The sequence below is a fragment of the Anabaena lutea FACHB-196 genome (genome assembly GCF_014698305.1).
GTDB classification, from domain to species: Bacteria; Cyanobacteriota; Cyanobacteriia; order Cyanobacteriales; family Nostocaceae; genus Anabaena; species Anabaena lutea.
The window spans coordinates 1-115,343 of the sequence record NZ_JACJST010000017.1 but is presented as its reverse complement, the minus strand read 5'-3'; the positions used below and the strand labels follow the sequence as shown (position 1 = coordinate 115,343).

General features: G+C 40.4%; 107 protein-coding genes, 1 tRNA gene, 2 pseudogenes and 1 riboswitch (1 of these 111 running past the window's edge). Of the genes and pseudogenes, 53 read left to right on the top strand and 57 right to left on the bottom strand.

Annotated elements, in window-relative coordinates; genetic code table 11:
- From H6G59_RS18225 to H6G59_RS18210, 4 genes are all read right to left on the bottom strand, one after another.
- Positions 1-621, bottom strand: partial view of an MFS transporter gene (locus tag H6G59_RS18225; protein ID WP_190716858.1) — the 5' portion only. It extends 573 nt beyond the left edge of the window; only the first 621 of its 1,194 coding nucleotides appear in the window; the start codon lies at positions 619-621; its stop codon lies beyond the left edge, outside the window.
- A 26-nt stretch (positions 622-647) separates the two neighbouring features.
- Entirely contained in the window at positions 648-1,142 is a 495-nt protein-coding gene (locus H6G59_RS18220; RefSeq protein WP_190716856.1) for a hypothetical protein, read from the bottom strand.
- Between the two features lie 146 nt (positions 1,143-1,288).
- Positions 1,289-2,002, bottom strand: a complete 714-nt coding sequence (locus H6G59_RS18215; RefSeq protein ID WP_190716853.1) for a rubrerythrin family protein — start codon at positions 2,000-2,002, stop codon at positions 1,289-1,291.
- A gap of 224 nt (positions 2,003-2,226) precedes the next feature.
- The gene (locus H6G59_RS18210) at positions 2,227-3,312 is read right to left on the bottom strand and encodes an alkene reductase (protein ID WP_190716852.1); all 1,086 of its coding nucleotides are present in this window, start codon (positions 3,310-3,312) and stop codon (positions 2,227-2,229) included.
- Between the two features lie 302 nt (positions 3,313-3,614).
- On the opposite strand from H6G59_RS18210, the gene H6G59_RS18205 reads away from it, so the two are divergent.
- The 3 genes from H6G59_RS18205 to H6G59_RS18195 are packed head-to-tail and all read left to right on the top strand — an operon-like array spanning position 3,615 to position 6,213.
- Positions 3,615-4,613, top strand: a complete 999-nt coding sequence (locus tag H6G59_RS18205) for a GDP-mannose 4,6-dehydratase (RefSeq protein WP_190716850.1) — start codon at positions 3,615-3,617, stop codon at positions 4,611-4,613.
- Positions 4,614-4,626: 13 nt separating this feature from the next.
- Positions 4,627-5,811: a glycosyltransferase gene (locus H6G59_RS18200; RefSeq protein ID WP_190716873.1), complete on the top strand. Its 1,185-nt coding sequence runs from the start codon at positions 4,627-4,629 to the stop codon at positions 5,809-5,811.
- A 30-nt stretch (positions 5,812-5,841) separates the two neighbouring features.
- Positions 5,842-6,213, top strand: a complete 372-nt coding sequence (locus H6G59_RS18195) for a hypothetical protein (RefSeq protein ID WP_071189328.1) — start codon at positions 5,842-5,844, stop codon at positions 6,211-6,213.
- Positions 6,214-6,452: 239 nt separating this feature from the next.
- Here H6G59_RS18195 and H6G59_RS18190 read toward each other — a convergent pair whose 3' ends face one another.
- Positions 6,453-6,884, bottom strand: coding sequence for a hypothetical protein (locus H6G59_RS18190; RefSeq protein ID WP_190716848.1), 432 nt, complete (start codon positions 6,882-6,884; stop codon positions 6,453-6,455).
- A gap of 569 nt (positions 6,885-7,453) precedes the next feature.
- Between H6G59_RS18190 and H6G59_RS18185 the strand changes: the two genes are divergently transcribed.
- From H6G59_RS18185 to tnpA, 7 genes are all read left to right on the top strand, one after another.
- Positions 7,454-7,798: a hypothetical protein gene (locus tag H6G59_RS18185; protein ID WP_190716846.1), complete on the top strand. Its 345-nt coding sequence runs from the start codon at positions 7,454-7,456 to the stop codon at positions 7,796-7,798.
- A gap of 55 nt (positions 7,799-7,853) precedes the next feature.
- Positions 7,854-9,980, top strand: a complete 2,127-nt coding sequence (locus H6G59_RS18180; RefSeq protein ID WP_190716844.1) for a pentapeptide repeat-containing protein — start codon at positions 7,854-7,856, stop codon at positions 9,978-9,980.
- A 169-nt stretch (positions 9,981-10,149) separates the two neighbouring features.
- Positions 10,150-10,644, top strand: coding sequence for a hypothetical protein (locus H6G59_RS18175; RefSeq protein WP_190716872.1), 495 nt, complete (start codon positions 10,150-10,152; stop codon positions 10,642-10,644).
- 235 nt (positions 10,645-10,879) lie between these two features.
- Positions 10,880-13,672: a pentapeptide repeat-containing protein gene (locus tag H6G59_RS18170; protein WP_190716842.1), complete on the top strand. Its 2,793-nt coding sequence runs from the start codon at positions 10,880-10,882 to the stop codon at positions 13,670-13,672.
- An 82-nt stretch (positions 13,673-13,754) separates the two neighbouring features.
- Positions 13,755-14,180, top strand: a complete 426-nt coding sequence (locus H6G59_RS18165) for a DUF1636 domain-containing protein (protein WP_190716840.1) — start codon at positions 13,755-13,757, stop codon at positions 14,178-14,180.
- A gap of 95 nt (positions 14,181-14,275) precedes the next feature.
- Entirely contained in the window at positions 14,276-15,022 is a 747-nt protein-coding gene (locus H6G59_RS18160) for a cobalt-precorrin-6A reductase (RefSeq protein ID WP_190716839.1), read from the top strand.
- 277 nt (positions 15,023-15,299) lie between these two features.
- The gene (gene tnpA, locus H6G59_RS18155; RefSeq protein WP_190716837.1) at positions 15,300-15,761 is read left to right on the top strand and encodes an IS200/IS605 family transposase; all 462 of its coding nucleotides are present in this window, start codon (positions 15,300-15,302) and stop codon (positions 15,759-15,761) included.
- A gap of 104 nt (positions 15,762-15,865) precedes the next feature.
- Here tnpA and H6G59_RS18150 read toward each other — a convergent pair.
- The 3 genes from H6G59_RS18150 to H6G59_RS27855 all read right to left on the bottom strand — a co-directional run bounded on the left by H6G59_RS18150 (position 15,866) and on the right by H6G59_RS27855 (position 17,299).
- Positions 15,866-15,939: transfer RNA gene (locus H6G59_RS18150), tRNA-Val, on the bottom strand.
- 69 nt (positions 15,940-16,008) lie between these two features.
- Entirely contained in the window at positions 16,009-16,464 is a 456-nt protein-coding gene (locus tag H6G59_RS27860; protein WP_422602682.1) for a hypothetical protein, read from the bottom strand.
- Positions 16,465-16,783: 319 nt separating this feature from the next.
- Positions 16,784-17,299 (bottom strand): hypothetical protein, encoded by a 516-nt coding sequence (locus H6G59_RS27855; RefSeq protein WP_422602680.1) that lies wholly within the window; start codon positions 17,297-17,299, stop codon positions 16,784-16,786.
- A 209-nt stretch (positions 17,300-17,508) separates the two neighbouring features.
- Here H6G59_RS27855 and H6G59_RS18140 point away from each other — a divergent pair, with 209 nt between their 5' ends.
- Complete coding sequence (locus tag H6G59_RS18140) at positions 17,509-18,297, top strand: SDR family NAD(P)-dependent oxidoreductase (protein WP_190716835.1); 789 nt, start codon at positions 17,509-17,511, stop codon at positions 18,295-18,297.
- 69 nt (positions 18,298-18,366) lie between these two features.
- Here H6G59_RS18140 and H6G59_RS18135 read toward each other — a convergent pair whose 3' ends face one another.
- The 7 genes from H6G59_RS18135 to H6G59_RS18105 all read right to left on the bottom strand — a co-directional run bounded on the left by H6G59_RS18135 (position 18,367) and on the right by H6G59_RS18105 (position 25,419).
- Positions 18,367-19,146: a photosystem II electron transport protein, Sll1252 family gene (locus H6G59_RS18135; RefSeq protein ID WP_190716833.1), complete on the bottom strand. Its 780-nt coding sequence runs from the start codon at positions 19,144-19,146 to the stop codon at positions 18,367-18,369.
- 191 nt (positions 19,147-19,337) lie between these two features.
- Positions 19,338-19,838 (bottom strand): hypothetical protein, encoded by a 501-nt coding sequence (locus H6G59_RS18130; protein ID WP_190716831.1) that lies wholly within the window; start codon positions 19,836-19,838, stop codon positions 19,338-19,340.
- 100 nt (positions 19,839-19,938) lie between these two features.
- Complete coding sequence (locus H6G59_RS18125) at positions 19,939-20,316, bottom strand: hypothetical protein (RefSeq protein ID WP_190716829.1); 378 nt, start codon at positions 20,314-20,316, stop codon at positions 19,939-19,941.
- Between the two features lie 436 nt (positions 20,317-20,752).
- Positions 20,753-22,657: a TolC family protein gene (locus H6G59_RS18120; protein WP_190716827.1), complete on the bottom strand. Its 1,905-nt coding sequence runs from the start codon at positions 22,655-22,657 to the stop codon at positions 20,753-20,755.
- Positions 22,658-22,781: 124 nt separating this feature from the next.
- Complete coding sequence (kaiC, locus tag H6G59_RS18115) at positions 22,782-24,341, bottom strand: circadian clock protein KaiC (RefSeq protein WP_190716825.1); 1,560 nt, start codon at positions 24,339-24,341, stop codon at positions 22,782-22,784.
- 77 nt (positions 24,342-24,418) lie between these two features.
- Complete coding sequence (gene kaiB, locus H6G59_RS18110) at positions 24,419-24,733, bottom strand: circadian clock protein KaiB (protein ID WP_190716823.1); 315 nt, start codon at positions 24,731-24,733, stop codon at positions 24,419-24,421.
- 92 nt (positions 24,734-24,825) lie between these two features.
- Positions 24,826-25,419, bottom strand: a complete 594-nt coding sequence (locus H6G59_RS18105; protein WP_190716820.1) for a KaiA family protein — start codon at positions 25,417-25,419, stop codon at positions 24,826-24,828.
- Positions 25,420-26,358: 939 nt separating this feature from the next.
- On the opposite strand from H6G59_RS18105, the gene H6G59_RS18100 reads away from it, so the two are divergent.
- On the top strand, positions 26,359-29,709 hold the full coding sequence (locus tag H6G59_RS18100; RefSeq protein WP_190716818.1) for an ATP-binding protein: 3,351 nt from the start codon (positions 26,359-26,361) through the stop codon (positions 29,707-29,709).
- Entirely contained in the window at positions 29,706-29,951 is a 246-nt protein-coding gene (locus H6G59_RS18095; protein WP_190716879.1) for a hypothetical protein, read from the top strand. The genes H6G59_RS18100 and H6G59_RS18095 overlap by 4 nt, the downstream gene beginning before the upstream one ends.
- 281 nt (positions 29,952-30,232) lie before the next feature.
- Here H6G59_RS18095 and H6G59_RS18090 read toward each other — a convergent pair whose 3' ends face one another.
- Positions 30,233-32,050: an ArnT family glycosyltransferase gene (locus H6G59_RS18090; protein ID WP_190716870.1), complete on the bottom strand. Its 1,818-nt coding sequence runs from the start codon at positions 32,048-32,050 to the stop codon at positions 30,233-30,235.
- A 226-nt stretch (positions 32,051-32,276) separates the two neighbouring features.
- Here H6G59_RS18090 and H6G59_RS18085 point away from each other — a divergent pair, with 226 nt between their 5' ends.
- Complete coding sequence (locus H6G59_RS18085) at positions 32,277-32,822, top strand: hypothetical protein (RefSeq protein WP_190716816.1); 546 nt, start codon at positions 32,277-32,279, stop codon at positions 32,820-32,822.
- Between the two features lie 62 nt (positions 32,823-32,884).
- On the opposite strand, the gene H6G59_RS18080 is transcribed toward H6G59_RS18085, so the two are convergent.
- The 6 genes from H6G59_RS18080 to H6G59_RS18055 all read right to left on the bottom strand — a co-directional run bounded on the left by H6G59_RS18080 (position 32,885) and on the right by H6G59_RS18055 (position 38,676).
- The gene (locus H6G59_RS18080; protein ID WP_190716814.1) at positions 32,885-34,891 is read right to left on the bottom strand and encodes a transglutaminase-like domain-containing protein; all 2,007 of its coding nucleotides are present in this window, start codon (positions 34,889-34,891) and stop codon (positions 32,885-32,887) included.
- Positions 34,888-36,234 (bottom strand): DUF58 domain-containing protein, encoded by a 1,347-nt coding sequence (locus H6G59_RS18075; protein ID WP_190716811.1) that lies wholly within the window; start codon positions 36,232-36,234, stop codon positions 34,888-34,890. Before H6G59_RS18075 ends, H6G59_RS18080 begins: the two co-directional genes overlap by 4 nt.
- Positions 36,235-36,268: 34 nt before the next feature.
- Positions 36,269-36,712: an HNH endonuclease gene (locus tag H6G59_RS18070; protein WP_190716809.1), complete on the bottom strand. Its 444-nt coding sequence runs from the start codon at positions 36,710-36,712 to the stop codon at positions 36,269-36,271.
- Positions 36,713-36,724: 12 nt separating this feature from the next.
- Positions 36,725-36,979, bottom strand: a complete 255-nt coding sequence (locus H6G59_RS18065) for a hypothetical protein (protein WP_190716808.1) — start codon at positions 36,977-36,979, stop codon at positions 36,725-36,727.
- A 75-nt stretch (positions 36,980-37,054) separates the two neighbouring features.
- Complete coding sequence (locus tag H6G59_RS18060) at positions 37,055-38,086, bottom strand: AAA family ATPase (RefSeq protein WP_242038912.1); 1,032 nt, start codon at positions 38,084-38,086, stop codon at positions 37,055-37,057.
- The gene (locus H6G59_RS18055) at positions 38,041-38,676 is read right to left on the bottom strand and encodes a hypothetical protein (protein ID WP_190716806.1); all 636 of its coding nucleotides are present in this window, start codon (positions 38,674-38,676) and stop codon (positions 38,041-38,043) included. Before H6G59_RS18055 ends, H6G59_RS18060 begins: the two co-directional genes overlap by 46 nt.
- Before the next feature lie 860 nt (positions 38,677-39,536).
- Here H6G59_RS18055 and H6G59_RS18050 point away from each other — a divergent pair.
- The 4 genes from H6G59_RS18050 (at position 39,537) to H6G59_RS18035 (ending at position 45,182) form a co-directional block, all read left to right on the top strand.
- Positions 39,537-39,869, top strand: a complete 333-nt coding sequence (locus tag H6G59_RS18050) for a DUF565 domain-containing protein (RefSeq protein WP_190716804.1) — start codon at positions 39,537-39,539, stop codon at positions 39,867-39,869.
- Positions 39,870-39,891: 22 nt separating this feature from the next.
- The gene (locus H6G59_RS18045; RefSeq protein ID WP_190716802.1) at positions 39,892-40,983 is read left to right on the top strand and encodes a glycerate kinase; all 1,092 of its coding nucleotides are present in this window, start codon (positions 39,892-39,894) and stop codon (positions 40,981-40,983) included.
- Between the two features lie 163 nt (positions 40,984-41,146).
- Positions 41,147-44,158, top strand: a complete 3,012-nt coding sequence (locus H6G59_RS18040; RefSeq protein ID WP_190716800.1) for an ATP-binding protein — start codon at positions 41,147-41,149, stop codon at positions 44,156-44,158.
- A 1-nt stretch (position 44,159) separates the two neighbouring features.
- Positions 44,160-45,182, top strand: a complete 1,023-nt coding sequence (locus H6G59_RS18035; protein WP_242038911.1) for a diguanylate cyclase domain-containing protein — start codon at positions 44,160-44,162, stop codon at positions 45,180-45,182.
- A gap of 10 nt (positions 45,183-45,192) precedes the next feature.
- On the opposite strand, the gene H6G59_RS18030 is transcribed toward H6G59_RS18035, so the two are convergent.
- Both H6G59_RS18030 and H6G59_RS18025 read right to left on the bottom strand, forming a co-directional pair.
- A complete protein-coding gene (locus H6G59_RS18030) occupies positions 45,193-46,653 on the bottom strand; it encodes a protein adenylyltransferase SelO (protein WP_190716799.1) in 1,461 nt (486 codons plus the stop codon).
- A 69-nt stretch (positions 46,654-46,722) separates the two neighbouring features.
- Positions 46,723-47,298 carry a GNAT family N-acetyltransferase gene (locus tag H6G59_RS18025; protein WP_190716797.1) on the bottom strand — a complete coding sequence of 192 codons (576 nt, stop codon included), beginning with the start codon at positions 47,296-47,298 and terminating at the stop codon, positions 46,723-46,725.
- Positions 47,299-47,847: 549 nt separating this feature from the next.
- Here H6G59_RS18025 and bioB point away from each other — a divergent pair.
- From bioB to H6G59_RS18005, 4 genes and pseudogenes are all read left to right on the top strand, one after another.
- A complete protein-coding gene (bioB, locus tag H6G59_RS18020) occupies positions 47,848-48,852 on the top strand; it encodes a biotin synthase BioB (RefSeq protein WP_190716864.1) in 1,005 nt (334 codons plus the stop codon).
- A gap of 628 nt (positions 48,853-49,480) precedes the next feature.
- Positions 49,481-49,591, top strand: a pseudogene (locus tag H6G59_RS18015) (chlorophyll a/b binding light-harvesting protein); the annotation flags it as partial.
- 32 nt (positions 49,592-49,623) lie between these two features.
- Positions 49,624-50,364, top strand: coding sequence for an alpha/beta fold hydrolase (locus H6G59_RS18010; RefSeq protein ID WP_190716794.1), 741 nt, complete (start codon positions 49,624-49,626; stop codon positions 50,362-50,364).
- A 5-nt stretch (positions 50,365-50,369) separates the two neighbouring features.
- On the top strand, positions 50,370-50,615 hold the full coding sequence (locus tag H6G59_RS18005; protein WP_190716792.1) for a DUF7219 family protein: 246 nt from the start codon (positions 50,370-50,372) through the stop codon (positions 50,613-50,615).
- A gap of 168 nt (positions 50,616-50,783) precedes the next feature.
- Here H6G59_RS18005 and petL read toward each other — a convergent pair whose 3' ends face one another.
- Positions 50,784-50,876 (bottom strand): cytochrome b6-f complex subunit PetL, encoded by a 93-nt coding sequence (gene petL / locus H6G59_RS18000; RefSeq protein ID WP_127055704.1) that lies wholly within the window; start codon positions 50,874-50,876, stop codon positions 50,784-50,786.
- Between the two features lie 169 nt (positions 50,877-51,045).
- Between petL and aroB the strand changes: the two genes are divergently transcribed.
- A complete protein-coding gene (gene aroB, locus H6G59_RS17995; RefSeq protein ID WP_190716790.1) occupies positions 51,046-52,140 on the top strand; it encodes a 3-dehydroquinate synthase in 1,095 nt (364 codons plus the stop codon).
- A 602-nt stretch (positions 52,141-52,742) separates the two neighbouring features.
- On the opposite strand, the gene H6G59_RS17990 is transcribed toward aroB, so the two are convergent.
- On the bottom strand, positions 52,743-53,354 hold the full coding sequence (locus H6G59_RS17990) for an exopolysaccharide biosynthesis protein (RefSeq protein ID WP_190716787.1): 612 nt from the start codon (positions 53,352-53,354) through the stop codon (positions 52,743-52,745).
- A gap of 39 nt (positions 53,355-53,393) precedes the next feature.
- The gene (locus H6G59_RS17985) at positions 53,394-54,269 is read right to left on the bottom strand and encodes a lipid kinase (RefSeq protein WP_190716785.1); all 876 of its coding nucleotides are present in this window, start codon (positions 54,267-54,269) and stop codon (positions 53,394-53,396) included.
- A 1,037-nt stretch (positions 54,270-55,306) separates the two neighbouring features.
- Between H6G59_RS17985 and H6G59_RS17980 the strand changes: the two genes are divergently transcribed.
- Entirely contained in the window at positions 55,307-55,618 is a 312-nt protein-coding gene (locus H6G59_RS17980; protein ID WP_190716784.1) for a hypothetical protein, read from the top strand.
- Positions 55,619-55,661: 43 nt separating this feature from the next.
- Here the strand turns inward: H6G59_RS17980 and H6G59_RS17975 are convergent, their stop codons facing one another.
- The 4 genes from H6G59_RS17975 to H6G59_RS17960 all read right to left on the bottom strand — a co-directional run bounded on the left by H6G59_RS17975 (position 55,662) and on the right by H6G59_RS17960 (position 59,829).
- On the bottom strand, positions 55,662-56,405 hold the full coding sequence (locus H6G59_RS17975) for a SagB/ThcOx family dehydrogenase (RefSeq protein WP_190716782.1): 744 nt from the start codon (positions 56,403-56,405) through the stop codon (positions 55,662-55,664).
- Positions 56,406-56,761: 356 nt separating this feature from the next.
- Positions 56,762-58,072: a YcaO-like family protein gene (locus H6G59_RS17970; RefSeq protein ID WP_190716780.1), complete on the bottom strand. Its 1,311-nt coding sequence runs from the start codon at positions 58,070-58,072 to the stop codon at positions 56,762-56,764.
- Between the two features lie 56 nt (positions 58,073-58,128).
- Positions 58,129-59,262, bottom strand: coding sequence for a TOMM precursor leader peptide-binding protein (locus H6G59_RS17965; protein WP_190716778.1), 1,134 nt, complete (start codon positions 59,260-59,262; stop codon positions 58,129-58,131).
- Positions 59,263-59,460: 198 nt separating this feature from the next.
- Positions 59,461-59,829: a hypothetical protein gene (locus H6G59_RS17960; protein ID WP_190716776.1), complete on the bottom strand. Its 369-nt coding sequence runs from the start codon at positions 59,827-59,829 to the stop codon at positions 59,461-59,463.
- Between the two features lie 969 nt (positions 59,830-60,798).
- Between H6G59_RS17960 and H6G59_RS17955 the strand changes: the two genes are divergently transcribed.
- The 3 genes from H6G59_RS17955 (at position 60,799) to H6G59_RS17945 (ending at position 65,472) form a co-directional block, all read left to right on the top strand.
- Positions 60,799-62,610, top strand: coding sequence for an ABC transporter ATP-binding protein (locus H6G59_RS17955; RefSeq protein ID WP_190716774.1), 1,812 nt, complete (start codon positions 60,799-60,801; stop codon positions 62,608-62,610).
- Positions 62,611-62,810: 200 nt separating this feature from the next.
- Positions 62,811-64,133 (top strand): efflux RND transporter periplasmic adaptor subunit, encoded by a 1,323-nt coding sequence (locus tag H6G59_RS17950; protein WP_190716772.1) that lies wholly within the window; start codon positions 62,811-62,813, stop codon positions 64,131-64,133.
- 133 nt (positions 64,134-64,266) lie between these two features.
- Positions 64,267-65,472, top strand: a complete 1,206-nt coding sequence (locus tag H6G59_RS17945) for an ABC transporter permease (RefSeq protein WP_190716770.1) — start codon at positions 64,267-64,269, stop codon at positions 65,470-65,472.
- A 783-nt stretch (positions 65,473-66,255) separates the two neighbouring features.
- On the opposite strand, the gene H6G59_RS17940 is transcribed toward H6G59_RS17945, so the two are convergent.
- From H6G59_RS17940 to H6G59_RS17870, 16 genes and pseudogenes are all read right to left on the bottom strand, one after another.
- Positions 66,256-66,588 (bottom strand): P-II family nitrogen regulator, encoded by a 333-nt coding sequence (locus tag H6G59_RS17940; protein ID WP_190716768.1) that lies wholly within the window; start codon positions 66,586-66,588, stop codon positions 66,256-66,258.
- 97 nt (positions 66,589-66,685) lie between these two features.
- Positions 66,686-67,795: a sodium-dependent bicarbonate transport family permease gene (locus tag H6G59_RS17935; protein WP_190716766.1), complete on the bottom strand. Its 1,110-nt coding sequence runs from the start codon at positions 67,793-67,795 to the stop codon at positions 66,686-66,688.
- A gap of 1,049 nt (positions 67,796-68,844) precedes the next feature.
- Complete coding sequence (locus tag H6G59_RS17930) at positions 68,845-69,687, bottom strand: nitrate ABC transporter ATP-binding protein (protein WP_190716764.1); 843 nt, start codon at positions 69,685-69,687, stop codon at positions 68,845-68,847.
- 115 nt (positions 69,688-69,802) lie between these two features.
- The gene (locus H6G59_RS17925) at positions 69,803-71,806 is read right to left on the bottom strand and encodes an ABC transporter ATP-binding/substrate-binding protein (RefSeq protein WP_190716762.1); all 2,004 of its coding nucleotides are present in this window, start codon (positions 71,804-71,806) and stop codon (positions 69,803-69,805) included.
- An 83-nt stretch (positions 71,807-71,889) separates the two neighbouring features.
- Entirely contained in the window at positions 71,890-72,729 is an 840-nt protein-coding gene (gene ntrB, locus H6G59_RS17920; protein WP_190716760.1) for a nitrate ABC transporter permease, read from the bottom strand.
- A 33-nt stretch (positions 72,730-72,762) separates the two neighbouring features.
- Positions 72,763-74,139, bottom strand: coding sequence for a CmpA/NrtA family ABC transporter substrate-binding protein (locus tag H6G59_RS17915; protein ID WP_190716758.1), 1,377 nt, complete (start codon positions 74,137-74,139; stop codon positions 72,763-72,765).
- A 675-nt stretch (positions 74,140-74,814) separates the two neighbouring features.
- Positions 74,815-74,904 (bottom strand): annotated as a pseudogene (locus H6G59_RS27390) (bacitracin ABC transporter ATP-binding protein); the annotation flags it as partial.
- A gap of 209 nt (positions 74,905-75,113) precedes the next feature.
- The gene (locus H6G59_RS17910) at positions 75,114-77,984 is read right to left on the bottom strand and encodes a glycerol-3-phosphate acyltransferase (protein ID WP_190716756.1); all 2,871 of its coding nucleotides are present in this window, start codon (positions 77,982-77,984) and stop codon (positions 75,114-75,116) included.
- Positions 77,985-78,015: 31 nt separating this feature from the next.
- On the bottom strand, positions 78,016-79,197 hold the full coding sequence (locus H6G59_RS17905) for an IS110 family transposase (protein WP_190716753.1): 1,182 nt from the start codon (positions 79,195-79,197) through the stop codon (positions 78,016-78,018).
- Between the two features lie 237 nt (positions 79,198-79,434).
- Positions 79,435-79,854, bottom strand: coding sequence for a hypothetical protein (locus tag H6G59_RS17900; RefSeq protein WP_190716751.1), 420 nt, complete (start codon positions 79,852-79,854; stop codon positions 79,435-79,437).
- 13 nt (positions 79,855-79,867) lie between these two features.
- The gene (locus H6G59_RS17895) at positions 79,868-80,143 is read right to left on the bottom strand and encodes a hypothetical protein (protein WP_190716750.1); all 276 of its coding nucleotides are present in this window, start codon (positions 80,141-80,143) and stop codon (positions 79,868-79,870) included.
- Positions 80,144-80,149: 6 nt separating this feature from the next.
- On the bottom strand, positions 80,150-80,434 hold the full coding sequence (locus H6G59_RS17890) for a hypothetical protein (protein WP_190716747.1): 285 nt from the start codon (positions 80,432-80,434) through the stop codon (positions 80,150-80,152).
- Positions 80,434-80,748, bottom strand: a complete 315-nt coding sequence (locus H6G59_RS17885) for a hypothetical protein (protein ID WP_190716746.1) — start codon at positions 80,746-80,748, stop codon at positions 80,434-80,436. The genes H6G59_RS17890 and H6G59_RS17885 overlap by 1 nt, the downstream gene beginning before the upstream one ends.
- Positions 80,745-80,975, bottom strand: coding sequence for a hypothetical protein (locus tag H6G59_RS17880; RefSeq protein ID WP_190716743.1), 231 nt, complete (start codon positions 80,973-80,975; stop codon positions 80,745-80,747). Before H6G59_RS17880 ends, H6G59_RS17885 begins: the two co-directional genes overlap by 4 nt.
- Positions 80,941-81,132, bottom strand: coding sequence for a hypothetical protein (locus H6G59_RS17875; protein ID WP_190716742.1), 192 nt, complete (start codon positions 81,130-81,132; stop codon positions 80,941-80,943). The genes H6G59_RS17880 and H6G59_RS17875 overlap by 35 nt, the downstream gene beginning before the upstream one ends.
- A gap of 550 nt (positions 81,133-81,682) precedes the next feature.
- Positions 81,683-81,859: a hypothetical protein gene (locus H6G59_RS17870; RefSeq protein ID WP_190716740.1), complete on the bottom strand. Its 177-nt coding sequence runs from the start codon at positions 81,857-81,859 to the stop codon at positions 81,683-81,685.
- A gap of 272 nt (positions 81,860-82,131) precedes the next feature.
- On the opposite strand from H6G59_RS17870, the gene H6G59_RS17865 reads away from it, so the two are divergent.
- The 5 genes from H6G59_RS17865 (at position 82,132) to H6G59_RS17845 (ending at position 84,773) form a co-directional block, all read left to right on the top strand.
- The gene (locus tag H6G59_RS17865) at positions 82,132-82,458 is read left to right on the top strand and encodes a hypothetical protein (protein ID WP_190716738.1); all 327 of its coding nucleotides are present in this window, start codon (positions 82,132-82,134) and stop codon (positions 82,456-82,458) included.
- A gap of 118 nt (positions 82,459-82,576) precedes the next feature.
- Complete coding sequence (locus H6G59_RS17860) at positions 82,577-82,876, top strand: hypothetical protein (RefSeq protein WP_190716877.1); 300 nt, start codon at positions 82,577-82,579, stop codon at positions 82,874-82,876.
- A 19-nt stretch (positions 82,877-82,895) separates the two neighbouring features.
- Complete coding sequence (locus tag H6G59_RS17855; RefSeq protein ID WP_190716736.1) at positions 82,896-83,561, top strand: hypothetical protein; 666 nt, start codon at positions 82,896-82,898, stop codon at positions 83,559-83,561.
- Positions 83,554-83,730, top strand: coding sequence for a hypothetical protein (locus H6G59_RS17850; protein WP_190716734.1), 177 nt, complete (start codon positions 83,554-83,556; stop codon positions 83,728-83,730). Before H6G59_RS17855 ends, H6G59_RS17850 begins: the two co-directional genes overlap by 8 nt.
- 23 nt (positions 83,731-83,753) lie before the next feature.
- Entirely contained in the window at positions 83,754-84,773 is a 1,020-nt protein-coding gene (locus H6G59_RS17845) for a hypothetical protein (RefSeq protein ID WP_190716732.1), read from the top strand.
- 321 nt (positions 84,774-85,094) lie between these two features.
- Here the strand turns inward: H6G59_RS17845 and H6G59_RS17840 are convergent, their stop codons facing one another.
- Positions 85,095-85,673 carry a tyrosine-type recombinase/integrase gene (locus tag H6G59_RS17840; protein WP_190716730.1) on the bottom strand — a complete coding sequence of 193 codons (579 nt, stop codon included), beginning with the start codon at positions 85,671-85,673 and terminating at the stop codon, positions 85,095-85,097.
- A gap of 222 nt (positions 85,674-85,895) precedes the next feature.
- On the opposite strand from H6G59_RS17840, the gene H6G59_RS17835 reads away from it, so the two are divergent.
- The 9 genes from H6G59_RS17835 to H6G59_RS17795 all read left to right on the top strand — a co-directional run bounded on the left by H6G59_RS17835 (position 85,896) and on the right by H6G59_RS17795 (position 92,271).
- The gene (locus H6G59_RS17835) at positions 85,896-86,219 is read left to right on the top strand and encodes a hypothetical protein (RefSeq protein WP_190716727.1); all 324 of its coding nucleotides are present in this window, start codon (positions 85,896-85,898) and stop codon (positions 86,217-86,219) included.
- A gap of 64 nt (positions 86,220-86,283) precedes the next feature.
- Positions 86,284-86,802, top strand: a complete 519-nt coding sequence (locus H6G59_RS17830; RefSeq protein WP_190716725.1) for a hypothetical protein — start codon at positions 86,284-86,286, stop codon at positions 86,800-86,802.
- Positions 86,803-87,090, top strand: coding sequence for a hypothetical protein (locus tag H6G59_RS17825; RefSeq protein ID WP_190716723.1), 288 nt, complete (start codon positions 86,803-86,805; stop codon positions 87,088-87,090).
- 23 nt (positions 87,091-87,113) lie between these two features.
- Entirely contained in the window at positions 87,114-89,777 is a 2,664-nt protein-coding gene (locus H6G59_RS17820; RefSeq protein WP_190716721.1) for a hypothetical protein, read from the top strand.
- Between the two features lie 2 nt (positions 89,778-89,779).
- A complete protein-coding gene (locus H6G59_RS17815) occupies positions 89,780-90,595 on the top strand; it encodes a hypothetical protein (protein WP_242038909.1) in 816 nt (271 codons plus the stop codon).
- A 108-nt stretch (positions 90,596-90,703) separates the two neighbouring features.
- Positions 90,704-91,285 (top strand): hypothetical protein, encoded by a 582-nt coding sequence (locus H6G59_RS17810; protein ID WP_190716719.1) that lies wholly within the window; start codon positions 90,704-90,706, stop codon positions 91,283-91,285.
- Complete coding sequence (locus H6G59_RS17805; protein WP_190716717.1) at positions 91,285-91,527, top strand: hypothetical protein; 243 nt, start codon at positions 91,285-91,287, stop codon at positions 91,525-91,527. Before H6G59_RS17810 ends, H6G59_RS17805 begins: the two co-directional genes overlap by 1 nt.
- The gene (locus H6G59_RS17800) at positions 91,524-92,006 is read left to right on the top strand and encodes a hypothetical protein (RefSeq protein WP_190716716.1); all 483 of its coding nucleotides are present in this window, start codon (positions 91,524-91,526) and stop codon (positions 92,004-92,006) included. Before H6G59_RS17805 ends, H6G59_RS17800 begins: the two co-directional genes overlap by 4 nt.
- A 40-nt stretch (positions 92,007-92,046) precedes the next feature.
- Positions 92,047-92,271: a hypothetical protein gene (locus tag H6G59_RS17795; protein ID WP_190716714.1), complete on the top strand. Its 225-nt coding sequence runs from the start codon at positions 92,047-92,049 to the stop codon at positions 92,269-92,271.
- A gap of 393 nt (positions 92,272-92,664) precedes the next feature.
- On the opposite strand, the gene H6G59_RS17790 is transcribed toward H6G59_RS17795, so the two are convergent.
- Positions 92,665-92,805, bottom strand: a complete 141-nt coding sequence (locus H6G59_RS17790; RefSeq protein WP_190716711.1) for a hypothetical protein — start codon at positions 92,803-92,805, stop codon at positions 92,665-92,667.
- Positions 92,806-93,138: 333 nt separating this feature from the next.
- Here H6G59_RS17790 and H6G59_RS17785 point away from each other — a divergent pair, with 333 nt between their 5' ends.
- The gene (locus H6G59_RS17785; protein WP_190716709.1) at positions 93,139-94,086 is read left to right on the top strand and encodes a GDSL-type esterase/lipase family protein; all 948 of its coding nucleotides are present in this window, start codon (positions 93,139-93,141) and stop codon (positions 94,084-94,086) included.
- Between the two features lie 144 nt (positions 94,087-94,230).
- Here the strand turns inward: H6G59_RS17785 and H6G59_RS17780 are convergent, their stop codons facing one another.
- Both H6G59_RS17780 and H6G59_RS17775 read right to left on the bottom strand, forming a co-directional pair.
- Positions 94,231-94,413: a hypothetical protein gene (locus H6G59_RS17780; protein ID WP_190716707.1), complete on the bottom strand. Its 183-nt coding sequence runs from the start codon at positions 94,411-94,413 to the stop codon at positions 94,231-94,233.
- Between the two features lie 52 nt (positions 94,414-94,465).
- A complete protein-coding gene (locus tag H6G59_RS17775) occupies positions 94,466-95,086 on the bottom strand; it encodes a hypothetical protein (protein ID WP_190716705.1) in 621 nt (206 codons plus the stop codon).
- A 349-nt stretch (positions 95,087-95,435) separates the two neighbouring features.
- On the opposite strand from H6G59_RS17775, the gene H6G59_RS17770 reads away from it, so the two are divergent.
- Positions 95,436-95,984, top strand: a complete 549-nt coding sequence (locus H6G59_RS17770) for a pentapeptide repeat-containing protein (RefSeq protein ID WP_190716703.1) — start codon at positions 95,436-95,438, stop codon at positions 95,982-95,984.
- An 864-nt stretch (positions 95,985-96,848) separates the two neighbouring features.
- On the opposite strand, the gene cobJ is transcribed toward H6G59_RS17770, so the two are convergent.
- The 4 genes from cobJ to cobG all read right to left on the bottom strand — a co-directional run bounded on the left by cobJ (position 96,849) and on the right by cobG (position 101,179).
- Positions 96,849-98,258: a precorrin-3B C(17)-methyltransferase gene (gene cobJ / locus H6G59_RS17765; protein ID WP_190716700.1), complete on the bottom strand. Its 1,410-nt coding sequence runs from the start codon at positions 98,256-98,258 to the stop codon at positions 96,849-96,851.
- Between the two features lie 10 nt (positions 98,259-98,268).
- Positions 98,269-98,973 carry a precorrin-2 C(20)-methyltransferase gene (locus tag H6G59_RS17760; RefSeq protein WP_190716698.1) on the bottom strand — a complete coding sequence of 235 codons (705 nt, stop codon included), beginning with the start codon at positions 98,971-98,973 and terminating at the stop codon, positions 98,269-98,271.
- A 2-nt stretch (positions 98,974-98,975) separates the two neighbouring features.
- A complete protein-coding gene (locus H6G59_RS17755) occupies positions 98,976-99,602 on the bottom strand; it encodes a precorrin-8X methylmutase (protein ID WP_190716696.1) in 627 nt (208 codons plus the stop codon).
- A 50-nt stretch (positions 99,603-99,652) separates the two neighbouring features.
- Positions 99,653-101,179: a precorrin-3B synthase gene (gene cobG / locus H6G59_RS17750; protein ID WP_190716695.1), complete on the bottom strand. Its 1,527-nt coding sequence runs from the start codon at positions 101,177-101,179 to the stop codon at positions 99,653-99,655.
- Positions 101,154-101,394, bottom strand: a riboswitch (cobalamin riboswitch). It overlaps the preceding gene by 26 nt.
- Before the next feature lie 117 nt (positions 101,395-101,511).
- On the opposite strand from cobG, the gene H6G59_RS17745 reads away from it, so the two are divergent.
- The 5 genes from H6G59_RS17745 to cbiE all read left to right on the top strand — a co-directional run bounded on the left by H6G59_RS17745 (position 101,512) and on the right by cbiE (position 104,397).
- Entirely contained in the window at positions 101,512-101,886 is a 375-nt protein-coding gene (locus H6G59_RS17745; protein WP_190716693.1) for a type II toxin-antitoxin system RelE/ParE family toxin, read from the top strand.
- Positions 101,883-102,209, top strand: coding sequence for a helix-turn-helix domain-containing protein (locus H6G59_RS17740; RefSeq protein WP_190716691.1), 327 nt, complete (start codon positions 101,883-101,885; stop codon positions 102,207-102,209). The genes H6G59_RS17745 and H6G59_RS17740 overlap by 4 nt, the downstream gene beginning before the upstream one ends.
- A gap of 318 nt (positions 102,210-102,527) precedes the next feature.
- Positions 102,528-102,809: a hypothetical protein gene (locus tag H6G59_RS17735; protein WP_190716689.1), complete on the top strand. Its 282-nt coding sequence runs from the start codon at positions 102,528-102,530 to the stop codon at positions 102,807-102,809.
- 56 nt (positions 102,810-102,865) lie between these two features.
- Complete coding sequence (locus H6G59_RS17730) at positions 102,866-103,093, top strand: hypothetical protein (RefSeq protein WP_190716687.1); 228 nt, start codon at positions 102,866-102,868, stop codon at positions 103,091-103,093.
- Positions 103,094-103,170: 77 nt separating this feature from the next.
- A complete protein-coding gene (gene cbiE, locus H6G59_RS17725) occupies positions 103,171-104,397 on the top strand; it encodes a precorrin-6y C5,15-methyltransferase (decarboxylating) subunit CbiE (RefSeq protein ID WP_190716685.1) in 1,227 nt (408 codons plus the stop codon).
- Between the two features lie 124 nt (positions 104,398-104,521).
- Here cbiE and H6G59_RS17720 read toward each other — a convergent pair whose 3' ends face one another.
- The gene (locus H6G59_RS17720; RefSeq protein WP_190716683.1) at positions 104,522-105,130 is read right to left on the bottom strand and encodes a hypothetical protein; all 609 of its coding nucleotides are present in this window, start codon (positions 105,128-105,130) and stop codon (positions 104,522-104,524) included.
- A gap of 444 nt (positions 105,131-105,574) precedes the next feature.
- Here H6G59_RS17720 and H6G59_RS17715 point away from each other — a divergent pair, with 444 nt between their 5' ends.
- Both H6G59_RS17715 and H6G59_RS17710 read left to right on the top strand, forming a co-directional pair.
- Positions 105,575-106,060 carry an efflux RND transporter periplasmic adaptor subunit gene (locus H6G59_RS17715; RefSeq protein ID WP_277924641.1) on the top strand — a complete coding sequence of 162 codons (486 nt, stop codon included), beginning with the start codon at positions 105,575-105,577 and terminating at the stop codon, positions 106,058-106,060.
- Positions 106,061-106,336: 276 nt separating this feature from the next.
- On the top strand, positions 106,337-109,531 hold the full coding sequence (locus H6G59_RS17710) for an efflux RND transporter permease subunit (protein ID WP_190716681.1): 3,195 nt from the start codon (positions 106,337-106,339) through the stop codon (positions 109,529-109,531).
- Positions 109,532-109,610: 79 nt separating this feature from the next.
- Here H6G59_RS17710 and H6G59_RS17705 read toward each other — a convergent pair whose 3' ends face one another.
- On the bottom strand, positions 109,611-110,201 hold the full coding sequence (locus H6G59_RS17705) for a thylakoid membrane photosystem I accumulation factor (RefSeq protein ID WP_190716678.1): 591 nt from the start codon (positions 110,199-110,201) through the stop codon (positions 109,611-109,613).
- A 493-nt stretch (positions 110,202-110,694) separates the two neighbouring features.
- Here H6G59_RS17705 and H6G59_RS17700 point away from each other — a divergent pair, with 493 nt between their 5' ends.
- From H6G59_RS17700 to H6G59_RS17690, 3 genes are all read left to right on the top strand, one after another.
- On the top strand, positions 110,695-112,032 hold the full coding sequence (locus H6G59_RS17700) for a MurT ligase domain-containing protein (RefSeq protein WP_190716676.1): 1,338 nt from the start codon (positions 110,695-110,697) through the stop codon (positions 112,030-112,032).
- Between the two features lie 168 nt (positions 112,033-112,200).
- The gene (gene ldpA, locus H6G59_RS17695; protein ID WP_190716674.1) at positions 112,201-113,424 is read left to right on the top strand and encodes a circadian clock protein LdpA; all 1,224 of its coding nucleotides are present in this window, start codon (positions 112,201-112,203) and stop codon (positions 113,422-113,424) included.
- A 40-nt stretch (positions 113,425-113,464) separates the two neighbouring features.
- Complete coding sequence (locus H6G59_RS17690; protein ID WP_190716673.1) at positions 113,465-115,201, top strand: R3H domain-containing nucleic acid-binding protein; 1,737 nt, start codon at positions 113,465-113,467, stop codon at positions 115,199-115,201.
- The last annotated feature ends 142 nt before the right edge of the window (positions 115,202-115,343 follow it).

Here is a 115,343-nt window from a genome sequence, read left to right as displayed (position 1 = left end):
ATATTCCTGAAGATTGCGATCGCCTTTTGGTTCTGGATTATTCAAAGCAAACAACACCAGCAACCCTACAGGAATAGCTACCGCAGACAACATAAAAGGATAATACCACCCCAGCGTTGCTAATGCACCACCAATTAACGGATAACTTGCCGTACCCACACTGCTAAAACTAGAAGCATAACCCATAGCCGCAGCACGTCTATCTCCTGTATATAAATCACCAATTAAAGTAATACTTAAAGACAATAAAGAAGCAGCACCAATTCCTTGCAACAAACGTAAAAATAACAATAAATTAAAATCACGAGCAAAAGCGCAAGCTGTACCAGCAATCCCGAATAAAAATAGAGAAGGGATAATAATTATTTTTCTGCCCCATCTATCAGCTAATACTCCAATTACAGGCCCCAAAATCAAGGCAGGTAATGTAAATACTGTAATTAACAATCCTAAATTTTTGGGGTTGACATTTAAAGATTTAGCTAAATAAGGAAATGCAGGAGTAACGCTAGAAACTCCAATCACAGCAATCAGCGTCACTGCACAAATAATCTGAAAATTAAATTCTTGATAAACGGGTTTACGGTTAGCAAATGGAGCTTGTTGTTCTGATGAATTCATAATGATGCACCTCTAGATAATTAACTTCATGTATTCTCTTTCAGAAACAAAATATAATCAACTATGTTTTGTTTACACTTAAACATAGTTGTTTCATAATAAGTCAGGCGACGATGTTCACCAGAATGCAAAACAACAACAATCCAATATACTTGGTTATCAATTTGGATTTTTTTACCAAGCCTAGCTTTAGTAGTAAATGAAGAACTGCGTGAGTTAATTAGTACTGTTTCAATTTCATTAAGTGGTAGTTCAATTACTCCCTGAGAAAATATATTTCGTTGTCGCAAGGTGATTTTACCAAGTGCTGAATTGAAATTGCAAGTTAGTACTTCATAACAATTATCAATATCTAAAAAGAAAATACTAATAAATGCACTTGTTAACAACCAAAAACCAAGCATTGTCCAGCCACCAAAAACAGATAAGTTTATTCCCAGGATGGGAGTAAAAGAATGATATAATATATCTAGTTGAGAGTATTCTTCACTTCTGTACAGTTTTCTGATTTTTGGCTGCATATTTATTTCTCCAGAAATTAAACTCAGTTAGTTAAAAATATAAAAAATCCCCCTTCCATATTTTATAGATTATCAGGGAAGAGGGATAAAGGCTAGATTACTTATAATTTACAGAAATTGAACCGAGAAACTCGATCAGTGTTGTCTTAAGCAGCAACTTTTTCCTCAAGAGGTTTAAAAGTCTTTTTAGTAGCACCGCAAATGGGACAACTCCAATCATCAGGAATTGCTGCAAAAGGTGTACCAGGTGCGATTCCCGAATCAGGATCACCCGCAACAGGATCATAAATCATGCTGCATTGTCTACAAATCCATTTTTGAGTTGCGGGATCTTCACCTGCGACTCTGGTTACAGCTTGTCCTCCATTTAATACTTCCAAAGCTTCAGAGTAGCGATCTGCATGGTAATTTTCAATGAATTTTAGCAACCCAAAACGGTGTGCTGCGGAGCGAAATGTGTTAGCGTGATCGCTAGATTCTTGAGCTTGTTTGAGAAATTCTTCCGCTGCGGGGTTGTCTCTGTCTTGTTGAGCAGCAGCAGCAAATTCAGGATACATTGTAGTGTATTCATAGGTTTCACCTTCAATTGCTAAAGACAAACAACGAGAGATAATTTCCCGTTTTTGTTCATCAGTTAAAGCTGCTGCATCTTTAACAACTAGTTCTGGATGTAATAACTGAAAATGTGCAAAAGCGTGTTCAGTTTCTTGATCTGCTGTTTCCTTAAAAAGTTTTGCTAAGTCTGAAAAACCCAGTTGACGCGCTACATTAGCAAAAAACAGGTATTTGCGATTTGCCATCGATTCACCACCGAAAGCAGATTCTAAGTTTTGAAGTGTAGTAAAGTTGGACAAATCCATAATTAGTTGTGTGTGCCTGCGAAGTGATATTTCATGGAAAAAACAGACTTTAAAACTAGGTTAGATGAGCCAATATCTAAAATATATAAACAGGTTTTATCCAACCTATTTCGTCCCATCTTTAAATTACCCATTTTCTGAGCTGCTCTAGACGATTATAAAACCGAAAGTGGTTATTAGTTTATCGATTTTATGCCGAATTTTATGCTGTCTTTATGAAGATACTAAGATTCTAAGAAAGGATAATCAGTATATCCTGTAGCATCGGCAGCATAAAATGTTTTTGGATCTGGTGTATTCAATTCAGCGTTAATTTGTAAGCGTTTTGGTAAGTCTGGATTAGAGATAAATAACTTGCCAAAAGAGACTAAATCTGCAATACCACTAATGATAATGCAATCGCTGGTGATGCCATCATACCCACCATTAGAAATGATAGTTCCTGGGTAAATCGAGCGAAACTCAGTAATCACAGGATTCAACACCTCACGGGTAGCTAAATCAACTTCATTCGGTTCCATCAAGTGCAGATAAGCAAGCCCAAAAGCGTTAAGCGCCTTAATCACATAGCCAAAAGTTGCTTGAGGATTACTATCTTGCATCCCGTAAAATGTATTACTAGGTGAAAGTTTAATACCGACTCGTTCACCCCCCCAAACATCAACAACCGCAGCTACCACCTCCAAAAGAAACCTGCTGCGATTCTCAATGGAACCACCATATTCATCATTACGTTGGTTAGAGCCATCTTGTAAAAATTGGTCAATTAAATAACCAAAAGCACCGTGAAGTTCAACACCATCAAAACCAGCAGCCAAAGCATTTTTTGCCCCTTGGCGGAATTGCTCTACAATTCCAGTAATTTCCTCAATTTCTAAAGCACGGGGAGTTTCTAAAGAAACCTTACCAATAGGCGTATGTAATGAACCAACTCCGGCTATCGCACTAGGCGCAACAGGCAACTCACCACCCAACAAAGATGAGTGGGAAACCCTCCCAGCGTGCCATAATTGCAGAAAAATTCTTCCCCCTTGTTCATGGACAGCATCTGTCACCAAGCGCCATCCAGCCACCTGCTCCTCTGAGTAAATCCCAGGACAATTCATGTAGCCTAAACTGAGAGGAGACACCATCGTGCATTCTGTAACAATTAACCCTGCGCTGGCGCGTTGAGCGTAGTAAGTCGCCATTAAGGAGTTAGGGATACTGTCAATTGCCCTTAACCGAGTCATAGGAGCCATGACAATCCGATTGGGTAGGATATAAGCGCCAAGGTGAACAGGTGCAAAAAGATTGAGATTGCTACTCATTTTGTCAAATCTTTAAAATAGACCGTCAAAATTAATATATTCATAAATCTTTAATAAATGTTTAAGAAATTTCCGAAATCTCACTCATGGAAAAACCAATTTTTCTGTAAAAATAATACTAAATATACTATGGCAATTTCCGCATTCATGAGATACGTCCAGAAAGATTTAACCGCAGATAGAAGAGGATGGACACAGATAGACGCAGATAGACTTAGATAGATTTATACTTTATCCAACTAGAAAATGCTATAAATACATAGATTCAGTCAACTAACCCTGTGTTCTCAAAAACCATATCTATGACAAAAACAGCCCTAATTACAGGCATTACAGGTCAAGATGGCTACTATCTCAGCCATTTACTGCTTAACCAAAATTACCGTGTCGTGGGCTTGGTATCTCCCTATCGACAACCTAATTTGTCAAAATTGGGCAGTCTAGCAGACAAAGTAGAAATTTACACAGTTGATTTAAGAGATAGTGCGGGTTTATTAACTGCTGTGCAACAACTACAGCCCCACGAAATTTACAATTTAGCTGCGCCGAGTTTTGTTCCCGATTCTTGGCATGATCCTTTAGGAACTCTCGATCTGATCACCGGCACTGCTACGCGGTTATTAGACGCAATCCGGCAAGTTGGTTTATCTACAAGATTTTATCAAGCCAGCAGTTCAGAAATGTTTGGAGATGTTGATGTTTCTCCTCAAGATGAAGAAACTACCTTCCGTCCCAAAAATCCCTATGCGGCTGCAAAATTACACGCGCACTGGACTATGGTGCATCACCGACAGCGTTATGGTTTGTTTGCTTGTAGTGGTATTTTGTATAACCATGAATCTCCTCTACGTCCTCCTCAGTTTGTGACACGCAAAGTTTCTTTAGCGGCAGCATCGATTAAATTGGGTTTAGCCCAAACTTTAGAAATGGGTAACTTGGATGCCAAACGTGATTGGGGTTTTGCTGGAGATCATGTTGAAGCTATGTGGCGAATGCTACAAGTTGATGAGCCAGAGGAATATGTGATTGGCACAGGTAAACTCCACAGTGTGCGAGAATTAATCGCTACAGCTTTTGATTGTGTGGGACTAGAATGGAAAAATTACGTAGTTACTAATAGCGATTTATTACGAGCAGATGAACATTTTGAACTTGTTGCTAATCCCAGTAAAGCCAAACAAAATCTGGGTTGGGAACCAAAAGTTAGTTTTGAACAACTTTTAGAAAAGATGGTAAAAACAGATTTGGAAGGTTTACAAAGTGGCAAAGTTACGCCATTTATATCGGCTCTACCAAACTAATATCTATCCAATAATGCTAATTAATCAAGTGGCAGATAAAGTAACTCCAAGTGGAAAATTTAACGAGAGAGCCAATCATGTATTTGTGTTCTTAGAAATTTTTGCTCTTGAAGGTGGAATTCAATCCTATGTTAAGGATATTTTTCGCGCCTATCAGAGATTAAACCAAAGTTGTAAAGCGGAAGTTTTCTTGTTGCGGGATAGTCCTGATTGTGTTAATCCTTTTGCCTCAGAAAATTTAAAATTTCATTATTTTCAAGATAATTCCCCCAAAATAGGGAGAATCAAATTGGCTTTGGCATTATTTCGATATCTCATTCAAAACCGACCGCAACAGGTTTTCTGTGGTCATATTAAGTTAGCGGGACTTATCCAAATTTTATGTCAGCCCTTGGGTATTCCTTATACTGTATTAACTTATGGTAAGGAAGTCTGGGAACCGCTAAAAAATCAAGAACGACAGGCGTTGGCTTCGGCATCTGCAATTTGGACAATTAGCCGCTATAGTCGAGATCGTGCTTGTGCGGCTAATGGGATAAATCCTCATCAGGTAAAGATGTTACCTTGTGCTATTGATGGGGATAAATTTACTCCTGGCTTGAAAGCACCAGAATTAGTTGAGAAGTATGGCTTAAATAATGCCAAGGTATTAATGACTGTAGCGCGTTTATGGTCTGGGGATATTTACAAAGGTGTAGATGTCACAATTAGAGCATTACCGCAAATTATCCAGGTATTTCCAGAGGTAAAATATTTGGTGATTGGTCGTGGTGATGACCAACCACGATTAGCTCAGTTAGCACAAGATTTAGGTGTGAGCGATCGCGTGATCTTTGCCGGTTTTGTGCCTACAGAAGCATTAATGTTACACTACCGTCTAGCGGATGCCTATGTTATGCCCTCTCAAGAAGGCTTTGGCATAGTTTATCTAGAAGCAATGGCTTGTGGTGTCCCAGTTTTATCTGGTGACAATGATGGCTCGGCTGATCCCTTACAAGATGGTAAACTAGGATGGAGAGTACCACACCGCAACCCAGATGCAGTAGCAGCAGCTTGTATAGAAATTCTTCAAGGTCAGGATCAACGTTGTCATGGTGAATGGTTACGAGAGCAAGCGATCGCTATTTTTGGTATACAAGCCTTTCAACAACGCCTACAACAAATGCTGCTCTCCTCCTCTTTACCGACCAATGACTAAGATAGAGTGAAAGTCGAAAAAATTTGAGAAATGCGCCTTAATAACTTTCAATTGAATCTTGATAAACTCCGCCCTTGGCTTACCCTATTAGCAGTTTTCTGGCTGTTAGCATCATTGGGCTTAGGCTGGTTAGTTAATTCTTTGCTAATTATTGTGGGACTGTTCCTGGTGACACCAGTTATAGCTTACGTTGGGTTTCGCTGGTGGCTACAACGTAACTTGGTTGCTGACAACTGTCCCGTCTGCGGATTTGAATCGACAGGTTTAAATAACAGCCAGTTACAGTGTCCAAATTGCGGAGAACAGCTATTAGTACAAAATAGTAAATTTCGCCGCTTCACACCAGACGGCACAATTGATATCACCGCAGTTGAAGTCCCAGCCCAATCAATAGAAGATTAAAATAATTCGTAATAGTGCCTACGGTCCCGCTAGGGATACGTAATTCGTAATAGTGCCTACGGTCCCGCTAGGGATACGTAATTCGTAATTAAGTAGGTGGGCAGAATAAAACCAAACTGTGTAAAGAAAAGTAAATAAGGCTAAAACCCTTTTTCCCCCTGCTAGAAAGCCCCCTGCCTTATCCCAACGACAATTTTTAACGCCAACCTACTTATTATCTAATGCCCCATGCCCAATAACTATTTCTTTTGTTGCGAAATCGATAGTGTATAGCTATACTGCTGCTGGGATAAATCGCCTATATAGAGCGAGTATTCCCCAGCCTGCCAAAAACCAGAAAGTTCTGGCTTATCTCCTGAGTAATTATCTGCCATCACACAAAAGCGCCCCCCAGGCCCGTCAATTAACAGTGTGGGCTTTCCCTGGCTCTGAACTGTTAATCGTAAATAAGGTAGTGGTTCTTTAACCTTGATAACTTGATTGGGTGCAGTGGTAATATTTCCGCAATTGCTCTTGACATTTCCCCCAGACGTTCCATTGACAATAGTCGGGTCTGTCTGGAGATTTTTATCAACTAGAATTATGGGAGTCTGGGCAAAACTAACTTGGTTAAAAACCAAACTCATCGCCAAGGCTGCGGGAACAAGGGTCAATAGCCTTAAAGTCTTCATCTTAATTAATGCTCCCGACTGTTGATATAAAAATTTATAAATTATCTCTATCTGTCTCTAAAGACGTAAGCCAGCCGATTTTGTTCCGACAGAGAAGGTATAAATTTTTAAGTAATTCGTAATTTGAAATTCGTAAATAGGGAACAGGGAACAGGTAATTCTTAATTTTCCCCGCGTCCCCGCGTCCCGACTTCCCCGCGTCTCTCCGTCCTCGCGTCCCCGCGTCAGGGACTTCAACCCCCTGAATTAGTTAAAATATCCTGAAATGTGAGCAGAAAGACAGAAAAGTTTTGCTGATACCCAAACTCTTGTTTTACAACCTCTAGTAAATTAACGGCTAAGTATAGCTGTAGACAAGGTGGTTAGGACATCAATTGATAATAAAACTCCCCGTACAAGAGGGTTTTACTCCTGACTCCTGACTCCTGACTCCTGCTATACATTATTTTTCCTAACTACAGAGGTACTGCACATATAAACATTAGCTAAAATCACTAAAACAACCGCCAAATAAGGGATTTGGTGGATTGGTTGTAAAATAAGTGTCCTAGCTGAAGTAAATAAGATTTATGAATCCGCAATCTGAAGAAGACTGGCAACGTCGTCTCCAAAAGCTAGAAGAGGAGATGAATTCATTTTCCTCAACCCCTGCCCAACCAGAAACACAACAACAGACATCCCCGTCTAGGTTTGCCAAATTGAACTTATATCTAGAGCGATCGCGTTTATGGTTCCAAAGTTTAGCAGGGATAAAAAAAGTTGCTGTTGCCGGTTTGGCGATCTTTTTGGGCTTTTTGGTGCTACAAACAGTGTTTAAACTTGTGGCATCTGTAATTAGTCTGGCACTGTTGGCAGTGTTAGTGTATCTTGGATACAAATTTTTTGTGTCTAATAGCTTTCAAAATAAGCAATAGCCTATTTTAACCGCGCCGAGAGTGGCGTAAACATAAAGTCAAAGGGAAATATGCAATGACGACCCCAACTGTCAGGACAAATATTAATCAATCTAGCCAGTCCAAAAAACCAGAAAAAGCGAATTCCCTGCCCCTAGTAACAAGGCGTTTTGCAGCTTGGGCAGTGGAAATGACACTAGTAGCTGCCAGTGGATTGGTTCCCTTTGGCATGGGTGTTTATGCCAATTCTCGCAGCGATATCAACCGAGTGCCGCTGAATCCAGTGTTAGTAGTCACAGAAAGAGCGATCGCACGCCCTTTAGCTCTACCCGTAAGTTACGGTATTAGAAATGTGGCCTGGCCGACCAATTTCCTCTGGACAGTCGCCCTATTAGCACCCATCACTCTCTCCTGGTGGCAATTGTATTTACTGGGTAAAACCGGCAGCACCATCCCCAAACGCAAGTTTGGTGTACAGGTAGTTAATGAGGAAGGTAACGCCCCCGGTTTGGGCGCTGTAGTCGTGCGGGAAGGACTGGGACGCTGGTCTGTGCCAGTTTCCATTGCCTATGTACTCTGGCGCTACAGCTTTGCCTTTCCTAACCTAGGTCTGTTCACATTTTTAGCTGTGTTGATGGTGCTAGGAGAAGGCATGGGCTGGCCTTCACAAAAACGCCGTCGCGCCTTCCATGATCAGTTAGCAGGTACGTACACCATCGATGCCACAACAGCCAACAAACGGGTTAAACCCACTGTCATTCCTGGCAACGAGGAGTCACCATCAGCAAATGAGGATGGGGTAAATACATCTAGTCAGCAGCCAACCTCAACAGCAGTCAGAACCCGCAGCCCCAATGTCACCCTGTTTTTGGTAGGTCTAGCCAGCATGATTGCTGTTTTGTCAACCTTAGTAGGTACACAAATCTACATCCAAAATCAAGAAAGCCTACGAAAAACCCAGCAACTCAACAGCCAAAAGTTTCTCGAACTGGTAAAACAACTTAATCCTAACGCTGGTGTCACCAATGAGGAACGCCAAAGGGCAATTCTGGTTTTGGGTGGTATCAACGACACACAAGCCATCAAATTTCTTGTGGATTTGCTGGTTACGGAAACTGACCCCAGTACCTTAGATACAATCCAACAGGCTTTGGCAAATATTGGCACTCAAGCACTGCCAGAATTAAAACGCATGAATCAGTTTCTCTCAGGGGAACTAGAATCAGCAGGTAACAGCCCCAACCGAGAACTTCGACAAAAGCAGTTAACTCTTAATCAACAAGCTATCAATAAGATTTTGACTGTCTATAGTGGCAAAATTAATGACATCGATTTGAGCAGCGCCCAACTTGGGACTACAGGTTCCGAGGCAAGTTCTTTATTCAACTTGGTACTAAACAATACTGATTTATCTGGAGTGATTTTTAAAGCTGCCAATCTGAATCGAGCTAGTTTGACTGGTAGTCGCTTCCGCAGTGTAGGTGAAGATGGACGTTGGGATACCTATGATGATGTCATCGCTGATTTGAGTAAAACTCAGTTGAAGCAAGCTAACCTCTCGGAGGCTAATCTCAGTCGAGTATTGATGAACCGCAGCGACTTAAGCCGCGCTACCCTTAACAAAGCTAACTTATCCAATGCCCGTCTCGTGGCGGCAAACCTCAGCAGCGCCCAGCTAATCGGCAGTGATTTACAGAAAGCAGTCTTAGAAAATGCCAGCCTCACCGGGGCGGATATCAGTGATGCTAAATTAATGGAAGCTAATTTATACGCTGCTCATTTAGGGCGTGTTTCTGCGATCGGCACACAGTTATCCTATGCCAATTTAACTAACACCGATTGGCAAGGCTCGGACTTATCTGAAGCTTATTTGGATAATGCTAATCTTAGCAATGCTAACTTCAGTAATGCTCGTCTCTCTGGTGCTGTTTTGCGCTCTGCCCACATGGAAAATGCCAACCTCAGAAATGCTGATTTAAGTCGTGCAGATTTACGGGGAGCAAATTTGAACGGAGCAGATTTTCAAGGTACTATTCTTTTCCCTGCCAAACAAGACCCCGCAGATCAATTTGTCCAAACTTCCGATCTCGGTTCGCAAGCTGCTATAGTTCAGGGCGTTGATTTTACTCAAGCCCAAAATCTAGATGCCAACCAACTGGCTTTTATCTGTACTAAAGGTGGCATTCATCCCCGTTGTCCATAGTATTAGGTGACAGGTGACAGGTGACAGGGGAGAGAGTAAGGGAAGTAGGGGAGTAGTGAAGAATAACTTCTATCTATTCCCAATCACCAATCACCAATCACCAATCACCAATCACCGTTAAGAGTAATATAGGTAACATATTTATATAAATGGTGTCAGGAGTTCGATGATGAAGCATCTTAAACATTTAGTTTCAGTTCTAGGGGTTGGTGCGGTTTTGAGTCTGACTATCAATACTCAAGCTGCACAAGCTCAAGTAGCTTATGGTAGCTATGTTGGTATTGGCCCAACTGTTGGGCTAAGTGATGGTACTCAACTGGGTGGAGTTTTGGCTGCCCGTTACAAGTTACTAGAAACACCTGTATCTTTCCGCGCTCAAGCATTAATTGGTCAAGGTACAGCAGTTGTTCCTACAGTTTCTTATGATCTTCCTATCAACTGGCAAACTGATGTTTACTTGGGTGCTGGCATGGTATTAACTAGTGGTAATACAGCTTCCCCTGTGGGTAATAAAATTAGTTTTGCTTTGCAACCGGGAATTGATTATGTTGTTCCTAATAGCAATACTGTGATTTTTGGTAATGCTATTATTGCTTTTGATGCTTACCGCAATGGTGGAGGTACGGCTCTATCTTTGCAGGGTGGTGTGGGTTTGAGATTTTGAGAATAGGTAGGAGTCAGAAGTCAGGAGTAAAACTGTCTTGGTGTCTGGCTTTGAATTTAGATTCTGTACCTCATTTATTTGCAATGTGTTGTAATAAAAATAGTAGAAACAAAATCCCCGATTTATCAAAAAAGTTGGGGATTTATTGTATTATCAGCTTTAATATTGGGTTTTGTTTTTTAATTCAGTCCACGTAAATATTTATTTTTAGCTTTAAAACTAAAATTCTTGAATTATGAGCGACACATCAGGGATTCTCATCAAAAAGCCAGTTTCTATTTTAAATAAAAAGCTTAATATTAACTTCGGAAGTTTCTTCACAGCATTAACCAAAGCTGGTGCAAATGCGGCTGTTGCTAATTTTGGTAATGTACCAGAAAATCTTGTAGAAGTTGTCACCGCAGTTGGGTTAGGGAAAGAACCTGGAGAAGTTGCTTGGGTGTTGATTTTTCGGGCTTTAATTCAAGCAATGTGGACTTTAGCAGAAGAGAGAAAAGATTTATTACAAGATGCGGATAATCAAGATATTCAAACAATAGTTAATCATCGTTTAGAGCAATGTTTAAAAAAGCTAGAATCACAAGAAATAACTATTGATATTAACTTTTTTGACCATCCTGAAAGATTGGTAATTGTTGAAAAAATTAAAACACCTTTTGCTCAATGGTTAGAAAGCTTTGGTATCAATTCAGCAGAAGCTAAAGTTATTAGTAATCAAATTCCCAGTCAGTTTGTCTATGCACTGCACAAAGAATGGTTAAGAAATAGTGATAAATATCAATCTTTAATCAATAACCTCAACAGCCCTTTTGTTAAAGCCACTGAACGACAACAAGCATGGAAAATTTATAGCGCGTGGCTGGAAAACCAAGTTAATGAAAGGATGTTTGATGAAGCCTTTGGTTTAAAACAGGTTTATGTGCCGTTACGGGCTTATTATAAGCGCAAAATTCAGGGTAAAAAAACAGATAATTTCAGCAGAGAAGAAGATAAATTTGAGCAGGTTGTTGTTGATTTAGAAACAGAAGTAGAAAATTGGTTAAATAAAGCTGACTCTCAAGATGCTATGAGGGTGATTAGTGGTGGCCCAGGAAGTGGTAAATCTTCTTTTGCGAAAATATTTGCAGCTAATCAAGCGAAAAAGGGAGAAGTTCGAGTTTTATTTATTCCCTTACATCGGTTTGAAGTTACGGATAATTTAATTAATGCTGTTGGTAATTTTGTTTTGAGTAATGGTTTTATTCAAGAGAATCCTTTACAAGCAAATGATTTTGAATCACGATTATTAATTATCTTTGATGGTTTAGATGAGTTGGCAATGCAGGGTAAACTTGGGGCTGAAGTTGCTAAAGAGTTTATTCTGAAAGTCGAGAGAAATTTAGATAATTTTAATCAACGGGAAACTCGTTTACAAGTTTTGATTACTGGACGCAATTTAACGATCCAGGCAAATAGCAGTTTATTGGATAAATCGGCAGAAGAAATATTGTATGTTTTGCCTTATTTTTTAGAAGAGGATGAGAGATATAATTACATTGATGACCAAAAATTGTTAGAAACAGACCAAAGAAATTTATGGTGGCAGCGTTATGGTGAGGCAAAAGGCATAGAATATACTGCTTTACCATCGGATTTAAATCAAGGTAAGCTGAGAGAAATTACTGCTCAACCTTTGTTAAATTATTTAGTGGCTTTAAGTTTCGCTCGTGGAGAAGTTGATTTTTCAGCCGATAGCAATTTGAATAGTATTTATGCTGATTTACTCAAAGCAGTTTATGAACGTAAATGGGCTGATAAAAAACATCCTATAAATCAAGAATTTGGAATCAAAGATGAGGAAGAATTTGCGGAAGTTTTAGAAGAAATTGCCCTGGCTTGTTGGCATGGAGATGGAAGAACTACAACTGTTAGTAAAATTGAAAAAATTTGTAGTGATAATAGTCATTTAAAAAATCTCTTTGCTGAATATCAGCAAGCAGCAGAAGCAGGTATAACTCGTTTATTAACAGCCTTTTATTTCCGCCAAAGTGGGGTGAGGGAACAGGAGAAAACTTTTGAATTTACTCATAAGAGTTTTGGTGAATATTTGACAGCTAGACGGATAGTAAGAGAATTAGATTTTATTCATGAACAGTTAGCAGAACGTGAAAAAAATCGCCGTAAAGGATGGTATGAAAAAGAGGCTTTAAAACAATGGGCTATTTTGTGTGGAATATCTCCTTTAAATGAGTATCTATTTAGTTTTATTTTTGATGAAATGCGGCTGCAAGATCCAGAAAATGTTGCCAAATGGCAGCAGACTTTATGCAACTTGATTAGTTTTATGTTACGTGAGGGGATGCCGATGGAAGAATTAAAGTTAGCTAATTTTTATGAAGAAAATCGGCAAGCGCGAAATGCAGAAGAAGCTTTGTTAGTTGTTTTGAATGCTTGTGCTAGAGTGACCAAGAAAATTTCAGAAATTAAATGGCATTCTCCTCAAGATTTTGGTGTCTGGATTTCTCGATTACGGGGACAAAGATTGAATAATGAGATATTTTGTTTAAGATTTTTGAGTTTTTTAGATTTACAAAACTGCATTCTCAGTTTTCAAGATTTTTACAATGCGGATATTCAAGGGGCAAATCTTCAACAGACAAATCTTCGGCTGACAAATCTTCGGCTGACAAATCTTCGACAGACAAATCTTCAACGGGCGAATCTTCAAGAGGTCTATCTTGGAGAGGCGTATCTTGGCGACGCGAATCTTGAAGGGGCAAATCTTGGAGGTGCAAATCTTGGAGGTGCAAATCTTGTAGGTGCGAATCTTCGACGGGCAAATCTTCAATGGGCAAATCTTCAATGGGCGAATCTTCGACAGGCAAATCTTCGACAGGCAAATCTTCAAGAGGCGGATCTTCAAGAGGTGGATTTTCGAGGTGCGAATTTAGAAGGGGCAAATCTTCAATGGGCGAATCTTAAAGGAACTATTCTGGAAGGAAAAGATTTAACGCATTTGAACACAGACACAGATTCCAGCACCGTGTGACAACAACCAATATCATCAAAAACTGTATGACTCAAAATGCTGGCAGTATAATTATAAATTGTGCAAATCTGCGAGGATACTGATGACTGCTGCTGCTAACATTTCTTCAATTTCCCCTACCAGTGATACCGGTGTTACTTCTCATAGTTTATTTGTGTGTAAAACCTGCGCTAGTGTTTGGCAAGATGGTAAGCGTGTCGGTGAAAGCGGTGGTCAAAAACTTTTACAAGAAATTCAACAACTCGCCCAAAATTGGGATTTACGGGATGATTTCCCTATTAAAGAAGTTGAATGTATGAGTGCTTGTAACCGTTCTTGTGTCGTCGCTTTTGCCGGTCAGGGTAAGTTAACTTATTTATTCGGTGATTTGCCTGTTGAGGGTTGTGCTGAGGCTGTGCTGGAATGTGCTAATAAATACTACTCTCAGCCTGATGGTGTCCTACCTTGGTCAGAACGCCCAGAACCTCTGAAAAAGGGCATTTTGGCTAGAATTCCGACAATTAATTGACCTTTTTCCTGATTTCTCTCTGCGACTCTGCGCCTCTGCGTGAGAAAAAAATGTGATTCATTTACCTGAAAAATAGATAAAAATCCAAAATAGCTATGTTGCGTGTTTTAATTCTCGGTGGAACTGGTGACGCTGCTGAATTAGCTGCTAAAGTGGCAAATATTAGTGGTGTGGAAGCGATCGCATCTTTAGCCGGTCGTACCCGTGAACCTTCTACCCCTGTTGGTAATTTCCGTATCGGCGGTTTTGGTGGTGTGGAAGGATTGGCTAGTTATCTGCATCAAATGCAAATTGATGTGTTAATTGATGCTACTCACCCTTTTGCAAATCAGATTTCCTGGAATGCAGCAAATGCAGCAACGATAGCAGGTATTCCCCGGTTAATGATGATTCGTCCTACTTGGGAAAAGGAGGAGGAAGATATCTGGATAGAAGTAGAAAATATTATCGATGCAGCCGCAGCGTTGAAAAATCAAGCGCAAAGGGTATTTTTGACCATTGGGAGACAAGAAATTTCGGCTTTTGCCCATTTGCAGGAAATTTGGTTTTTGATGCGAATGATCGATCCACCTAACCCTGATGTTGTATTACCTCCAGGGATTGTGTTGTGCGCTACTGGTCCTTTTACTTTAGCAAAGGAAAAAGAAATTTTAAGTAGTTATCAAATTGATACTATTGTCAGCAAAAATAGTGGTGGTAATGCCACTTATGCAAAAATTATCGCTGCGCGGGAAATGGGTATAAAAGTTGTGATGGTAAACCGTCCACCAGTACCAGCAGGGGAACAAGTCCCGGATGTTGAAAGTGCTGTAAATTGGCTTTTGAGGATGTATGGTGACTAAACTTTCGGTATAGAAAAGCATCAAAGTTTCCGCCCTTTTGCGTTGATGACAAATGGAGTTAAAATTATGCTAACCCTGCCGGATCATGAGGAAAAGCCTGTGATATTTAGCCAGGGAATAAATTCCCTGTCTTATAGCTAAAGTCGGTTAAAACCGACTGCAATTTGGGAAAAATTTGGGGTTTGGCTGTGAGTGGGTAATTTCATTTAGTGATAAATAGTTTTGTCGAGAAAATGATAAATTTTATGATTAGAAATTTATTTTTTTTTAATCCATTATGGCTTTATGGCGGTTGTATTATCATATTGTTTGGGCTACGAAAAAACGCGAGCCTTTAATCACCAATGATATAGAGGAAAAATTTTATGGTTATTTAATTGGAAAGGCGGATCATTTAGGTTGTATAATTCATGCTATTGGTGGAATTGAAGACCATATTCATTTGGTGGTTTCTATTCCTCCCAAATTGTCTATTGCTGAATTTGTGAAAACTTTAAAAGGTAGTAGTGCCTATCATTATAATCATTCTTTAGGTAATTTAAAACAACAATTTGGTTGGCAGGAAGGATATGGTGTATTTTCTGTAGGAGGTAAACAATTACAAGAAGCCATTGATTATGTGCATAATCAAAGAATACATCATTTCAATGGAACGACAATTGCATTATTAGAACAAGAAACAGATTTAGATAAATCACCCCAACCTCCAACAAAATCAGAAAACAAATTTACTGACTAATAACCAAAATACATTACACCCGATTAAACTTATCAAAGTTAGTCGGTTTAAACCGACTTTAGCTATTAGACTCTTAATTTATTCCCTGGCTTTACAGAAAAAAATGGACGGTATTGGATTCGAACCAACGACCCCTACGATGTCAACGTAGTGCTCTAACCAACTGAGCTAACCGTCCTTAACCACATGAACATCTAAATTAGCATATACTTTGAGCAATTGTCAAGCATAATTGGCAGCTAATTATTTATTTTGCCTGTAGCTGCTTGAGCTTATTATTTGCCAATGTCAACAAACGCTTTGCTTCAGGATATGCTGTGGTTCCTGATTTTACACTGTTCAACTGAGTGATAATTCCGTGAATTTCGGCTTTAATCTCATTTTTATCAGCAGGTGTGCTGGCAATCAATCTTTGGATTTCCTTGTTAGCTTGATTGAGAATTTCCTGTGAATCACTTTCAATTTGACGACGATTGTTAATAATTCCCAAGTTAGTTTGATACTGTGCTAGTAATTTTTGCGCTTCCACATAACTCGGTTCTTGAAATTGAATATTTTCTAATTGCCGAATTGCTTTTTCCCATAAATTACCAATTTGTTCCCACTCAAGAGCCGTATGAGGTGGATTTTGAGAAGCTTTCGCAGCTGCTAAGGCAAACTGTTTTGCTCCTTCAACATATGTACCACTGCGGGTATCAACCACCGTTTTTTGTTTGACTTGGTATGCAGCAATTAATTTTTGTGCATCTAAATAGCGGGGATTTTCATCTGGAACTTTTTCAAGTCGGTTAATTGCCTGTTGCCATAATTCTGATGCGGCTTGGGATTTTGTTGATTGAATTTTCTGAGCTTCTAAATCAAATTCTTGTGCAGCAGCGATAAAATTACCAATCCGCGCATTATCAAAATCCCGTTTGTAAGCTGTAAGTTGAGTTTGGGCTGTTTTACCTGCTAGTGTTTGTTGAGAAATTTGTTCTAATTCATCTATAGCGATTTGCCAGGATGCGATTCCTACGGAGCGCTTACGCTATCGCTTTCTCTCTATCTTTTGTATTTGTAGCTTGTTCATATTGCAGTTTTGCTGCCAATAGAGACTTTTTCGCTTCATTCAAGGGAATCAAAGCATTTTTGTCTTGGAAAACTACAGCATCTAGTCGTGCTACCCGTTTTCGTGCTTGTTCAAATTCATCTAAAGTAAACTGCCAAGAACAACTAAACAAACTACAATAACGCTGAGGATAATAACCCAAAAACCAAACTGGTAAATTTTCCAAGTGTTTTTTTGCAGCTTTGACTTTTTCTCCACCTAGTTCAATATCCGCAGTACTAGTAGCTTGACTAACTAACTGATCTGCTTGTTCTAAGGAATCAATCGCACCTCTGTAGTGATGATCCATACTCATAAAGCTAGGTAACAACAGAATTGGTGCTACCTGCGCTACAGGTTTGCGAATCATGGGATAAGGTAAGTTCACAACCCATACAACCCCCGCTGTACCTGCCATGAGCATAGCTGCAAATTTGATTTTACCGAACATAGTCATACCTAATCTTTACTTAAATTAGTATTCCCTCTTTTCGCAGAAAATAATACATATAGAAATTATCAGACAACAGGGAACACATTTTTGCACAAATCATTTAGTAGGATTGCTATATTCACCAATCAACTTTTTTAACTACCACAGATTCGGGAAAGAGTTGCTACCATAAATAAGGTGATTGAATAAATCAGATAATACCTAAAATGTCAACAGCTTTAGTTACCGGGGCTTCTGGGGGAATTGGTAAAGCTTTTGCAGAAGAACTTGCTGCACGTCAAACAAATCTTGTTCTGATTGCACGTTCAGCAGAGAAGTTGGAAGAAATAGCCACACAATTACAACAAAAACACAAAGTTCAAGTCGAGATTATAGCCAAAGACTTAACTGAACCTAATGCCACTAATGATGTATTTGATTTGCTCAAAGTTAAAGGATTAACAATTGATTTGTTAATCAATAATGCTGGGTTTGGCGATTATGGCGACTTTGCTGAAAGAGACGGGCAACGACAATTAAATATGATTCAATTAAATATTACGGCATTGGTAGATTTAACTCATAAATTTCTACCTTTAATGCGAGAACGCCGTTCGGGAAGCATTATTAATGTTTCCTCAATTGCGGGATTTCAACCAATGCCTTATCTTTCTGTCTATGCAGCCACTAAAGCTTTTGTTCTCAGTTTCAGTGAAGCATTATGGGCAGAAAATCGTGATTATGGTGTCCGGGTTTTGGTAGTTTGTCCTGGACCAACAGAAACGGACTTTTTCACAGAAGCTAAGTTTCCCACAGCTTTGGCAGGTTCAACAAATAAAATAGCGACTCCTAAACAAGTTGTGGATGATGCTTTGCAAGCTTTAGAAAAAGGTGAATCGACAGTAGTTAGTGGTGGTTTAGGAAATCGAGTCATTGTGAATATGCACAGATTTTTACCAAGAGAATCTTTCGTAAGTTTGTTGGCAAAACAGTTTAAAGTAACTAGTAATTCGTAATTCGTAATTCGTAATTCGTAATTAGAAGAATTACTTGTTACCTGTTACCTGTTCCCTGTCACCTTTTACCTACATAAATCGAGTCAATTGCACGCGGTAACGGTCTTTTTTAGTAACAGCGATTTCGCCGACTTCTAAACGTCCTTTACCGCGAATTGCGATTAAATCGCCTGTTTTGACTTGAGAACTGGCTTGGGTGATTTCTTTCCAATTGACACGCACATCATTAGAGTCAATTAAATCCACCATTTTGCTGCGAGACATTCCAAAACCGGCAGATGCGATCGCATCTAAACGCAAAGAAGCTTCCACAGTTGTCAATTCTTTTTTCTTCGGTTCCCGGATTTTTAACTCATTAATATCAATCCGCTGGGTTTTCACAGGAACTGAACGCACTTGCTGGAGACTCATTTCCAGAAATTCCGCCAATTCCGGGACGACGATTACCTGCGCCCCTCTCTCTCCCAAAACAATCACATCTCCTGTCTTTTCCCGGACAATTCCCGTCCCCAACATTGCGCCTAAATAGTCGCGGTGAGTTGCGGTATCAAACAGGAAATTACCCGCAATTTCTAAAGCACTGATAGCGACTTGAGATGAATCTAATGGTAATTCAGAACGTGCGATCGCAATTCTTTGGCGTTCTGCTTGAGGATATCCACCCCACGCCACCAAATGCACGTCTGTTAATCGACTAAACACCCGTTGAATTTCTGCCAACTCTGGCGGAGACAAAAAATCAGTAAAAACCACTTCCCAGGTCTTTATAGCTTGCTCTGCCTGGTCAATCACACGAGCTATACTATCGCGATTTTCAACACCTTTTAAAAGTTCTTCTCTGGGTAACATGGGGACTGGAGACTGGAGATTGGGGACTAGAAAGAAAGCAGAAGGGAGAATTCCAAAATGACCAATGACTAATGACTAATGACTAATGACCAATGACAAATGACAAATGACCAATGACCAATGACAAATGACAAATGACCAATGACAAATGACAAATGACCAATGACAAATGACCAATGACAAATGACCAACTAGTTAGTTTCAGCATAACCCTGGATATTTTCGGGATCAAACTGACGTAATATGCGGGTAGCTTGGCGAGTCAAAGTTTCTGAACCCTTAACTACAATTATGTACTTACCAGCATCCAAGCGGTTGCGGTAGGGTAAAGCATCTCCACCACCTGCAACTAAACCAACTCCACCACCAACAAATACACTACCCATTGCACCGCTACCAGCACCCAGCAGCCCACCAACAACATGATTACCAATTTCCCCCGCCCAAGCAAAGGTATTCAACCCAGTGATGAAACTGAAAGTAAAACCTGCAAAAAAGCCAAAGGGAACCAGCCAGAATGACATAAGTTGCGCTTGCTTTTTGGCCTGCTCTTTCGGGTCAATTAAGCCAAACTCATCAGCGCTTTTGTACCCTCTACCTAGGATACTACTTGTTATGCCCACTTTTTCTAAGTCTAAATAAGCGGCTTCGGCTTGGATACGGTTTGATAATACGGCCACAAGGTAATTCATTGATTTTAATTAAAATAGTAATCTGACAGAGGTTTTGCTTAATTAACAGCGTATCAGCACTGGTTCCATATCTCAGGAGGAAACCAGCTGGGCAGATGTATTACTTTAACGAATCCAATGGCTCGCAAAAAGTATTGACACCTTGTTTGAGAATATATATCAAAACTGGGGTTGCTAAAATTTTCGGAAAAGCGGGTATTGTGGTTAGATGTGTCATCATGGCTGGAATTGAGCCGTTCACCAAGTCTTCTCGATATTCTTGTTCACAAATCACCGCCCGCCATTTTTTCGCCAAAGCGTCTAACCACTCAGCATTCGTTCTTTCTGGTTGTTGTCCGGCCCGAATTGCTAGAGACATGGCTGCATCTTCTAAGTCTCCGTCACAATCCTCTATCAAGTCTAGCGCTTCCATTGCTTGAGAATCATCTGCCAATTGAGAGCGGAACTGGGCAATTTCTTGTGATGTCACTTTAGTCATGAGTTCTTTTATCTTTTATCTTTGATCAGTTTTCAGTTGTTATAGCAGGAGTCAGGAGTCAGAATTCAGGAGTCAGGAGTCAGGAGTCAGAATTCAGGAGTCAGGAGTCAGGAGTAAAACTGGCGAATGTGTCTAGGTTTCAATTTTGATTCTGTATCTCATTGATCTGCAATCTGCTGTATATCAATTCACTTAAATTAAAGCTACAAATAAATCTTCCCATCTTCCCATCTCCCCATCTCCCCATCTCTCCATTTTTCCATCTTCCCATCTCCCCGCGTCCCCGTGTCCCCGTGTCACCGTGTCACCGTGTCACCGAATCCCCGCGTCTTCCCTCACTGTACCAAATATAGCCTTTTTGACAAAAAAGCCTCATTTGCTAGTAATTACACTGCTAAATGAGGCTTTTGGCGCTTTTAAAAAAGTTTGTATTTATTTACTTATTAAAAGCTCTGGAAGTAACGAAGCGTTGTAATTCGGTCAAAGCTCGGTTGTAATCCAAAATTGCGCGAATGCGATTACCTTCGGATCTTGTGAGGTCATTTTCTGAGTTAATGACATCAGTTTGAGTACCTACACCTGCTTGGAATCGCAAACGCGCTAACCGTAAAGACTCTTTAGCTTGTTCTAAAGCCGCGTTAGCAGTTTGGACATTTTCTAAATTAGAGCGCTGGGTAGAATAGGCTTGTTCTACTTGAAAGCGGATTTGGTTACGTTGTTCAGAAAAATTAGTTTCAGCGATCGCTATATTAGATTTAGCCTGAGATGCTCTGGCTTTTGCTGCGCCCCCATCGTATAAATTTAGGGTTGCTTGCACGCCAACTGAATAACCATCGCTAACGTTGGTATTATCATTAAACACATCTAACAGGTCATAGCTGGCAACTAAACTAATTTGTGGTCCCAAGGAAGCTAAAGCCTGTCTTCTTTGCTGCTCGCTCACGTTCCGCTGTGCCAACTGCTGTTGCAGTTCAGGACGGTTTTGATAAGCTAAGACAATACTCTGTTCGAGGGTTTGCTGCCAAAGACCAGCTAACTGTACAGGATCTGCCGCAGTGATATTTGCCGACTGCGGGATATTTAAGCGAGTTGCTAAACGACGACGAGCAATTTCTTGTTGGGAACGAGCATTAGTGAGGTCTTGTTGGGCATTTGCTAAGTTCACCTGCGATCGCAACACATCGAACCGTGTACCTACACCAGCCCGTTCTAGAGCCTGTGCATCTCGCAAACTCGCCTCAGAATTCTGCACTGCCGACTGAGAAATACGTACTTGTTCATCTGCTTGCTGCAAATCATAGTACTCTCTGGCCACATTCAAGCGAATATCTTCTGATTGCCGCTCTACATCTAACTCCTGAATGCGGATATTTTCCTCAGCCTCTCTAATAGCCGCGTTCCGTCTCCCAGAGGTATAGAGGTCATATCTCAGTTGTGCTTCACTAGTAAAGCTGGTATCAGATTCAGCATCTGGTGCATTGGGATTTAACCTCTGTGTTTGTTTCGCTTGCAGTGTACTGCTACTACTCCGGCTATTAGTAATACGACCAGTCAGCCCCACTGTAGGCAAAAAAGCCGCTTGTTGTTCCCTGAGAGCGCCTTTACTGCGTTCTAACTGCAATATTGACACCTGTAGTTCATTATTATTGCGCTTTGCCAGTTCTAGAGCCTGTGCCAAAGTAATTGGCTGATTGCCCTGAACTGTCACTTCCTCTGGTTTCGTGGGAAATAGTAGAGGATTGGGACTGGGATTCAGGAATTCAGAAGTCTCTGTGGAACCTGTAGGTGCAGGCGTTACAGTATCTGAGTTTTGAACAGGTTGCTCTAATGTATTAGGCGTTTCTGATTCAGTAGGGGTAGTAGCCTGGGCTAACCGCTCACTAGAGGCGTTTTTTTGTGAACAGTTTGTTGAGGCCAACAGCAAAGCAGCTTGGCTGTTCTGCTTTGTCCGTAAACATTTTCTTGCCTCGAATAACTCTGTTAACTTTGTCCCAGTGACTGAACTTGGTAAAACTGTTTTCGGTATTTTGTCTCCTGGCAGACTTTTATGATTAACGCCAACGATTTCTGGAACAATGTGATTGCCTAAAGACTTCACATTGAGGTTATTGAAATCAAGGGCAGGTGCTAAAACTGGAGAACTATCAACCGCAGTATTGGGTAGTTGCTGATTCATGTTGTCCACAACCGAGGTTTTCCCATCTGTTGCAGTCAATACAATAGCAGAAGAAGTCGTTTTGACTTCACCTACTTTGACAGTACCCGCCCAAGCTGACTGAGTTGTTAATACCGCTGCTGTTACACCAGGTAAGAAACTATGAAATAATTGCTGTCCTTTCACCGCATCCCCTCACACGAAAATCTATCTAGCGGCAGAAAACTTGTCTTCACACAGAATATAGCACGACAGTGAATTACCCGACGCTGAACGCTTAGGCGTTACAGTGCAGGCTTTCCCAACGAATTTAAGAATCAGAACTTTGTTTTTCTTCAAAACGTTTGACAATGCGAGAAAGTTCTGCCTTTTCGTCTATGCTAACGCGGGTAGGAGCGCCACTGACAATTCGTTCGTAATTACGGAACGAATCTTTAATATTAGGCCCATCAGCCGTAATATTGTACTCCCGAATCCCCTTATCGTGCCACGAACCCCGCATTTTAAAGACGTTGATTGCCCGCGACATTTCACCATGAATTTCTACATACTGCAACATTAAAATTGTATCAGTAATCGTGGAAATGTGAGAGTCAGTAATGGAATGTGACCCCATAAATTGGTCACTGGTGTTAGTAAAGAAACCAGTAATCTCTTCTTGTTTAGCATAACCTGTAACACCAATCACAAATTGGCGAAAAGCATTATTACTTACGCCTCTAGCTAGTGCTGAAAGGGAATCAATAGCAATTCGGGCTGGCTTAAAATCGGCAATTTCTGATTTAATAATTTGCAAGTGATCTTCTAAACCGGTGGATTCGGGATATGTACAAATTATTTTTAATAAACCTTGGTGTTCTAATTCCTCAAAGTCAATTCCCCAAGAATAAGCATTACGAGACAGTTGAGCGCGGGATTCTTCATAAGCAAATAATATCGCCCGCTCGCCGCTCACACAGCCATCTTGAATAAACTTGCTGACTAACAGTGTTTTACCAGTACCTGTGGCTCCTGTGGCTAAAATAATCGAGTCTTTAAAGAAACCACCACCACACATTTCATCCAGGGTTTTGACTCCAGAAGATACGCGAACATTTGAAGACCTTTGTGTTAAACGCATTGCTCCTAATGGGAAAATATTGACTCCTGCATTTGTAATCGTGAATGGATATTCGCCTTTCATGTGGGTTGTACCACGCAATTTGAGAATTTCAATTGTGCGGCGGCGGCGTTCTCCTTCTAAAACGTTGCGAACAATTACTACATTGTCAGAGACAAATTCTTCTACCCCAAAGGAAGCAACTGGCCCATATTCTTCACCACGCTCTGTGGTAATTATAGTGGTAACGCTTAGTTGTTTGAGTCGTGCTACTAGCCGAAAAATTTCTCGTCTTACTACTCCTACGGCTTCATATTGTTGAAATACTGCTGTGATTGAGTCAATGGAAACTCGATGAGCTTTGTATTTGCGAATCGCATATTGTAAGCGTTCAATTAGGGCTGAAAGATCAAAGTTACCAACGATATCTTGACCTTCTGGATCAGGTGATGCATCGAGAATAAACAGTTTTCCTTCTTCAATCAGTCGTTGTAAATTCCAGCCAAAAATATGAGCATTTTTAATAATATCACTGGGTGATTCCTCGAAGGTAACAAATACTCCTGGTTCATCAAAGTAGGTAATGCCATTATACAGAAATTGTAGAGATAATAAAGTTTTACCTGTACCAGAAGTTCCGCTGACTAAGGTTGTTCTACCAACTGGTAAACCGCCATGACTAATATCGTCAAAGCCCTCGATCATTGTGCGAATTTTCTCTACACCCCCAATGAGTGGATTTTTTGGCTCTTTTGGATCTTTGTAACTCATTTTTTTATCACATCTGGGTATTTAACCCTGGTTTTTAAATTACTAAAATTTGGACTCGGTTTTTATGAAAAATAGTTTTATTCTTCCCAGTCTTCGTCACTCAATTCTTCATAGAGTAAATCTAATCCTATCAAAACTCTTTCTCTATCTGAAAGATCTCCGATTATTTTGCGGACTGGGGGCGGCAAAATCTTTGATAATGTCGGTGTGGCTAATATTTTATCTTCTTCTGCTAGTTGGGGGTTTTTGAGGACATCGATTACTTTTAAAGCATAAACACCTTTGAATTCTTGTTCTAATATGTTTTTGAGTGTGTTTAATGCTCTCACGGAGTTGGGAGTGTTCCCGGCTACATACAGCTTGAGAACATAGGTTTTTTTGGATTTATTCATAAAGGTACAGGCTAGTTCTGAGAATAGGAATACAAAATATGCTGATGCATTTGTCTGAAGTTAGCGACGATGAAGTGAGGATTTGAGTCTCTTCAGTTGATTTTAGAAACTGCACTTCTATAGGCTTCACAGAGATTTGCCAAAATATCTATTAATGTCAGTCTGTAATCAAGTAATGTTTCGTCGCTCCTTCCTTCTAATTTAAGCTGCTTGGAAAATTCATCAATAAGTTCCATGTGAATTTCTATAATTTTTGGCACAGGAATATTAGCATAAAATAAGGCATTGATAAATCTATCAATGCTAGATTGCAGAGTTTTGTCTGTAAGATAGTAACGTATAAGAATTTGGCGGTAATCTGATTTCAGTTGCTCTAATAATTCCTGCTTATCAGCTTGACTCATTTGCTGAAATGACTGCTGGTTTTTTGGCTTGTTACAGGCTAATACATGGTTATATTTTTCATGATTATTTAAATGTTGATTGTGGTTTTTTGGCGGTTTTTTATCTAAATAGTATATGTTAACAGGGATAGTAGTGGGAAAACAAAAACACCACATTTGGGAAATAATATGATCAATGAGGTTCCACATTTGCCCAATTAAACCTCGTAGATTGATCTTATCAACGGGGGCATATAAATTTTTTTTAACATCTGGTAGCAAAATCAATATTGGTAATAGCATTTATTGCTTATATAGGACTAATATTTAATTACTGATAGCTTGGGTGACGTAGCCATATTTACTCATGGAGACTCTTAACTCTTAACAAGAAATAAGGATACTAATTTTTTGGAAGTGCAGAGCGCAGGCCACTTTGGCTCTAGCTGGCGTGGCGTTAGCCATACGCTCCCGTCAGGGATACACAAAAATCAGGAGTCCTATATATTTAGGATGATTGCCCAAACATAAGATGTATGGGTTAATTAAGTTTTGTAAAAGCTTTTAAGTAAGGACTGGCTAAGAAACGCTTTTTGTCAACAAAAATTTAGGAGTAACCACACAAAAAGGGAGTTGCCGCAAACGAGTGGTATAACTAGTACCGCAGGGCGGAATTAAAAATTAACAATTAAAAATTAAAAAAGTAGATTAAACAGGCTTTTTCAGTATTTTTAATGGTTGCTTAACTTACGCCTTGTTGTACTAGGTAGTTGATGAAGCGTTTAACATCAAAATATGTAGTAGCTGGATGGTGATGTGTAGTATGTATATCTATCTAAATATAGATATTTTTATTTCACTCCTTGATAAGATACATAAACAAAGTTAAAGCATCGTTTCATTCTAAATCATTATAATTCCTCAAGGTTCTAAAACGAATCTTTGGAGCGATAATTGTTCTAGCTGTAACTATCGATGAAGAGTTTCAACACCAGTATTGTGCTGGTGAGGATGATCGCTAGTCCAAAAGAGTGGGACTCGGAAAGCAGCACCTTGGGAATTGTTGGAGGCAACCAATTGTCCGTCAGAGCCGAGTTGATTGTTTCAATATCCTTTCAAATGTCACGAAAATCGCTTATGTGACTCTTCTTGGAGGATATTGCTTCAGGCATAAAGACCATCAGCACTTTGGTAGATGTTTATGCCAAAAGTAACCACAGGAAGAATGACCCCCTAAGCCCTATGTTAATGCTACAGTACCCGCTTTATGACTTTCTAGCAACCGTACCCAGCTGCCCAGAAACAAGCACTCTGGCAGTGGTGCTGGAGATTTTAGAGAAAGAGCAGTGCGATCGCTTGGTAGTGGTGAATCAACAGCAATGCCCCATAGGATTGTTGTACTCTGCTCGTTTAATCCCCAAATTATTGGCAGCAGCCAGTGGTGAGGAATTTCTCAATTTACAGCAGCCAATCTCAACCTTAAGCCCAACTCTGATTGAGCCAATACATAAAATACCCATTTGTGATCATCTAGAAAAATTTAGCTTGTTTTTGCGTTACCAACAAACCCAAAAAAACCGCAACCTAGATTGGGCATTGGTTGATGCAGAAGAAAAATTTTTGGGGCTGCTGGATAGCTCACGCTTACTGCGATTCTTAGCTCAGGAAAAAGTAGCACTTGTTTCTACCACCCAAGGGACTGCCCAAAAAGGTGATGGTAATGCGAAGAGAACTGATTACAAACAAAATAAACACCAGCTAATTACACACAATCCCCTAGTGCAGTTGTTGGAAAGGCTGCCTTGGCCTTTAATGTTGCAAACAAGTACTGGAGAAGTGGTGACGCAAAATCCAGCTTGGTGGCAACAATTGGGAGTTTTAAAAGATGCAGAAGGAATTAGGCAACAGGTAGAGGCCATACTTGCCCCAGAATATTCTCAACACCAAGAATACGCCGATCAACAAGCAGTTAAAGTGTATACCAATGGTAGAGTCAGTGAAAGCGAAGTATCCCCGTCCCCAGCTAAACTGCATTCAGAGGATGATAGCGCCCACACTGACTCCTCCGGTTGCTGGTCGCTAATGAATGCAGCTACTCCCCAAGAAGGCTTACCCCCTTACGCACCATCTGTTTTACCAATGATGCAAGAGCAACCCGTACCGGGGAATAGTGCATCTAGCTACTGTTACTTAGATTCTCAACTAGGAACTTGTACTTGTGTTGTGGAAGTACAAAATGGTCAGGAGCGAATTTGGCAATTTGCCAAAATCCCTTTAGATGGTCCTGAGTTAAAAGTCTGGAGTGCGGAGTCTGAAGTGACACTCAGCAGTCAGAACCCGGAACTGGGCAATGAAAAGCTGTGGTTAGTCTTAGCAACTGATGTAACCGAACAGCAACAGCTTTGCAAAGAACTAGCAGCAAAAAACGCCGATTTGATTCAACTAAATCGCTTAAAAGATGAGTTTTTAGCTTGTATTAGCCATGAACTGAAAACACCGCTGACGGCAGTTTTGGGCTTGTCTAGGTTACTGGTAGATCAACAATTAGGAGAACTAAACGAGCGTCAAGCCCGTTATGCAGGCTTAATTCATCAAAGTGGCCGTCATTTGATGAGTGTGGTTAATGACATTTTGGATTTGACAAGGATGGAAACTGGACAGATGGAACTGACTCCGTCCCCAGTTAAAATTAAGGAAGTGTGCGATCGCGCTTTATTAGAAGTAAAAACACTCCACAATCAAACCAGCAAAACTAGCCAATCTTACCAAGCCGAAACTAAACGTTCACCGGACGATCACCAATTCAGTCTCACCATTGAACCAGGCTTAGAGCAGATGGTAGCAGATGAATTACGCTTGCGTCAGATGCTGGTACACTTACTTTCCAACGCCTTTAAGTTCACGGAAATTTCTGGAGAAATTGGACTGCGGGTAAATCGTTGGGAAGGGTGGATTGCTTTTACAGTCTGGGATACTGGCATTGGCATTCCCGAACATCAACAACATTTAATATTTCAAAAATTCCAACAACTCGAAAATCCCCTCACTCGCCAATTTGAAGGCACCGGTTTGGGGCTAGTATTAACAAGGGCATTAGCTCGCCTACATGGTGGAGATGTCAGCTTTTTGTCTCGTGAAGGCAAAGGTAGCCAGTTTACACTATTATTGCCACCCAGTCCGCCAAAGACAAGTTTTGCGGAATCAGAGCCAGGAAATTCAGAATCACATCAATCGGTTTCCTCCCAACGCTTAGTGTTAGTAGTCGAGGCAGTAGCCGGATATATTGAAGACTTGACTCAACATCTGAAAGGTTTAGGTTATCGGGTGGTGATTGCTCGTTCGGGAACAGAAGCACTAGAAAAAGCCCGACGCTTGCAACCGAAAACTATATTCTTGAATCCGTTGTTACCCCTACTGTCAGGCTGGGATGTGCTGACTTTACTCAAATCTGATAGTGCAACTCGCCATATTCCTGTTATTGTCACAGCTACAGGTGCAGAAAAAGAACAGGCATTTGCTAACCGAGCCGATGATTTTGTCAGCTTACCAGTAGAGCATTCGGGATTATTACCAATTTTAGAAAGATTGTGTGCTGCATCAGAAGTTGAGCAGATAGGTTTAGAAAATAACGAAATCATACCCACAAAAACTCCCCTGCGTATTCTCAGATTGGTAAATCCAGAATTAGAATCTGTCACTCCTAACTCTTCACTCCGAGAACATCGGGTGATTGAAGTAGATGATCTAGATCAGGCCGAACTTTTAGCGCGAGTGTGGCAATTTGATGTGGTTTTGCTAGATGTGGAAAGTTCTACCGCCCAAAATTACCTGCAACAGTTGACTAAGCACCCACGCTTGGCAGCTTTACCACTGGTAACTTGTGATGTAGCCACTACCTTGGTAGCTTCCCAAATACCAGGATTAGGTGTGTTTCCTTGCTTAATTCCATTAAGTAAACAAGACGGTAGTCGCAAAGGAAAACCAGATGCTTTATTGTCAGTGTTGCAAATTGCTTCTGGTCTTAGCTGTCCTCCTAATATTTTAGTGGTCGATGTCACTATGCTGCGTGATTTACCACAGGTAAGACCTAAGCAAGTGAAGGGTTATCGGTTAGAAAGAAACTCCTCTATCACAGGTGAGTACAGACGGGGTTCATCTTCCTCAAATACAGAACGGGGATCTGAGTGGTTCCAAGCTTTAATTCAATATTTACAAACTGCCGGTTTTAAAGCATCTATGGGTAACTGCTGGGCAGAAGTTCTGCAACAAATTCGCCACCAAAGTGTTGATTTACTACTAATTTGTTTGGGAGAATCGGCAATTCATAAAGAAACGCAAAAAGCACTCCAAGCTTTGTCAGATTTACCGTTGAATTTGCCACCAATTTTAGTTCTTGACCAAAGATTAAATCAGGTAAAACATACAGAAATTGGACAAATGAAAAAAAACGGCAATCAGTCTCGACACAATAATGTAGTTGCTGAGTTAGAACAGCTAACTGGCGGTATTGCCACCCAGATATTACCTCGTTCTATCTCCATGGAAGACTTATTAAGTCAGATCAATCAAGCTTTGGCAAAAGGAGACAGGTGATAAAGTTTCACTTTAAGATTGATACAAATGGACAGACGCGGGGACGCGGGGAAGAGGAGACGCGGGGACGCGGGGAAGAGGAGACGCGGGGACACGGAGATGGGGAGATGGGGAGATGGGGAGATGGGGAGATGGGGAGATCTCACAAGGGTAGGTTTTTAATATTATCTGTGAAGGCAGGACTTGGAAGACAAGGAGGGAAGGTAGACAAGGAAGATTTTATACGCACAATGGTCTTTTGACGGACTATTCTTGTTACCAAGAGAATATGATTTTGTACGGTTTTCCTCCCTTGTCCACTGTCCTTCCTTGTCCACCAAGTCTAGCCCTCACGACAATGTAAAATACCTACCCTTGTGAGGATGGGGAGATGGGGAGATGGGGAGAAATAATTACTTCCTGCTCCCTGCCTCCTGCCTCCTGCCTCCTGCCTATTTATTCCCTGTTCCCTGTTCCCTGTTGACGAATTACGAATTACGAATTACGAATTACGAATTACGAATTACGAATTACGAATTACGAATTACGAAATGTCCAGTTTTTCTTTTTTGCTGTTCTTAAAAGGGATGCGAATTAGATTATAAGCTCCTTTGGTGGCTATGTTCTTGTAATTATCTGGTGGTAAGTTCATTTCCAGCAACTTTTTCTGTTCCGTCAGAAGTATTACTGATGGTGGACGGATTTTCGCAGTTGCTTGATTTTGAATATAGTCTAGTGCCTGTTGGGAAAATTTCAGGTAATTAACGGTTTTTTGACTGTAGAAAGTTACAGTGGGTTTTTTGAAACCGACCATGACTAATTCTTCATTGGGTTGTTTTTCTTGGCGTGCGATCGCAGATAATTCTCTTAAAGGTAGCTGACGCTGTTGATCCATCACAAACAAAGTAGGCATTAACACCACTGATAAAAATGCCACAAACCCTATTAAATTCATAAAAATGATGGGACGCAGACGATGACTCAAGATTAACGCCGCGATACTAACAGCACCAACCAGCCAAATTATCCCTCCCAAATTTGTAAACCCTGACTTTTCAATGAGTTCGTATAATTCAGGTGCAGCAGGATCAGTACCTACTAACTTGGATAGGTTAAATAGTCCTACTGATAATGTGGATAAAAAGGCAACATTTACCCAGCTACTGATATTGAAAGATTTAAGGGATTTGGGGATTTGGGGATTTGGAAAAAGGTCACTCCAAAATAATGCTACCAAAATCGCTGTCGCTGGCATTAAAGGTAAAAGGTAGCTGGGGAGTTTAGTGACAGCAATGCTAAAAAAACCAAAGACACCAAAAAACCAGAAACAAGCAAATAAACCCAATTGTTGAGAACGTTCCTGGTTGAGCCAGTGCGATCGCTGCCAAAATTTTAACCTAGCTATGGATGCGGGGATGTACACTGAGTATGGTGCAAAACCCAACAACACGACTAAAAAGTAAAAATACCAAGGGGCTGAGTGACCATTAACGACTTCTGTAAAGCGTTCTATGTTGTGATAACCAAAAAAGGCATTAATAAAATTCCAGCCATTGCGCCAAGTCACCAAGATATACCAGGGAGCAGATATAGCGAAAACTATCCCCATTCCTAAGATAGGACGCATTTCTCGCCACAGTTCCCAGAATTTGCCCAAATATACAGCAAAGGCAATCATAATCAGTCCGGGTAACACAATTCCGACTGGCCCTTTAGTTAAAATTGCCCCAGCAATCAATACATAACAAGCCAAATACCATTTATTGGGGAAAGGGGAAGGAGCAGATTTTTGAGCGTATCCTAGAAAGAAGCATAGCAAAGCAGATGCCATGCAACCGGTCAGTAACATATCCGAAACACCGACTCTACCCCAAACAATCATTTCGGGGTTAAGTGCCATTAAAGCCGATGCCACAGCAGCTGTTAAGTAACGACGAGTAGGATTTGCAACTGGCTCTAATTCATCTTTTTTGGCAAAATGCCACTGGACAACGTAAAATGCCAAAGCAGTTACAGCCGTTGCTGCCAGTGCGGAAGGGATACGGGCTGCCCACTCATTCACCCCCATAATAGAATATGCGATCGCTTGACACCAATAAATTAACGCTGGTTTGTCAAACCGAGTTTCACCATTAAAAAATGGAGTAATCCAATCACCTGTAACTAGCATTTGCCGGGAGGCCTCAGCAAACAGCGGCTCAGTTTCATCAATCAAGCCAACGTTGCCCAAATTCCATCCAAAAGCTATCCAGTTAATCAGCAGCAACCATACAATTGAAATAGTCACAGCAAGGGCTGGACGCTGTTCTATCTTGTTAAAAATTTGCTCAACAGGGCGGGTAACGCTCAATTTCAGCCTCATAAATCCATACTCACAGACACGGTGAATCGCGTCTTTCTCATACACCAACACCATAATTCAAAAGTCGTTAGTAAGTTCGATTTTGTTCTCACCACAGCCCACACCATATCTCCACAAATAATCTTGGTGCATAATTTCTATTTGTCAGGACAAACATATCTGGAAAGCATCTAACGCACCTGTATCTAACTATGTAATCACAGCATACCTACTTACTTACAGCAATATGAACCGTTATTATCCATTTACATTGCCATTGATAACTGTAGCTGTGCTGCTGTGCAGTGCGATGAATGGTTCTAAGAGTCTATCCCAACCTGTCGCTCTTAATTTAAACATACTTCCTAATGGCAACCATCGCTTTTGTAGTCAACAACCCAAATCAAGTAATGTAGCTCCTCCAGATGCGATAATTGGTGATTGCTTTTTATTTCGGAAACAAGGAAATCAAGTTGTTGGTACTTATTACGACACTAGAACATTAGGGGAAGAATCACTATGTTTGCAAGGCACTTTTAAAGATCGCTTTTACGGTGAAGGATTAGAAATTATTCGTGGTATTGGTCGTCAGAGTATACCTGCCAAAGCTCAAGGTTCGCGGTTAGTAAATTGGGACAAGGAAGGAATTTTACAAGTTGCCAAGGCTATCCCCTTTGGTAAAGGTACAAGATTCGGTCAACCAATACGCTACCGCCAAGCTATCGTGGATTTCAAGCGGCTTTATCCATATAATTTAGGTAATGAACTGCCACCAACACGCTGTCTGCGTTAACGACTATTAAACTACAAATTTCACTGTAAGGCATATTGGCAGAGACGGATAATTTTCTGTCTCTACATCAATCCACTCTGAGGATTGCCATATTTATCTAACCATAATTGCACAGCAGATTTTAATCCTGCTCTTTCGGGTTCTTTAATCCCTTGAGGATCAAAACGATAGCGATAATGTAGTTCAATCAGCAATGATAAATCCTCAAGAAAATGAGATCCAGGCATTTCCTGTTGTAGCCTTTCTATCCAGTTCTTTAAAGACTCTGAAGGCTGACGTATAAATCCTAACTCATTTAATTTATTCTCAATTAAATAAAATTCAGAATCCTGATTAATTAAGTCATATTTATTATTTATTTCTGGGAAAATCTGTTTCTTAAATACACGTCGCACCCCTTTTTGAGGAGCCAACTTACGCACCAGAATTAATATAAATGGCAGCAATAACCACCAAACATATTTAAATACATTACTACTTCTCAAGTTTCGTAACCAACTGGAAAATGTGAAACCCAAAAACGACCATAAATCAGATATAAATGTCCATTTTCCAACAGTTGCATCTTCAATACTTGTCCAGTCAGATGGTGTAGTATCAAACGCTTGCCAATTACCATCTATATATACCATTGTCCAAGCATGACCATGACGACTGCGGACAATATATTGCTTTTCTAAGTTGCTAAATTCGTGAACAGAATACCCGACAGCATAACGCGCTGGAATTCCTAACGCACGCATAAGTAATGTGGTTGCACTAGCAAAATATTCACAATGTCCAGCACGAGTTTTTAGTAAAAATGTTGATAAAGGTGTGGAAGCATTATCTTTACTTGTGAATTGGAGTGAATAACTATAATTTTTGAGTAAAAATGCGTCTACAATTTGTAAAATTTGTTGGGATGATTTTCCTCTAATATCGAGTTTATTAACTATCTCATCTATTGCTGATTTTTCAGCTTTCGGAATTTGTAAATCATCTGTTGTCGGTGGACTATCTAAAGAAAATTGCTGATTAAATTTTATTTTGTAAGCAATATCATTAACTTTTCCTGCTACTTTAACCGTGCCATATTTGTTTTTTTCCATTTCGCTAACTGGTAAATCATTGATTTCAAATGTGCCATCAGCTAACCTTAAAACTCCTTTACCATTATTAAGTGTTCCATAAATAGTTAGCATTGAATTACTCTTAGATTGATTTTCTAACCGCCAAGTTGTATTATTAATTTCTGGTTTAACGGGAGTGAATTCAGGATTTAATGCTATCCACAAAGAAGATTGATATTTATTATAAGTTGCTTCTCTCAGCAGTGAAGGAGAATTATTTTGAGTCGGGGAAGATACCCTAAAAACAATATCATTGGACTGCTTTAAAACTCCAATTTCTCCCATACTTGTTTCTTTCTTGAAAGCATTTATCTCTTGTCCAATAGCATCGCTAAACCATGATACTACCTGCTCTTCTACTTTATTATGAAGTTGATGTAGTCCTATTTGTCCTACAAATCCCACACTTCCCGCAGTGAGAAACAAACAAAGCCAGATAATAGGTGAAAATCTTGGGGAACGCACATTCCAAAGTGCAATAGCTGAAAGTATAAACATCCCGATATAAAAAAATATATCTTTAGTATTAGCGTTACTAGCACCTAAAATACAAAAAGCAAAATATGGATAAGCTAAATTAAGAGAAAATCTATTGCTTTGCTCTCCTGTTTTAGCATCATAAAATGTGATAAAAAGTGTGGTGAAATTGATGTTGTCGTTTAGAGAATATGTCTGAGCAGCTACCAGAGGAAAAAATGCTAATGGTAGCCATTGTAAAAGACTATATACAAGGTAAAAAGAACGATTGTAAATTATCAGATAAACGGTTAAAGTCACCAGAATAATGAAGCATAAATTAGCAATACGTTTGATGTCATCAGTAGAAAAATCCCAACGTGATTGCATCAAGCGAGAGCCTTCGAGAATTATAGCCATTGGTATGGCAAAAATCCATAATCCTGTTTGCAAACCCCAAAAGATTAAAGCAGCACAAAGCAAAAAAGGTGGTATTTTCATAGCTGCATTAAATCCTCTTGTATTTTGTCTAACTTTAAAATATGAAATTTGGCTAATTGATATTGCCTAAATTCAATTTTTTCTAAATTATCTGGGTTGTTAGTGAGAATTAAAACTAATGTATTAACACCCATTTTATTGAGATAACTAACTAATTTTTTTCTCTGTTCGTCCCAAGCAATAAATATGCAGATACACCCACTTAACAGGGAAATTTTATCCAGCACAACTGGAATAAGTGAATCAAAAGATTTGTCTCGACACGCAACTACAGAAGCCATGATTTCTAACATTTTTTCAGTATGGCTAATTCCTCTACCAAAGGTAAAACAATAAGCTTCGTTTCCGACAAACATTAAATCTAATAAAGATTCTTGAGTTTGCACTTCAGAAGCTAATGAAGCTGCTATTGATATTGCTGATTCTAAAGTCTCGCTATATTTCACACTTTGAAATGTATCTAAAATTAATGCATGACGGACAAAAAACTCATCCTGTTCTTCTTTAACAATTGGTTTACCGATTTTTGCCCAACTTTTCCAGTGAATTTTACGTAATGAGTCCCCAGGTCGATATTCTCGTAAAGACCTAAATTCCTCTGAGTCTCCTACAGATGATGCTAAAGCTACTCCACCAGATTGATATTTCCTGAAACCAGGAAGTTGAATTGGTGGTAGGTTATATAATTTGGGGAGAATTAATAAAGATTGCGGTAAAGAAATAGTTTGACAAGCATTAAGAAGGCCAAAAGGATCTGGTCGTGCTACTGTCATACCTATAAACCTCATTACACCTCTATGGATGGGTGTTATTTCACCCATAATTTCTGTTTTGCTGTGAGGTAAAAGTGGGGGTAATTCTATTGTTTTTGCGGTTCCGCATTGTTTGCGAGCAACTAGCCATAACCACCGATAAGATCCTAATTTTATATCAATGTCAGTGCGTTTATCTTCCCCAGGTTCTGGGGTTTCTAGGAATTCTTTCCAAGTCGGACGAGGGTCAGCAAAATTTTCAAATAGTTTGAGTTTAGTTTGAATCTTGTTGGTTTTGTTATGAATAACAAGGCGATACTTTAGTTTGCTCCCCACGGTTGCAAATTTGGGTAGAGTTCTATTCCCCTGAAAACGGTAGCGGAATAACAATGTATAAATTATAGAAATGAGGACAATTGATACTAAGAAAGTAAATATTTGATAAGTCATACTTTGGTTAGTATCCAAACCCAAAGATGCAGAAAAAATCAGGCAAAAAATTACTGCAAAGCCACTGATAGTAACTCTTTTTTTGAGTTTATGTTGAATTGCTGAACTAAAATAGTAAATACGATATATGATTTTTTGCATTTCATTTTTAAGCTCTCATTTTTAAGAGTTTATTTTAGAGATTTATTCTTTTCAAGGCTAATGGAGAAGGATATCTTTTCTTGGAAATTAAAATTTGGCGTTCTAATAAACGGGGCTGATCATTAAAACCTAAGATTCTTGCTGTTACTTCTCCTATACTTGTTATGGATTCAATCCGAAAATCATTGATTTTAAAATGCTGACCCCAATTATCCCAACGAGGATTATAAAATCTGACAAATTCCTTAGTTTCCCAAAGAATTGAACCAATATTGCTTCCTTTAAAACGATTACAAAATACACAACAATAAGCTAAATTATCTTCATTAGAAGAACCGCCATGTTTAATACTGATAATATGATCTACGGTACAACCTAAAACCGTATCTTCTTCTTGAATTAGACAATATTCACATAAATAATCAGCCCGATTTGCTACTAAGCGACGCAGTTCTTTATTTAAATAAGGGCGATCCATATTCAGTTTTAATTACTCCTCTGTAATAAATTTATGAGCATGAGCTTTTGCTAGTCTAAGTAAATGTTCAAGTACCATATAATGATCAAGTTCTGATTTATCTTCAGCAGAAAGAGTTTCATTCTTTTCACGAAAGATTAAGTCAGCAACTCGTTCTTTTACTGATTCTGATGGTTGAAATTCAATCAGGCTTTGGGGTGTAACTCCACCGGCGATGAACTTAATAATTTCGTCATAAGCTGGATTGAGAGGTATAGATGTATTCATAGTTTATTTACTCCTAAATCTATAATTTCAAAAACATTTTCAATCCCCCTCTTCCCTGTTCCCTGCGATAGAACATCAAGTAGGAACAGGGACAGATTTGAGAATATCTTCAACAACACCTGCTGCGGTTCTACCAGAAAAACGTGCTTGAGGTTCCATGACTAGTCGGTGAGCAATAACTGATACTGCAAGTTCTTGAATATGTTCTGGTGTGACAAATTCATAACCATCAAATAAAGCCAATGCTTGAGCAATTTTCATTAAGGTAATAGAGGCTCCAGGACTAGCTCCTAATTGCACACCTTCCACCGCACGAGTAGCATTGATAATTTCTACAAGATAGCGTTTTAACTCTTCACTGATTCTAATTTTTTTAACTTGCTGTTTTAAGATGATAATGTCTTCTAGGTCAACGCATGATTGAAGTGTGTCAATGGGATGTTGTTGGATTTGGTCTGAGAGGAGGTTTACTTCGTCTTCCGGTGATATGTATCCTAGACTAAATTGAAGCGCAAACCGATCCATTTGGGCTTCGGGAAGAGGATAAGTACCACGAGATTCGACTGGGTTTTGAGTAGCAATGACAAAAAATGGATCTTTGAGTTTTCGCAAATTCCCATCAACAGTAACTTGAAATTCTGCCATTGCTTCTAATAGTGCTGACTGGGTACGGGGTGAGGCGCGGTTGATTTCGTCAGCTAAAACAATATGAGCAAAAATTGGACCTTCATGGAAATTAAAGGTTTGTTCATGGGGATTTAAAATAGAAACACCCAGGATATCTGATGGTAACAGGTCTGGTGTAAATTGAATGCGTTTGAATCTCACATCGACAGAGGATGCTAAAGCTTTTGCTAAAGTAGTTTTACCAGTTCCAGGATAGTCTTCTAACAGGACGTGTCCACCACTAGCAAAAGCTGACAGCAATTTTCTAATTGCTGCTGATTGCCCTTTCATCACTTTTTGAATGTTGTTACATATTCTTTGATAAATTTCTCGACCGGATAAACTATTATTCTCTGGGTTTACATTAGACATTTTTGCCAACTTACTAATACCAATTATGGAGTTAGTAGCAATTGCCATTCTTTGGTTTGGGAATTCCATTTGGGTGAGGAAGTTTCCCCAATAACATAAGGTCCCCAATAGCGTCGAGAACCATCTTGAGCAAAAGCCACTAAAATATCTCCCTGTTCTAGTTTTAGATTACCCTGTGGCAGGGATAAAATTAAACCCTTCTGACTACCTTCTTGGGGAGCAAAATCCCAATGAGCCGGAATATTATATTTGCTTTTGCTCTGGGAGGAGTTTTGAACTGCTGACTGTTGCGCTAATAGGGCTAGACGTACAGGCTGATTTGTTTGATTACTCATTCGCAAACTGCCTAAGCTTTTGCTTTTATTAGCGGAGTTAGGCTGATATGCCAAGACATGAGGTGAGTTTTCTGGACTGGGTTTTTCTAATTGCTTGCTTGGGCTAGTTGTGCCATTAGCTGCATTAGCAGATATCACTTCTTCTGAAGCAGGAGGTGCGGATGTCCTCTGCTTTAATGTGGAGGTTGCTTGAGGAATTGTTGATGATATTTCTGGTTTTTTAGAATCAAATGATACAGTCATTTCTAGGCATCCCATCATTAGTCCTAATAGCCCCAATGCACAGCCGACAATAGTGAAGTTACGATACATGGCAGATTTCATAATGATAGTGTTTAGAGATAAGATTTTTATTAGCCTTAACCGCAGGGTAGTCGATAATTCCACATGGGAATTAAAGTGTCTTAACCATATTAGACATGGTGATAATTAAGAGGATTTATGTTAGGACTTACGCACTGTACAAATCAATCATGATATGCGTTCACCAAAATACCTTATTTCAGGCTGCAACTAATTCTATTTTTACCGATAAATTAAGCGTGGGGTAGGGGTTTAGCACTGCGCTTTACCCCTACGATAAATGTGATTTTTACGGACATACATATTCAATATTTTTTGTCAATGCGTAACTCCTATATGTTAATAAATCCATGATGAAGGTTACAAAACATCATTTTTGCCAGTCAGATATTACTGCTAACAAAGTTGATTGTTAGTAATCTCCTAAGTTAGAAGGTAAATTTCATCTTGGATACTTCACGCTTTATATTTAAGATAACCCTGGAAGGCTGGGAGATACCACCCTATGGGGCAGTAATTTTTTGGAAATATGTATGACTCAAGATGGTGGTTTGTATAATTTTTGATGTACACTGAAAACCCAAGAGCTATTTATAACAACATTAAACTAAGCTGAGACTAAAATCCGATGACCTGAACAAACAGGTGACAGGAAAAACTGATAACTAATTTAATTTTAACGTAAGAATTCAGGAGTCAGGAGACGCTACGCAGACCTTCGGTTCAGAATGCTGATGAAATGAAGAATAGAGAGAGGTGAGATTTTATCAAAATCATCAAAGTTTACTAACAAAGCCTTAATTCTCCTGAACCGCAGGTCTGCGTAGCGTCTTCTGTATTCTCTATTCTGAATACTTACATTTTAACCCCCAGTTTAGTCAATGCAAAATACTCGTCTTAACACTCTATTAGATACCATTGCTAGGAGCTTGGGGCAATGGTTTATCAATCCTTGGCGGCGATTATCACTATTGTTAATTAGTTGGTTGTTTGGTTTTTTTCTCGGTTCTGCGGTATCTACTACGGCTGGACAAAAGGCAGAATTGGATATTGTGGTTGCTGCTTTTTTAGTCTTGCTGACGGAAATTACCAGCAGGATATTTTATAGTCGCAGCTTTTTTGTAAGACAAGCTCTTTGGGTAGAATCACTCAATTTACTCAAGGTTGGTTTTATCTATAGTCTATTTTTAGAAGCATTTAAGCTGGGTTCATGATTTTTTGGTTAGGGTGCTGATTATGACTAGTGATTGGTTAAATGAAATTTTGATCACGGGTGCAACTGACCCATCTTGGCAAGATTTGGCACAAGAATCAGCACTAGTAGATTCTTTGAGGGCAAAATTTTTTAATATTACCCCGGACAATGTATCCCAAGTCATTCAAGAGCGATACCTCCGGTCATCTGAGTGCAAAGCACACGCTCCGCGAACGTTATCGCATTTACTCCGTTTATTTTTACCTACTTTTAGTCAATTTTGCCAAAATGACCTGCAAATTCCGCCTCAGACAATGTTACAGGTGTTGTGGGATTTATGGCTACCTTTGGGAATCAAGATCGCATCTAGTCGCAAAGATTTGGGTAGACCTCTGATTCAGGGGATTTTAGGTGGACAAGGGACTGGTAAAACTACAATGTCGCGGATTCTCAGTTTGATTCTCCAGCAGTTGGGATACCGGACTTTGAGTTTATCTTTGGATGACTTGTACAAAACTTATAGCGATCGCTTGGCTTTAATGCAGCAAGATCCCCGTTTGATTTGGCGAGGACCACCAGGAACCCACGATATCGACTTAGGTTTAAGTTTACTTGATCAGCTTCGCCAAGGCAATAGTCCTGTGAGCGTTTCCCGCTTTGATAAATCGGCTTACTCAGGTGCAGGCGATCGCACTACCCCAGAAATAGTGGAAAATGTAGATATTGTCTTATTTGAAGGCTGGTTTGTCGGTGTGCAACCAATTGATCCAGAAGCTTTTACCAATGCACCACCACCGATTATCACAGACGAAGACCGAGTTTTTGCTCGTGACATGAATGATCAACTCAGAAATTATCTCCCACTTTGGCAGCAGTTAGATAGTTTAATTGTCCTCTATCCCACCGATTATCGCTGTTCTTTAGAGTGGCGTAAACAGGCAGAAAAGCAAATGATTGCTACTGGGAAGCCAGGCATGACTGATGCAGAAATAGAAGAATTTGTCAAGTATTTTTGGCGAGCATTGCACCCAGAATTATTCATCAAGCCGTTGATTACATCTTCCACTGTTGATTTAGTTATAGAAGTTAATACTGATCACTCTTTTGGAGCAGTATATAATTACAGCACCTGATAAGGTGTTGTATACAAATATTTTAAACTAAGCAGGGGTAAAAAGAAATAAAGTTAAGAATTTGCTTTTTTAGGCAAAAACTAATATTTACTTTTTAACGGACTTTATTTTAAAAAATACTTCAATCAAAAAATAAATTTAAAAAACCTTTTAAACCGATTATATGAATAATCAATATTTTGATCCACCGGAAAACTCAGATTGTAGTAATTACGACGACCAGCTATTTCATATTCCTGGTCATATCCAACCTCATGGTGTAATCTTCGCTTTACAAGAACCAGATTTAAAAATCTTACAAATTAGTGAAAATACAAATCAATTTTTGGGAATTCCAGCAGAGTCTTTACTTGGAAAAGACTTAACCTGTCTATTCTCTCCAGAAAAATTAGAATTAATTACTGATATTTTGCAAGCAGAAAAACTTGGATTCATCGAATTTTTAGAAATCAACACCAATTATCAAGAAAAATCCTCAGTATTTATCGGTAATTTTCATCGCTCTCATGGGGTTTTAATTCTAGAAATGGAACCTCATTTATCTACTAAAACAAATACAAAAGTTGGATATACTCATGTTTTAGAACGAGCAGTTTTTAATATTGTTAATGCATCCCATTTATCTGATATCTCTTATATTATTGCCCAACAAGTTAGAAAAATAACTGCATTTGATAGAGTAATGATCTACAGATTTGAATCAGACTATAGCGGAGTTGTGATTGCCGAAGATAAACAAAGTCATCTAGAAAGTTATTTAGGACTACATTACCCAGCCACAGATTTTCCCCCTAAGTCCAGAGAATATTATCACAAAAATTTGCTACGACTTATCCCAGATGTTAATTATCAACCCATCAAAATTATTCCCCCCAATCATCCTCTCACAGATCAACCCCTTGACTTAAGTGATTCGATCTTGAGAAGTATCTCATCATGTCATATAGAATATTTACAGAACATGGGCGTTGCTTGTTCAATGAATATTTCGCTCATGCATGAGAATAAGCTTTGGGGTTTGATTGCTTGTCATCATTATTCTAGCAAATATATTAATTATGAAATTCGCAAAATTTGTGAAATTATTGGTCAATTTGCATCTCTTGAATTAATTAATCATCAAGAACGGGCGTTAAGTTTCTACCGGCAACAAGTAAAACTAATTCAAGCACAGCTAAATCAAAATTTAACCAATGAATTAGATTACATTGGTAATGTATTTAAGCGAAATGAAAAAAGCCTATTAAATTTACTCAAAGCTACTGGTGCTGCTATCTTATTACAAGGACAATTAATCTTGATTGGTAATACTCCCTCAGAACAAGACACGCGGCACTTAGTAGACTGGATAGTAAATCAAAAAAATCAACAAGAAATTTTTTACACAGATTATCTCTCGGAAATATATCCAAATGCTACTAATTTTCAAAATATTGCCAGCGGTATCTTAGCAATTTCTATTGTTCTTCATGAGCGATCTTATCACATCATTTGGTTTAGACCAGAGCAAGTTCAAACTGTGAATTGGGCGGGTAATCCTCATCAAGCAATATCTGTTAACTCAGATAATAACCCGCACCGCACTCCACGTAAGTCTTTTGAACTATGGAAACAAACAGTTAAAAGCAAATCACTCCCCTGGCAAGTATTTGAAATTGAAGTAGCACAAGAGATGAGAAATAGCCTCATGCTTGCTGCACTAGAGTTTTCCCAACTAGCACTACAGCAAGCAGCTGAACAGGCAGAAATTGCCAACCAAGCTAAAAGTCAATTCCTGGCCAAGATGAGTCATGAATTACGAACTCCACTCAATGCTATCTTAGGTTTCACTCAAATATTAACCCGCAATAGCTCATTATCTGAAGAAGATCAAGAGAATTTAGACATCATTAGTCGTAGTGGTGAGCATTTACTAGCTTTAATTAATGATGTTTTAGAAATGTCTAAAATAGAAGCTGGTCAACTCACTCTAAATGAAATTTATTTTGACTTGCATCGTCTCATTTACTCAATTCAAGAAATGTTTGCCCTTAAAGCCGCAGACAAGGGCATAAACTTAATCACTGAATTTGGTGCGGAGGTGAATCAATATGTTTATGGAGATGAAGGTAAGCTTAGACAAATACTAATTAATCTCATAGGTAATGCTATCAAATTTACCGTTGTTGGTCACGTTGCTATCAAGGTTTCTTATGCTTGCGATTCTACATCTTTAGCACTACAAACAGACAAAATTATTGTTAAATTTGAAGTTGAAGATACAGGGACAGGTATTGCTGTTGAAGACCAAGAATTAATTTTTGAAGCATTCCTACAAGCTAAAAGTGGACGACAGTTTATGCAGGGTACTGGACTGGGACTAGCTATTAGTCGTCAATTTGCCCGACTCATGGGAGGTGATGTGACAATTAACAGTATTTTAGGTCAAGGAACAACTTTTATTTGTTGTCTTCAACTTACCTTAGCTGATAACGTGGATGTGATTTCTCCCATTCAAAACATCAAGCGTGTAGTTGGACTAGAACCCGGACAGCCTAGACATCGCATCTTGATTGTTGAGGATATTTTAGAAAATCGGCAGCTACTTGTCAAACTGCTGAAATATGTTGGTTTTGATGTCTGTGCAGTCGAAAATGGTTTAGAAGCAATTGAAATTTATAAAGAATGGAAACCTGATTTAATTTGGATGGATATACAAATGCCTGTGATGAATGGATATGAAGCAACCAAGCAACTTCGAGCTATGAGTCAAGGCAAAAAATTGACGATGATTGCTCTAACTGCAAGTGCTTTTGAGGAAGATAAACAAGCTATTTTAGAAGTTGGTTGTGATGATATTGTTGCCAAGCCTTTTGAAGAAACTATTCTATTTGAAAAAATGGCACAGTATCTAAAATTACGCTATGTTTATTCAGATAAAAAATATCGACAAAAGCTGCCCAAATTAGATAATAATAAATTAATACAATTAACTAGATCTGATTTACAGGTTATGCCTTCTAATTGGATTACTCAAGTTTATGAAGCAGCATTGGTAATTGACGACGCAAAACTCTACGAACTTTTTCAACTAATCCCCGCAGAACACCAACAAATTGCTGATACATTGAAAAATTTAGTTGATAATTTTCATATAGAAACAATTATTAGTCTTACTTCTCAACCAATACAATAAAATGATGCCTTTATCGAAATATTATAACTATAGCAATTTTGGTCTAATTTTGATTGTTGATGACAACCCAGATAATCTACGATTGCTCTCTAAAATATTAGAGTCAAAAGGGTTGAAAGTTAAGAAAACAGTTAGTGGAAAAATTGCAATTCAGGCAGCTAAGATAGAACCTCCTGACTTGATTTTACTTGATATTAATATGCCTGATCTAAATGGTTATGAAGTCTGTAGGAAATTAAAAGCCCAGGAAGAAACTGCACATATTCCCATAATTTTTATTAGCGCTTTAGACCAAACTATAGATAAAGTTAAGGCATTTGAGATAGGTGGAGTAGATTATATTACAAAGCCTTTTCAAGAGTTAGAAGTATTTGCACGAGTTAAAAATCAATTGATTATTTACCAGCAACATCAGCGACTTATTGAACAAAATTATCAATTGCAGGAAGAAATAACAATACGCCGAAGAATGGAAGATGCTTTGCTTGCTGCCAATGAGCAGCTACAACTTTTTGCGCTGTTAGATGGATTGACAGGAGTTGCCAACCGGAGAAAATTTGATGACTATTTAAATCTAGAATGGCAACGACTTGCTCGTGAAAATTTGCCTCTATCTTTATTATTATGTGATGTAGATTTTTTCAAAAATTATAACGATACTTATGGACACTTAAAAGGAGATTATTGTTTACAACAAATCGCTAAAACACTTAAATTATCAATTAAGCGTCCGGCTGATTTATTAGCACGTTATGGTGGAGAAGAATTTGTGATAATTCTCTCCAATACAGATTTTCAGGGGGCTGTATATTTAGCTGAACAAATCCGACAAGAGGTACATAATCTCAAAATTACCCATGCTAAATCTAGAGTTGATAATTTTGTGACTTTGAGTGTAGGAGTTGCAACTATTTTACCTAATTTGCAGATTCCCCCGAATAACTTAATTGAGATTGTTGACAAAGCACTCTATGCGGCTAAAGCCCAGGGAAGAAACCGCATTGTCGCTGAAAATTTAACGTAATCAGAATCTGTTATTGAAATTGCTGAACTAAATCATAAAAAGGTTGCCAATTGTCTTCCTGGGCGATTGGTTCCCAAATTGATTCAATTACAGGTCTTAATAATGCTGTTTGCGGATTATATTTAGCTAGAGTTTGGGCAATTATGTCCATTTGATTGGGATCAAAATGATTGAGAATTTGATGATATAGTACACACCAATTATCAAAAATTGCTGACGCTCCCAAAGCTGGAACAATCTCGGAAGTATTCATCACAAATGCAGGTTCATCACGCCATTTACTGTCAAAGGTGCGAGCCATATCTGAGAAGAATTGATGATAACCAATTTGGCTATCTTGTAAAAAAGTGATGGTTAGTTGCAAAAGCTCATCAGCTTCGGCAAATTGCCCATCCTCAAATCCCAACTTTTTCAACATGAGATTCCGATATTCAGCCAGATAATATTCAGCAAATTTAGATAACCCACTTTGCAAATCATCTATATCAATTACTGCCTTTAAGGGTTCTTGCAGCAATTCTAAATTCAGTTTGCAAATACCTGGCTGCTGACTGTAACAATAGCGTTTATAATAATCAAAATATGCCGCAGTAAAGGATAGATCATAAGTGGGAATAAAAGCATATGGCCCATAATCAAAACTCTCTCCTGTAATCGACATATTGTCAGTATTCAGGACTGCATGACAAAAACCAGCCGCCATCCACTGTGCTACTAATTCGGCTACTCGCTTCACTAATTCCGCATAAAATAGGGCATATTTATCATGTTCAGAATCATGTTCAGAATTGAGATGTTGGTAATAAGTTTCAATGACATGATCTAGCAGCTTTTTGGTTAAATCAGGACGCTTTAAATAGTGCAGTCGTTCAAAAGTGCCAAACCGGATATGGGATTTACTCATCCGTATCATTACTGACGAGCGAGTAGGCGAAGGTTCATCACCGCGCCACAAACCTAAACCTGTCTCAATCATACTCAGACAGCGTGAGGTTCTGACACCTAAGCGGTGTAGTGCTTCTGCTGCTAGAACTTCCCTGACTCCACCTTTGAGGGTGAGCATTCCGTCACCACCACGGGAGTAAGGTGTTGTACCAGAACCTTTTGTACCAAAGTCGTATAATTCGCCATCAGTTCCCCGCACTTGTCCGTAGAGAAAGCCTCTCCCGTCACCCAACCGTGAGTTATATTCACCAAATTGATAACCGTGATAACGTAGTGCTAATAAGGGTTTGCGTCCTTGAAATTTCCCAAAGGCTGTAATAAAATCTTCGTCTTTGACGAGTTGGGGATCAAGTCCTAAACGGGGTAGTAGTGCATTATTGCGCCAACGCAGAATGTGTTGGGGAAATTCTGCGGCTGTGACTTCATCATAGTAGTCACTACCTAGAGATTCTAAGGCGCTTTCGTAGTTAAGGGTGAGTAAAGGATTACTAGAATTGGTGTGATTTGGAGTTTCAGCCAGAGTCATTATCGGCAAATTTTAATTGATCTTCTCTTAATATTACATCTCTACCATCTTTTTCAATGCTATGCCTATTTAGAAGTACTCTATTTTCCAGTTGGGATTAGTGAGACTGGTGAGAATATGATCTTCCCATTTACCATTAATCAATAAATAGTCTCTAGCATATCCTTCAATCACAAAACCGAGTCTTTTGAGTACGTTACCGCTACGGCGATTATGGGGCATATAATTTGCCATGATGCGGTGAAAATTTAATTCTTGAAAGACATATTCGGTGCCGGCTTTTAGTGCTTCTGTCATATAGCCTTTCCCTTGGGCATTTTCTGCTAGATTATATCCAACATTGCAAAAACTAGCTGCTCCCCGGACAAAATTGCTAAAATTGACAGTACCAATAATTTGCTGGGGATGTTTTTTGGAAGAAATAAATAATTTTAATGAATAGTCATTAATGAATTCAAAACAATGTTTTTCTATTTGATCCTGCCAATATTCTTCTGTAAAGAAGCCATCCATCCAAGTTACACAATATGGAGTGAGGTAGGCTTTATTTTTGAGAAAATAGTTGATAATTTCCCTTGTATCTTGGGGAATCGCCATTCTTAATAACAGGCGTTCGCTTGTAATTAGTGGCAGTTCTGATTTCATAAGCTAAATTATTGAGAATATGTCTTTTAATAGCACGCTTGAGGTGTTATAGCAGGAGTCAGGAAACGCTTCGCAGACCTATGGCTTACGCCATGCTGCGCTATCGGTTCAGGAGTAAAACCCTCTTGTAGTGAGAGTTTCATTATCAATTTATGTCCTAACCACCCTGTCCACGGCCATATAAGTTGTTTAATCAGCCAGTAACGGGTTGAATATAGGAATAATATTTGATTTTTGAAATATATGTAAGGTGGGAATTACCTACCAAACCTTTGCTAAGGTGGGCAATGCCCACCCTACGAGACTTAAAATTTTATGGCTACGCCACGCAAGCTATCAAATATCATTTATGATTCCTATACCCCTAGGTCTACAGGTAGTTAATGTTGCAGTCTGAGTTTCAATCCCCTGAAGTAACAGGCTACAATTTTTTATCCCTTGGCTCGATTTTGAATTTTGAAGGCGGGTCTACTTAGAGGGAATTTTTTCTGAAAAATCGTGATGATATTATAGCAGTTGTTGATAAATCCAATCTACAAAAGGATAATGATGGTGGGAATACGCTACAATTGGCAGCAAGCAGAGATTTTGGACATATACAATACCCCATTTCTAGAGCTTATTTATCAAGCTGCTAGTGTGCATCGCCAATTTCATGATCCAAAACAAATACAAGTCTGTAAACTAATCTCTATTAAAACCGGGGGTTGTCCAGAAGATTGTAGTTACTGCGCTCAATCTTCTCGGTATAAAACAGAGGTGAAGCCAGAAGCACTGTTAGAAAAAGAAACGGTGCTGAATATTGCTAAGAAAGCTAAAGAAACTGGTGTAAGTCGCGTTTGTATGGGTGCTGCTTGGCGGGAAGTGCGGGATAATTCCCAATTTGAGCAAGTCTTGGATATGGTAGAGGATGTCACCGCTATGGGTTTAGAAGTCTGCTGCACTTTGGGAATGCTGAGTGCAAATCAGGCGAAACGCTTAGAAGATGCCGGACTGTATGCTTACAATCATAATCTGGATACCTCTGAAGAATATTATAGTACGGTGATTACTAGCCGGACTTATAGCGATCGCTTGCATACAATTGAAAATGTCCGCCAAACTAATGTTACTGTCTGCTCTGGCGGCATTCTTGGTTTAGGCGAAAGCGTCGAAGATCGTGTAGGAATGTTGTACACGCTATCGAATTTACAGCCACATCCAGAATCTGTACCCATCAATATTCTCTCACAGGTTCCCGGTACACCTTTGGAAAATCAACCGGAAGTCCCGATTTGGGAAGTGGTGCGGATGATTGCTACCGCTAGAATTATTATGCCCACTTCTGATGTGCGTTTAAGTGCCGGTAGGGCAAAACTCTCTCAAGTCGAACAAGCTTTATGTTTTATGGCAGGGGCTAATTCCATCTTTTCCAGCGATGATCACAAAATGTTAACGGTGACAACTCCCTGTCCTGATTATGACGCTGACCGGGAAATGCTGAATTTGCTGGGTTTAGAAATGCGTCCACCATTCCAAAAGCAGGAAACAATACCTGCTGCTGTGACTGTTTAGATATAGCTTAGGACTATCTCCTTCAAGGTCACTTAGACAATCTTTGCTTTTTTCTCTGCTCTCTCTGCGCCTTTGTGGTTTAAAAGTAATTTATTTAACTACAGAGACACAGAGAACACAGATTTAAGTAGGTTGAAATGAGATTTTTGAGTGACTAGATAATTACTAATTTTTCTCAAAAAATAGCTGTCACTAATACACCAATATAGTTACTACGATTAATATAAGCTGCTATTAGGCATTCACTAACTGTTGAATGTTAATTCGTTTTGTATCCAAAATGAGTCATTAACAGCCGGAAATGACGGAATTTACTGCATACTCACATCTTGCACCTTCTCAATAAGGGTGCGGTGGGCATTGCCCACCCTACGCAATAATAAGGGTTGTAGACTTAGATTTTCGCAATAAGATAATGGTGCAAGATATGATCATATAGAGGATGATAATTTTTGACAGTGGGATAGCCTCAACTGGATTTTTACAAAAATTCATCTTTCCTAAGTGATAATATATCTCAATAAATCTGATATGCTATGGTTAGAGCTTATTGAATATCTATTTCAATAAGTAAATTAAGCATCGCAACTATTTCCGACAATTTACAGGAAATTACACCATGACAAGCATGGCTGTGCAAACCCCGAAGTCAATTCCTTGGTGGTCAGGGAACACTCGGTTAACAAATCTTTCAGGACGGCTTTTAGGCGCTCATGTTGTCCATGCAGGATTAATCGTATCTATCATCTATCCTATTCTGTGAGCATATTTATGTCTGATATTTTTGATGTTTTGTGGTTAAGTTCTAGTCCTGCTTTGGTCAGGTTTGATCAACCGTTATTGAGATACTTATCTAAGTATATGCAGGTTGCTCAGTGGGAGTACCATCAGGGAAAAGACGAAGGTAGTTCTATAGATGAAGCAGTGAATTTGGTCTATGAATTTTTGACCCCTTGTACTGGTTCTATACATTTAGCTGGTCATGGTGCTGGTGGTGCGATCGCTTTAAGTTTTGCTCGTCGTTATCCCGAAAAGGTGCGATCGCTAACTTTATTAGCTGTGGCTTCTCAACCTGCACATACTTGGCACGCTCACTATTATGTGCAGAGAAGTCTATTTACTATCAGTCGTGAACAAGTATTAGCAAATAGTGTCCGCAATCTCTTTGGGAAACAATCTTATCACACTACTAAGAAGTTAATGTCAGCTTTAGATAAAGATTTGGATCAAACCCCCTTGTCACACTCTATATTCAAGTTGGTTGATTTGCCTAAAGGTGGTGTTTCTATGCCAATGATGGTATGTGGTAGCAATAATGATCCCATTGTTGATCCACCTGCATTACAGGACTGGTTAAAATATTTCAAGCCTGAAGATAATCTCTGGGAATGCCCTCAAGGACATCATTTTTTTCATTACTTTTATCCTCAAGAAGTTGGGCAACAAATATTAAGTTTTTGGCAACTTTATCATCTACAACCAATGCTGATTTCATTTTCAACAATTACTTAAATCCTATGAATACAAGTTCTGATTTTCTGACCGAATTATCTGATTTTCTCTATCCTCGTAATCAATATCATGGAGAATTGAAGACAGAGTATCTACAATTTAATTTACACTTGCAAGAATTTTCTCAACGAGTGAATTATATTTGTAGTTTGCAAACTGGTGGTAAAATAGCTCCAGAGGAAGCTTACAAGCAAATTCAGAATCTTTGGAAACAGTTAAAGCGTAGCAAGAAAGCAATTCAGCTTAATTAATGAGAAAGCTTTTTAAGTAGTCAAGATTTATACGGCGGGGTTAGAGGTTTTATCTTCTCCTTTCCTCTTGACTGACGAGTATTGCCCTAACCCCCCTTTTTTAAGGGGGGCATATAGTACCAGAGAAAGTTCGTGTACTACAGGGGTTAAAATCAAACTGACTGAATACTAAATGATCTTCGCAGAACGCAGACCAAACAGCAAGCCAACAGCTATGCCCATGAACACGCCTAAAAATACAACATATTCAACTACAGCCATTTGTGTTTCTCCACATTAGTTACCTATTTATATTGAATCATTAATAATTCGTAATTCGTAATATTTCCTACGGAAACGCTCCGCGAACGTAATTCGTAATTCACAAGAATTCTTTCCCAGTCCCCAAATTACGCTAAAATACAGCCCACGCTTATATTAGGGTTAGAAAATGACTTCTGTAATTAAAGTAGATATACCAGAAAAGTCTTATGATATTGCGATCGCACCGGGAAGTTTAGATCAGCTAGGTGAACAAATGGCGGGTTTGCAGCTAGGCAAGAAGGTATTGCTAGTTTCCAACCCGATGATATTTAAATATTATGGCGAAAGAGCGATCGCATCCTTAAAAAATGCCGGCTTTGAAGTCACAAGTTACAACTTGCCACCTGGGGAACGCTACAAAACCCTTAACTCTATTCAAAAACTCTATGACATCGCCCTGGAAAACCGCCTAGAACGTTCCTCCACAATGGTGGCTTTGGGGGGAGGCGTTATCGGTGATATGACTGGGTTTGCCGCCGCTACATGGTTGAGAGGAATTAATGTGGTGCAAATTCCTACCAGTCTCTTAGCAATGGTAGATTCGGCAATTGGCGGTAAAACCGGCGTAAATCATCCCTACGGTAAAAACTTAATTGGCGCATTTCATCAACCGCGCCAGGTTGTAATTGACCCAGAAGTCTTAAAAACTCTGCCAGTGCGAGAGTTTCGGGCGGGAATGGCGGAGGTAATCAAGTACGGCGTAATTTGGAACGCTGAATTGTTCACCCAATTGGAAGCGAGTAAACACCTTGACCAACTCCGCTATGTAAAATCCGACCTGATAAATTACATAATAACCCATTCTTGTCAAGCGAAAGCAGATGTTGTCAGCAAAGATGAAAAAGAATCTGGATTACGGGCAATTCTTAACTATGGTCATACTATCGGTCATGCAGTAGAAAGCTTAACAGGCTATCGTCTGCTAAAACACGGTGAAGCCGTAGGAATTGGTATGGTAGCCGCAGGGGAAATTGCCGTAGAATTGGGTCTGTGGCAAAAAGTAGACACAGAACGTCAAAACGCCTTAATTAAAAAAGCCGGTTTACCAACACAATTACCAGCAGATTTAGATATTGAAGCGATTATTGATGCTTTGCAATTAGATAAAAAAGTCAAATCCGGTAAAGTTCGCTTTGTGTTACCAACCCAAATTGGTGAAGTGAAAGTTACCGACGAGGTGACATCAGATACGGTTCGACTAGTATTGCAGAAAATGCAATGATCGGTTTTGGATGCAAGGAGGCTAAATTCGTCCTGATTCAGCCAAAACACAGGCGGAAGTATATATACCTTAATTGACTAATTGCCCTCAGAGTGGAAACTGGGGGTTTAACTAAACCTTTTTCTAAGTTCTATACAAAAAATCCTTTGACTAACCGAAATCTTCCGGAGATGGTTAGAACTCAGACGGATAAGAAAATAGTAGATGCACCTTAATTATATTATATCCCTCACCTTATGGCTGGGGGTTTTATTTTCGCAATACTGGATTGCTTAATTGTGTATTTCTATTAGTAAAAACAGTTTTCTAAAAAACAGAACCTTTCCAGATTGAGTGAAAATAGGACAAAAAATTAGGATGACTGATTTGCCTAACTCGATTTTTTTTAGTGTTTTATTTTATATAGTCTACATTAGCAGCTTACAACTAAGAATAGTATATATATTTGTAACAAATTTCATTGATCTAAAGCCGAGTTAAGGAACACCCAGCCTCAACAGATAATTTTGTGATCTACTGACCAATAATTTCTTAATGGTACAGTGCCAGCGGAGTTATCCGTGGAATCAATCCAAAATCTAAAATCCTGTTAGAGGATGACATTAGCCAGGAGAAAAAATCGCAGGCAGCAAATTGGGGGCTAACCACAGTGCATAACCAATAAACCCAAATAACAAAGTAATCAAGGCCGTAAAAACGTAGCTAATGCACATTAGCAAACCGTCAGACTCAATAGTGGCAACAGCCAAAAGTAATATAGCCACGGTGGGGATAGGATTGGTAAAGGGAATTGGTAAAATTAGTAACAATGTCAACCAAGAGATACAAAGCCCATTCAATTGCCAAGTCCAATGATTATTCGCTATTCTTGCCAATCGGGGACGGGCAATTTTCTCTAACACCCTAGTTACCCGATGTAGATTGTGTAAGATGATCTGAGCAAAAGCGCGAGGAAACTGGTAGTTAGCGATTTTTTTGGGCAACCAAGGCGATCGCCTGCCCAAAACCATTTGCAATGATAATATTAAGCAAGCACCACCAAAAGGGCCAGTCAACCCCGGTGGCATCGGAAACAAAAACGGCAAAACTAATAATGCAATCACCAAGCTAAAACCCCGTTCGGAAGTTTCCGCCAAAATATGACCAAGAGTCAGTGGCTGTTGGGCTAAACGTTGGAGTAAAGACTTAATGTCTTGAGAAAAGCTCAAATGCATTTTGGTGCTAAGGGATAGGGAATGACCACCATAGATAGATTATAGTGGTGGCACCAAAACACCTATAGCTTTAGGAATCACACGAAACACAGCGGGAGTATGTGTCGTTATTTCCCCATCTGTATTTATAGGGCGTGGTTTACGAGTATATACTTCAATCTCCTGCCCTTGGATAGCGCGGACATTCTGCCAATGTATATGTCTACCTTGGCGCATGGCTGGGAGTAAGGGTATAATTTCCCACCAATGCTTAATTTCCAAACTATACAGATCCAATCTTTGATCATCTATTGTAGCATCATGAAATACAGCCATTCCACCACCATAATAGCGACCATTGCCTACAGCAATTTGGACAGTTTTGACATGAACTGATTGGTTATTGATGCGAATTTCTGCATGAAAAGGGCGAGATTCCCAAATAACTTGTAACGCAGTGGCAGCATAAGCAAATATTCCCCAACGACGTTTAACTTCTTTGGTTAATCGCTGGGTAATTTTTACACTTAATCCCAAACTGGCAACATTAAAAAAGTACTTACCATTTACCCAACCCAAATCAATACGTCGCAACTGTCCACCGGCAATAATTTGACAAGCTTCCGGTAGAGAATTGGGAATTCCCAACGTTCTGGCTAAATCATTAGCAGTTCCCAAAGGCAAAATTCCCAAAGGTAATTGAGTATCAACTATAGCCTCTACTGCGGCATTGAGAGTACCATCACCACCTCCAACTATCACTAAATCTATCTCATGCTGGTAGTTCCTAATAACATCACCCAAATGTGTTGGGTTTTCTGTAGATTCAGGAATCACATGAAAACCAAGTGTCTCCAGACAATGAATAGCTTCCGAGAGGCGTTCTTTTCCTTGACGGGAATGACGGTTTATTAACAGCAGCGCGCGGGGATTCATAATGCCTACCTTTTGTAGTTTAAATGTCAATATCTCCCTGTCTTTCAACCTTGCATTTAATCTTAAAGTTTAGTGAGATGAGTATCAAAGTTGCAGTAACTTCCAATTAAAAAGATATCCCAACCTGTAGGATATGTTAGACAAAAGTACAACACCGTCATAGATTAAATCACACCAGTGCCTTCATAAAGCATCCTCAGAAATTGGATGACTTCTTTTTGGGGATTTCCACAAACAAGTGAGGTTTTATCTAGTTTAGCTTTAGTAGCTGTGAATTTATTCCTTATTTCTTAAAAATAAAGAAACCTCAACTTAGCATGACAAAATTGAGGTTTATTATTTATTTTTGATGGATGATATAGAAATTTTACCTGATTTGTAAAAATCGCTTATGTATGACTTATTCCACGCGGCGCTATCAGATACCCGACTGATTAGAGTAGGACTTACGCACTGTACAAATTAATCATGGTATGATTTTACGAAAATAGGTCGTTTTAGGCTTTGATTAATGATTACTTTGATGGTAAATAGATCCGTGCTGTAGGGGTTTAGCAATGCTAAACCCCTACGACATATCGGTTTTTTTATAACTCATATTTTGTATTTTCTGTCAATGCGTAAGTCCTATAGGAATCATAAATGATATCTGATAGCTTGCGTGGCGTAGCCTTAACGAAGGCAGGAGGCAGGAGGCAGAAGGCCGTTTTTGTAACGGGGATTTATGCCCCGCTCCAAAAACTTTTCGCCTTAAAAGGCGAGGTTTTAGACCCGATTGTTTCGATAAAATTTTAAGTCTCGTAGGGTGGGCATTGCCCACCGCAGCAATGGTTTGTAAGGCATAGCCCTACCTACGTATATTTCAAAAATCAAATATTATTTCTATATCATCTACAAGAACTACTCTCAATCCACCCTACGTACTTATAAATATTATATTTTGTCCGATATCCAGATCTAGCACAGTAACGAATATGCATAAATCAGAAAGGTGAATCCTACTTAAAGTAGTACGGACTTAAACAGAGAATTTTATTATGCATCGTCTTCAGAAATTAATGAGTACCACACTTTTAGCGACCGTGCTATTTTCCCCTGTTGCCATAGCACAACAACAATCATTAACTACACAAGTTGATAATGTTGAACAGCAGGTACCATGTCTTAATGACAAAGGCAGACCTATCCGGTGTCCTTGGGAAAAACCTATCAAGGCTCCCATAAATAGAAATACTGACGCTGATAAAAAGGCAAATCCTTGTAATCCTAAAAAAGGAGCGCCTGTTGATACCAAAGCTTGCCGCGATTACATTCTTGGTACTCCTACACCTAAACCCAGCCCTAAATAAATTCAAGTGAAGCGGGTATACAACAAAAATGTATACCTGCTTTTTAGGCGCTCATATTTATAGCACTAGTGCCGACCGCAACACAGTAAATAGCAGCATGACGTTCCCCGTCAATACCCAAAATAGTATTTAAACTTATGTCATGGAATCCACCTATACAAAGACTGCCAAGTCCCAATTGCACAGCCATTAAACATATATTTTCAGCTTGATGACCAGCTTCCAACAGCGCAAAGCGGTAGCCCCGCGCACCGTATTTAGACATTGAGCGCATAAAAACCGATGTCAACACAAAAAGAGCATTGGCATTCACAAAGTAATCCTGCTGTAATAATGGTTCTAAAAAATCTGTCGGCACTGCATCACTAACCCGATGAAGCCCGTGTCCGCGAGGTTCATAGTGATATAATCCGGCTGCCAGACCTGCCACCGCTTGTGTAGATACGAACATCTCAATGGGATAAAGTCCTCCCGCAGAAGGAGAGTTGCGAGCTTCATAGGATTGACCATCCACTTCACGCAGCCCGTTGAGTCCACATCCTGCGTCGAGCAGTTGAGCTAATGAGGTGAGTGGCATCACCTGATTCTCAAATGATCGCACAGAAGAACGCCTCTCTAAAAGCTCAGACAGCGGATTATCGTGTGGTGCTTTCGGCAGTTCTAGAAAAGGAGCCTCCGGCAGATACCGCAGTTCAGTAGCCGGAACACGCTTGACATAACTTTTCGGGACTGGAGAGTTCAAATGATAGAGAAGAGCTAACTCTAGGGGTTCATTGGCTTTGTGCATTGCTCTAATTTCCTCTTTTTAAAGGATCGCGGAAGTCCCTACTCTCAACGTACTCGTAGGGTGGAGATAGAGAGCGGAGGATGAGGATTGCATCTGGGATTGATTTTTTGCACAGCAAAAACAAATATCAGATACATGACGAATCCCCAGGATTTTCTGGTAAGATATTTAAGATTTTGACCACCAATGCCGTAAGCGAAAACCAAGCTAATAGGTAAGTGTCGCAAGAAAAAGATTTGGGTCTTGGGAATCAGGACTCCTGCCCTTGGAGGGAATGTCAGACCAATAGAACTACGAAGTCCTGGAGGCTATTCCCGATGAATTGGGAAGCCCTGTCCGTCTCACGGCATGGTAGTTCACGCCATAGGATGTGGGCAAGGATTGAGGTCATTTTCGGTACGTCGGCCACCATAACCCAACCTTTCTGGAACCTCGAATAAACGCCGAGTCCCCAGAGGCTCTTGTCCATAACCAAAATATATAGGCACTAACTCACTGGCTAAAGTCCGCACTACGCGGAAACCAAGGGACGCAATATCAGGAGTTGTAATTTCTACTAAATAGGGTTCAGAACCAACTGAATGGAGTCTGCTAATTACTGATTGCAATTTTTCTGCTTCAGACCCAGATTCGTAAGTTAGTAAATCTTCAACTTTGCAGGATTGGTCATGGTGAAATAAGAAATCCAACTCCCCCAGCCGAGCAGTTGTGTAGAAAAAAGCGTTGTGATCATCCAAATACTTAACATCACTATATTGATGGAGATTAGCCCCAACGCCGGTAGCCATACGTTCTATGTCACCAAAGCGGGCTTGACAAACTTCAAATATCGCCTTGTGAAAAGCCGTTTTCCCATCCAGATGACATCCCAAACCAGTGGACACAGCCGGACTTTTGCCCGAATGGTCAATTAACATAGCCATGACAACCGGGACTTGAATATCAGTAGTTAAATCGAAGGCAACTAACTCAATTCCAAATCGAGCGTAGTGGCGGGCAATTTCTGTCTCTATTCCTGGTCGGTGGTCGAAATAGATACGCGGAGCAGGTAGGCGGTTTAACCAAGTAATGATGAAAGCATCGCGCTCAATTAACTCGCACAAACCACGGTAAGCAGCAAACTCTAGAGAAGGTCCACTAGCCATGCCGTTAGAAGTAACAGGTAAAATATGATCTCCTGGTTGATCACCGTCCCAGTCCAAATAAACCAAGAATGTTGGGACTAAAACCGGTTGGTTGCTGACTAAGGAAAGGGCATTCATCCACGAAGTCTGCGTTGTGGGATTGAACGCTGGAAAAGGGAAATTTGGGTCAGAGTATTGTTGGTCAGAAAAAGAGGAAAAAACTGAAGGAGGAACGGCACGATTACCTAATTCTTCGTAGCTACTAACAATCAATTGCCCATAATCAACAATACCACCGCAGTATCTCTCTATAGCTTCGCCAACAGCACCGAAAATTGCTTGTTCATCAGTCATGCCCCTGCCTACACCGTAGCGTAAATCATCCTGTTGTTTGCGAAGTTGGAAATTTGCTAATTCGGCTTGCCATAAAACAGGAAACTCGAACTCTGTATAAGGCTTGGTGAATCTATCTATGGCTCGAATGATGCCAGTATGGGGGCTGACTAAATCGCGCCAGCGGGGACTAGCAATTGCTGTATTCACTTTGTTCACTCCTATCATAAACAGTGCTGAGATTTGACTTTTTACACTGTCACCTGTCACCTGTTTCCTGTCACCTGTTTTGGTGAACAATGGGGACAACCTGGTTTTTTGAGGACAACGTTGTGAGTGAGCTTTGTGCCGAGCAAGTCTAGATGTAGTAATTTACCATCAGTTGCGATCGCTAAACCGAGGATCATCTTCACGGCATCAAGAGCTAGATAACTACCCACCAACATCTGGGCTATGGGCAAATTTTCCCGCAGCCGTGGTTGAGAACGCCGTTCTCGGTTCAGAAACTGCTCAACCGCCAATTCCGCTTCTGGCAGCTTGGAACAGGCCATAGACCGCATTCGATAGCAGAGATAGCAGGGTTTGTCCTTGGAAAAAACCAGCGGACCAACAGTTCCCTCCACACCAGCCGCTCCACCTGGTAGCAATGGGCGCTGCATCTTCAGACATAGTCTGTTCAGACGATAGGCTAGATTCACAGATACGGCATCAGTAGCAACAATCACAAGGTCAACGTCATCCAGCAAAGGATTAACTGTTGCGTCGTCAGTTAAAGGCTCTGTCACAATCTCAGTTCGGGTTACTCCGCCAATTGACTCAATCTGTCGAGCCGCTTCCACACCTCGAAATGCACCGCTTTTATTCAATACCGAGCTTGACATCATCAGGGAATCCGACGGAATTGTGTAGGCATCATCGCACAAACGAAGAAAACCGATCCCAGCAGTAGCCAGGTTGATTGCTGCTATCAGTCCCGAACCTCCCAGTCCAAAAATAGCAATTCTAGCGTTGGCTAAGTTTTTCTGAGCATCCTTTTGGTCAAAGCCTAACTCATGATAAAGGCTGATTTGAGGAAGTAAATAAGCACGACTATCTAAATCGCTTGTATCCTCTAGATACTCTTCCACTAAGCGATTGTCCATCAAAAACTCTAAACATTGATTGACTGAAGAATCTGTCAACTTTTCGCCAATCGTAGCTCGGATTTCTCCTATTGTTCGGGAGCCGTCTAGTAAAGGTAAAACAAGACTTTCCACATCATGCAGAGCTTGACCCTTTACTCTCAGGGTTCGTCGCGTCGTATTGAAGATCATACTTTCTTCGCCATTGCAGTCTGACGGTATCACGTTAATGACGACGTGTTCTAGTAGACGTAGCCGCTTATCATCATTTAATTTCATTGGCTTTGTTTCAGGAGTTGAATGCTGCTATAAGTGGCAATTTGTGAAAAGGTGAAAATTTAAAAACCCTGTTTTTGCTAACCAAAAAAAGTGTAAAAACAGGGTTTTTATCAGCTTTTCCAGCCAGATTTTGTGGCTCTAAACTCAAAAAGCTCGGTTTCTAAAATTAATCAATTGCAGTTCTTTCTCCAGGTTTAGTTAGTATCCAAATCCGAAATCATCAGTTTCCTCGATCACGCCTGATACTGTTCCGTCACTGCTAAATTTACATCCACCACATCCACCACATCCACCACATCCACGGCAGCCACGACATCCACATCCACGGCAGCCACATCCACCACATCCACGGCAGCCACGACATCCAACACAGCCAACACAGCCAACACATCCGCCGCAATTAGCAAACCATCTTTGGGTGGTTTCCGAGTCAAATACTCCTGACATTGCTAATTTTTCTAAAGCTGCTATTTCCTCATCAGACAACAGAAGTTGTTCTAGTTTGTCTGCTTGATCTACCAAATGCATTTCTATAGTTGGTTGGGTTAATGTTTTTTCTGCAAGCATTGTCACTTACTCCTTTTAATTTGAATTCAATCAGCTGTTTGCAAATCTGTTTTTGAGTTAACTATTTTTCGTTAAAGCATCAGTTTTTGAACGAGCGAAGGTCAATAATTACCAGAAAAGAAGACAACCGTTAATGCCTAACTATCATCCCCATCCAAGTATAGTTAAACAAAAACACTAAGTCTCATATTCAGAATTTCACTAGTTCATAAAAGGTCAAAATCACTTTCTGGTCAGTGCTGGTAACTCCCAGAGGGGATTTATATTCCTTCAAACCTTGTCTTTAAGAAAAATCTTGCTCTTGTTAGCGTCGTAAATTATGTCTTTTTTACTTATCTAACTCTTATCAGAATATCTTTTACTGTCAGATTTACTTCTTTCTTAAGTAGTATTATTGTCCTTTTAATAGAGTAGAACGCCATTTAATCAATTGTCTTAAGGATGAATAAATCTCTGGTTATAAAAAGTTAATTTACAGTTAAAGCCAATTTAAAATAATGCTTATGGCTGATTTAAAAGCTTGGTTCTATTTCTTTATAGTTACTACTATAGTAAAGTAGTAATACTACCTTACCTCTTAGTAGACAGCTAAAAATACCAGGTCAGGTATCTCATGATCCTTTAATGATCTAGCGTACATCGACTTAATTGTGTTTTTTTACACGTAAAAATTATGTATAGAAGAAATTTTACTATTTTTGATATATTCATCCCTAAGAAGTGGAGAATAAAGTTTTTCAAAAGTAAAGTATTAAAGTAATAGATAGCAGAATCAAAAAAAACTCTCATCAACTTGGACGCGACTGATTGCTGCTAAAGTCCAGGAGAGAGAGAATTTTGATGCCTGAATATTTTACTCTTGAGAAATAGACTCTTATAGAGTGAGAAACCCGGCTATTAGTCAGAAAATATCAAATCTTTTGAAATCGGACAATAATCTAACATTTTATAAAAAATAAGGTTTAATTAATGAGCGATTTAAGAGTTTGGTTTGAAGACTATACTAGAGCTTTATTTCGTTCTTTGCCCTTATTATGGACAGCAGCACCTCAAGAAATGGTCTTTTTGATTGCTGTGACTTTATTACAAGGGTTTCTTCCTGCTATCAGTGTTTGGATTACCAAACTAGTAGTAGATACTGTAGCAACAGCTTTGACATCTGGTAGAGCATTAGACGATTCAATGTTGTGGCCTTTAGTAGCAGCATGGGTGGGAGCTTTGTTATTAGAAACGCTTCTCTATCCTTGGATATTCGCCCTTCAAGGAAATCTCAATGACAAGTTAACGGCTCACATTAGCTTATTATTAATGCGGAAAGCCGATACTTTTTCCGACCTGAGTCGTTTTGAAGATGCTGAGTTTTATGATGAGCTACAACTTCTCCAACAACAAGTTAGCTATAAACCGTTAAACTTACTGGAGAATTTGGTGGAATTAGGTCGATCTTTGGTGACTTTAATCGTCATAGTCGGGCTACTAATTCCCCTAGCGGTTTGGATACCACTAGTGATTGCGATCGCAACTATACCCCAGATAGTGGTTTCTTCCCAATATGGCAGGGCTATTTGGCTAACTTTATTTGAGAACAGTCCTCAAGCTCGAAGAATGGAGTATTACACTACAGTGATGCTCACTGACACCTATGCCAAAGAAATCCGGTTATTTCAGCTAGGTGCGTTTTTTATGGGGCTTTACGGACAAGCTTTTCAATCATTACATCAATCTATGCGTCATCTGCGGGGCAAACAAGCATTTTGGTCATCTAGTTTAGCTATTCTGAGTACATTAGGAAACGGATTTTCTTTCTATTGGGTAGTCAAGCAAGCTTTTAGAGGACAGTTAAGCCCAGGAAATGTCCTTTTATTCGTACAATCATTAACTTACTTCCAGAATAATTTAGAAAGATTTGTGACTCATTGGCTGGATCTGTTTGAAAATGTGATTTATATGCAGCAGTTTTTCAATTTTCTCGATAGCCCCACCCCAATGGTATTAAACATACCTGGAGAGAAAATCCCCACTCCGATTCGTTCAGGTATTACTTTTGAGAAAGTTGATTTTCACTACCCAGATGGTAGATTAGCACTCAAGGATATTTCTTTTACCCTTTATCCAGGACAAACAGTAGCCATAGTTGGCGAAAATGGCGCGGGGAAAACTACTTTAGTCAAGCTATTAACGAGGCTCTATGACCCCACCACAGGACGGATTATCGTTGATGGTATAGACCTCAGAGATTTGAATTTAGAACAGTGGCGACAGCAAATTGCGGGGGTTTTCCAAGATTTTGGCCACTATGCGCTCACAGTAGGGGAAAATATCGCCTTAGGGAACCTAGCCGCCCTAGAACATCGAGAGATTCTCAGATATGCGGTAGAAAAAGCCGATATCGTCAAACTAGTTGATGATTTTCCCAGTGGGGAAGATACACAATTGGGTAAACAGTTTGGTGGTACAGAACTTTCTGGAGGACAGTGGCAAAAGTTAGCTCTAGCTCGTGCTTTTGTCCGTAAACAAGCTCAATTACTACTTCTGGATGAGCCTACCGCAGCCCTTGACCCCCGCAGCGAGTGTGATTTTTACCTTCGCTTTATTGAACTAGCTGAAGGCAAAACTACCATCCTGATTACCCACAGATTAGCCTCAGTGCGAATGGCTGACCGCATTTTAGTCCTTAAAGATGGTCATTTAATTGAAGATGGCACTCACCAAGAACTTTTACAACTGGGAGGTGAATATACATCTCTGTGGAATATGCAGGTAGAACAGTATGGGGTTTAGCATTGGTGTCAACTTAAGCAACCGCCAGGGAATGAATTCCCTGTCTTATAGCTCAAGTCCGTTAAAACGGACTAATAAATTTTCCTAGTGTTTAGTCATCTTTAGATGACTTACGCTATTAGCAAGGAACTTGAGTTCCTTGCGAGATGGGGGTTTTTCGTTAAGTAGACACCAATGGGGGTGTAGGACACTCATCAGCCATGAACATCAAAAATCCGATTCCTTGGCTAATCGGGCTGACTGTATTTAGTTTATCTGGAATGGGTATTGCTTACTTCAGCCATTGGTATCAAGCCGGCAAAGATGATATTACAGATTTGACAGTCCCTGTCACTACCAGCAATTTAAACATTAAAATCAAAACCAATGGAGTCGTGCAACCAGTCCGCAAAATTAATATCGGACCGAGAGAAGCAGGTCGAATTGCTAAACTCTATATAGATGAAGGCAGTTCTGTCCAAAAAGGAAAATTGCTGGCAGAAATGGAGCGTCAAGCCTTTCAAGCCCAGGTGAATCAGTATCAAGCACTATTATTGAAGGCAAAAGCCGATTTAGAAGAAAAGCGTAAGGGTTATAGACCAGAAGAAATTGCGATCGCTCAAGCTGATGTAAATAAATACACAGCCCAAGTGCGGGAAGCTCAATCTCGCTTGTCATTAGCCACTCAACGAGTCAAGCGCAGGGAATATCCTGTATCTCAAGGGGCAATATCCCGTGATGATTTAGATGCTGCTTTGAACGAAGAACAAAGCGCCAAGGATAACTTACAACAAGCTAAATTTAGTCTGATATCGGCTCAACAACAACTGAAAAAACTACTTTCTGGCTATCCTCCTGAAGAAATTACTAAGGCCGCTGCTGAGGTAGCTCAAGCAACTGCCCAATTGCAATTTTACGAAAATCAGCTAGAAAATACTTTCATTCGCGCCCCTTTCTCTGGCTTAATTACACGGCGTTTTGCTCAAGAAGGCGACTTTGTAACACCAAATACTTCTGTTTCTACTAATGAAGGGGGTACTAGTGCCTCCATTGCTGAATTAGCGAGTGGGTTAGAGATAGAAGCTAAAGTTCCCGAAGTGAATATGGCACAGATTCAGCAAAATCAGCCTGTAGAAATTCGGCTTGATGCTTTTCCTGAGCAAGTTTTTCAAGGCCGAGTTCGCTTGATTGCTCCTAGAGGAGTTAAGGAAGAAAATGTCACATTTGTGCGGGTGAAAGTAGCTTTACTAACAGGTCAAAATCAACTCAAGGTAGGGCTAAATGTCAAGTTAACTTTTCTGGTAAATGAAATTCGCAATGCTTTGGTAATTCCTTCGGCTGCGGTGGTTTCTGGCAAGGGAGGGCAGGTGGGTGTACTGTTACCAGACAAAGATAATCAAGCAAAATTTCATCCCATACAGGTAGGAATTACCTCTGGTGATAAAACGCAAATTTTGGGCGGACTTTCTGAAGGTGAACGAGTTTTTATTCAACCACCAGCTAATCAATTAATTGATGGTATTGATCGTCCTATGGGATCTTAATGCAAGGAGTCAGGAGACGCTTCGCAGACCTATGGCTTACGCCACGCTGCGCTATCGGTTCAGGAGTCAGGAGGAATAAGAAATAAGGAAAGAAAAATAAAGAAGGAAATTTCTCTTTTTATGATTTTGAATTATGAATTTATTAGAAAGTGTGAACATGGCTTTTGCAACTATTTCTGCTAATAAACTTCGTAGCGGACTAACTATGCTGGGAATAATTATTGGCAATGCTTCTGTTATTAGTATGATTGGTATTGGACAAGGCGCACAGAATCTTGTGTTGGGTAAACTTGAGGCGTTTGGAGCAAATCAACTCACGGTATATAGTAATTTTGAAGATGAGGAGGGGATGAAATTTCCTGATGCTCAATTGGTGTTATCAGACGCAGAAGCAATTAAAACACAAGTTCCTAGTGTTAGCCAAGTTGCTCCTGTAGATGAGCAGAAAATGTCAATTAGCTTTAAAAATAAATTAACATCCACAACTGTTAGAGGCACTACATCTGATTTGCTTGCTGTCCAGAATCTTACTCTTGCTACTGGCAGAATGTTTAATCAAACACAACAGCAACAACAGGCTCAAGTCACTGTTTTAGGTGCAGAAACTAGCCGGAAGTTGTTCGGCGATGATAATCCTGTGGGGCAAGAAGTGATGATTAATAATATATCGTTTCAAGTTATTGGCTTGTTGCAATCAAAAGGTGCATTTGCTGGGGATAATTTAGATCAAACGGTCATTGTTCCACTCACAACATTTGCTAATAGGTTAGTTGGCAGGAGATCAATATCTGATATTCCTCTCAGTTACATTTTAGTAACGGCAAAAAATAGAGAGAGTATTCGTGCCGCAGGTTTTCAAATTACTAATGTCCTTTCTCGACTGCATGGTAAAAAAGATATAGCTGTTTTCGCTAATAAAAAGTTTCAAGAATTAGTGGTGCAAGTGACTAGTATTTTATCGTTATTATTAGCCTTGATTGCTGCCATTTCTTTGTTAGTAGGTGGAATTGGCATTATGAATATTATGTTAGTTTCTGTGACTGAACGCACTCAAGAAATTGGTTTACGCAAGGCTGTTGGCGCAACTCAGAATGATATTTTAGCGCAGTTTTTGATTGAGGCAATTATTTTATCTCTTTCTGGTTGTTTACTGGGAATAATTTTAGGAGTTGGGGGAACTCTACCGTTAGCATTTTTCACGCCTTTGACTCCTCAATTTCCTCTATATGCGATCGCTGTCGCTGTGGGTATATCTGGTAGTATAGGCTTGATTTTTGGTGTATTTCCAGCCCGACAAGCTGCTATGTTAGACCCAATTGTCGCTCTTAGAAGTGCGTAATTATTGAGTTTTTTATTGTCTGATAGCGTAGCGTGGCGTAGCCATATCAGGATTTACAGGATTTGAAGATTTACAGGATTTTGTATTCATTAATTTTTTTATCCTGTTTATCCTTGAATCCTGGGCATCCTGATTCAGACACTTTCATTTTCACAGCTTGATTAAAAATTTCTCAGATTGCTAATATTTACAGCAGATTGCAGATCAATGAGGTACAGAATCTAAATTGAAACCTAGACACCAAACCATTTTTACTCCTGAACCGGAGGTCTGCGAAGCGTCTCCTGAACCGATAGCGCAGCGTGGCGTAAGCCATAGGTCTGCGAAGCGTCTCCTGACGGATGTATTCTGCTGTATTTCCATAGGTTGGGGAGCCATCGCCTTGGATGGGTTTCCCGGCTGAGGGCGAATGGCGTTTGACATCAGGAAACCCAACATTATTAAACTTGATTATGAATATTTTTGTTGGGTTGCGCTGTCGCTTAACCCAACCTACATTACTATAGTGATAATAATTACAGCATTTTATATCAACTATGAATAAAACCGTAATTACCAGAGTCACCACTAGATGATCTGCGGACACAACTAAAAATTGATTAGTGAAAGAAATATTTAAAAAAGATATAGGCGAACTAATTAACTAATTAATGTTCGCCCAAACTATACTAACCTACATCATGATGAGCGAAACGGTTAAACAAGAAATCTAAATCATAGTTCCGCAATTGATAATATTGAGGCTCTTTTATGATCTCAGATCCCCGACTTGTTAGATTCGATTCAACAGCCGTCTGGCCCACAGAAATGTCTTCCGTACAGTACCTCTGCTTCACAGATATAGATAATGCCCGCATAATCGGTGAAAAACTTTATTGCGACCTGATCCGCAATCTTCTCGGCCATCTCCCGATTTTCAGTGAGTACCTCGAACTTTACATTTGAATCGGTGTCGGCAGTGTTGGGTTTACCCGTAGAGCGCACGTTGCGACTGCCTTTACCGCCAGTATCCACCACCGTATAACCGGTCGCCCCGCATTCATCAATGATCTTGGCGACCTTTTTCATCAGAACCTTTTCCGTGACGATGACGAGCTTGTTGGCACGCTTGGCCATGTTGCTTACCTCCTTACTTAGGTAAATTGATATTATATACTGAGTTGCTTAGTCTGCCTGGTCAAGGGAGCGCCGACAGACCCCGACCCGTCTGGAATTAGCCGCCGATCGCCTGGGCAAGCCCGATAAAGAATGGTATACACACGCCAATCGCAATTGGCGTACCGATGGCTGTGGACGCGCCTATATATGCCGATGGATTGGCCGAAGGGATACCTGCTCGCAATGTAGGAGGACCGGAGATATCTGAACTAGAGGAAGCGATGACAGCCAGTACCACGACACCGCCCATGCTGAAGTTCATTGTGTAGTGGGCAATCATGCCGAGACCGAAGGCGATCAACCCGTGTATAAACGGTGCTATCACACTATAGACAACATACCATTGAGCCACCTTACGCAGTTCGCCAATTCTTGACCAAGCCTCCATCCCCATGACCAGCATCAAGATCGAAAGCAAGCCGCGAAAGGCAGGATCGTAGAAGCTTTTATAGACACTTTCCGGCTGGGTGAACAGTCCAAGAGCCATTCCTAACAACATTGCCGATAAGGCAGGACCCCGGAGGCTTTCCTCGATGATCGGCCATATCTTGACCCGATTATCACCAGGGTCTTTGTGCTGGCTGAGATACTCCTGCCTGGTGCTGGGATAATCACCAGCCGCAACGGGCTGCTTGCTGTAAGACTCCTGCATGGCAGATTCGCCTGCTTCTTTAAGCTTCTTCTTGTTGAGGTAAATATTCGCCACAACAATCGCAGTTACGAGCGCGGGGATATCCATAAAGGGATAGAGTGCGCCAGTCCATGCTTCAAATGGAATTTTTTGTTCTTCCAGTACCGTCAGTCCGGCGGCCATGGTAGAACCACTCACGGCTCCAAACAACCCCCCAGTAGCGATCGCATCCACAGTTCTGACCTTAGGCAGCTTGGCCAATGTATAGCGGGCGATGAATACAACCGCAATACCTGTGACTACAGCAAACAAGGCGGGTAAAATCATGTCCGCTAGGTTGGAATTACGAATCGCAATTCCACCGGTCAGACCGATTTTGGTCAGCAGCATGAAGACGATGATCGTACAAATTGACTCTGGAATTACCAATTCGCTACCAAGGGCAGCAATGATCATCCCACCAATCAAAAAGGCCAGTGTTGGGGACTGCAACTGGGCAATAAAGTCCGTGATAAATAAGGACACAAAATCCACGAATACCTCCTTGTGTCTCCTCTGATGAGGAGTATTGAATGAATGAACTAAATGAACTAAAGAAAGTAAGAGTGAGGCTCTTCACCCCTACAGCACAGGTTTTAAATGATGTGGGTTGAAGAAGGAATTTTTACCGCAGACTAAAATTACAAGCATTTAGCCACATCAAAAAACCTATTTTCAACTGCCAAAAACTTTGTTGCTAATAATGCAACTATGATTATTTGGTAACAATAAACTTTGGTAACAATTAAAAATTTAGTTACCTAGTTTATTGTTAGTTGAAAATATTAATGTTGGCTAATTTCTGTTGATGGAATTTCCAGAAGTTGGGCTGTCAAAATAAAAAGTAAAGAGTGTTTATTAACAGCCTTTGCAGTTTTATGTTGCGGTAAACTATATACTAATGTTGATCTAAATATCTGATTTCAACATTTAAGTTTTATTAAAATTTGTTTGTCAAAGTACATCTGTCAATACTCCTCAAGTAGTGCTTAACTGTTTTCCAGGTACAAAAAACAGCAAGTATAAAATATCTTGCTGATTTGTGATTATGTTTGACAACTTACATGAACTGTGAATTAAGGTTCTACTCAAGGAGTAATCTTAGTTACCTTAAAACACAATCATGCAAAACTATCTACCCAATACTGTTCGGTTAAGGATTTTCGTAGGTTGGGTTGAACAAAGTGAAACCCAACAAACCCTTGTCAATGTTGGGTAACAAGAACGTCAGCCCAACCTACATGGTTGAATTTTTTGAGCTTAACCGAAAAGTATTGACTATCTACCCAGTTTTATTTGTTGCAGTTGAAACCGGGAATCAACTGTTTCATTACAAATAGCATACAGCCTTTAGGTCTAAAAAATTAACCCAAAGACTCAATTATTAAATAAATATTATATACCTCATATAAAGAAAAGCTTATATGTCAGCTCAAAATTGGCTGTTTTTGTCAATGTATAATTTGTTTTCTATGAAAACTATTATTTTTTCACTGGGTAATAGTAATAGGGAAGAGGCGAATTAAACTTCGCCTTTTTTTAAATTAACCGACATCATCATGGGCAAAACGGTTAAACAAGAAATCTAACGCATAATTCCGCAGTTGATAATATTGGGGATCTTCCATAATGAGGGCGCGATCGCGTGGACGAGAAAAAGGAATTTCCATCACTTCCCCAATTTTGGCATGAGGTCCATTGGTCATCATTACCAACTTATCAGCCAAAAATAGTGCCTCATCAATATCATGGGTAATCATCAAAACTGTACAACGATTATCACCCCAAATTTTCAGCAATTCCTCTTGCAATTCTTCTTTGGTAATTGCATCTAATGCACCAAAAGGTTCATCTAAAATCAACACTTTTGGACGAATAGCCAAAGCACGGGCAATAGAAACCCGCTGTCTCATTCCCCCAGACATTTGCATGGGTTTCTTTTCCATTGCGTCACCTAAACCCACCATTGCCAAATGTTCTCTAACAATAGAACGTTTTTCGGCTTCTGGCTTGGTGGGGTAAACAGCATTTACAGCTAAATAGATATTTTCAAAAGCAGTTCTCCAAGGTAATAAGGCATAGTTTTGGAAAACCACCATTCTGTCTGGGCCAGGCTTAGTAATTGGTTCTCCTTCTAACAGCACTTGTCCAGTGGTGGGAAAGTTAAAACCAGAAACCATATTTAGCAACGTCGATTTACCGCAACCAGAGTGGCCGATAACGCAAAGAAATTCACCTTGTTCAACATTGAGGTTAACACCATCAAGGACGGTAAATGGTCCTTTTTTGGTGGGATAGACTTTGGAAACGTCCTTAATTTCTAGGAAAGGCTGCCGGCTGATTGTGCTGGTAGCGGTGTTGGTAGTTCTCAAGTTACGGTTTTGCATGGTGGGAGGAATATGAGTTTAAACGCAGAGGGGAGGCAGCCGCGTGGGTGGGTTTCCCGACTTGAGCGGACTGCCGTCGCGCAGAGGTTAGCGCAGAGGTACGCGGAGATGTTTATTAAGCTGCTGTTCTTCTGGGGGTATCTAAAACGACTTCGGCAATGGAGAAGTCGCGTTTAATTTCTAAATCGTTAAGATAGCTAATGGGGTCATCGGCATTGAAGGGTTTACCATCAAATAATTGGATTGGTTGACGGGTGTAACTAATATCTAAACCTAGTTCTCTGGCTGCTGTACTGAAAACACGCACTCGACAAACTCGTTCGACAATTTCTACCCAATTTCTGGGGAAGGGAGTGTCACCCCAACGCGCTAATTGAGTCATAATCCAAATTTGTTCGGTGCGACTGGGGCGGTTAATGGCAGACTCAGAATAAAATTGGTGATGAGCATATTCCCGCATGGGATGATCTAAGTCACAGCTTGCACCATTGACATCTTCAATTTGGATATAGTCAATATCTGTGCTGACATATTCCCGACTTGCTAAAATTTGGCGAACTTCTTGGGCGTTTGCAGGATCTGCACAATATTGGCAAGCTTCTAGTAAGGCTTTGGTTAAGGCAATATGGGTATTAGGATAAGTTTCTGCCCAATCTTCTCGCACACCCAAAACTTTACCTGGGTGTCCTAACCAAACTTCTAAATCTGTGGCAATGGTAAAGCCTGAACCTTCAACTGCTGCGCGATAATTCCAAGGTTCACCAACACAATAACCGTCAATGGTTGCGCCTTTTAAGTCTACTACCATCTGGGCAGGGGGAATATTTTTCATAGCCACATCAATGTCGGGGTCAATCCCACCTGCTGCTAACCAATAACGTAGCAGTAAGTTGTGCATTGATGCTGGATGAACTACGCCCATTCGGTGTTGTTGTTCGCGGGTTTGGAGAAGGTAATTTTTGAAGTCGGATAAACTGTGTACACCTTGATCATAAAAGCGTTTAGCTAAGGTGATGGCGTTGCCGTTGCGGGTCATGGTTAGGGACGTGACAACGGGTAAGGGTTCGTTTTTATTGCCTCCCAAACTTAACCACATTGGCATTCCTGATGGCATTTGTGCGGCATCTAAATAACCGCCTGTCATCCCATCCACAATTCCTCGCCAACTGCTTTCCCGAACTAAATTAACTTCATCTAAGCCATGTTTGATGAAAAAGCCTTTTTCTTTGGCTATAGCTAATGGGGCGCAAGCGGTGAGGGGTAAGAAGCCAATGTCTAAATTAACTTTTTCTAAACCATGTCGGACAATAGCAGTGGTTTTCCGCGCCCGAATTTTCTTGATGCGTTTTTGTTGGTTGAGGAAGTAAATCATTTCACTCCGCAAGGTGTAGTAACTGGGATGTTTTACTACTTCCATGCGTTTGCGAGGACGAGGAATATCAACTTCTAAAATGTCACCAATTTTCGATTCGGGGCCGTTGGTTAACATGACGATTCTGTCAGATAACAACACGGCTTCGTCTACGTCGTGTGTCACCATGACTGCGGTGACTTCGTTTTCTTCGCAGATTTGCATGAGTTGTTCTTGCAAGTTACCACGAGTGAGTGCGTCTAAAGCACCGAAAGGTTCGTCTAATAGTAATAGTTTAGGACGAATTGCCAAAGCGCGTGCGATCGCTACCCGTTGTTTTTGTCCACCCGATAACATTCCCGGTTGCTTGTCTGCATGGGGACGCAAACCCACCATATCTATATGTTTTTCGATTATGGCTTTGCGTTCTGCTGCCGGCATCCCATTTAAGACTGAATCTACCGCTAAGGCGATATTTTCTCTAACAGTTCGCCAAGGTAAGAGAGAATAGTTTTGAAATACTACCATTCGATCTGGCCCTGGTTTTTTAATCCTTTGCCCTTCTAAAGTCACTAAACCTTCTGTTGGTAAATCTAACCCAGCTATCATGTTTAAAAGAGTGGATTTACCGCAACCAGAGTGACCAATTAAAGAAACAAATTCGCCTTTTTTAATTTGGAGGTCAATACCTTTGAGAGCAATATATTGACCGCCACCAGTTAATTCAAAAACTTTATCAATTTGATCAACGCCAACAAATACAGACATATTATTTGGTAATGGGTGATTGGTGATTGGTAATTAGGAGTAAAAGTTTTTTAATTACGAACTACGAATTACGAATTAAATCCCTATTTTTGTTCTGTGGGGAGAATCCAGTTTTGTAGCGCTGCCATAAGTTTATCTAGGATTAGACCAACAACACCGATATAAACTAGAGCCAAAATAACTTCACTAACGTTGTTATTTTGATAAGCATCCCAGATGAAAAAGCCAATTCCCACAATACCGGACATCACGATTTCTGCGGCGATAATCGCTAACCAAGCTAAACCAATGGCAATTCTCAAACCTGTGAAAATGTAGGGTAATGCTGAAGGAATGAGAATGTTAAAAAAGTATTCTTTGCGGCTGAGTTGCAGAACTTTAGCAACGTTGTTGTAATCTTGGGGAATTTGAGTTACACCTACAGCAGTATTAATGAGAATCGGCCAAATTGCGGTGATGAAAATCACAAATAATGCTGCTGGTTCGTTTTGGCGTAAAGCTGCTAAGGAAATAGGAACCCAAGCCAAAGGCGGTACAGTTCTGAGTAACTGAAACAAAGGATCTAAAGCCTTGGACATGGTTTTATTGACACCAATCAAAACTCCCAAGCCAATACCGACAACTGCCGCTAATGTATAGCTAATAGCAACCCGTTGTAAACTAGCCCAGATTTGCCAAAACAGTCCTTTATCAGTGCCACCTTTATCATAGAATGGATACAAAATTAAGATCCAAGTGTCTTGAATAACTTTGATTGGGCCTGGTAGTGTAGCACCTGGAGTCCAAGAAAATAATTGCCAAATAGCTAAAAAGATAACTAATGCAATAGCTGGAGGGACAAGTTCAGGAAATTGCTTTTGCAAACTTGATAAAAAGCTGTTATCAAATTTAGGAGTTGTGGAACGTTTTTGGGCTACTGTCATGAATTTTTCCTCAATTTTGTTAATGATTAATGACTAAATACTGGCTTTCTTTATTTTCAGACTTTTGAGATATTCTTCTGGCTTCTCAGGGTCGAATTTAACGCCATCAAAGAATGTTTCTACTCCACGAGATGTACTGGTGGGGATGTCAGCAGCAGGTATTCCTAATTCTTTAGCGGCTTCTTTCCAAATATCTTCGCGGTTAACTTTTTTGATTAATTCTTTGGCTTTGGCTGCACCATTAGCAATATAATCTTTGGGCAAGAATCCCCAACGCACATTTTCTGTGATGAACCATAAATCATGACTTTGGTAAGGATAAGAAACACTACCTTTTTCATCTTTCCAGTAATAAGCAGCCATTGATTTATCATCAATTTTGCGACCATCACCCATGTCATATTTACCTTGATATGGGTCGTTAAGAACCTCTGGTGAAGATAAGCCAAAATACTTTTTAGCAGATAGAATTTGCGCTGCTTCTTTACGATTGTCAAAGTTATCTAACCATTGCTGGGCTTCCATGATGCCTTTGAGTAGGGCTTTTGTGGCTTTGGGATGTTGGTCAACCCAATCTCCTCTCATGGCAAAATATTCTTCTGGGTGATTTTTCCAAATTTCGGCGGTTAATGCGGCCATGAAGCCAATTTTGTCGTTAACGAGGCGAAATGGCCAAGGGTCGCCAGTGCTGAAAGCATCCATTGTGCCGGTTTTCATGTTAGCGACGGTTTGCGCCGCTGGTACTGTCAGCAATTTGACATCTGCATCTGGGTCAATTCCACTTGCTGCTAACCAGTAACGAATCCATAAGTCTTGGTTAACATGGGGGAAGGTAAAGGCAGCGGTGAAGGGTGTGGAGGATTTGAGTTGGGCTAATAAGGGTTTAGCAGTATCGAGTTTTAAGCTAATACCTTTTCCTAGATGTTTGTTGGCGATCGCAATTCCGTTACCATGTGTAATTAACTGCGCCAAGACATACATGGGAATTGGTTGATTCCCTTTGGTAATTTTTCCTTCTGTAATTAAGTGTGGCATGGGCATTTGCCATTGACCACCATCAATACCACCACCAGCGGAACCAATTTCTACGTTATCTCTTGCTGAACCCCAAGAAGCTTGTTTAGAAAGTTCTACTTCGGACATTCCATATTTAGCAAAGAATCCTTTTTCTAAAGCAATAATTAATGGTGCAGATTCAACAATGGGAATATATCCCAGTTTGGCTTTTGTTGTTTCTGGTTTTTGTTCTGGGCTAATGTTAGCTGCTACTGGTTGAACAGCAGGTTGTGTAGAATTACCAACAGTTTCAGGTGGATTTCCTAAACAACCTTTGAGTAATACTGCACCTGCTGAAACTCCTGCTGTAACAATGAATTTACGGCGAGAAACTTGATTAAAGAATTCTGTCATAACATCTCCTTAAATCACCATTTAAATTTTTTACACATGAAAATTAAGGCAAAGAAATAAATAAATAATGTCTTTGCTTTGCTATTGAAATTTCCAGCTATATCTAGGTATTAAAAATCAACCATTCTCGCAGAAAATGGTTAATTTGTATACTTGGTGACAAACGTGGTTTAATTTCTTAACTTGGTGTGATTAATGGGTATCACTCAGCTAGTGAAAACTAGTTTACAGTCTTTCGGATGAAAGTGATCAATTCTCAACTCTAATTATTAAATAAATATTATATTGGACATATAAGTAAAAACTTATGTCTTTGCCTTAAATCTGTGCAAAGTCTCTAATATATATCTAAAAATCTATGATTACCATAACAGGGTATAGGGAACAGGGAACAAGGTTAAAAGTGTTATAGGTAATTAATGATATGAATCATAGGATTTAACATCTAATTAATTTTGGATTGTTCTACTGTGTTGAAAGTGCTATAGATAATTATTGATATGAATCATAAGATTTAACATCTAATTAATTTTGTTTAATTTTGTTCGCGCAGCGTGCTGTAGGCTCTATTTGGAATTGTTCTTTGGCTAAACTGTTTTATTACAAATGGCATTAGGCGTGTTCAAGTGTTGAGATCCGCGAATTTTTAGAAAAGTCAGGGATCTCAACACTTAACTAACCGACATCATCATAGGCAAAGCGGTTAAACAAGAAGTTTAAGGCATAGTTACGGAGTTGGTAATATTGAGGATCTTCCATTATCTTTTAAAGTAGTTCTTCTCTAGCTCAGGAATTATAGATGGTTCTGCTAGTTGAATTCTATCCACCCATTGATAGGTCTGTAAACTCACTTCATCTTTCTCTGGAAAGATGCTTGTAAACTCCAATAGAACAAATTTGTCCGCTCAAGCCAAAATACAGACGTAAGAAAATTGGAGGTTGGGTTCAGCCAGAGCGCCACCCAACACAAGTTTTTACGCTAAAAATTCCTGTAGTTCCACAATACCTTTAGATCCATCAATCTTGACTTGTTGACCGTCTTGGAGTAAATATGTAGCACCGCGTACATCCATGACTGCGGGTATACCGTATTCACGGGCGACGATTGCACCATGAGAAAGTTTACCGCCGGCTTCAGCAATTACTCCTCCAGCCCTGACTAAGAAAGGGGCCCAGCCAGAGTCTGTGTAGGGGACGACGAGAATTGTACCCTTGTTAATTTCACCGACTTCTTGTAAATTTCGCAACACCTTTACTCGTCCTTCGGCTTGTCCTTGACTGGCGGGAATGCCGAGTAGGATGTTGTCAGAAGTATCAATAGGAGAGGCGATGGGGTGGGGAGGATTGTTGCCATAAACTAGAGGAGGGATTTCGATAATCTGGCTATGTTCCAGAAATTGCGATCGCCGATTTTGCAATAATTCCGGTAACTGATTCCTCAGCACTACATCGGCATTTGCTGCTAAACGCCGTATTTCCCCCAATTTCAAAAAGAAGATATCTCCTGTTTGTGGCAATAAACCGGTTTGCAGCCAAATCTTTTCTAAAGCCAAAAAAGTCCAGCGCAGTTCGGCTAACAAGCGAGAATAAACTTCTGTGACTCGTCCTTTGAGATCCACGCGTCTTTGCACAAAACCTTCAGGGCGCTTTCTAGACTCATCTTGATTTGGGAGTTCATTTCCCTGCATCAACTGGACAAACAATTGTTTGACTAACTGCGGCTGTTCTCGCCAGGTGGGAACGGAAATATCAGTCCCGACTTCGCTTAAATAACCATAGTCTTCTAGGAGTTCTTCAAAGTCGTACAAAATCTTTTCCCCTTCTGGGGTTTGCGCCAACTGTTCAAAAACGCTCTCCGGCTCAAACTCCGGGAGAATTTCTTTGGCATCTGCGGCTAAGATGTGGAGCGATCGCAATGATGCGACTTCTGGAGTAATACTATGATCAATTTGCTCCTCTTTCACCCCGGAAATTGCTTGACGGATGGCAGCACTCAAAGGGGATAAAATGCTGTAATAAGTACCTTGGTTGAGTAAATCTAGAATTAAGTCCACTCTGACTAACAACTGAGATGGCGTTAATTCCTCAATTAGTTCATTCGCCAACTTTGTCAACCCAGGAATGAAGCGTCGCCGATAATCCCGCTTAAATTCTTTTTCTAAACTGATTTCCCGTTGGAATAACTTTGTTAATCCTGGCAAGTTTTCCCAAGTAGAAGCAAGGGGAGGTTTACTCATTTTTGCGCCTCTGGTTAAAAAATCCAGACTTTCTGGCGGTAAACCCATTTCTAGGAAAATCTCTCCTAAAAAAGTAGCATTAAAGTAGGCTCTAGAATAGTGCAACGTTGCCATGTTGGTAAAATCCAACTCACGCACGCTATCGCCCAGTACTAAAGTAAAAAGTTCTCCCCACATTCCACAGGTTAAGGGTAAATTAATCGACCAAGTTAAGGGGTGAATCACTCCGGGAATCACTTCGGCGGCGATTTTCCTGGTCCAAATCGGTAAGAGAGTCGTAATCGGGCGTGATTGCAATACCCAGATAGTTTGCCCATCGTAACTCCATTCGACATCTTGGGGAATGCCATAATAACGGTTTTCTAATCGGCGGGCTAAGTATGCTACTTGCTTAATTAATGCTGGGGGAATTTTCCCTTCACCCTCAAATTGGAGACAAGATAATTTTTCTTCACCGACGATAAACACCCGATATTGTTCTGGGGTAATTTTTCCAGAAACGACTTGCACAGGGCTACCAGAGAGGGCTTCAATGACGACAGCATCACCTTGTTGGGCCATGGGATCACGGCTGAAAGCCACACCGGAGAATACACTCTGGACTTGGGGTTGAATGAGTACCGCCATTGCGGCATCTTTGGCACCGAGATCACGCCGATATTGGACAGCGCTGGGATGATGATAAGAAGCTTGGACTTGTGCGATCGCTTCCAGTAAACCTTGTTGGCTGGTAACATTCAATATTGTTTCGTATTGTCCAGCGGCTGAGGCTTGTGCTGAGTCTTCCCCAATGGCTGAGGAACGCACTACGAAGGGTGACAATGCCGATGGTTGCAGAAAATCAATCAATAGGGCAGGATCATCAAAGGGGGATAAAATCCATCCTTTTGGCACTGGATAACCCCAGCGTTTAATTTGAGATAATGTGGCTGCCTTGGCTCCAAATATGGCTGCATCCAATTCATCATCTAGAGTGACAATCCCTTGTTCACTACCGCTTAAATATTCCATCATCGCTTGGGCTTGGGTTTCGGCTTCTTCGACTGATAAGTCCATGTCATCGGGAATTTGTTTATAAATCCAGCCGAGTAACCCTGCTAATCCAAACGCTGCCACGATTCTGGGGAAATCTTCAGCGTGCATGAGTGCCACCAATAGGGGAAATAGCACCAATACCCCATATTTGATTGTCTGTCTAGAACGCAGAATTATAAAGCCAATGACTGCTACTAAACTGACAAATCCTGCTACCAGGGGATCATGCATCAAAAATCCCCAAGCAACGTTTGTTGTTCCTGCACCTTTTCCTAAAGAATATCTACCTATCACTAAAGCAATTAAAGCTATCAATTCCCAAAACGAGCCGCTGGGAAAGAAAGCACGAGCAATTAATACCGCTGCTATTCCTTTCAAAGCTTCTGACATCACTGCCAGAATACCCACTAGTTTGCCACCGTGATAGAAAGCTGCGGAGACACTAATATTACCTGTACCGATTTGTGCCAATCGCTTACCCTTGAGTACATAGGTAATCCAGGCAATTATGGGCATTGCCCCTACGAGGGGACAAGCAATTAAAATAACTAAGACACCCCAAAGCTGAAACATCTATTTTTGATTATGAATTTTAGACCTATCTTCAGTCTAAGAAACTGACTAATTTTTTAAACAAAAGCTTAACAGCTTTTACCGCTACCCTGCTTCTTGCTAATGCAACTGGCCTGCCAGAGGCTTTTTCCTGATCAAGCCACCGCCCCAGGTCTTGAGTTACTGGATTGCTGCGGCGGCGGGCGGGTTCTATCGCGCCAAACACCCACTGCCAGATCGCTTTTCTGCAAATGGAGCTACCACCGGATACTTTATTTTTAGAGATATCACCAGATGACTCTTGGGTGGGGGCATAGCCTAAAGCTTTTTGAAATTTCCTCAAGCTTAGATAACGTTTGGTAGGTTTTCCAGAAATTCTGCCCTTGCGGATTTTCACCACTGGTCTACCGTCTTCCCCTAAAAAGTTTTCCAGTGGGAAAATCTGGGAGATAATAACAGCCTGTAAGCGATCGCCAAAATTGAACTCTTGAAATGCTTGTATATATTTTTCAAATCTAGCATCCTTCAGCAACACAGCCAACTCGTCCTCTATCAATTGTTCCTCGCGCTGCAAGCTACAAATGCGCTGCGCGTGAAATTTTACTGAGTCGTTCAATCCCAAGCCGGCTGTCTTTGAGTAGCGCAGATCATATTTTTTTGACTCACGCTCACCAGCTAACCAACCCCAGAGTAACGGAACTTTTCCAGAAACACCGCGCTTAGATGTTACTAAGGCGACCTCTGGAAACTGCCAAGCTAAATCTTGTCTGGCGCGGTTGATGATTGGTGATTGAACCTTATTGAGATGATTTAGTCTAAGCACCAATTCCCTAATCCTGGAAACCACAGGGTCTAAAACTCGAACAAATCGAGAGCGATCGCTACAGTAATCAAAGTAATAACAGGCTATGGCCAGTGAATCAGCATCATCATCTTTGTCGGGTAGTCCCAGATGGTTTTCGCGGTAACGTCTCAGTTCTTTGTGACCAACTAGCCTAATTTCCACCCCGGCGCGGGCTAAAAGTTGAGTCCAAAATTTAGAGTAATTGACCCCGGTGGGTTCAAGTACAGCCACATCTGGTTTAAGTGCCAAAAGCCCAGATATCCCAGCTTGATTGTTCTGGAAGTGGTAAAACTTGCAGTCATAATAAAATTCCCTAACATCACTCGGTTTGCTTTCAAGTAAGCAGCACGAAACCGATGATTTAGAGACATCTAAACCAACTATTCTCATATAATTTGTAAGGGGGTGTGAACTAATTACGCTTAAGAATCACCCAAAGGCCATAACAGCCTAATTCAGTCTCAAAGCAGCAAAAGTAACCAAGCTTACGAAGATAAAAAAGCCAAAGCTTAATTCCATCTCAAAGCCTTAAGTTACTTTGCTGGTTGCAAGATTGGTTTGGACCCAATCCGCGACACACCGAGGGGTGTGTTTCGGCTGCTGGGTCAAGCAGCCATCATCAGGCGGTTATATATAGTCATCATCATCGTCATCCTCATCCTGGTAGCAGTCCTCCTCCTCTTCAACCACTTCAACTTCAACAGTCATCTCACCACTTGCTGCTTTGAGAAGTCGTTCAAACTGAGGCATAGATGGGGCTTTGGGGTTGATACCTTGAGAACGTAAAAACTCTGCGGTTGCATCCCATTCTGCGCGAAGTTTTTTCAGTTTGTCTTCAAGTTCTATGACTTCGTTGCGTAATTCGTATCTTTCGCTGTAATAAGTTTGGTAGGTTTTACCCACTTGCTTTGCTGCTTTTTCTCTTAACTCTGTAACGACTTGTTCAATGGTTTCACCTGGTTCTAATTCAGCGGTAAAACCAATTCTTTCTCTACCGCCATTGCCAGTGGGAATTGTGAAATGAGTGTGAATTAATTTGATGTTCATGATTTATGTGAAATTAAAGAGTATTATTGATTGGGGTGCTGCTTGATTCGTCTTCATAGGTGTCTAAGATAGTTTGAACATGAGAGTCAACTTCTTCTTGGGTGAATTTTTCAGCTAATTTTCTTGACTCCACGCCGACACCAACAATGATTTGATCAACTGGCTTACCAGCAACGAGAGATACATAATTAGCTAGGCTGGCTACTGCTAAATTTGATGCTAAAATATTTCGCTTACTAACGAGCAAATACTGTTCATCAAATGGTTTTATCGATTGGGATGAAGTCATGTTTGTTTACTGAAAATTAGTTTTGATCACCTGTGAACAATCCGCTTTTTCGCCTGCAATAATACTATCTAGGATTACTTCGGAGATTTTCTCATCACTTAGTTCGCTTGCTTCGGCAATAGCGATTTGAGCAAAACTATTTAAAATTTGCTCATAATTAGCTTCGGACATCTTCAATTTATCACCCAGGAACTGAGCCATGAGTGACATGGTGAATTGATTAACAAACAATGCGCGTTTGTGTATCAAAACATAATCCTCACTATAGGGAACCAAGGATTTTTTAGACATCAAAAAAGCCCCCCTTCGGATACATCTTCACGTGCGTTCAAAAAATCTTCAACATCAGATTCTTTGGCGGTTTGCTTAAGCAGTTCGCGCTGCTCACCTTTTAGTACCCGCAGTTCCTGACGAAGTGAGTTGATTTCTTGCCTGATTGCTTCTGATTGATCTTCTCTCAGTTTGTACTCAACAGTTGTCATGAGACGGGATGCTTCAACCAACGGGTCATCATGTTCCTCAATTTCGTAAGTCATCTCTAGGTGCTTACTTTCGTAGTTACCTAAATTCAAGATACGCTTGTAAGTGATAGTTTTAATTGTCATAGTTCTCCACGTAATTTATTAACAGCTTGCTCGATTTCTAAATCCCTTTTAAGACCAATAGCCGCATACTTGAGCGCTTGAAATCTTGTCAATGAATTCATCCGGTTGACTTTAGGTATGATTGATTCTAGGATTAGCGCTTGTTCTGCATCTGGCTCAAAGCGGACACCTCTTTCTAAGCCGATGATGTAATCAGCTAGGGCTAATAGTTGAGTTTTGGTCAGCATCAAAAGCTACCTCATAAAATCCATTGTTGTTGTTTTCAAGTAGTCGGGCATAGGCACAAGCATCATCACGTCTGCGAAATCTCGCAACGCAGACATTAAAAAGTGAAGCCTCTTTGCGAAATACACACCAAGGGCTAAGAGTATTACGGTAGTTCATAGGTAGATGGTAAATAATGCCGACAGCTACACTCTGTCGGCGTTTACAGAAGACAGTTGTAATTACACGAAATTAATTTTATTTGCGTCTAGGCATCATTAGTCATTGGTCATTAGTCATTGGTCATTAGTCATTGGATATTAGGTGCTTCATTTAGCAGTAAAACAGCGATAGATAGACTCTTCTCGTATTCTGGTTCATCAATACCATTCTTTACGTTATTGATAAGTCCAGACACAATTACGTATACTTGCCACTGTCTTAGGGACGGGTACTTGCACCTGATTTTGTCAATGAGTTCGCCTACGTAAGTGTTTAGATTATCAAAAGCAATTTCATCCGTAGGACTAGATATGATTCCAAACATCCGCGACTGCTTTAGTAACGGATATTCGGGACTAGTTTCGTTAATTAGGTCGCTCACGCAATTAGTTAAACCATCAAGGGAATTTCAATCATGAGTGATTGGTAGTTGGTGATTAGTGATGAGGCAATTTCCTCATCACTAATAAGTCATCAGGTCAGGAACACATCAAGAATCAAGAATTAGTTATTCGTCACCTTCATCAGATTCATCTTCAGATTTGATGACTAAAATTGCGTGACCGTTTTCTTCTTTGACTTCGATGGCATGGTAATAGATGCCGTCAGTATCTTCTACTTGAACAGTTGCGCTGTCTTGGAACTGTTCGAGTTTCGCTGTTAGCTCTTGAACTGTTAATGTCATGGTTTTTTGTTGGTTGTTGTTATGTTGACTGAACATTAAACGAGAGAAAATATCACCGCGCTGTCAACTCGTGAGCAGCGCCTATGTCTCCGGTGATTGCAGTTTGTCCACGCGAGGTCTAGGCGTGGGTGCTTGCTCCATGTGGTATTCCCCCGATGTGGGGTGGGAGCGAAGTTTATCCAAGAACAATCCTAATAGGATAGTAGACAAAAGTCAAGTATCCTATTAGGATATTCTGTAGAAGATTTTGGTATCTTATATAGGAAAGCAGCATGAGGGAAATTGGTGAAAAAAGCGAAGCACCGCGAAAACGGCGAACTCAAGAAGAACGTAGGGATAGCACTTACGGACACGGCTATAGTGGGGCTGGATTCGATGGCCACAGCGATGGGTGTCAGTCGCTCCCACTTAATCGAGATGATAGGCAGACGGGAGATACCAATAAACCCGGCGGATACGCAATTATTGGGGGAATCCTGTCTCAGTTGATCACTAAAACTCAAATTCAGATCAACGATGCGGAAAATAATTTATCTGAACTGAGGAATCAACTGAGAGAACTAGAAGAGTTGTCAAAACAGCTTGAATTTAATGATTAAACCGTCCACCTATGCCCACAGGTCAGGACGGTTTTTTAATGCTTATGACTGGCATCACTGAAGGGAAACACTTAAAAGCTACATGATGAATTAATACCACTAACCTTATTAACTCATCATGAGCCATCCAATTCTAATACTGTTACTGGCAATGTTGGCAGGGTCTTTGTATCTCGCTTGGCTAGTTATCGACGCGGGTAAATCAGCACAGCGGCGTTACAGGCGGACTACTAGAAAGAGTCCCAAACGCAAGCAACGGGTTAATTCATCAACGAGAGGCAAGTTGTTGAGGATGGTACAGGGAGATGAGGATTTAGCTTACAGACTAGTCGGACACGTAAAAGCTTCGTTTCCGAATCAATCAGATCAGTGGTGCTGGGAAAAAGCGATTTGGGATTTGGAGCGCGATCGCAATTGACATTCTTGCATTCAAAAATATGACTTGGACAGAAAAACACGACCAATTTTGTTTAAAGAACTCCATCCCACCGGCTGCAAAACTTCTATGGCAGTGGCTAATCAGGGAAGGAGTGGCAGAGGAAGTAGAACCCGACTTATCAGAGTTCAACCACTGGGTAGAGAAACATAGAGGTAAAGGTTATGCCCACAATTACCTCAAACAGATGTTCAACGTCTTAGTAGAAAACCGCGTAATACAGACAATTAAGCAGTACTCATGGAAAGTATTCAAGTTAATAGTTAGACCACTGGAATGGTTGAAACCACGCAAAAAACAAAAGTTACACAATCCTAACTCAACTTACAAAACACCCACCCCAAACCCTACTAATTCCGTTGACCAAGATGTTCAGCAGCAGCATATCTTATCTAATCAACAACTGATGTCTGAAGAGGGTATTCATTTTGACACTGAAGAAACAGAAGTTTTAAACCGTCCCAATTTTGAAATTAAAGCTGCACTGCTCCTGTTTAAACTGCGTGGAGCAACCGAGAAAATTAACAACCCAGAGGGATGGGTAAGGCACTGTTTAAGACGGCGTTATTGGGAACAGCCAAGGAACTACTCAGCCATCTGTCAGCACTTTGGCGGTGCAGTGATGAAAATTGAGGATTACTTTTACCAAGTGCAAAACTATGAATAACCAGAGAGAACTGTTCAAGAATTGGATACGCCAACGCTTTATTACAGAAGCTGAACTTTACAGTATGCCTACAGATTTAGCACTGTGTTGGTGTGAGGTCATGAGAGAGATGTCTGATTTAATGCGTCATGAGATAGTTCCGTTTCGTCGTCCTGGCAGTGGTAGATAATATCTGAATACCAAGTGATTACCATGTCCACCTTATTTAACCTTGATGAGTACACCTCATTACCAGAGACTCCTAGGTTGATAGATCCAACTTGGGATGAAATTGTTTTAGATTGTTCTGGAAAAGTAGAATCTAACGGTCAGGCTACATTGTTTTATGATTCATCAAGTGAACCACCAGACCCAGATGACTACGAAACACCTTATGACTTCCAGCAGGCATGGGATAAATGGGAAAAGCAGTTCCCAGAAATTGCCGAAGAAATTAAATTTAAATTCAAGGTTGGACAGAAAGTTGCGGTTTTAAAGTCCGATTCTAAATATTTTGGAGCCATCACCACAGTCAAGAAAATTCTTAGGTGTTCTGTGCAGACTGAACTCCGGGGAACGGCTGGAGTTTTCCACTGGTCAGAGTTGGAACTAATTAAAGATGTTGAGCAAGAATTTCTGGAAGAGTCAGACCAGGATTTTGTTGATGATGTTCTGGAAAAGCCAGTCAAGGGTTTCCATTTTGAAGAGGGTAAAGCTTACTGGCATTCTTCCAGAAACTGTAAATTCAAAATTACCAGGCTGCTCGCATCAGTTTCTAAAGCTCAGGGATATTTTGCCGGTGAAATCGTCAAGGAGAAAATTTTGTTATGCGAATTATCACCTCTTCTGGAAATATCTACTTCGCCTTCTTTACTCAAAGACTGCGCTACAAAGGTAAGTACTTCCTCTTCGCCTTCTTTACTCAAGGACTGCGCTACAAAGGTAAGTACTTCCTCATCACCTACGGAGTTAGGTGCAGAGTCCGATGAAGTGACAACTCTTCCAGAACAAGTTAATAGTGTTCTGGAAAAGTCTACAATTAACCAGTGGGTAGAGCGTTATTACGTCACGAGGTCAGGTAAAAAGTATTGGTATGACAGGTATTGCTACTACCAGAAGAAAATTAAACATATTCATATTCCTGGTAGTGATGGTTTGAAAGAGAGAGTTGAAAATGCGATCGCACTCGGACATCTTCCAGAACAAATCCAACAATTAATCAAGAGTGCATAAAAAAATAGGTATGTCTCCCACTCGCTGGGACATACCTATTAGGGGGCTTGTACATCATCATCTAGCTAATTTAACTGGTGCGGCGCTAATCGACTCTACCAGTTCCGATTGGAACACCGCAAGTACAAATATATCATAATTATTCTTTTTTGATTCCAAGGTACGCAGGATTATAAAAAACCACATATCGAAATTCTCCGTTACTCCTATCAGAACATTTGAGTGAAAGCTTGAATAATTCCTCAGCCAATTCTGGAAGAGTGTACTTTTCTGGAAAAGTTGCCAGTTGTAGTAATCGCTTATGGATTTTCTTGGGGATGGTCATAGTGTTGCGATCGCTCCTCTAATTTCATTGCCACTAATTTCTATGTAACCTTCCAAAGCTTTGAAGTCACGATGCCCGGTGATTTTTTTGATAGTCGCAGTGGCCACACCATTATTGTGTAGCTTGGTGATAAAACTCCGGCGGGTGGAATGAGTGCTGATACCCTTGGCGGTCAGACCTGATTTTTCCACCGCTTTCATAAATACCGCGTACACATTTCTCCAAGTGACGAACTTGTCACCGTCACGGTTTGGGAATAACCAGGGACTAGCACCAGGAGCGAATGACCGCAAATTTTCAAACAGAATTGGGTGAACCGGCACTTGCCTCGTTTCAGCACTTCCATCTGGCCGCTTTTTTCTGGTGGCAGCGCGAAAAGTGATCACATCTCTGGGTGTACCGTTCGAGTCGTACACATCGCTTACCCGCAACTGCACCAGAGCGCCCCACCGTTCACCTGTGTACCATGCCAAGTCCAATAGTAATTTGTACTTAATCGTTTTAATATTTCGTCTTAGTTTGGAATAATCACTTTCTGTTAGAATTGCAGCTTTTCCACATCGGTCATTTTTCATTGAAAAATATTTACCCTTAGCTATTCCGGTTTTACCTTGAAGGGCGGTAAATCTGGAATAGTTCTTTGATTACCCACTATCTATAATACCCTGTGTTCTATATATAGCAAGGTTTGTGACTAATTCTTTAACATTCCGTTTTTACATAAAAGTGGAATATTTACATTTAATTGATAGGGATTTATTAATGGTTTAGAAACTATTGAAGATTAATTAACTAACATGGCTGAACCAACATTAATCCAAATTTTTGGTGCAGGCGCATCACAAGACGCTACCACAGTAACCATACTCAAATCTGACATTGGAGTCACCGCGTCCGCTGCATCAGGTGAGGCGATTTTGGCTGGTATGACTCTCAAGGCTAAAGATTATTTAACCCAAACCAACTACGACGCAAATATTGACCAGTCAATTGTTATAGCAGAAGGCTTCCCCGGCTTTGCAAATCGGGGGGAAGACAGTATTCAGTATCGAAATGATGAAATATCAATAACCTTCTCCAAGGTAGATAGTGCTGCAACTTTAGACCCCAACGATTATTAATCAACATCTGTTGTTGTTAGGAGGGCGGGCATTGCCCTCTTGATTTGAAAATTACGGGCAATAGATGATGAGCGACCCATGCAGAATAATTTGGGATGAAGTCGGTGAACATATTATTAACAATCCCAAAAATTACTCTTACGAAATCAAACAACAGGGAAATTGGCGGATAGGTTTTAAAGGCAGTGGGGAAACTACGATTTACATTGAAAATTTCTCAGGACTACCCACCGATGTTTGGGGTAGTACAACCTTGCCTTTAGGAAATTGCGATTATGGTTGGAGACACTTGACCAGAAATGGACAACCAGAACCACCGCTATATCCTAATACAAGAAATGTACTTTGCAACAGTCGCGGCTCTTTTGTTATTACAGAAGCAACTTTCACGGTTACGGGCAATATTTTAGAAATCACCGACAATGGGCAACTTTTCACCTACAGCATAATAGATGTCAACTCTGTAGAAGTGAAAGATTGTTGCCCAGAAAATACGCTTGACTGTGGTGACTGCTGTCTTGACTGCGCGACGATTTTTAACGCTATTTCTGCTATCAGGAAGTCAATATCAGGGATTAAATAAATGAGTAGCTGTAATGAGATTTCTGGTGAAATAGCTAATTTAGCTGCTCAAGTAGCGGCTTTAAAAAATAAACTTGATTCCGATAAATCTAAGCCCAATCCTAATGACCCGGATAGCAGTCCAAATTTATCAGGCATATACAAACGCTTGGACAAAATCGAAGCTTATATTAGTAAGCTTGATACTGCGGGGCAAAAGATTGTTGATTTAATACCTGTTGTCAAAGAAGAAGTAATCGGTTTTGTGCAGTTGATCGTAGAGGGCTTTATAGCGGGATTATTAAAATGAGTATACCGTCCGACCCTTCGTTTGTGCGAATTCCTAATACTGTACAGGAACTACTTAAAGGGTACAGAACGTCTAGAAAGGTTTTAAGTAGTTCAATAAATGATGTTAGAAATACGACCAGATTAGTCAACAAGCAAAGGCTTGAAAACATTAAATTAACTAAAGACTTAAAAAAAGTTTCTGATAAGGTATTGGAGAAAGTACCGGGTTCAACCGCAGTTGCAAAAGCTGGCAAGGCAAGCTTGGCTTTGGGTGGAATCGTTATCGGTTTAGGCACTTTTGGGATTCTCATGATTGATTTGTATTGGCTGCGTCCTATGCTTCAAAAAGCACAGGAAAGCTTTAACAATTCTCTTGCGAAAGACTTATCAAAAGCATTAACACAGATAACAATTAATAGGTCAAAAATTAAACAACTTGAATTGAGCGATCAACGGACCAGAGATAGAGCTTATGCCCTTGAAAAGCAAATTCCCTCAATCAAAAAAGATGCAAATGATGCTTTGTATGAAACTCGTAAGGGTAGAGAGATTTTAGAAGGGAAAATATCAGAAAGTAAAAAACAAGCAAATGATGCCTTGTATGAAGTTCGTGCAGGTAGGCAGATTCTAGAGGGGAAAATAGCGGAGTCCCGTAAATTAGGAAATGATGCCTTATATGAAGTTCGTGCAGGTAGAGATATCTTAGAGGCGAAGGTATCAGAAGCCCGTAAATTAGGGAATGATGCCCTTTACGAGACAAGGCAGGGTAGAACGTTGTTAGACACCCTCTCAAAGCAGTACAACGAATTGTCTTTGAAATTCAAGCAAGGCTTGGGCGATTCAATTAGTAGCACTATCGCTGCTTTAAAAGCAGATATACAATCTGCAAAAGCTATTGCTCAAAAGGCAGAAACTAAAAATGGTTTGCAAGATGCATCAATAAATGCAGCAGTTGAACAAACCAAAGCCTTAGCTCGTGCATTTGACGCAGTTCCTAAAGCATCAGACCTTTTTCAAGTACGGAGTGAGGTTGATTTATTACGTCAAACAAATCAATATCAATTAGATGCATTGACCGCTAGAGATGCAGCTTTAGCAGGAAGCATTAACAATCTCGCTGCAAATGATGCAAAATTAGCAGCGTCAATTGATAAAGCAAATAATAAAGTTAACACACCGGATCTATCGCCATTACAAAAAGAATTAGATGACAAATTCAATGCTTTTGTTACTAAGAATAACAAAGATTTGAATATCCGAGATTTGAAAACCAAGGACTTAGCTAAGTCGGAGTTATCCAAAGAATTTGACAAGAGGATAGCTGATTTTGAGAAGCTGTCAAATCTAACAAGTGAACAGCGTTTTCAAGAGTTTAAAAAGCAAAATTCAAAGGACTTGGTTCAATCTGAACTGTCCAAGGAATTCGACAAGAAGATAGCTGACTTTGAAAAGCTTTCTGATCTTTCGGCTGACCAGCGGTTTAAGGAATTTCAGAAAGAAAATGCAATTGCTTTAGGGTTGAAAGGTAGTGAGTTAGAAAAGGTTGATGCATCACTGAAGCTAGATATTAATGGGTTAAAACAAGAATTGAAAAAAGTTGGAACTGAAATCAATGGTCTAGATACCAAGATTAAGGAGAGAGAAAAGGTGGATATCGAAGCCAATCAAAAACTCGATAAAATGATACCTTTGATATCTAGTATTCCTCTAATTCCTGGCAAGGTAGCCGATACCATTAAACCCTCTATCCCTACCCTTCCTCAGATTAATACTGAGGTAGGAAAGGCTATTTGCAAATCATTTAATGGTGGGTGTGGTAAACAATCCCTAGATAAGCAAAGTGCAGACATTAATAGTGCGGATAAGGCTAACAATAATGACTTGTTGAATAAATTAAATGCTGGGGCAAACGCTGGACAATTGGCACTGCTCACGAAGATTGATAATAAGTTAGGAGCGCAGATTGTTGGTGGTATTGGAGGGAAGTTAGTTGATGGTTTTAAGTGGTTGCAATTGGATAGAGTTCTAAATGTTTTAACATTTGCGGCTACAGTTCAAAATCACTTGATGTTGTCAAATGACATTGGACAAACCTTGTTGGGTGCATTCAATAATATCTTGCAATTGATTGGTATTAAAGACGATAAAGGTCAAGCAGTTAATGTAGGGGAAATTATTGGTAACACAATTGAGAACATTATCAAAGGTATTGTGGGAACTGAAAATTATGCAACTTTATCACTTGCCTGGTCTAAGGCTAATCGAATATACCAAGCATCGACAAATATATTAAATAGTTTTCAAGGATTGGCAAGCTCAATATTAAATGGACTGGAATTAGTGGCCGGACAGAATGGCAAGATAGGTAATGCATTAAGAAAGGCTGGACAAGTTCTTGATGACGCTTATGGCTGGATGAATCCTCAACCTAAAATAAATAGAATTACTAATTTTCTGGAAGGATTGCAGCAAGGCGCTTCAACAATTCAACAGGTAACTCAAGTACCGCTAGATATTATTTCTCAAACAACTGAATTAACTAATTCAACAACTGAATTATTGAAAGTATGGAAGGAAGATGATAAGCCCGAAAACAAGGCTGCGCCTATTCCTGAACCGGATAAATTAAAAGCTGATGAAGCAGCCGCAGCCGCAGCAAGCGCGGGGAAAGAAACACCAGAGGCTGATTTGGAGGCTGATGAATAATTATGGCTTTACCAGAAGGATTCAATAGTTGGAAACATTTAAGAGAGACAGTAGAGCTTGTACATAATCGTCGGGTAAGGGCATTCTATAAAAATCAGCCTGATGATGACATTTCAACACCTAAAAGGTCGTTGAAGGTTGCCTGCCTTATCCAGTCCAAGGATACGGTAATTTTAGTACTACTAAGAATGTGGTTGTTTGAAATTACGGCTGGACACGCACAGTCTATACAAACACCTATTTACGGAATTCCGGTACAGGAATTTCAAAGAGATAGCAAATTTAAGCCACAGATACGGCTCTATTTCAAAGAGTCGTACGACTTTGAAAAGCACGGCTCTGGCACGGAACAGGTTCGCGGCGAAATTACTTTTCATGTAATGAACAGAACAGCCGAAACCATCAAGTATGCGGATTCTTTGGAATATGCCAATGAGATAAAAGCTGAGTTTGCGACACCTCCCTTGGTGTGGAAGAAGGGGAAATACAAATGCACTTACATTGACTTGGAGAATGGCTTTGATTTTAGGGTATTAACTATTAGCAAGGCAGAGGGGATTTCTATTATCCAAAGTTGTTTGAAAATTTTAGACAAGACTTACAATGATGATTTTTTTCAGTTTATAGAAAATACCAAAACTTACCCAGCGCTGCCTGGTACACATCTGGTATATGGAAAAACGGTCAGGAAGCCGCGCCAACGTCCAACGGCTGATGTGAAATTCACCCACGCCCAATTAATCATTCCGGGGCAAATCAAGCCAGTTAACCTAGTGTCCGTGGCGGGGCGGTTACGCAATGCCATTGTGGAGGTCTAGCATTTTCAATTCTTCGCGCTTCTTTTTCGACAAGTTAACTTGTCGCTGGTTTAAACCTTCCCAAAACACGGTGCTAGAGTGGGTTTCAAGAAATAAGGAGAAATTCACGTGGGAAGATATACAGACATCAGACGCGGCGTTGAATTAAATGCAGCGTTGACCAAATTACGAGCATATGAAGACCTGACCAGGGCGCAAAAACAAGCTGCTTACAAGGCTCAACGGGGTACTTCTGTGAAGGTTAAGCCAAATAAGGTTAAAGGATTTGTGGAATCCTTCAATTTAGCTGGTCGGATATATTTACCTGTGAGATTGCTCTCTGATACTCAGTCTGGAAACACAGATATTACTACCTTGGTAAGAGAAGCAGCTGCAACTACAGGGCGAACGATAGCTGTAGGCTTTACCGTTCCCCAGGGCGGGGTCTTGCTGGATGGGTTGACTGGTTTTAAAGCGGCAAGATTTGGCGTTGTGAAGCGTGGTGCGGCGGTCGCTGACAATGAGTCACGTGTGACCGATATTCAGTATGCACGCTACGACAACAAATCAACTTCTTCGCCGTTTGGATCTCAGCAGGCAGGAAATGAAGCTTACGCCACGGCTGTATCTGAAATTAAAGATATTGCCAACGTAAAAACTTTTTTGGCATCCGAAGGCAATCGAATTTATTTTGCTCCTGAGATTATCTAATGTCTAGTCAATTAATACTTCCCAAAGACTACCGGGATTTACTTTTTGTCTCTGCACCTGACGAGCGCAGCATCCAGGGTATGCTCACGATTAATCAGGCTTCAGTCGATTGGCTGCAAGGCAAGATTGATACGGGGACATACTTTGACATTCTAGATGAGTATGGTGTTGACCCCTTTGATCATGTTGAGCCAGTTGAGGACATTCTTGACGGACAATTATCACCGTTACTTCTGCCATGAGAGTTGTAGAGCTTTCTAATAATGCAAATTGGGAAAGTATTTACACCACAAGCGTTACAGGGGCGGTTCTTTACACTGAAGAGGGTAAGCCCGTCCCTGTACCAATTCCCCCCGTAGATATACCTTTTTTGCTAGAATCTTTCATTTTTGCGATTAGTGTTGCAACGACAGTACCAGAAGACGCTACATGGCGTTTTGCGGGATACGTCAATCAAAAGATATCAACTGGTGTGGTCTTGGGTGGCTCTCAGGATGCAACTTTCAATAAGTCCCAAGCATTATTTTTAGATCAGAATAATTTGGTGATGTTCCCGAAAGTAAGTGCTACTTACAGCTTGAGCATTAATTTACCGCGCTGGTTTCTGGATGCACAAATTATTGTTTGGCGGTACACGGGGATTGATGATACTTCCGAGGAAATTTTACTTACTCAAGAATTCGCTAATTTGAACTTTAAGCTAGACCAGCTAGTGTCATAGGCAATTAGCGAGCGATCGCACTTTCACCTTTTCCAGAATCATGAGTACTGAACGATTGACGATGTTGATCACCGTCCTGACTATTGCCACACAGTCAGGACTTTATTTAATCACTGGTGGCTTTTCCATTGGTAGCAAGGTTTCTGATATGGGTGCTGAAATTAAGTTACTCAGGTCTGAGATAGTCGCACAGAATGAAATTCAGAATTATCGCCTGGACGAGCTTGAAGGGGCAAAAACTGCCAACTCGTCTAGTGAAAATTAACTCTATTGCTAACTAATATCAATAGAGTCTGGATGAACTTTTATCAAGCTGGTGCGGTTGATTTTTAAGAAGCTTGATTTATCAATACTTTCACCTCTTGAAAGCATCTGCACCTGGACGCGGGAAGCTGTGTCGCGGTGACTCTTTCCTTATTGAGAATTAATGAGAACGTGCTGTGCCAAAGCACCAGTTCTTAGCACGCTCTAGTAAAAATGTACTCCGACTTAACTATGAGTTACCTCTGACTTCCGATTGGGGATTCCATCTAAAATCGCAAATCGCAAATCAAAATTTTAATTAATTTTTTTTCGCTAGTTTGATTATTTGCTTTATGGACACTAGACAGCGATGGAAAACCTTGCTGCTAGTGTCCTTGTAGCTTACTTAATGATTCTAGTTTAGAGCATAGGCAGATTGTAACGCCCATAGAATGAGCGCTGCTATCGACCCCAACAGCAAAACAGTAGAGATAGTCACTACTTTTGGGGAATCTGCACCTTCAAATTTCATAATTCCGCGATTTAAGTCAGACATAGCTTTGTAAACCTCCTTTGTTACAGTGCTAATCTGTCCGTCTTGATTGTAGTCTTTCTGTTGGACGATGATGTTAAATTTACATTATTATTTTCTTTAAGCTTTGCAACGGTTTTTTAAGTAAAAGCACTTTTTCATATAGGCATCCGATTTGAATAGATCGAAGCCCACCAAAACCATGATACGGTGGGCATTGCCCACCTACGTATATTTCAAAAATCAAATATTAGTCCTATAGGTAATAGCTACTTTTGTAATCTGTTGGCTGCTTTTTGATGAATTTTGTATAAACTTGTATAATTTATTACTATATTATTTTCGAGGAAATTGTCAGTGAAAGAGGTACTAATCGTCATTTTGGCGGTATCGGTGGGATTATTGGTGGTGATAGAGTTAGGATTGCGATCGCTCTTTGGTTTTGGTAATCCCCTGATTTACATTGGTGATGAGCAAATTGGTTATTTATTAGCACCTAACCAAAGCACCCGTCGCCTGGGAAATCAGATTGAAATTAATGAATTTTCCATGCGGAGTGGAAAAATCTCCAAAATACCTACATCTGGAACCTTAAGAGTTTTGCTTTTAGGCGATTCTATTGCTAATGGCGGTTGGTGGACAGATCAAAAGAATACTATTTCTAGTTTGCTGATGGCTTCTTTGTCATCACAGAGTCATTACCAACAAGTAGAAGTGCTAAATGCTTCAGCTAACTCTTGGGGTCCAAGAAATGAATTAGCTTATTTACAGCGTTTTGGCAATTTTCAAGCTCAGGTGCTGATTTTACTAATTAATACTGATGATTTATTTGCTACTGCGCCTAGTTCTTTACCTGTGGGGCGCGATCGCAACTACCCAAATCATAAACCGCCATTAGCAATTGCGGAAGTGTTACAGCGTTACGTTTTTAAACAAAAATCGATTCCTGAACTTCAAGCATTGCAGAATGAAACAGGCGATCGCGTCGGTATAAATTTAGAAGCAATTAGTAAAATTCAGAATTTCGCTCAAGAAAATAATAGTCAATTCCTACTGGTTATGACTCCTTTACTCAGAGAAATCGGCGAACCAGGTTCCCATGACTATGAAATTGTCGCCCGTAAACGCCTCAGTGATTTTACTAAGGAACAACAAATTAATTATATAGATTTTTTACCAAAATTTAATTCAATTGCTAACCCACAAGCCTTATATCAAGACCATATTCACATGAACACGAAAGGAAATAAATTTGTGAGTCAAGAAATCGAGAAATTGCTTTTAGAAAAATTGCAATTGGTATGAATCTTACGCAAGGGGTTTAACATTGCTAAACTCCTACAAAGAAACTCTCAATCTTTGATTAATAGCATAGTTCTTCCTTGTCAATTCCATCATAACACATCTAAAACTCAATGTCAACACTTCTCTTCCTCTCTTAGCGTCAGGTTAATCGTAGGTTGGGTTGAGGAACGAAACCCAACAAGCCAACATTAGCAAACACTTGACATTCACATCATCTGTCTGAATCAGGATTTCTAGGATTAAAGGATGAACAGGATATTGAGCTTTGTCCTCCTTATTTAAGGAGGATTTAGGAGGATCTAAAGTTTTTAATACATCACCCACCACTTTTAAAACATCCTCTTACTAATATCCTGCCCCAAAATATGAAAATTGCAATTCAATCTAAATTCCTAATCCAGATTGCTAAACCTCCACCACGGCCACGGGCTGCAATGAAATCTTCCGTGACTAAAAAGAAGGCAAAAAAAGCTAATTTAGCTATAGGCTGGTTGTAGAAATCCTCAGTGTCAACTTTACCAGAACGAATTGGTTGATTGTAAACAACACGATTAAATAAACTAAATTGCATCTGGGTAAAGTCAAAAGCCAATAAATTTTTTTTACCTAAATATTGTGCTGGCCCCGTCAACTTCAACGACACCTGACCAAATTCAACCTGATTACCAATTTCCCCCCTACCTGAAGCCTGTTCTAAACTGGGACTAAAGGAAATATGGGCTGCTGCAAATTTGGGTAAATAAAAACCTTTACCCAATATAATTCCCCCGCGCTTTCTAACTTTTTTTGTCCCAGTCGCAAAACAAAGCCGCCATTTACCAATCAGAGAATCAAAAGGATAATTCAGCCGTTGCTGTTTAGCAGTTTTTTCTGCTTGTAGTAAGGCATTTACTAGTACCTCAGCAGCCGGAAGTTTGCTTCCCTCTCGATACGCAGCAGCAGCTTGGGATAGGGTGCTGACAAAATCAGGTGTAGTGGTAGATGTCAAATCAGCCTTCATGTTAATAATTTTTTGCTGTTCCCATAGTCTTGATAGATTTTAACGTTGATCTCAATACCAATGAACATCTAGGACTCATATTTGATTTTTTGATTTTTGAAACACACGTAGGGTGGGCATTGCCCAGCTTATATTACTCACCCTACAAATACTGAGATTTCTTCAAGCATCAAATCGGATTGCTATAGATATTCAGATTGCCTGTACATGACATTACCATTAAGTTAAGTATCTTTCCATTAAGACATGGTTTAAAACACCAAAAACATTAGCACAATAGAATTACCAAATAGTTTTTGGTGTGGTTTGAGGAATATCTAACTCACCTATAGGTATAACGAGGTGAAATATGGATACTAAAAAACTCCTGAGTCAATATAAATCAGGAGAGCGGAATTTTCAGGGCATAACTCTACATCAGGCTAATTTAAATCAGGCTAACTTGAGTGGGGTTAATTTAGCTGAAGCTGACTTGAGTGGTGCTGACTTAAGTCAAGCTAACTTGAGTGGATGTAACTTAACCAGAGCAAATTTGACTAATGCTGACTTAAATGGAGCAAATTTGCAATATACCAATTTGAGTGAAGTTAACTTCATTGGCGCTGATTTAATGAAAGCCAATCTCAAAGAAAGTAACCTGAGTCGTGCCGATTTGCGTGGTGCAAATTTAATGTTGGCAAACTTACTGGGTGCAAACCTCAGTGAAGCAGAAATGAGTGGTGCTGTTTTCACTGGTGCTAATCTCGACAAAGCCAATTTAATTGGTAGTAATATCAATGAATCAGAATTTAATAGTGCAGATTTAGCAGGAGCAATCATCACTGAAGTAGAGATGACCGAGGAAATTTTGCATATCGGTTTATCCCATCAATGGATAACTTGGGCTGGGAGTTACTAATTCTCTGGAGACGCAGTTGCTATAAATAAAATTTTTGGACATAACTCTATTAGTTATGTCTTTTTATTTCTGCATTCTCACCTAATCAAAAGACAGGGGCAATTCATGAATTACCTCTACGCCCATAAAGCGCAGCCTCATACCATTTCACTTGAAGATTGATACACATTGACAGACGTGGAAGGAGATTCATTTGTAGCTTTAATGAAGTGAATTGATATGATATGGAATTTTTTCAGGAATCAGCAGTAGAAGCTGCTTGATATTTGACAGCCTTAGCCATATTTTAATTTATCTTAAAATTTTCAGTTTTACCTCCTGCAACTTGTAATCTGCTGATATAAAAAAAATGATATAAAAAAATGCCCGCGTTAGCAGACATTTATAAGGGCTTTTTACTTGTATAGGCTACAATCATGTATGGAAGATGCTGTTTTTATTGTTGATGATTAGAACTAAAAAATCAAGCCTTTTAAACTAATTAACCAGACATAATCACTTGAATTATATCTTTTTTATCAAGATTTTTAATCTTCAAATCTCAGCTTAATAAAAGACATTATACCTGTTGAATGAATCAGTTTTATCTGCCTTAATCTGCGGTTAATTATCGGGAATTAAATAAAAATCATGCCCAAATAAAGCCCGAACCTAGGTTATTTGTACTTACACTCACCACAAGGATTGCCATATAGTCAATTACTAAAATCAACAAATTATTTTTAGACATAATTCCCTTATTTATGTCTTTGAGTCTTCAGATTTCTTGGTATTTTTAAATTAAAAAGGTAAAGGTGGTCAGGTATAACAGCCCCAAGGATAAGCTTTTATTGTTGGGGCTTTATTTATGGATGAAATAGCTAATCAGGCTTGATAACGGCGCGGTGTATAAACCCAGACTTGATCATCACCCTGTTGAATCTGGCGAGTTTGAGAGGAACCAATGAGAATCAAAGTTCGCATATCGGCTGATGCTGCTTCTAACTGGTCAAGAGTGATGACTTTAACAGCTTCTCCAGGTCTACCAAGATTCCGCCCTAATACTACCGGAGTATCTGGTTTTCTGTACTGTAGCAAGATATTTTTAGCTTCTGCTAATTGCCAAGTGCGTTCTTTGGAAACAGGATTATAAAAGGCAATGACAAAATCAGCTTGGGCTGCTGCGGTAATGCGTTGGGTGATAATTTCCCAAGGTTTTAAAATGTCAGATAGGGAAATCGCACAGAAGTCATGTCCTAATGGTGCGCCAATGGTTGCTGCTGTGGCTTGCATGGCGGATATTCCAGGGGCGACTTGGATTTCGATGTTTTGCCATTCTGGTTTGTTGTAGTGGTCTAGAACTTCAAATACTGCGGCTGCCATTGCATAGATACCGGGGTCGCCTGATGAAACCACTGCTACATATCTTCCCTGGGCTGCTAAGTCTAGCGCCATTTTTGCCCGTGCTTCTTCTTCTCGGTTGTCGGACTCATGAATGTGTTTACCATCAGCAAGAGAACCGATTAAATTTATATAAGTTTTATAACCGACTAAATCAGTAGCAGCATTGAGAATTTCTTTGACTTGGGGAGACATCCATTTTGATGCACCTGGGCCAGTCCCAATTATGGCTAATTTTCCCCGTTGTTGTTCAACGGTTTCGGGCTTGTCCAGGTGATAAACTAAACAGTTAGGTTGAGGAGTTCCCAAATTTTCAGTAATCTGAATTGTTAACTCTCCATTGGGGTCTATTGGTAATTGACTTTCACTCAACCAAGGGGCTGTTCCTTCTAATTTAACTTTTGCCCCGGCTAATAAGTCAGCAATAAATTTTTTTCCATCTTCTGGGTTAGCTAAATGATATCCAGGAGGAGGAGATAACAAAGCTGTGCGAAAACGCAAATCACCTGTGGTCGTAATTGCTGGTTTGACATTTAGCACTTCTGCAATTTGACGGGCTAAATCATTGACTCCACTCAGTCCACCTAAAAGCGGGACTACTGCGCTACCATCTTCAGCTACGGCTAATACTGGGGGTTCTTGACTTTTATCTGTAATTAGGGGTGCTAAAGTTCTGATGAGAATACCAGCTGCACAAATACCAATTAATGGCGTGCCGGTAGCGAATAATTCCCGTAATGTTTCGCCAAAATTTGTAAAACTAACATCAACATCTGAGGTGCGATTTGCTAAACCGTATAATTTCGCCCCTGGTAAAATATTGGTAATTTTCCGCCCTACTGCTACACTATTTTGACCCAATATAACAACGGCAGTTGCAACCCTTGTGTTCATATTTTAGATTTTAGAGTTTCTGTTTAGTCGGTATGACAATCATCGAAAAATATGGAACTTCTTCGGGATTTACTTCATCGAGTGGTAAAATTCGCTGTTGTGTCGTTGTTGCCCGTTCAATATATTTTGCCCGTGATGCTATTCCTAATTGATGGAGGATATCGCGGACTTTGGTAAAATGGCGACCCAGTTTCATGATTGCAGCTGCGTCTGTGGCTAATAGATGTGTAATTAGCATTTCTGTGGGCAGTGTGGCAGGTAGAACTGTGAGAATATCGTTGTAGTAGGTGAACGGTACGCCTAGGGAGACTGGACAGGCCATGAGTGAAGATATACCGGGGACAACTTCCGTTTGGTATTTATCAGATAAACGTGTGAAGATATACATGAAGGAACCGTAAAAAAACGGATCTCCTTCACATAAAACAACCACATCCCGACCAGATGCGAGATGGTCGGCTATCGGTTCAACTTCTTGGTCGTAGATGGATTTGGCTTTTTCGGGTTCTAAGGCACGGGGGAGATGATACAAAACTTCGATTTGATTGCCTGGTAAATATTGCGACACTATTTTTCTGGCGATACTTTCCCGGTCTGTGGCTGATTGATAAGCGATGACGGGGGCCGATTGTAATAGCCGCAATGCTTTTAGGGTCAATAGTTCTGGATCTCCAGGCCCTACACCAATTCCATACAGACGACCTCCCGTTTTCATGATTATTCTTCCTCGGTTGCTAAGGCGTTAATGGCAGCTGCTGCGATCGCACTTCCGCCCCGTCTTCCATGTAAAGTTAAGAATGGGACATTGCGGCTATCCGCTGCCAATGCTGCTTTTGATTCGGCTGCACCCACAAACCCCACGGGAAAGCCTAAAATTATGGCTGGACGTGGAACGCCAGTATCAAGCATTTCTAATAACCTAAACAGGGCTGTAGGTGCATTTCCAATCGCTACTACTGCCCCGTCTAGATGAAAACGCCATAATTCTAACGCTGCTGCTGACCGCGTATTTCTTAACCGTTTGGCTATTTGTGGCACTTCTGGGTCGTTGAGAGTACAGATAACGTTGTTATTGGCAGGTAATCTTTTTCTGGTAACACCTTCAGCTACCATACGGCAATCACACAAAATTGGTGCGCCAGCTGCTAAGGCTTTTCTACCTGACTCTACCGCATCTGCTGAATATCCCAAGTCTGTGACTATATCCGTCATTCCACAGGCATGAATCAGGCGTACTGCTACTTGTGCTACATCTGGAGGCAGGAGATCTAGGTTCGCTTCTGACCGGATAATAGCAAAGGAATTTCTGTATATTTCATTAGCATCGCGTATATAGTTTGACATTTTTTCTGGATTTGATATTTTGGATTTTCAACCGCAGATAAGGCGGATATTTAACTATGATGTATTGTTTGTTTGAGTTGGGTAGCATCACGTTGGGTAAAATCTCTAAAGGTTTCTTTAGGATTTAGACGTTGTATTTTATACGTTTTTAACATCTGCTCAATTAGTGCCGGAAGTTCGCTAAAATTTACATATTCATAAAGTTGATGTCCAAATTTTTGTAAGGTACTGTCACTGACATAAACTTGATATCCTTCTAAAGTTTCATTTTCTGACTCAATGCTGACACCAAGCAAGGTAATGTCAGCTTGATTATGTTGGGCGCAAGATTTCGCACAACCGCTAAAATGAATATTAACTGGATAATCTAGGGTAATCCGATTTTCGAGATATTTTGCTAATTTTAAGGCATGATCTTTAGTTTCGGTTACGGAAGCAGCACAACCTCGTTTACCAGAACAAGCCACTAATGCACTTTTAATGTTAGTCTGAGAATAACTTAGTCCTAAGTTGCTAATTTCTCTTTCTACTTCGACGACTTGTGGTTGGGGAATATCGGTAATCAGCAAATTTTGCCAAGGTGTTAGCCTAATATTACCACTACCATATTTTTCTGCTAAATCACCCAAACCTCTCATTTGCGAACTTTCCACCCTTCCTAGGGGCAACACGACACCAATATAAAATAATCCTACTTGTTTTTGGGGATGAATACCAATTGAGTCTGCGGGAACAGTTATCATATCTGTTTGGGCTGGTAATTGGGAAAAGCTATGACAAACTAGGGGTTGGGAAGTAAGGGATTTGCTTGTAAAAGCTAAACGCAGATAATTCTCTATCCCTAAATTATTGATAACTTCCCGCAAACGTGGTTTACGTTGACGTTGAGAATCTATATTTTGTAAATAAACATCTGCTAAAGCTGCTAAAACTGGTAAACATTCCTCTGGTTTTAATAAAATTCCTGTATTTCTAGCTGGTTCTCCTTTTCCACCAATAGTCAAATAAAGGCGGAAGTAAATATTACCATCAACCAACACAGCCGCAAAGGTAATATCATTAAGCTGATTCAATACCGAAACTTTACCACCACCATCAAAGCCAACACTAAATTTAGCAGATAGTCCGCCTAAATGAGGATGTGCTGTAATATAATTATCCCAAGCTTTCACTAAAGGACGAGTATCGATTAATTCTTGGGAATCAATACCCGCAGTGGGACTGGTCATAATGTTGCGGATATGGTCTACATTGGGATTGGCAGAACCTAAACCCAATTGCTGTAAATGCTGGAGAACTTCAATATTTATCCCGGTTTTGATTTCTCGGATTTGCAAATTGGCTCGATTTGTCACATCTACATAGCCACCACCATAATTATCGGCTATGTTTGCGATCAATGAACACTGTTCACTCTCCATGTTCCCGCCCGGTATTCTGATGCGAGACAATATGCCATCTTGGGCAGGTGTAGTGTAAAATAAGCCTGGGCAGGCGGTAAATGCGGACAGCAAAATTAAAACTCCTTCTCTGTGCTTCGCAGAGACAGAACTTGATAAACTCCTTATAGTTGGCATTCTGACTTACTCAATTTTGGATTTTGAATTTTGGATTTTGGATTATTTTCTTACCCGTGTTTTTCCGAGTCTGGGGTTCTGAGTCAACCCCCAACAATCTAAAATCTATGGTTCGGAAATCTAAAATTGCCTCACAGCTGCGGCACAGTCCCGGAATTTCACCGAAGTTTCCCAACTCTAAGATTTAGTAGTTTAGCACAAGGAGGTATTTTGCGGATCGCTTTGAATCAATAGGAGCGAAATAGATAAATTTGAAATTTATCCTTCAGACTTTGCACAGGGGATATTTCGTGCTATTGTCTGACTTGTTTTTATAGGAAATTTCATATAAAATGGACGATGATGAAGATATTATAGACATTCGTTTACGACCTCTTGTTTGGATGGGAGACTCTCTCAAAAATATCCGCTCATTTCCTGAAGATGTGCGTGCTTCATTAGGCTATGCGCTACAACTGGTGCAATTAGGCGAAACACCAATGGATGCCAAGCCTTTTAAAGGGGTTGGAAACGGTGTGTATGAAATCGTCAAACGCTACGATACCGATACTTACAGGGCAGTCTACGCGGTAAAGGTTGGGGATAAAATTTATGTTCTGCACGCTTTTCAGAAGAAATCAAAGCAGGGGATTAAAACTCCACAGGCTGATGTTGACCTGATTAAACAACGCTATAAGGATGCGATAGCAAGGGAGAAACAACAATGACACAGGAACCCATTTTTGAAGAAAGCAGTGGCAACGTATTTGCTGACCTCGGTTTGTCGAATGCAGATGAACTTTTGACGCGGGGTAAGATAGGGCTTCAGGTACTCCGTGTCCTGAAACAACGCAACCTCAAACAGCGTGAAATCAGTGAACTTCTTGGCATTCCTCAGCCAGAAGTATCTCATTTAATGAAAGGAGAGTTTCAACGTTTCAGCGAGGGTAAACTCCTGATTTTCCTCAAGCGTCTCGATACAGAAATCACTTTGCATCTTCGTCCTCATCATACGCTAAACCAATCTGCTGAAACTGTGATATTGCTATAAGGCGTGTAGCGTTACTACAAATGACAATTTTAGGACAGACTTATTGACGGAAAATACGAAATATAGAGTAGGGGTTTCAATCTCTTGTAGGGTGCGTCAGACTCAATAATTTAGCACAATTAACAGATTTTCTACATCTGAAGCGCCCTACTAATATGCTTAATTTAAAGTGGGAACAGGAAAAAATTATCAATCTATTGAAATATTGTTGTATTCTTATACAAGAAGTGAATTTTTCAAGGAAAAAATAAGTATTTTCACTAAGATTGTACAATATATTACAGATATAGGACAAGGTAGACACAGAAAAATAAAAATATGTCAAGTAAAGAATGGAGAGAATGGCATTTAACCCCCAATGGATGGGTTGCTGGAACATTGCAACACGATAGTGGACGGAATCAGATTTCATCACCTGACAATAAAGTACTGACCTGTATTTATAAAGAGACTATAGCTCCGGATGCTATGGCATTATCGGGTTATGGTGAACCAGGCTTTAATCAATCCAGTAATGTTAGTATTATTTGGCGTTGTTCAAATCATCAGCTTATATCTGAGCTTTTAGATAAATTTGGTTCATGTCCTGAGCGGATTTGATTTTTGTTCCTATGTAAATTGTCAAGCATTTATTGTTTTATTAATAAATATATATTATGGGTCAGTTTATTGCTGAAAGCCTTATTGCAGGTGTTTTTCTAATTCCACTAGCTTTATTTTTAGGTCATTTTTTAGATTTTGACAAGGTTCAAGGTATGAACCAGAAAGAATATGACTCTTATATGAAAATTTTAATTTTTAAATGTTGGATAATTTTATTCTTACCTCTCAGTTTGTGGATACAATTCCGAGCAACTCATGAATGTACTAAAAATTTATTTTAAATAAAAACAAAATAAATTAATGAATTTAAGCAGATATAAATAATATTTTCTGAATTTTTTAAACGTATTTTTTATTTATGAATAAATGGCTATCAATAGTCGGTATAGGCGAAGATGGTTTACAGGGGTTAAGTGCGATTCCTAGGTCGCGCTTCGCGATCGCTCTTTCTCTCCTGAACCAAGCTACAATTATTGTCGGTGGGGAACGTCATCTGGCTATGTTACCCCCAAACGATAACCGCGAAAAAATTCTCTGGAAATCTCCCTTTAGCACTTCTATCACAGAAATTATTCAACGGCGTGGTCAAGCAATTTGCGTGTTAGCTAGTGGCGACCCGATGTGTTACGGTGTGGGTGCAACTATTACAAAGCATATTCCTATTTCTGAAATTACGATTATTCCTGCACCTTCGGCTTTTAGTCTCGCTTGTTCCCGATTAGGATGGTCATTACCCGAAGTGGAAACCTTGAGTTTATGCGGTCGTCCAGCTTCTCTTCTCCAATCTTACATCTACCCAGGTGCGAAGTTATTAATTTTGAGTGCAGGAAAGGAAACACCGGGAATAGTTGCTGAACTATTGACAAATCGCGGTTATGGTGGTAGCAAAATTACCGTTTTAGAAAGAATGGGCGGTATTCACGAACGTAATTTAGAAGGTGTCGCCGCATCTTGGCAAGAAACAGAAATCGCAGCTTTAAATACCATTGCAGTTGATTGTATCGCAGATGTGGGGGTAAAGCCTTTATCAAGATTTCCCGGTTTACCTGATAGTGCTTTTCACCATGATGGACAATTAACTAAAAGGGAAGTTAGAGCGATTACTTTATCGAGTTTAGCACCTTTACCGGGGGAGTTGCTTTGGGATATCGGTGCTGGTTGTGGTTCAATTTCGATAGAATGGATGCGGAGTAATTTTCGCTGTCGTGCGATCGCTATTGAACAAAACGAAACTAGAATAAATTATATAATCGATAATGCCACAGCTTTAGGTACACCGAATTTACAAATCATCACCGGGAAAGCACCGGAAATAATTCACAACTTACCCACACCCGACGCGATTTTTATCGGTGGTGGAGTCACCGCACCAGGACTATTTGATATTTGTTGGAATGCTTTACGTCCTGGGGGGAGAATGGTTGCAAATGTTGTCACCTTAGAAGGTGAACAAACCTTATTTCAATGGTATGAAAAAGTGGGAGGAAATTTCACACGCATTTCTATTCAACGCGCAGAACCAATTGGTAAATTTTTAGGTTGGAAGGGAATGTCTCAAGTTACACAATGGGTAGCAGTAAAATAATTCGTAATTCGTAATAATGCCTCCGGCAGGCTACCGCCAACGTAATTCGTAATTAAGTTATTCTTCTTTTTCTCCATCTCCGCGTCCCCGCGTCTCTCCCTCTCCTGTTCCCTATTCCCTGTACTTAACCAATGGGATAATTACCAGGCTTGACTGCATGAATAAATTCACTACCTGAATGCGGTCTTCCTCGTTTATAAGCAGCTTCTTCTGGTTGACCCCAACCCAACTGCAAAATTAATTCTAAAAAGTTTGTATTTTCCCATTTTAACAAACTTGCCCATTCTGTTCTTTTGGCAATTCTATCAACATCTAAAATATTAATTTTTTCGTGTAATTTACCATTACTCAAACTCAAATATAACTCCATTTCTGCTGTAACTGCATTCCAAAATTCCAGAATATAATTTTTTGAAGTTTTTAATATTTCTAAATCACTGTTTAATGAAATTAACTGCGCGTCAACTTCTGGATAATGCAGGGTTTTCCCCTTAACTGTCAAATCTTTCCAGACAATCCCAGAAACTTCATGTTCTCGTTGATATTCATGAATCGATGCTTTAAAATCTTGATATGCCGTGAATTTTTGTAGCCCTTCACTGGTGATAAACTGGTCGAGAACGGGATTGCCAGAGGGTGTCACCTCTAACTTGAGACGTTCTCCTTTCAGACAAGCTTGGCGTTCATCTGCTAAAATTTGGATGAGTTCCTGGGTAGTATAAACTTTTGACATCGGAACAAACCTAATTAGTAGTTATGAGTTATTAGTTATTAGTCATTGGTGAAGCGTGATTTAACTATTATCTCTTGGCAGTAATAAAAATGCAGTATCAGATCAAACTAAAAATTTTCACCTCAGTAAATAGAAAAATTTTTCCTCAAGAATGAACTCTCCAATTTGGTAGTCGATAATACAACTGTGGTTAAACTATCTTAACCAGTAGGCTTTTCATCCAGATGTCTTTATTAAGATACAGCAGATTGCAGATCAATGAGGTACAGAATCAAAATTGAAACCTAGACACCAAGCCAGTTTTACTCCTGAACCGGAGGTCTGCGAAGCGTCTCCTGAACCGATAGCGCAGCGTGGCGTAAGCCATAGGTCTGCGAAGCGTCTCCTGACTCCTGAATTCTGCTGTAAATTTATTTTGGCTTTGTAGGCAACATCAGCGAAGTATTGAATTCCATTCCGCAAAGAATGCTGCCAGACCTAAAAAAATACAGTACTGGTCACAAATTAGAAGTTGATGTCATACCTCCCAAAGATTCAGGTAATCCAGTCAGTGGTTTCCTCACCTTTATCGACAGTGGAGTGAATACCCAAACTGGGACAATTCAACTTAAAGGCACATTTAGCAATAATGACGAGCGACTGTTACCGGGACAGTTTGTTAATGTCGTTCTCAAATTAGCAGAGACACCAAATGCTGTGACTGTACCTGCTAAGGCAGTGCAAGCTGGACAGCAACAACAATTTGTGTATGTAGTCAAACCCGACAACACAGTAGAAATGCGTACCGTAGCTGTAGGAGAGACAGTGAATAACGAAATAGCGATCGCTCAAGGCATCAAACCAGGTGAGCAAGTAGTCATTGACGGACAATTCAACCTCGTACCTGGGGCAAAAGTGCAGGTTACGAAAGGATTAGGAAGTAAAAAATAGGGCATTTAGGACTTACGCAAAAAAACCTCAAACTCTTATTTCTCTGTGTCCTCTGCGTCCTCTGCGGTCTGCCTATGGCTCCTGCGTCGCCACGCAAGCTATCGACTCCCGTAAGGGATACGATATTCCGTGACTCGTGCGTAAGTCCTAGCATTGCTGAATCGAAGTATGAAATTGAAAAATCAATGATTTCAAACTCTTACTCTCTGAGCCTCTGCGCCTCTGCGTGAAACAAAATCATACTCTTAATCAGCAACGCCAAAAATAGGAAAATCTATGAATATTTCCGAGTTATTTATTCGTCGCCCAATCATGACGACCTTAGTAATGGTTGGCGTTTTGATTTTCGGGCTAATGAGTTACGGAATGCTGCCTGTAAGCGATTTACCAAACGTAGATTTCCCCTCAATTCAGGTAACAGCTAACTTACCTGGAGCGAATCCCGAAACAATGGCAGCATCGGTTGCTACACCATTAGAACAGCAATTTTCTAGTATTGCTGGCTTGAGTTCCATGAACTCTACTAGTTCCTTGGGTAGTAGTCAGATTACACTGCAATTTGATTTGAGTCGAGATATAGATGGGGCAGCCCAAGATGTGCAAGCTGCGATCGCTAAAGCTACCAGGCAATTACCGGCGAATATGCCCAGTCCCCCATCCTATCGCAAGGTAAATCCGGCAGATCAGCCCATTCTCTACATATCCCTGAATTCTGCTGTTCTCCCTCTGGCCACGGTAGATAAGTATGCAGAAACGCAACTCGCCCAACGCCTGTCAATGGTCAACGGGGTGGCGCAGGTACAAGTCTACGGTTCTCAAAAGTACGCCGTGAGAGTTTTGCTTGACCCTGAATCTTTGAGTGCCAAAGGCATAGGTGTGGATGAAGTCGCAGATGCAATTAGCAAAGGTAATGCCAACTTACCGACGGGGACACTTTACGGTAAAGAACAAAATTATACAATTCAAGCCAACGGTCAACTCAATGATGCTGCTGGCTATCGTTCACTAATTGTCAGTTATCAAGGCGGTGCGCCAGTCCAACTAGGAGAAGTTGCTCAAGTATTGGATAGTGTAGAAAACGACAAAATTGCCAGTTGGTTTTTTACGAAGAGAGAAAAGTCGAAAAATTCCCCAGAAAAAACGCATAATTCTGGTGTGCGAGCGATCGTCCTTGCAGTTCAAAAGCAACCGGGAAGCAATACAGTCGAAGTCGTGGAAGCTATTAAAAAACTGCTACCACAATTCCGCGAACAAATTCCGGCGGCAGTGAATATGGATATTCTCTACGATCGCTCCCAAGCCATCCGCGAGTCAATCGATGATGTGCAGTTCACGCTGTTACTGACTATTGGTTTGGTGGTATTAGTAATTTTTGTGTTTCTCCGCAATATCCGAGCCACAATCATTCCCAGTTTGGCAGTACCCCTATCCTTAGTTGCCACCTGTGGCGTGATGCTATTACTGGGTTTCTCCCTCGATAACCTATCGCTAATGGCGTTGACACTTTCAGTTGGGTTCGTGGTGGATGATGCTGTAGTCATGCTAGAAAACATCGTCCGACACATGGAGATGGGCGAAACCCGCTTGCAGGCGGCGTTGAATGGCTCACGAGAAATTGGTTTTACAATTCTGTCCATGACTATTTCTTTAGTCGCCGTCTTTATTCCTGTACTGTTTATGGAAGGGATTTTAGGACGATTGTTTCGGGAGTTTGCCGTTACTATCAGCGTGGCTATCCTGGTATCGGGAGTAATTTCTCTCAGTTTGACACCTATGCTGTGTTCTCTATTCTTGGAACCGCATCACCAGCAAGAAGAAGAGGTAGATTCTGAAGCCGAACCAACGACAAATATAAAATCGAGAATTCAAAGATTTAACCGTGGACTTTACAATACTTCCGAAAAATTTTTCGATGTGATTTTGAGCGGATACGAATGGAGTTTAAAGCGATCGCTCAAATATCATCGCACGACAATGTTTATCTCTGGGGCAATTGTTGTCGCTACGGTATATCTATTTATGGTTGTACCGAAAGGGTTTATTCCCACTGCTGATGTTGGACAAATCACAGCTTCAACCCAAGCCGCAGAGGATATTTCCTTTGAGGAAATGGTAAAACATCAACAGGCAGTAGCAGCGATCGCTCAACGTGACCCTAATATAGCTGCTATTAACTCCAGTGTAGGTGCAGGAGGGTCGAATGCTTCCAGTAACGCCGGACGCTTATTTATCAGTCTCAAACCCCGTGAAGAACGTAAACTCAACGCTGATGAAATTGTCCAAGAACTGCGACCCAAACTATCAAAAGTCCCAGGCATGAAGGTTTTCTTGCAAAACCCACCAGCAATTAATATCGGCGGACAACAAACCAAAGCCGAGTATCAATTCACATTACAAAGTCCGAATATTCAAGAGTTATATCAGTACGCTCCCACTTTAGAAGAAAAACTCCGCAGTTTACCTGATTTACAAGATGTTAACAGTGACTTACAAATTAAAAATCCCCAAGTCAAAGTAGAAATTAACCGTGATCAAGCTGCATCTCTAGGACTAACAGCCGAGCAAATTGAAACTGCATTGAGTAATGCCTATGGTACTCGCCAAGTTTCCACAATTTATGCCTCGGATAGCCAATATCAAGTGATTATGGGAGTCGAACCCAAGTATCAGAGAGATCCTAGTGCTTTGGAACTGCTTTCAATTCGCTCCCCTAACGCACAATTAGTACCCTTGAATGCAGTCGCAACTATCTCTAAAGGTGTTGGGCCATTAACTATTAACCACTCAGGACAGTTAGCTGCTGTCACCATCTCCTTTAATCTCAAACCAGGAGTATCACTAGGTAGCGTTACTGACAAAATTGAACAACTCGCCCGTCAAACACTGCCAGCCAGCATCAGTACAGGTTTCCAAGGTTCGGCACAGGCGTTCCAGTCTTCGTTGCAAGGCTTAGGATTGCTGCTGCTGGTAGCGATTTTAGTAATTTACATTGTGTTAGGAATTCTCTACGAAAACTTTATTCACCCTTTGACAATTCTCTCTAGTTTGCCATCAGCTGGATTCGGAGCGCTGTTGACTTTGTTGATATTCAACGTTGATTTGAATATCTACGCCTTTGTTGGCATTATCCTGTTGATTGGGATTGTGAAAAAGAACGGCATCATGATGGTTGACTTCGCCATTGAAGCCCGAAAAGGTGGTAAAAATCCTTACGATGCTATCTATGAAGCTTGCGTTGTCAGATTTCGCCCGATCATGATGACCACAATGGCTGCACTCATGGGAACTTTACCTATCGCCCTTGGGCTGGGTGCAGGCGCAGATACACGTCGCCCCCTTGGTTTAGCAGTAGTGGGAGGGTTACTATTTTCCCAGTTCTTGACATTGTATTTGACACCTGTTTTTTACACATATATGGAATCTTGGCAAACATCTGTGCAAAAACGCCAGTGGCGCAAACAGCTAAACTAAGATTCTCATGCAGTTTAACCCAAAGGCGATTCCTAGGTCGCGCTGTACGCTATCGCCTTGTTTTCAAAGACGACATAGTTTACTGACTCAACTCGCTGCTGAATTCATTAAATGAGCGTTGCTTGAACTCAATAGACTGGTCACGGGGTAAAAAATCAAACACTTCTCGAAATTTGTCGTCTATTTCTTCAAAAGGAACTTGACCCTTTTTATTCAAGACTACCTTACCCGACTTGTCAAAGATGACAACTTGCGGTACACCCCCTGAGTAGTAGTATCCTGGTTCCGTGGGGTCGTAGCTTGCCTTAATGGGCATTGTATCCACATTTATGGGGATAATCTCCGCACCTTTTCCATAGAATGCCTGAGTTTGGGAAATAAATACCGCATACTGTTTACAATCCTTGCTATCATCGACATAAAATGCCAGCAATGCGGGTTTATGTTGTGCTAAAGTCTGGGCTAGGGTTTGTCTGGGAGGAACTAGAGAACCGTTCCCAGCATAAATTACGAAAATATTCCCTTCGTATCTATCATCTTTCATACCTGCCGAAGCTGGCTGTATACTGATGATAAGTAGACAAATCACCAACAATAAGCATTTTGAAACCAACCGTTGCCAGTTAGCAATTATTTTAGTTTGTAAAAAAAGCCACTTCATGCTATTCATCAACGAGAACCTTTTAAGCCACTATTTTGTCTAAGTTTGTGCTGAATTCAACTCTTCCCACTTTAAGATTACTTATCTTCTTCCTTCTTCCTATCCCTACGGGACACTACGTGGTAAGCGAAGCTATGCCGTAGGCTTTACGCGTTCTTTCCTTCTCCTGTCGGAGACGCTGCGCGTTAGCGGAGTTTTCGCTTTAGCGATACGCGTCTTTGCGGTATGCCTCCGGCTCCCGTCAGGGATACATTTAATCAAGATTATTCTGATGGCAAGGGAGTAGCCTAGATATAGTAGCCTAGATATATAATTACATCTACGCACCATTTTTTAAGATACCCTGTAATTGGTAATTGGGAAAAACTATTACCCAGTCCCCAGTCCCCCTATTATCAATGACTCATAAATATTGAATCATTAATGTGTGGCTTTTTGTGCCAAGATTCGCTACACTTGCAAGATTAAATTTGTAATTAAAGACTATTAATTAGCTACTGCTGTGGGAAAGAAAATAGAACTTATAGATAGACTACAACTGGGTTTAGCGGTATCAATCGCTAAAAGTGTCACATTTTTAGTACGCTCTCTACGTCTTGGTGCTGCTAGTGTATTACCAGGGTCTATTGCGCGACGCATTGAACCCCGAATTTTACAATTATTGAGTCAGCAAGTTAAAAACGGGATAATTTTGATTGCGGGAACCAATGGAAAAACCACTACAGCCCTGTTATTATCTACGATTTTAGAACACAAAGGTTACAAAATTGCCCATAATGCTACTGGAGCAAATCTAGAAAATGGTTTAGCAACAGCTTTAATAGACAACGCTAACTTACTAGGTTCTCTAAATGTAGATTACGCCATTTTGGAAGTTGATGAAAATATTGTCCCTAAGGTATTAAAACCTCTCCAACCAAGGATAATTCTCTGTTTAAACTTGTTCCGAGACCAACTCGATAGATATGGGGAAGTTGACACCATTAGCAAGCGGTGGACAAAGGTTATTTCTACATTACCAGAAGCAACGGTAGTTATTCCCAATGCTGATGATCCAACTTTATCAAATCTCGGTCAGCAATTACTCCAAAAGGTGTTATTCTTTGGGTTAAATGAACCAGAACATTATTTAGAAGCAATTCCTCACGCTGTAGATTCTATCTATTGTCCAAGATGTGGACATTCTCTTGATTATCAAGGGGTTTACCTATCCCATTTAGGAGATTTCACCTGTCCAAGTTGCGGTTTTACTAAGAGTAAACCAGCTTTAGAAAGTGGTGAATGGTCACAAATTCTGGTTGGTTTATACAACAAATATAATACTTTAGCCGCAGCCACCGCAGCCAAAGAGTTAGGAATTGATGAAGAAACAATTAGAGAAACAATTAATAGTTTCCAAGCTGCTTTTGGTCGGGCAGAAGATTTAGTAATTGATGGAAAACGGGTGAGGATATTATTATCTAAAAATCCTGTGGGAACGAATGAAACTATTCGTGTTGTTACTGAAAGTACAGATAAAACAACTTTGTTGGTATTGAATGACCGCACCCCCGATGGTACTGATGTATCATGGATTTGGGATGTAGATACTGAGAAATTAGTAGAAAGAGGTGGGACTTTGGTTGTGAGTGGCGATCGCGTGTATGATATGGCCTTACGTCTACGTTATAGCCAAAAATCCGCCCATAGTAACCTCAACTTGATTGTAGAAGAAGACTTGCAGCAAGCGATCGCTACAGCATTGGCACAGACACCAGTCAATGAAACCTTACACATTCTCCCCACCTATTCCGCCATGTTAGAAGTGAGAGAAATTTTAACAGGTAGAAAAATTCTTTGATATATAGTTGATAGATCATGCTGCAAAATGTCAAGTAGCGCAGCGAATGCTGAGGAATTGCACTTTTATAACCTGGTGCAAATCAAAAATAATGACATAAAAAAATATAAATGGGAGCTTTTAGATTACAGGGTGTAATTTTCCGGCCGATCAACGCATAATAGAAGAGTGACTAATCTGTTAGCCCCTTTACAATCCCTACAACAAGGTCGCTGGTTCAAATTAATCTGTGGAGCCAGTTACCAACATTTACCTGCGGTCAGAAGCTTAACATTAGCCTACACTTTGGCGGGCGCTGACTGCATAGATGTGGCAGCTGATCCAGCTGTGATTGCCGCAGCGCAAGCAGGTTTACTAGCAGCCAAGGATTTGGTGAGGGATGCCCAGGAGCGAGGCTTTGGCTTTCAAGGCGATTTACCCTTGTTAATGGTCAGCCTCAACGATGGAGAAGACCCCCATTTTAGAAAAGCAGAGTTTAATTCTAGTCATTGTCCCCCGGATTGCCCTAGACCCTGTGAAAAAACTTGTCCAGCACAAGCGATTGTGTTTAACAATATAAAAGATAGTTTTTCAGGAATTGTTGCTCAAAAGTGTTATGGCTGCGGTCGTTGCATCCCAACTTGTCCCTATGAGATAATTGATACAGTATCATATGTATCAACTCCGGCAGCAATCGCACCACTGATCATGTCAACGGGAATAGATGCGATAGAAATTCATACACAAGTAGGGCGTTTGGCTTCCTTCCAGCGCTTATGGTCAGCATTGGCATCGGGAGTAGATAAATTAAAGGTAATAGCTATCAGCTGTAACGATCATGAAGGACTAATTGATTACCTGCAAGCAATTTATAAAATCATTGCCCCCCGTCCCCAAGTGGTAATTTGGCAAACAGACGGGCGCTCTATGAGTGGTGATATTGGCGATGGAACCACTATAGCAGCCATAAAATTAGGGCAAAAAGTTTTGGCAGCAAACCTACCAGGATATGTGCAGTTAGCAGGCGGTACTAATAGCTACACCGTCCCCAAATTAAAAGCAATGGGACTGTTGAAGAGTACCGTTAGCGGTAGCGGGGCGTTTAGCCCGTACCGAGTACCGAGTACCGAGTGGGACTTTACTGCTCAGGACTCAGGAGTTAGGAGTCAGAACTTAGGACTCAGGACTCAGCATTTGGTACTCAGTACTCACAACTACATCTCTGGCATTGCTTACGGTAGCTACGCTCGTGTATTGCTGTCACCTATTCTTGAAAAATTAGAGAATCAGGAGGTGAGTCAAACTAGTATTAAGGCAACAGGCCGTCTGGAAGAAGAACCAGAATTACTCTGGCAGGCTGTAGAGCTTGCCCATTCTCTCGTTTCCCAACTCAAGTCACAGCGGTCACCCTAATCGCTCATTCGTTATCTCTAAAAACGTCACCATAGAAAGCATGACGATTACAGAAGATCTCCAGAAGTTGTTAGACATTTTGCCCCAAGACCTGCGAAACGTACTAGAGAATCATCCCAAACGAGATAGTTTAGTGGAAGTGGTCTTGGATTTAGGTCGTCGCCCCGAAGCTCGCTTTCCTCATGAAGCTGAGTATCTGAGCGAAACACCGGTTACTCAAGCACAAATAGATGATTGCATTCAACGAGTTGGAACCTTTGGCGGAGATAATCGGGCGGGAATTGAGCAAACTTTGCATCGGATTAGTGCTATCCGCAACCGCACGGGTAAAATTATTGGCTTAACCTGTCGTGTCGGTCGGGCAGTATTCGGCACAATTGCCATGATCCGCGATTTGGTCGAAACTGGTCAATCGATTCTCATGCTCGGTCGTCCAGGTGTGGGTAAGACTACCGCCTTACGAGAAATTGCTCGTGTGTTGGCGGATGATTTACATAAGCGCGTGGTAATTATTGACACCTCTAACGAAATCGCTGGAGATGGTGATGTTGCTCACCCGGCAATTGGTCGTGCTAGACGAATGCAAGTGGCTAAACCAGAACTACAGCACCAAGTGATGATTGAAGCTGTAGAAAACCATATGCCAGAAGTCATCGTTATTGATGAAATTGGTACGGAACTGGAAGCTTTAGCGGCGCGTACCATTGCAGAAAGGGGTGTGCAATTGGTAGGTACTGCTCACGGAAATCAGATTGAAAACCTGATTAAAAACCCTACCCTTTCCGATTTGGTTGGGGGTATTCAAGCTGTGACGTTAGGAGATGATGAAGCCAGAAGAAGGGGTTCTCAAAAGACGGTTTTGGAACGCAAAGCTCCTCCCACTTTTGAGATTGCTGTGGAAATGCTAGAACGACAGCGCTGGGTAGTACATGAAAGTGTAGCTGACACAGTTGATACTCTGTTGCGAGGTCGGCAAGCTAGCCCACAAACGAGAACTGTTGATGAACAGGGAAAGGTGGCGATTACCAGACAGCTATCTGTGGTTAATGGTCGCGGTGGACAGTTGGCTAGTGATGAAGAATCTTTCCCATCTGCTCGGCAGGTCAATGGCTGGCGTGCTTCTGGACAAATGGTAGCTCTGCCGCCTTTGTCTCTAGAACGGGAACGTCTGACTGGGCGCAGTGAATTTGACCGCTTGTTGGATGAATCTTTCAATTATTCAGACAGTATTGATTTCAGTACTCCTAAACTAGCGGGGCCCAATGGGGAAGATTTACCATTACATATTTACCCCTATGGGGTGAGTCGTCACCAATTGGAACAGGTGATTAATGTTCTCACTTTGCCTGTGGCATTAACAAAAGATATAGATAGTGCTGATGCAATTTTGGCATTGCGATCGCACGTCAAAAATCACGCTAAGTTAAGACAAATGGCAAAAGCTCGTCACGTGCCAATTCATGTGATTAAGTCCAGCACCATTCCCCAAATTACTCGTGGTTTGCGGCGCTTGCTGAACATGGATGATCCCGAATTGGGCGATGACCGAGAATTACAATTGTTACTTCACAATGGCAGTGATGACGAAATGGACGCTTTGGAAGAAGCAAGACTTGCAGTTGAGCAAATTGTTATTCCTAAAGGTCAGCCTGTTGAGTTATTACCTCGTTCTTCTCAAGTTAGAAAAATGCAGCATGAGTTGGTAGAACATTATCGACTCAAGTCTGACAGTTTTGGGGAAGAACCAAATCGTCGGTTAAGGATTTATCCGGCATAATTTCAAAACGTCAACTACCCACACTGTATTTGGAGATTTCTAATCCAGTGTGGGCTTTTATGCGGAGATGGGGAGATGGGGAGATGGGGAGATGGGGAGATGGGGAGATGGGGAGATGGGGAGATGGGGAGATGGGGAGGGG

Bases quoted from the DNA above. Each gene is read 5' to 3' on its own strand.
- H6G59_RS17960 (WP_190716776.1), bottom strand. From the start codon at position 59,829: ATGCTTGCAGAAAAAACATTAACCCAACCAACTATAGAAATGCATTTG.
- ntrB (WP_190716760.1), bottom strand. From the start codon at position 72,729: ATGACAGTAGCCCAAAAACGTTCCACAACTCCTAAATTTGATAACAGC.
- H6G59_RS18070 (WP_190716809.1), bottom strand. From the start codon at position 36,712: ATGGATCGCCCTTATTTAAATAAAGAACTGCGTCGCTTAGTAGCAAAT.
- H6G59_RS17705 (WP_190716678.1), bottom strand. From the start codon at position 110,201: ATGAATAGCATGAAGTGGCTTTTTTTACAAACTAAAATAATTGCTAAC.
- H6G59_RS17770 (WP_190716703.1), top strand. From the start codon at position 95,436: ATGGATACTAAAAAACTCCTGAGTCAATATAAATCAGGAGAGCGGAAT.
- H6G59_RS17940 (WP_190716768.1), bottom strand. From the start codon at position 66,588: ATGGCCAAGCGTGCCAACAAGCTCGTCATCGTCACGGAAAAGGTTCTG.
- H6G59_RS18050 (WP_190716804.1), top strand. From the start codon at position 39,537: ATGCAAAATACTCGTCTTAACACTCTATTAGATACCATTGCTAGGAGC.
- aroB (WP_190716790.1), top strand. From the start codon at position 51,046: ATGACTTCTGTAATTAAAGTAGATATACCAGAAAAGTCTTATGATATT.
- H6G59_RS17990 (WP_190716787.1), bottom strand. From the start codon at position 53,354: ATGCATTTGAGCTTTTCTCAAGACATTAAGTCTTTACTCCAACGTTTA.
- H6G59_RS17860 (WP_190716877.1), top strand. From the start codon at position 82,577: ATGAGCCATCCAATTCTAATACTGTTACTGGCAATGTTGGCAGGGTCT.
- H6G59_RS17900 (WP_190716751.1), bottom strand. From the start codon at position 79,854: ATGAACATCAAATTAATTCACACTCATTTCACAATTCCCACTGGCAAT.
- H6G59_RS17870 (WP_190716740.1), bottom strand. From the start codon at position 81,859: ATGACATTAACAGTTCAAGAGCTAACAGCGAAACTCGAACAGTTCCAA.
- H6G59_RS17950 (WP_190716772.1), top strand. From the start codon at position 62,811: ATGAACATCAAAAATCCGATTCCTTGGCTAATCGGGCTGACTGTATTT.
- H6G59_RS17730 (WP_190716687.1), top strand. From the start codon at position 102,866: ATGGGTCAGTTTATTGCTGAAAGCCTTATTGCAGGTGTTTTTCTAATT.
- H6G59_RS17850 (WP_190716734.1), top strand. From the start codon at position 83,554: ATGAATAACCAGAGAGAACTGTTCAAGAATTGGATACGCCAACGCTTT.
- H6G59_RS17795 (WP_190716714.1), top strand. From the start codon at position 92,047: ATGAGTACTGAACGATTGACGATGTTGATCACCGTCCTGACTATTGCC.
- H6G59_RS18025 (WP_190716797.1), bottom strand. From the start codon at position 47,298: ATGAAATCAGAACTGCCACTAATTACAAGCGAACGCCTGTTATTAAGA.
- petL (WP_127055704.1), bottom strand. From the start codon at position 50,876: ATGGCTGTAGTTGAATATGTTGTATTTTTAGGCGTGTTCATGGGCATA.
- kaiC (WP_190716825.1), bottom strand. From the start codon at position 24,341: ATGAGTTACAAAGATCCAAAAGAGCCAAAAAATCCACTCATTGGGGGT.
- H6G59_RS17745 (WP_190716693.1), top strand. From the start codon at position 101,512: ATGGACGATGATGAAGATATTATAGACATTCGTTTACGACCTCTTGTT.
- H6G59_RS17865 (WP_190716738.1), top strand. From the start codon at position 82,132: ATGAGGGAAATTGGTGAAAAAAGCGAAGCACCGCGAAAACGGCGAACT.
- H6G59_RS18080 (WP_190716814.1), bottom strand. From the start codon at position 34,891: ATGAAAATACCACCTTTTTTGCTTTGTGCTGCTTTAATCTTTTGGGGT.
- H6G59_RS17975 (WP_190716782.1), bottom strand. From the start codon at position 56,405: ATGCACAAAGCCAATGAACCCCTAGAGTTAGCTCTTCTCTATCATTTG.
- H6G59_RS17895 (WP_190716750.1), bottom strand. From the start codon at position 80,143: ATGACTTCATCCCAATCGATAAAACCATTTGATGAACAGTATTTGCTC.
- H6G59_RS17835 (WP_190716727.1), top strand. From the start codon at position 85,896: ATGGCTGAACCAACATTAATCCAAATTTTTGGTGCAGGCGCATCACAA.
- H6G59_RS18100 (WP_190716818.1), top strand. From the start codon at position 26,359: ATGTTAATGCTACAGTACCCGCTTTATGACTTTCTAGCAACCGTACCC.
- H6G59_RS18105 (WP_190716820.1), bottom strand. From the start codon at position 25,419: ATGCTATTACCAATATTGATTTTGCTACCAGATGTTAAAAAAAATTTA.
- H6G59_RS17760 (WP_190716698.1), bottom strand. From the start codon at position 98,973: ATGAAAACGGGAGGTCGTCTGTATGGAATTGGTGTAGGGCCTGGAGAT.
- H6G59_RS17790 (WP_190716711.1), bottom strand. From the start codon at position 92,805: ATGTCTGACTTAAATCGCGGAATTATGAAATTTGAAGGTGCAGATTCC.
- H6G59_RS18090 (WP_190716870.1), bottom strand. From the start codon at position 32,050: ATGAGGCTGAAATTGAGCGTTACCCGCCCTGTTGAGCAAATTTTTAAC.
- H6G59_RS18175 (WP_190716872.1), top strand. From the start codon at position 10,150: ATGAAGCATCTTAAACATTTAGTTTCAGTTCTAGGGGTTGGTGCGGTT.
- H6G59_RS17840 (WP_190716730.1), bottom strand. From the start codon at position 85,673: ATGAAAAATGACCGATGTGGAAAAGCTGCAATTCTAACAGAAAGTGAT.
- H6G59_RS18010 (WP_190716794.1), top strand. From the start codon at position 49,624: ATGTCTGATATTTTTGATGTTTTGTGGTTAAGTTCTAGTCCTGCTTTG.
- H6G59_RS17885 (WP_190716746.1), bottom strand. From the start codon at position 80,748: ATGACAATTAAAACTATCACTTACAAGCGTATCTTGAATTTAGGTAAC.
- H6G59_RS17965 (WP_190716778.1), bottom strand. From the start codon at position 59,262: ATGAAATTAAATGATGATAAGCGGCTACGTCTACTAGAACACGTCGTC.
- H6G59_RS18165 (WP_190716840.1), top strand. From the start codon at position 13,755: ATGACTGCTGCTGCTAACATTTCTTCAATTTCCCCTACCAGTGATACC.
- H6G59_RS18160 (WP_190716839.1), top strand. From the start codon at position 14,276: ATGTTGCGTGTTTTAATTCTCGGTGGAACTGGTGACGCTGCTGAATTA.
- H6G59_RS17845 (WP_190716732.1), top strand. From the start codon at position 83,754: ATGTCCACCTTATTTAACCTTGATGAGTACACCTCATTACCAGAGACT.
- kaiB (WP_190716823.1), bottom strand. From the start codon at position 24,733: ATGAATAAATCCAAAAAAACCTATGTTCTCAAGCTGTATGTAGCCGGG.
- H6G59_RS17690 (WP_190716673.1), top strand. From the start codon at position 113,465: ATGACGATTACAGAAGATCTCCAGAAGTTGTTAGACATTTTGCCCCAA.
- H6G59_RS18220 (WP_190716856.1), bottom strand. From the start codon at position 1,142: ATGCAGCCAAAAATCAGAAAACTGTACAGAAGTGAAGAATACTCTCAA.
- H6G59_RS17985 (WP_190716785.1), bottom strand. From the start codon at position 54,269: ATGAATCCCCGCGCGCTGCTGTTAATAAACCGTCATTCCCGTCAAGGA.
- H6G59_RS17755 (WP_190716696.1), bottom strand. From the start codon at position 99,602: ATGTCAAACTATATACGCGATGCTAATGAAATATACAGAAATTCCTTT.
- H6G59_RS18200 (WP_190716873.1), top strand. From the start codon at position 4,627: ATGCTAATTAATCAAGTGGCAGATAAAGTAACTCCAAGTGGAAAATTT.
- H6G59_RS18195 (WP_071189328.1), top strand. From the start codon at position 5,842: ATGCGCCTTAATAACTTTCAATTGAATCTTGATAAACTCCGCCCTTGG.
- tnpA (WP_190716837.1), top strand. From the start codon at position 15,300: ATGGCTTTATGGCGGTTGTATTATCATATTGTTTGGGCTACGAAAAAA.
- H6G59_RS18185 (WP_190716846.1), top strand. From the start codon at position 7,454: ATGAATCCGCAATCTGAAGAAGACTGGCAACGTCGTCTCCAAAAGCTA.
- H6G59_RS18005 (WP_190716792.1), top strand. From the start codon at position 50,370: ATGAATACAAGTTCTGATTTTCTGACCGAATTATCTGATTTTCTCTAT.
- H6G59_RS18210 (WP_190716852.1), bottom strand. From the start codon at position 3,312: ATGAGTAGCAATCTCAATCTTTTTGCACCTGTTCACCTTGGCGCTTAT.
- cobG (WP_190716695.1), bottom strand. From the start codon at position 101,179: ATGCCAACTATAAGGAGTTTATCAAGTTCTGTCTCTGCGAAGCACAGA.
- H6G59_RS17855 (WP_190716736.1), top strand. From the start codon at position 82,896: ATGACTTGGACAGAAAAACACGACCAATTTTGTTTAAAGAACTCCATC.
- H6G59_RS18125 (WP_190716829.1), bottom strand. From the start codon at position 20,316: ATGACTAAAGTGACATCACAAGAAATTGCCCAGTTCCGCTCTCAATTG.
- H6G59_RS18180 (WP_190716844.1), top strand. From the start codon at position 7,854: ATGACGACCCCAACTGTCAGGACAAATATTAATCAATCTAGCCAGTCC.
- H6G59_RS17710 (WP_190716681.1), top strand. From the start codon at position 106,337: ATGAATATTTCCGAGTTATTTATTCGTCGCCCAATCATGACGACCTTA.
- H6G59_RS17830 (WP_190716725.1), top strand. From the start codon at position 86,284: ATGATGAGCGACCCATGCAGAATAATTTGGGATGAAGTCGGTGAACAT.
- H6G59_RS17955 (WP_190716774.1), top strand. From the start codon at position 60,799: ATGAGCGATTTAAGAGTTTGGTTTGAAGACTATACTAGAGCTTTATTT.
- H6G59_RS18075 (WP_190716811.1), bottom strand. From the start codon at position 36,234: ATGCAAAAAATCATATATCGTATTTACTATTTTAGTTCAGCAATTCAA.
- H6G59_RS18030 (WP_190716799.1), bottom strand. From the start codon at position 46,653: ATGACTCTGGCTGAAACTCCAAATCACACCAATTCTAGTAATCCTTTA.
- H6G59_RS17890 (WP_190716747.1), bottom strand. From the start codon at position 80,434: ATGTCTAAAAAATCCTTGGTTCCCTATAGTGAGGATTATGTTTTGATA.
- H6G59_RS18170 (WP_190716842.1), top strand. From the start codon at position 10,880: ATGAGCGACACATCAGGGATTCTCATCAAAAAGCCAGTTTCTATTTTA.
- H6G59_RS18205 (WP_190716850.1), top strand. From the start codon at position 3,615: ATGACAAAAACAGCCCTAATTACAGGCATTACAGGTCAAGATGGCTAC.
- H6G59_RS17980 (WP_190716784.1), top strand. From the start codon at position 55,307: ATGCATCGTCTTCAGAAATTAATGAGTACCACACTTTTAGCGACCGTG.
- H6G59_RS17945 (WP_190716770.1), top strand. From the start codon at position 64,267: ATGAATTTATTAGAAAGTGTGAACATGGCTTTTGCAACTATTTCTGCT.
- H6G59_RS18140 (WP_190716835.1), top strand. From the start codon at position 17,509: ATGTCAACAGCTTTAGTTACCGGGGCTTCTGGGGGAATTGGTAAAGCT.
- H6G59_RS17910 (WP_190716756.1), bottom strand. From the start codon at position 77,984: ATGTTTCAGCTTTGGGGTGTCTTAGTTATTTTAATTGCTTGTCCCCTC.
- bioB (WP_190716864.1), top strand. From the start codon at position 47,848: ATGGTGGGAATACGCTACAATTGGCAGCAAGCAGAGATTTTGGACATA.
- H6G59_RS17735 (WP_190716689.1), top strand. From the start codon at position 102,528: ATGTCAAGTAAAGAATGGAGAGAATGGCATTTAACCCCCAATGGATGG.
- H6G59_RS17775 (WP_190716705.1), bottom strand. From the start codon at position 95,086: ATGAAGGCTGATTTGACATCTACCACTACACCTGATTTTGTCAGCACC.
- H6G59_RS17925 (WP_190716762.1), bottom strand. From the start codon at position 71,806: ATGTCTGTATTTGTTGGCGTTGATCAAATTGATAAAGTTTTTGAATTA.
- H6G59_RS18065 (WP_190716808.1), bottom strand. From the start codon at position 36,979: ATGAATACATCTATACCTCTCAATCCAGCTTATGACGAAATTATTAAG.
- H6G59_RS18060 (WP_242038912.1), bottom strand. From the start codon at position 38,086: ATGGAATTCCCAAACCAAAGAATGGCAATTGCTACTAACTCCATAATT.
- H6G59_RS17825 (WP_190716723.1), top strand. From the start codon at position 86,803: ATGAGTAGCTGTAATGAGATTTCTGGTGAAATAGCTAATTTAGCTGCT.
- H6G59_RS17875 (WP_190716742.1), bottom strand. From the start codon at position 81,132: ATGAACTACCGTAATACTCTTAGCCCTTGGTGTGTATTTCGCAAAGAG.
- cobJ (WP_190716700.1), bottom strand. From the start codon at position 98,258: ATGAACACAAGGGTTGCAACTGCCGTTGTTATATTGGGTCAAAATAGT.
- H6G59_RS17800 (WP_190716716.1), top strand. From the start codon at position 91,524: ATGAGAGTTGTAGAGCTTTCTAATAATGCAAATTGGGAAAGTATTTAC.
- H6G59_RS17740 (WP_190716691.1), top strand. From the start codon at position 101,883: ATGACACAGGAACCCATTTTTGAAGAAAGCAGTGGCAACGTATTTGCT.
- H6G59_RS17930 (WP_190716764.1), bottom strand. From the start codon at position 69,687: ATGCAAAACCGTAACTTGAGAACTACCAACACCGCTACCAGCACAATC.
- H6G59_RS18045 (WP_190716802.1), top strand. From the start codon at position 39,892: ATGACTAGTGATTGGTTAAATGAAATTTTGATCACGGGTGCAACTGAC.
- H6G59_RS18035 (WP_242038911.1), top strand. From the start codon at position 44,160: ATGATGCCTTTATCGAAATATTATAACTATAGCAATTTTGGTCTAATT.
- H6G59_RS18215 (WP_190716853.1), bottom strand. From the start codon at position 2,002: ATGGATTTGTCCAACTTTACTACACTTCAAAACTTAGAATCTGCTTTC.
- H6G59_RS18190 (WP_190716848.1), bottom strand. From the start codon at position 6,884: ATGAAGACTTTAAGGCTATTGACCCTTGTTCCCGCAGCCTTGGCGATG.
- H6G59_RS17880 (WP_190716743.1), bottom strand. From the start codon at position 80,975: ATGCTGACCAAAACTCAACTATTAGCCCTAGCTGATTACATCATCGGC.
- H6G59_RS17905 (WP_190716753.1), bottom strand. From the start codon at position 79,197: ATGAGAATAGTTGGTTTAGATGTCTCTAAATCATCGGTTTCGTGCTGC.
- H6G59_RS18040 (WP_190716800.1), top strand. From the start codon at position 41,147: ATGAATAATCAATATTTTGATCCACCGGAAAACTCAGATTGTAGTAAT.
- H6G59_RS18055 (WP_190716806.1), bottom strand. From the start codon at position 38,676: ATGAAATCTGCCATGTATCGTAACTTCACTATTGTCGGCTGTGCATTG.
- H6G59_RS17720 (WP_190716683.1), bottom strand. From the start codon at position 105,130: ATGTCAAAAGTTTATACTACCCAGGAACTCATCCAAATTTTAGCAGAT.
- H6G59_RS18085 (WP_190716816.1), top strand. From the start codon at position 32,277: ATGAACCGTTATTATCCATTTACATTGCCATTGATAACTGTAGCTGTG.
- H6G59_RS17815 (WP_242038909.1), top strand. From the start codon at position 89,780: ATGGCTTTACCAGAAGGATTCAATAGTTGGAAACATTTAAGAGAGACA.
- H6G59_RS27855 (WP_422602680.1), bottom strand. From the start codon at position 17,299: ATGTTCGGTAAAATCAAATTTGCAGCTATGCTCATGGCAGGTACAGCG.
- cbiE (WP_190716685.1), top strand. From the start codon at position 103,171: ATGAATAAATGGCTATCAATAGTCGGTATAGGCGAAGATGGTTTACAG.
- H6G59_RS17915 (WP_190716758.1), bottom strand. From the start codon at position 74,139: ATGACAGAATTCTTTAATCAAGTTTCTCGCCGTAAATTCATTGTTACA.
- H6G59_RS18130 (WP_190716831.1), bottom strand. From the start codon at position 19,838: ATGAATTACCTTGTGGCCGTATTATCAAACCGTATCCAAGCCGAAGCC.
- H6G59_RS18135 (WP_190716833.1), bottom strand. From the start codon at position 19,146: ATGTTACCCAGAGAAGAACTTTTAAAAGGTGTTGAAAATCGCGATAGT.
- H6G59_RS17805 (WP_190716717.1), top strand. From the start codon at position 91,285: ATGTCTAGTCAATTAATACTTCCCAAAGACTACCGGGATTTACTTTTT.